103 protein-coding genes (1 of these 103 running past the window's edge) are annotated in these 111,015 nt (G+C 72.5%); 46 read left to right on the forward strand and 57 right to left on the reverse strand.

What is annotated here, in order from left to right:
- Positions 1-216: 216 nt before the first annotated feature.
- Positions 217-2,139: a phosphoenolpyruvate carboxykinase (GTP) gene (locus ACIBW6_RS11835; protein WP_399059090.1), complete on the reverse strand. Its 1,923-nt coding sequence runs from the start codon at positions 2,137-2,139 to the stop codon at positions 217-219.
- A 301-nt stretch (positions 2,140-2,440) separates the two neighbouring features.
- Here ACIBW6_RS11835 and ACIBW6_RS11840 point away from each other — a divergent pair, with 301 nt between their 5' ends.
- The 3 genes from ACIBW6_RS11840 (at position 2,441) to ACIBW6_RS11850 (ending at position 5,462) form a co-directional block, all read left to right on the forward strand.
- Positions 2,441-3,124 (forward strand): hemolysin III family protein, encoded by a 684-nt coding sequence (locus tag ACIBW6_RS11840; protein WP_399059091.1) that lies wholly within the window; start codon positions 2,441-2,443, stop codon positions 3,122-3,124.
- 146 nt (positions 3,125-3,270) lie between these two features.
- Positions 3,271-4,836 (forward strand): DHA2 family efflux MFS transporter permease subunit, encoded by a 1,566-nt coding sequence (locus ACIBW6_RS11845; protein WP_399059092.1) that lies wholly within the window; start codon positions 3,271-3,273, stop codon positions 4,834-4,836.
- Between the two features lie 5 nt (positions 4,837-4,841).
- Positions 4,842-5,462, forward strand: a complete 621-nt coding sequence (locus tag ACIBW6_RS11850; protein ID WP_399059093.1) for a TetR/AcrR family transcriptional regulator — start codon at positions 4,842-4,844, stop codon at positions 5,460-5,462.
- Positions 5,463-5,520: 58 nt separating this feature from the next.
- On the opposite strand, the gene ACIBW6_RS11855 is transcribed toward ACIBW6_RS11850, so the two are convergent.
- Positions 5,521-7,551 (reverse strand): thioredoxin domain-containing protein, encoded by a 2,031-nt coding sequence (locus tag ACIBW6_RS11855; RefSeq protein ID WP_399059094.1) that lies wholly within the window; start codon positions 7,549-7,551, stop codon positions 5,521-5,523.
- 172 nt (positions 7,552-7,723) lie between these two features.
- Here ACIBW6_RS11855 and ACIBW6_RS11860 point away from each other — a divergent pair, with 172 nt between their 5' ends.
- Both ACIBW6_RS11860 and ACIBW6_RS11865 read left to right on the forward strand, forming a co-directional pair.
- Positions 7,724-8,290 carry a Uma2 family endonuclease gene (locus ACIBW6_RS11860; RefSeq protein WP_399059095.1) on the forward strand — a complete coding sequence of 189 codons (567 nt, stop codon included), beginning with the start codon at positions 7,724-7,726 and terminating at the stop codon, positions 8,288-8,290.
- 149 nt (positions 8,291-8,439) lie between these two features.
- Entirely contained in the window at positions 8,440-11,658 is a 3,219-nt protein-coding gene (locus ACIBW6_RS11865) for a tetratricopeptide repeat protein (RefSeq protein ID WP_399059096.1), read from the forward strand.
- On the opposite strand, the gene ACIBW6_RS11870 is transcribed toward ACIBW6_RS11865, so the two are convergent.
- The 3 genes from ACIBW6_RS11870 to mca form a co-directional block, all read right to left on the reverse strand.
- The gene (locus ACIBW6_RS11870; RefSeq protein ID WP_399059097.1) at positions 11,647-12,246 is read right to left on the reverse strand and encodes a dihydrofolate reductase family protein; all 600 of its coding nucleotides are present in this window, start codon (positions 12,244-12,246) and stop codon (positions 11,647-11,649) included. The genes ACIBW6_RS11865 and ACIBW6_RS11870 overlap by 12 nt on opposite strands.
- Positions 12,247-12,347: 101 nt before the next feature.
- Entirely contained in the window at positions 12,348-12,587 is a 240-nt protein-coding gene (locus ACIBW6_RS11875; RefSeq protein ID WP_399059098.1) for a hypothetical protein, read from the reverse strand.
- Positions 12,580-13,461, reverse strand: coding sequence for a mycothiol conjugate amidase Mca (gene mca / locus ACIBW6_RS11880; RefSeq protein ID WP_399059099.1), 882 nt, complete (start codon positions 13,459-13,461; stop codon positions 12,580-12,582). The genes ACIBW6_RS11875 and mca overlap by 8 nt, the downstream gene beginning before the upstream one ends.
- 127 nt (positions 13,462-13,588) lie before the next feature.
- On the opposite strand from mca, the gene ACIBW6_RS11885 reads away from it, so the two are divergent.
- A complete protein-coding gene (locus ACIBW6_RS11885; RefSeq protein ID WP_399059287.1) occupies positions 13,589-13,993 on the forward strand; it encodes a DUF4307 domain-containing protein in 405 nt (134 codons plus the stop codon).
- A gap of 179 nt (positions 13,994-14,172) precedes the next feature.
- On the forward strand, positions 14,173-14,670 hold the full coding sequence (gene greA, locus ACIBW6_RS11890; protein ID WP_399059100.1) for a transcription elongation factor GreA: 498 nt from the start codon (positions 14,173-14,175) through the stop codon (positions 14,668-14,670).
- Positions 14,671-14,765: 95 nt separating this feature from the next.
- Here greA and ACIBW6_RS11895 read toward each other — a convergent pair whose 3' ends face one another.
- From ACIBW6_RS11895 to ilvA, 4 genes are all read right to left on the reverse strand, one after another.
- Complete coding sequence (locus tag ACIBW6_RS11895) at positions 14,766-16,643, reverse strand: recombinase family protein (protein ID WP_399059101.1); 1,878 nt, start codon at positions 16,641-16,643, stop codon at positions 14,766-14,768.
- Between the two features lie 215 nt (positions 16,644-16,858).
- A complete protein-coding gene (locus ACIBW6_RS11900; RefSeq protein WP_399059102.1) occupies positions 16,859-17,716 on the reverse strand; it encodes an ABC transporter permease in 858 nt (285 codons plus the stop codon).
- Positions 17,713-18,705 carry an ATP-binding cassette domain-containing protein gene (locus ACIBW6_RS11905; RefSeq protein WP_399059103.1) on the reverse strand — a complete coding sequence of 331 codons (993 nt, stop codon included), beginning with the start codon at positions 18,703-18,705 and terminating at the stop codon, positions 17,713-17,715. Before ACIBW6_RS11905 ends, ACIBW6_RS11900 begins: the two co-directional genes overlap by 4 nt.
- A gap of 192 nt (positions 18,706-18,897) precedes the next feature.
- Positions 18,898-20,139, reverse strand: coding sequence for a threonine ammonia-lyase (gene ilvA, locus ACIBW6_RS11910; protein ID WP_399059104.1), 1,242 nt, complete (start codon positions 20,137-20,139; stop codon positions 18,898-18,900).
- Positions 20,140-20,314: 175 nt separating this feature from the next.
- Between ilvA and ACIBW6_RS11915 the strand changes: the two genes are divergently transcribed.
- The 3 genes from ACIBW6_RS11915 to ACIBW6_RS11925 all read left to right on the forward strand — a co-directional run bounded on the left by ACIBW6_RS11915 (position 20,315) and on the right by ACIBW6_RS11925 (position 21,611).
- Positions 20,315-20,803: a MarR family winged helix-turn-helix transcriptional regulator gene (locus ACIBW6_RS11915; RefSeq protein WP_399059288.1), complete on the forward strand. Its 489-nt coding sequence runs from the start codon at positions 20,315-20,317 to the stop codon at positions 20,801-20,803.
- 74 nt (positions 20,804-20,877) lie between these two features.
- Positions 20,878-21,360, forward strand: a complete 483-nt coding sequence (locus ACIBW6_RS11920) for a sigma factor-like helix-turn-helix DNA-binding protein (protein ID WP_399059105.1) — start codon at positions 20,878-20,880, stop codon at positions 21,358-21,360.
- The gene (locus ACIBW6_RS11925) at positions 21,357-21,611 is read left to right on the forward strand and encodes a hypothetical protein (protein WP_399059106.1); all 255 of its coding nucleotides are present in this window, start codon (positions 21,357-21,359) and stop codon (positions 21,609-21,611) included. The genes ACIBW6_RS11920 and ACIBW6_RS11925 overlap by 4 nt, the downstream gene beginning before the upstream one ends.
- Positions 21,612-21,670: 59 nt before the next feature.
- Here the strand turns inward: ACIBW6_RS11925 and ACIBW6_RS11930 are convergent, their stop codons facing one another.
- Positions 21,671-22,843, reverse strand: a complete 1,173-nt coding sequence (locus ACIBW6_RS11930) for a cystathionine gamma-synthase (RefSeq protein ID WP_399059107.1) — start codon at positions 22,841-22,843, stop codon at positions 21,671-21,673.
- 57 nt (positions 22,844-22,900) lie between these two features.
- Here ACIBW6_RS11930 and ACIBW6_RS11935 point away from each other — a divergent pair, with 57 nt between their 5' ends.
- Positions 22,901-24,001: a hypothetical protein gene (locus ACIBW6_RS11935; RefSeq protein WP_399059108.1), complete on the forward strand. Its 1,101-nt coding sequence runs from the start codon at positions 22,901-22,903 to the stop codon at positions 23,999-24,001.
- 82 nt (positions 24,002-24,083) lie between these two features.
- Here the strand turns inward: ACIBW6_RS11935 and ACIBW6_RS11940 are convergent, their stop codons facing one another.
- The 5 genes from ACIBW6_RS11940 to ACIBW6_RS11960 all read right to left on the reverse strand — a co-directional run bounded on the left by ACIBW6_RS11940 (position 24,084) and on the right by ACIBW6_RS11960 (position 27,042).
- Positions 24,084-24,695 carry a hypothetical protein gene (locus ACIBW6_RS11940; protein ID WP_399059109.1) on the reverse strand — a complete coding sequence of 204 codons (612 nt, stop codon included), beginning with the start codon at positions 24,693-24,695 and terminating at the stop codon, positions 24,084-24,086.
- 14 nt (positions 24,696-24,709) lie between these two features.
- Entirely contained in the window at positions 24,710-25,270 is a 561-nt protein-coding gene (locus tag ACIBW6_RS11945; protein ID WP_399059289.1) for a hypothetical protein, read from the reverse strand.
- Positions 25,176-25,391: a hypothetical protein gene (locus ACIBW6_RS11950; protein ID WP_399059290.1), complete on the reverse strand. Its 216-nt coding sequence runs from the start codon at positions 25,389-25,391 to the stop codon at positions 25,176-25,178. Before ACIBW6_RS11950 ends, ACIBW6_RS11945 begins: the two co-directional genes overlap by 95 nt.
- 140 nt (positions 25,392-25,531) lie before the next feature.
- On the reverse strand, positions 25,532-25,897 hold the full coding sequence (locus tag ACIBW6_RS11955) for a DUF1330 domain-containing protein (RefSeq protein WP_399059110.1): 366 nt from the start codon (positions 25,895-25,897) through the stop codon (positions 25,532-25,534).
- Between the two features lie 101 nt (positions 25,898-25,998).
- Positions 25,999-27,042: an NAD(P)-dependent alcohol dehydrogenase gene (locus ACIBW6_RS11960; RefSeq protein WP_399059111.1), complete on the reverse strand. Its 1,044-nt coding sequence runs from the start codon at positions 27,040-27,042 to the stop codon at positions 25,999-26,001.
- A 118-nt stretch (positions 27,043-27,160) separates the two neighbouring features.
- Between ACIBW6_RS11960 and ACIBW6_RS11965 the strand changes: the two genes are divergently transcribed.
- The gene (locus ACIBW6_RS11965; protein WP_399059112.1) at positions 27,161-28,075 is read left to right on the forward strand and encodes a helix-turn-helix domain-containing protein; all 915 of its coding nucleotides are present in this window, start codon (positions 27,161-27,163) and stop codon (positions 28,073-28,075) included.
- A 508-nt stretch (positions 28,076-28,583) separates the two neighbouring features.
- Here the strand turns inward: ACIBW6_RS11965 and ACIBW6_RS11970 are convergent.
- The 4 genes from ACIBW6_RS11970 to ACIBW6_RS11985 all read right to left on the reverse strand — a co-directional run bounded on the left by ACIBW6_RS11970 (position 28,584) and on the right by ACIBW6_RS11985 (position 32,815).
- Positions 28,584-29,270, reverse strand: a complete 687-nt coding sequence (locus ACIBW6_RS11970; protein ID WP_399059113.1) for an ABC transporter ATP-binding protein — start codon at positions 29,268-29,270, stop codon at positions 28,584-28,586.
- 52 nt (positions 29,271-29,322) lie between these two features.
- Complete coding sequence (locus tag ACIBW6_RS11975; protein ID WP_399059114.1) at positions 29,323-30,825, reverse strand: ABC transporter permease; 1,503 nt, start codon at positions 30,823-30,825, stop codon at positions 29,323-29,325.
- A 194-nt stretch (positions 30,826-31,019) separates the two neighbouring features.
- Positions 31,020-32,276 carry an Ig-like domain-containing protein gene (locus tag ACIBW6_RS11980; protein WP_399059115.1) on the reverse strand — a complete coding sequence of 419 codons (1,257 nt, stop codon included), beginning with the start codon at positions 32,274-32,276 and terminating at the stop codon, positions 31,020-31,022.
- A gap of 200 nt (positions 32,277-32,476) precedes the next feature.
- Positions 32,477-32,815 (reverse strand): hypothetical protein, encoded by a 339-nt coding sequence (locus ACIBW6_RS11985; protein WP_399059116.1) that lies wholly within the window; start codon positions 32,813-32,815, stop codon positions 32,477-32,479.
- A 109-nt stretch (positions 32,816-32,924) separates the two neighbouring features.
- On the opposite strand from ACIBW6_RS11985, the gene ACIBW6_RS11990 reads away from it, so the two are divergent.
- Positions 32,925-33,218, forward strand: a complete 294-nt coding sequence (locus ACIBW6_RS11990) for a hypothetical protein (protein ID WP_399059117.1) — start codon at positions 32,925-32,927, stop codon at positions 33,216-33,218.
- Positions 33,219-33,272: 54 nt separating this feature from the next.
- Here the strand turns inward: ACIBW6_RS11990 and hutH are convergent, their stop codons facing one another.
- The 5 genes from hutH to ACIBW6_RS12015 form a co-directional block, all read right to left on the reverse strand.
- Positions 33,273-34,823: a histidine ammonia-lyase gene (gene hutH / locus ACIBW6_RS11995; protein WP_399059291.1), complete on the reverse strand. Its 1,551-nt coding sequence runs from the start codon at positions 34,821-34,823 to the stop codon at positions 33,273-33,275.
- 64 nt (positions 34,824-34,887) lie between these two features.
- Positions 34,888-36,042: a diguanylate cyclase domain-containing protein gene (locus tag ACIBW6_RS12000; protein WP_399059118.1), complete on the reverse strand. Its 1,155-nt coding sequence runs from the start codon at positions 36,040-36,042 to the stop codon at positions 34,888-34,890.
- Between the two features lie 261 nt (positions 36,043-36,303).
- Positions 36,304-37,110 carry an enoyl-CoA hydratase-related protein gene (locus ACIBW6_RS12005; RefSeq protein ID WP_399059119.1) on the reverse strand — a complete coding sequence of 269 codons (807 nt, stop codon included), beginning with the start codon at positions 37,108-37,110 and terminating at the stop codon, positions 36,304-36,306.
- A 40-nt stretch (positions 37,111-37,150) separates the two neighbouring features.
- The gene (locus tag ACIBW6_RS12010) at positions 37,151-38,278 is read right to left on the reverse strand and encodes an adenylate/guanylate cyclase domain-containing protein (RefSeq protein ID WP_399059120.1); all 1,128 of its coding nucleotides are present in this window, start codon (positions 38,276-38,278) and stop codon (positions 37,151-37,153) included.
- A gap of 381 nt (positions 38,279-38,659) precedes the next feature.
- Positions 38,660-39,532, reverse strand: coding sequence for a biotin--[acetyl-CoA-carboxylase] ligase (locus tag ACIBW6_RS12015; RefSeq protein WP_399059121.1), 873 nt, complete (start codon positions 39,530-39,532; stop codon positions 38,660-38,662).
- A gap of 140 nt (positions 39,533-39,672) precedes the next feature.
- Here ACIBW6_RS12015 and ACIBW6_RS12020 point away from each other — a divergent pair, with 140 nt between their 5' ends.
- The 4 genes from ACIBW6_RS12020 to ACIBW6_RS12035 all read left to right on the forward strand — a co-directional run bounded on the left by ACIBW6_RS12020 (position 39,673) and on the right by ACIBW6_RS12035 (position 42,397).
- Entirely contained in the window at positions 39,673-41,295 is a 1,623-nt protein-coding gene (locus ACIBW6_RS12020; RefSeq protein ID WP_399059122.1) for an acyl-CoA carboxylase subunit beta, read from the forward strand.
- A gap of 35 nt (positions 41,296-41,330) precedes the next feature.
- Positions 41,331-41,537, forward strand: a complete 207-nt coding sequence (locus ACIBW6_RS12025; RefSeq protein ID WP_399059123.1) for an acyl-CoA carboxylase epsilon subunit — start codon at positions 41,331-41,333, stop codon at positions 41,535-41,537.
- Between the two features lie 71 nt (positions 41,538-41,608).
- Complete coding sequence (gene mmpB, locus ACIBW6_RS12030; RefSeq protein WP_399059124.1) at positions 41,609-41,743, forward strand: morphogenic membrane protein MmpB; 135 nt, start codon at positions 41,609-41,611, stop codon at positions 41,741-41,743.
- Between the two features lie 42 nt (positions 41,744-41,785).
- Positions 41,786-42,397, forward strand: a complete 612-nt coding sequence (locus ACIBW6_RS12035) for a nucleoside triphosphate pyrophosphatase (RefSeq protein ID WP_399059125.1) — start codon at positions 41,786-41,788, stop codon at positions 42,395-42,397.
- Here the strand turns inward: ACIBW6_RS12035 and ACIBW6_RS12040 are convergent.
- Positions 42,369-42,839, reverse strand: a complete 471-nt coding sequence (locus ACIBW6_RS12040) for a hypothetical protein (RefSeq protein WP_399059126.1) — start codon at positions 42,837-42,839, stop codon at positions 42,369-42,371. The two genes, ACIBW6_RS12035 and ACIBW6_RS12040, sit on opposite strands and share 29 nt — an antisense overlap.
- Positions 42,840-43,200: 361 nt before the next feature.
- Between ACIBW6_RS12040 and ACIBW6_RS12045 the strand changes: the two genes are divergently transcribed.
- A complete protein-coding gene (locus tag ACIBW6_RS12045) occupies positions 43,201-44,982 on the forward strand; it encodes an acetyl/propionyl/methylcrotonyl-CoA carboxylase subunit alpha (RefSeq protein WP_399059127.1) in 1,782 nt (593 codons plus the stop codon).
- Between the two features lie 200 nt (positions 44,983-45,182).
- Entirely contained in the window at positions 45,183-45,782 is a 600-nt protein-coding gene (locus ACIBW6_RS12050) for a TetR/AcrR family transcriptional regulator (RefSeq protein ID WP_399059128.1), read from the forward strand.
- Positions 45,783-45,995: 213 nt separating this feature from the next.
- On the opposite strand, the gene ACIBW6_RS12055 is transcribed toward ACIBW6_RS12050, so the two are convergent.
- Both ACIBW6_RS12055 and ACIBW6_RS12060 read right to left on the reverse strand, forming a co-directional pair.
- On the reverse strand, positions 45,996-46,919 hold the full coding sequence (locus tag ACIBW6_RS12055) for a DeoR/GlpR family DNA-binding transcription regulator (protein WP_399059292.1): 924 nt from the start codon (positions 46,917-46,919) through the stop codon (positions 45,996-45,998).
- Between the two features lie 223 nt (positions 46,920-47,142).
- Entirely contained in the window at positions 47,143-48,591 is a 1,449-nt protein-coding gene (locus ACIBW6_RS12060; protein WP_399059129.1) for an NAD(P)H-quinone dehydrogenase, read from the reverse strand.
- Positions 48,592-48,678: 87 nt separating this feature from the next.
- Between ACIBW6_RS12060 and ACIBW6_RS12065 the strand changes: the two genes are divergently transcribed.
- The 4 genes from ACIBW6_RS12065 to ACIBW6_RS12080 all read left to right on the forward strand — a co-directional run bounded on the left by ACIBW6_RS12065 (position 48,679) and on the right by ACIBW6_RS12080 (position 53,294).
- Entirely contained in the window at positions 48,679-49,116 is a 438-nt protein-coding gene (locus tag ACIBW6_RS12065; protein WP_399059130.1) for a gamma-glutamylcyclotransferase, read from the forward strand.
- 297 nt (positions 49,117-49,413) lie between these two features.
- The gene (locus ACIBW6_RS12070) at positions 49,414-50,238 is read left to right on the forward strand and encodes a purine-nucleoside phosphorylase (RefSeq protein WP_399059131.1); all 825 of its coding nucleotides are present in this window, start codon (positions 49,414-49,416) and stop codon (positions 50,236-50,238) included.
- A gap of 65 nt (positions 50,239-50,303) precedes the next feature.
- Complete coding sequence (locus tag ACIBW6_RS12075) at positions 50,304-51,959, forward strand: phospho-sugar mutase (RefSeq protein ID WP_399059132.1); 1,656 nt, start codon at positions 50,304-50,306, stop codon at positions 51,957-51,959.
- A 138-nt stretch (positions 51,960-52,097) separates the two neighbouring features.
- A complete protein-coding gene (locus tag ACIBW6_RS12080) occupies positions 52,098-53,294 on the forward strand; it encodes a hypothetical protein (RefSeq protein ID WP_399059133.1) in 1,197 nt (398 codons plus the stop codon).
- 33 nt (positions 53,295-53,327) lie between these two features.
- On the opposite strand, the gene ACIBW6_RS12085 is transcribed toward ACIBW6_RS12080, so the two are convergent.
- The gene (locus tag ACIBW6_RS12085; RefSeq protein WP_399059134.1) at positions 53,328-53,951 is read right to left on the reverse strand and encodes a PH domain-containing protein; all 624 of its coding nucleotides are present in this window, start codon (positions 53,949-53,951) and stop codon (positions 53,328-53,330) included.
- Positions 53,952-54,412: 461 nt separating this feature from the next.
- On the opposite strand from ACIBW6_RS12085, the gene deoC reads away from it, so the two are divergent.
- From deoC to ACIBW6_RS12100, 3 genes are read left to right on the forward strand one after another with little or no spacing between them, the layout of a single operon-like run.
- Positions 54,413-55,381, forward strand: coding sequence for a deoxyribose-phosphate aldolase (gene deoC / locus ACIBW6_RS12090; RefSeq protein ID WP_399059293.1), 969 nt, complete (start codon positions 54,413-54,415; stop codon positions 55,379-55,381).
- A gap of 5 nt (positions 55,382-55,386) precedes the next feature.
- A complete protein-coding gene (locus ACIBW6_RS12095) occupies positions 55,387-56,832 on the forward strand; it encodes an aldehyde dehydrogenase family protein (protein WP_399059135.1) in 1,446 nt (481 codons plus the stop codon).
- Positions 56,825-57,757 carry an aldehyde dehydrogenase family protein gene (locus tag ACIBW6_RS12100; RefSeq protein WP_399059136.1) on the forward strand — a complete coding sequence of 311 codons (933 nt, stop codon included), beginning with the start codon at positions 56,825-56,827 and terminating at the stop codon, positions 57,755-57,757. The genes ACIBW6_RS12095 and ACIBW6_RS12100 overlap by 8 nt, the downstream gene beginning before the upstream one ends.
- 78 nt (positions 57,758-57,835) lie before the next feature.
- Here ACIBW6_RS12100 and ACIBW6_RS12105 read toward each other — a convergent pair whose 3' ends face one another.
- Positions 57,836-58,237: a hypothetical protein gene (locus ACIBW6_RS12105; protein WP_399059137.1), complete on the reverse strand. Its 402-nt coding sequence runs from the start codon at positions 58,235-58,237 to the stop codon at positions 57,836-57,838.
- A 154-nt stretch (positions 58,238-58,391) separates the two neighbouring features.
- Here ACIBW6_RS12105 and ACIBW6_RS12110 point away from each other — a divergent pair, with 154 nt between their 5' ends.
- Positions 58,392-59,027, forward strand: a complete 636-nt coding sequence (locus tag ACIBW6_RS12110; RefSeq protein ID WP_399059138.1) for a uridine kinase — start codon at positions 58,392-58,394, stop codon at positions 59,025-59,027.
- Between the two features lie 215 nt (positions 59,028-59,242).
- On the opposite strand, the gene ACIBW6_RS12115 is transcribed toward ACIBW6_RS12110, so the two are convergent.
- Positions 59,243-60,001 (reverse strand): SigE family RNA polymerase sigma factor, encoded by a 759-nt coding sequence (locus ACIBW6_RS12115; RefSeq protein ID WP_399059139.1) that lies wholly within the window; start codon positions 59,999-60,001, stop codon positions 59,243-59,245.
- Between the two features lie 214 nt (positions 60,002-60,215).
- On the opposite strand from ACIBW6_RS12115, the gene afsQ1 reads away from it, so the two are divergent.
- The 5 genes from afsQ1 (at position 60,216) to ACIBW6_RS12140 (ending at position 64,020) form a co-directional block, all read left to right on the forward strand.
- The gene (gene afsQ1, locus ACIBW6_RS12120) at positions 60,216-60,893 is read left to right on the forward strand and encodes a two-component system response regulator AfsQ1 (RefSeq protein ID WP_161300939.1); all 678 of its coding nucleotides are present in this window, start codon (positions 60,216-60,218) and stop codon (positions 60,891-60,893) included.
- The gene (locus ACIBW6_RS12125; RefSeq protein WP_399059140.1) at positions 60,890-62,509 is read left to right on the forward strand and encodes an ATP-binding protein; all 1,620 of its coding nucleotides are present in this window, start codon (positions 60,890-60,892) and stop codon (positions 62,507-62,509) included. Before afsQ1 ends, ACIBW6_RS12125 begins: the two co-directional genes overlap by 4 nt.
- Positions 62,506-63,108, forward strand: a complete 603-nt coding sequence (locus ACIBW6_RS12130) for a hypothetical protein (protein ID WP_399059141.1) — start codon at positions 62,506-62,508, stop codon at positions 63,106-63,108. Before ACIBW6_RS12125 ends, ACIBW6_RS12130 begins: the two co-directional genes overlap by 4 nt.
- An 81-nt stretch (positions 63,109-63,189) precedes the next feature.
- Entirely contained in the window at positions 63,190-63,741 is a 552-nt protein-coding gene (locus tag ACIBW6_RS12135) for a VanZ family protein (protein WP_399059142.1), read from the forward strand.
- 78 nt (positions 63,742-63,819) lie between these two features.
- Positions 63,820-64,020, forward strand: a complete 201-nt coding sequence (locus ACIBW6_RS12140) for a PspC domain-containing protein (protein ID WP_399059143.1) — start codon at positions 63,820-63,822, stop codon at positions 64,018-64,020.
- 73 nt (positions 64,021-64,093) lie between these two features.
- Here the strand turns inward: ACIBW6_RS12140 and ACIBW6_RS12145 are convergent, their stop codons facing one another.
- Together ACIBW6_RS12145 and ACIBW6_RS12150 are read right to left on the reverse strand one after the other, a co-directional pair.
- Positions 64,094-64,450, reverse strand: coding sequence for an ATP-binding protein (locus ACIBW6_RS12145; RefSeq protein ID WP_399059144.1), 357 nt, complete (start codon positions 64,448-64,450; stop codon positions 64,094-64,096).
- 210 nt (positions 64,451-64,660) lie between these two features.
- A complete protein-coding gene (locus ACIBW6_RS12150; RefSeq protein WP_399059145.1) occupies positions 64,661-65,794 on the reverse strand; it encodes an adenosine deaminase in 1,134 nt (377 codons plus the stop codon).
- Between the two features lie 124 nt (positions 65,795-65,918).
- On the opposite strand from ACIBW6_RS12150, the gene ACIBW6_RS12155 reads away from it, so the two are divergent.
- Positions 65,919-66,677, forward strand: coding sequence for an alpha/beta hydrolase (locus ACIBW6_RS12155; protein ID WP_399059146.1), 759 nt, complete (start codon positions 65,919-65,921; stop codon positions 66,675-66,677).
- Here ACIBW6_RS12155 and ACIBW6_RS12160 read toward each other — a convergent pair.
- Positions 66,659-67,792, reverse strand: a complete 1,134-nt coding sequence (locus tag ACIBW6_RS12160) for a hypothetical protein (RefSeq protein ID WP_399059147.1) — start codon at positions 67,790-67,792, stop codon at positions 66,659-66,661. The two genes, ACIBW6_RS12155 and ACIBW6_RS12160, sit on opposite strands and share 19 nt — an antisense overlap.
- 54 nt (positions 67,793-67,846) lie before the next feature.
- A complete protein-coding gene (locus ACIBW6_RS12165) occupies positions 67,847-68,830 on the reverse strand; it encodes a LysR family transcriptional regulator (protein ID WP_399059148.1) in 984 nt (327 codons plus the stop codon).
- A 62-nt stretch (positions 68,831-68,892) separates the two neighbouring features.
- Between ACIBW6_RS12165 and ACIBW6_RS12170 the strand changes: the two genes are divergently transcribed.
- Entirely contained in the window at positions 68,893-70,209 is a 1,317-nt protein-coding gene (locus ACIBW6_RS12170; RefSeq protein ID WP_399059149.1) for an MFS transporter, read from the forward strand.
- 148 nt (positions 70,210-70,357) lie between these two features.
- Positions 70,358-71,338 carry a sigma-70 family RNA polymerase sigma factor gene (locus ACIBW6_RS12175; RefSeq protein ID WP_399059150.1) on the forward strand — a complete coding sequence of 327 codons (981 nt, stop codon included), beginning with the start codon at positions 70,358-70,360 and terminating at the stop codon, positions 71,336-71,338.
- On the opposite strand, the gene ACIBW6_RS12180 is transcribed toward ACIBW6_RS12175, so the two are convergent.
- Positions 71,246-71,632 (reverse strand): STAS domain-containing protein, encoded by a 387-nt coding sequence (locus tag ACIBW6_RS12180; protein WP_399059151.1) that lies wholly within the window; start codon positions 71,630-71,632, stop codon positions 71,246-71,248. The genes ACIBW6_RS12175 and ACIBW6_RS12180 overlap by 93 nt on opposite strands.
- A 124-nt stretch (positions 71,633-71,756) precedes the next feature.
- Here ACIBW6_RS12180 and ACIBW6_RS12185 point away from each other — a divergent pair, with 124 nt between their 5' ends.
- Positions 71,757-72,683, forward strand: coding sequence for an AEC family transporter (locus tag ACIBW6_RS12185; protein WP_399059152.1), 927 nt, complete (start codon positions 71,757-71,759; stop codon positions 72,681-72,683).
- Positions 72,684-72,685: 2 nt separating this feature from the next.
- On the opposite strand, the gene ACIBW6_RS12190 is transcribed toward ACIBW6_RS12185, so the two are convergent.
- The 14 genes from ACIBW6_RS12190 to ACIBW6_RS12255 form a co-directional block, all read right to left on the reverse strand.
- Positions 72,686-73,276 (reverse strand): Uma2 family endonuclease, encoded by a 591-nt coding sequence (locus ACIBW6_RS12190; RefSeq protein WP_399059153.1) that lies wholly within the window; start codon positions 73,274-73,276, stop codon positions 72,686-72,688.
- A 105-nt stretch (positions 73,277-73,381) separates the two neighbouring features.
- Complete coding sequence (locus tag ACIBW6_RS12195) at positions 73,382-74,659, reverse strand: thymidine phosphorylase (RefSeq protein ID WP_399059154.1); 1,278 nt, start codon at positions 74,657-74,659, stop codon at positions 73,382-73,384.
- 108 nt (positions 74,660-74,767) lie between these two features.
- On the reverse strand, positions 74,768-75,157 hold the full coding sequence (locus tag ACIBW6_RS12200) for a cytidine deaminase (protein WP_399059155.1): 390 nt from the start codon (positions 75,155-75,157) through the stop codon (positions 74,768-74,770).
- Positions 75,154-76,422, reverse strand: coding sequence for an ABC transporter permease (locus ACIBW6_RS12205; RefSeq protein WP_399059156.1), 1,269 nt, complete (start codon positions 76,420-76,422; stop codon positions 75,154-75,156). The genes ACIBW6_RS12200 and ACIBW6_RS12205 overlap by 4 nt, the downstream gene beginning before the upstream one ends.
- Positions 76,422-77,546, reverse strand: a complete 1,125-nt coding sequence (locus ACIBW6_RS12210; protein ID WP_399059294.1) for an ABC transporter permease — start codon at positions 77,544-77,546, stop codon at positions 76,422-76,424. The genes ACIBW6_RS12205 and ACIBW6_RS12210 overlap by 1 nt, the downstream gene beginning before the upstream one ends.
- 5 nt (positions 77,547-77,551) lie before the next feature.
- Positions 77,552-79,237, reverse strand: coding sequence for an ABC transporter ATP-binding protein (locus tag ACIBW6_RS12215; RefSeq protein ID WP_399059157.1), 1,686 nt, complete (start codon positions 79,235-79,237; stop codon positions 77,552-77,554).
- 118 nt (positions 79,238-79,355) lie between these two features.
- Positions 79,356-80,411 (reverse strand): BMP family protein, encoded by a 1,056-nt coding sequence (locus ACIBW6_RS12220; RefSeq protein WP_399059158.1) that lies wholly within the window; start codon positions 80,409-80,411, stop codon positions 79,356-79,358.
- 214 nt (positions 80,412-80,625) lie between these two features.
- Complete coding sequence (locus ACIBW6_RS12225) at positions 80,626-81,687, reverse strand: BMP family protein (RefSeq protein ID WP_399059159.1); 1,062 nt, start codon at positions 81,685-81,687, stop codon at positions 80,626-80,628.
- 307 nt (positions 81,688-81,994) lie between these two features.
- Positions 81,995-83,263: an amidohydrolase gene (locus tag ACIBW6_RS12230; protein ID WP_399059160.1), complete on the reverse strand. Its 1,269-nt coding sequence runs from the start codon at positions 83,261-83,263 to the stop codon at positions 81,995-81,997.
- Positions 83,264-83,428: 165 nt separating this feature from the next.
- Positions 83,429-84,595, reverse strand: coding sequence for a Cmx/CmrA family chloramphenicol efflux MFS transporter (locus tag ACIBW6_RS12235; RefSeq protein ID WP_399059161.1), 1,167 nt, complete (start codon positions 84,593-84,595; stop codon positions 83,429-83,431).
- Positions 84,596-84,872: 277 nt separating this feature from the next.
- Positions 84,873-85,895 carry a hypothetical protein gene (locus tag ACIBW6_RS12240; protein WP_399059162.1) on the reverse strand — a complete coding sequence of 341 codons (1,023 nt, stop codon included), beginning with the start codon at positions 85,893-85,895 and terminating at the stop codon, positions 84,873-84,875.
- Positions 85,896-85,966: 71 nt separating this feature from the next.
- Positions 85,967-86,908: an N-acetylneuraminate synthase family protein gene (locus tag ACIBW6_RS12245; RefSeq protein WP_399059163.1), complete on the reverse strand. Its 942-nt coding sequence runs from the start codon at positions 86,906-86,908 to the stop codon at positions 85,967-85,969.
- 14 nt (positions 86,909-86,922) lie between these two features.
- A complete protein-coding gene (locus tag ACIBW6_RS12250; protein ID WP_399059164.1) occupies positions 86,923-88,227 on the reverse strand; it encodes a cytidylyltransferase domain-containing protein in 1,305 nt (434 codons plus the stop codon).
- Positions 88,228-88,271: 44 nt separating this feature from the next.
- Positions 88,272-89,582, reverse strand: a complete 1,311-nt coding sequence (locus ACIBW6_RS12255; protein ID WP_399059165.1) for a DUF6716 putative glycosyltransferase — start codon at positions 89,580-89,582, stop codon at positions 88,272-88,274.
- 198 nt (positions 89,583-89,780) lie between these two features.
- Between ACIBW6_RS12255 and ACIBW6_RS12260 the strand changes: the two genes are divergently transcribed.
- The 3 genes from ACIBW6_RS12260 to ACIBW6_RS12270 are packed head-to-tail and all read left to right on the forward strand — an operon-like array spanning position 89,781 to position 93,249.
- Positions 89,781-90,758, forward strand: a complete 978-nt coding sequence (locus ACIBW6_RS12260; RefSeq protein WP_399059295.1) for a glycosyltransferase family 2 protein — start codon at positions 89,781-89,783, stop codon at positions 90,756-90,758.
- Positions 90,755-92,101, forward strand: coding sequence for a polysialyltransferase family glycosyltransferase (locus ACIBW6_RS12265; RefSeq protein WP_399059166.1), 1,347 nt, complete (start codon positions 90,755-90,757; stop codon positions 92,099-92,101). The genes ACIBW6_RS12260 and ACIBW6_RS12265 overlap by 4 nt, the downstream gene beginning before the upstream one ends.
- A complete protein-coding gene (locus tag ACIBW6_RS12270; protein WP_399059167.1) occupies positions 92,098-93,249 on the forward strand; it encodes an acyltransferase family protein in 1,152 nt (383 codons plus the stop codon). The genes ACIBW6_RS12265 and ACIBW6_RS12270 overlap by 4 nt, the downstream gene beginning before the upstream one ends.
- Here the strand turns inward: ACIBW6_RS12270 and ACIBW6_RS12275 are convergent.
- A complete protein-coding gene (locus tag ACIBW6_RS12275; protein WP_399059168.1) occupies positions 93,234-93,965 on the reverse strand; it encodes a TetR/AcrR family transcriptional regulator C-terminal domain-containing protein in 732 nt (243 codons plus the stop codon). The genes ACIBW6_RS12270 and ACIBW6_RS12275 overlap by 16 nt on opposite strands.
- Before the next feature lie 71 nt (positions 93,966-94,036).
- Here ACIBW6_RS12275 and ACIBW6_RS12280 point away from each other — a divergent pair, with 71 nt between their 5' ends.
- Complete coding sequence (locus tag ACIBW6_RS12280) at positions 94,037-95,542, forward strand: FAD-dependent monooxygenase (RefSeq protein ID WP_399059169.1); 1,506 nt, start codon at positions 94,037-94,039, stop codon at positions 95,540-95,542.
- Between the two features lie 126 nt (positions 95,543-95,668).
- Here ACIBW6_RS12280 and leuE read toward each other — a convergent pair whose 3' ends face one another.
- Positions 95,669-96,328: a leucine efflux protein LeuE gene (gene leuE / locus ACIBW6_RS12285; protein WP_399059170.1), complete on the reverse strand. Its 660-nt coding sequence runs from the start codon at positions 96,326-96,328 to the stop codon at positions 95,669-95,671.
- A 348-nt stretch (positions 96,329-96,676) separates the two neighbouring features.
- Between leuE and ACIBW6_RS12290 the strand changes: the two genes are divergently transcribed.
- On the forward strand, positions 96,677-97,555 hold the full coding sequence (locus tag ACIBW6_RS12290) for a L,D-transpeptidase family protein (RefSeq protein ID WP_399059171.1): 879 nt from the start codon (positions 96,677-96,679) through the stop codon (positions 97,553-97,555).
- 231 nt (positions 97,556-97,786) lie between these two features.
- On the opposite strand, the gene ACIBW6_RS12295 is transcribed toward ACIBW6_RS12290, so the two are convergent.
- The 3 genes from ACIBW6_RS12295 to ACIBW6_RS12305 all read right to left on the reverse strand — a co-directional run bounded on the left by ACIBW6_RS12295 (position 97,787) and on the right by ACIBW6_RS12305 (position 101,084).
- Positions 97,787-99,370 carry a hypothetical protein gene (locus tag ACIBW6_RS12295; protein WP_399059172.1) on the reverse strand — a complete coding sequence of 528 codons (1,584 nt, stop codon included), beginning with the start codon at positions 99,368-99,370 and terminating at the stop codon, positions 97,787-97,789.
- Entirely contained in the window at positions 99,370-100,032 is a 663-nt protein-coding gene (locus ACIBW6_RS12300; RefSeq protein WP_399059173.1) for an RNA polymerase sigma factor, read from the reverse strand. The genes ACIBW6_RS12295 and ACIBW6_RS12300 overlap by 1 nt, the downstream gene beginning before the upstream one ends.
- A gap of 455 nt (positions 100,033-100,487) precedes the next feature.
- Entirely contained in the window at positions 100,488-101,084 is a 597-nt protein-coding gene (locus tag ACIBW6_RS12305) for an RNA polymerase sigma factor (protein ID WP_399059174.1), read from the reverse strand.
- 314 nt (positions 101,085-101,398) lie between these two features.
- On the opposite strand from ACIBW6_RS12305, the gene ACIBW6_RS12310 reads away from it, so the two are divergent.
- Positions 101,399-104,098 carry an FG-GAP-like repeat-containing protein gene (locus ACIBW6_RS12310; RefSeq protein WP_399059175.1) on the forward strand — a complete coding sequence of 900 codons (2,700 nt, stop codon included), beginning with the start codon at positions 101,399-101,401 and terminating at the stop codon, positions 104,096-104,098.
- Between the two features lie 94 nt (positions 104,099-104,192).
- On the opposite strand, the gene ACIBW6_RS12315 is transcribed toward ACIBW6_RS12310, so the two are convergent.
- From ACIBW6_RS12315 to ACIBW6_RS12325, 3 genes are all read right to left on the reverse strand, one after another.
- Positions 104,193-104,702, reverse strand: coding sequence for a hypothetical protein (locus ACIBW6_RS12315; RefSeq protein WP_399059176.1), 510 nt, complete (start codon positions 104,700-104,702; stop codon positions 104,193-104,195).
- Positions 104,703-104,787: 85 nt separating this feature from the next.
- Complete coding sequence (locus ACIBW6_RS12320; protein ID WP_399059177.1) at positions 104,788-105,642, reverse strand: DUF4328 domain-containing protein; 855 nt, start codon at positions 105,640-105,642, stop codon at positions 104,788-104,790.
- Between the two features lie 107 nt (positions 105,643-105,749).
- Positions 105,750-107,351 (reverse strand): glycoside hydrolase family 20 protein, encoded by a 1,602-nt coding sequence (locus ACIBW6_RS12325; protein ID WP_399059178.1) that lies wholly within the window; start codon positions 107,349-107,351, stop codon positions 105,750-105,752.
- A gap of 168 nt (positions 107,352-107,519) precedes the next feature.
- Here ACIBW6_RS12325 and ACIBW6_RS12330 point away from each other — a divergent pair, with 168 nt between their 5' ends.
- The 4 genes from ACIBW6_RS12330 to sdhA form a co-directional block, all read left to right on the forward strand.
- Entirely contained in the window at positions 107,520-108,257 is a 738-nt protein-coding gene (locus ACIBW6_RS12330) for a 2-oxo-4-hydroxy-4-carboxy-5-ureidoimidazoline decarboxylase (protein ID WP_399059179.1), read from the forward strand.
- A gap of 151 nt (positions 108,258-108,408) precedes the next feature.
- Positions 108,409-108,789, forward strand: a complete 381-nt coding sequence (gene sdhC / locus ACIBW6_RS12335; protein ID WP_399059180.1) for a succinate dehydrogenase, cytochrome b556 subunit — start codon at positions 108,409-108,411, stop codon at positions 108,787-108,789.
- An 8-nt stretch (positions 108,790-108,797) separates the two neighbouring features.
- Complete coding sequence (locus ACIBW6_RS12340; RefSeq protein WP_399059181.1) at positions 108,798-109,292, forward strand: succinate dehydrogenase hydrophobic membrane anchor subunit; 495 nt, start codon at positions 108,798-108,800, stop codon at positions 109,290-109,292.
- A gap of 19 nt (positions 109,293-109,311) precedes the next feature.
- Positions 109,312-111,015, forward strand: partial view of a succinate dehydrogenase flavoprotein subunit gene (gene sdhA / locus ACIBW6_RS12345; protein ID WP_399059183.1) — the 5' portion only. 51 nt of this gene lie beyond the right edge of the window; 1,704 of the gene's 1,755 nt are visible here — the first part of the coding sequence; the start codon lies at positions 109,312-109,314; its stop codon lies off the right edge, out of view.

Genomic DNA, 111,015 nt, shown 5'->3' on the forward strand with positions numbered 1-111,015 from the left:
TGTTTTACCCGGCTTCCGCTGCCGGTTTGTTCCCGGCGTTGGGGGGGGGGGTAAGGGCGCCCCAACCCCACCAAACCCCGCGGTCGCGTCTGCTCGATGGATGAGCAGACGCGACCGCGGCTTTCGTCGTGGCTGAGCGCGCAGGTTCCCCGCGCCCCTGACGGGGCATGACTGAGCCCCCGCACGCCGTTGTGCGGGGGCTCACTCAGGTCCGGCCTAGCCGAGGCGCTGCACCAGCTTCCGGTACTCGTCCCACAGCTCCGGCGGAGTGTGATCGCCGAACGTGTTCAAGTGCTCCGGAATCAGCGCGGCCTCCTCGCGCCAGACCTCCTTGTCGACGGTGAGCAGGAACTCCAGATCGGTGTCGGCCAGATCGAGGCCGTCCGTGTCCAGGGAACCCTTGGCCGGAAGGATGCCGATCGGGGTCTCGACACCTTCCGCCCGGCCGTCGAGGCGGTCCACGATCCACTTCAGGACGCGGCTGTTCTCACCGAAGCCGGGCCACACGAAGCGGCCGTCCGCGTCCTTGCGGAACCAGTTGACGTAGTAGATCTTGGGCAGCTTGGCCGCGTCCTTCTCCTGGGCGACCTTCACCCAGTGGGCCATGTAGTCGCCCATGTTGTAGCCGCAGAACGGCAGCATCGCGAACGGGTCGCGGCGCAGTTCGCCGACCTTGCCCTCGGCCGCGGCGGTCTTCTCGGAGGCCACGTTGGCGCCGAGGAAGACGCCGTGGTTCCAGTCGAAGGACTCCGTCACCAGCGGCACGGCGCTCGCGCGGCGGCCGCCGAAGAGGATCGCCGAGATCGGCACGCCCCTGGGGTCCTCCCACTCGGGCGCGATGATCGGGCACTGCGCTGCCGGGGTGGTGAAGCGGGCGTTGGGGTGGGCGGCCGGGACGCCTGACTCGGGCGTCCAGTCGTTGCCCTTCCAGTCCGTGAGGTGGGCCGGGGTCTCCTCGGTCATGCCCTCCCACCAGACGTCGTCGTCGTCGGTGAGCGCGACGTTGGTGAAGACGGAGTTGCCCCACAGCGTCTTCATCGCGTTGGCGTTCGTGTGCTCGCCGGTACCGGGCGCGACACCGAAGAAACCGGCCTCGGGGTTGATCGCGTAGAGCCGGCCGTCCTCGCCGAACCGCATCCAGGCGATGTCGTCGCCGATCGTCTCGACCGTCCAGCCGGGGATCGTGGGCTCCAGCATGGCGAGGTTGGTCTTGCCGCAGGCGGACGGGAACGCGGCGGCGACGTACGTCGGGGACGCGGCCTCCTCCGGCGGCGGGGTCAGCTTCAGGATGAGCATGTGCTCGGCGAGCCAGCCCTCGTCACGCGCCATGACGGAGGCGATGCGCAGGGCGTAGCACTTCTTGCCCAGCAGGGCGTTGCCGCCGTAGCCGGAGCCGTAGGACCAGATCTCGCGGTCCTCGGGGAAGTGCGAGATGTACTTCGTGGAGTTGCACGGCCACGGCACGTCCTCCTCGCCCGGCTCCAGCGGAGCGCCGAGCGTGTGGACGGCCTTGACGAAGAAGCCGTCGGTGCCGAGCTCGTCCAGGACCGGGCGGCCCATCCGGGTCATGGTGCGCATCGACACGGCGACGTAGGCCGAATCGGTGATCTCGACGCCGATCGCGGAGAGCGGCGAGCCCAGCGGGCCCATGCAGAAGGGGACGACGTACATCGTCCGGCCCTTCATGCTGCCGCGGAAGATGCCGCCGTTGCCCTCGTTGCCCCGGAAGACCTCCCGCATCTCGGCCGGGGCCTTCCAGTGGTTGGTCGGGCCCGCGTCCGCCTCCCGCTCGGAGCAGATGAACGTCCGGTCCTCGACCCGCGCGACATCGGTCGGGTCGGAGGCGGCGTAGTAGGAGTTCGGGCGCTTGACCGGGTCGAGCTTCTTGAACGTCCCCTTCGCGACGAGCTCCTCGGCGAGCCGCTCGTACTCCGCCTCGGAGCCGTCGCACCAGACGACCCGGTCGGGCTGGGTCAGCTCGGCGATCTCGTTGACCCACGCGATCAGTTCCTTGTGCTCGGTCGGAAGGGCCGAGAGGTCCGAGAGGCCTGAGAGGGCCGAGGGGGTCGAGGGGGCCGAGGGGGTGGGGACGGGGGTCGTGTCGGTCCGGGAGAGGGGAGCCGCGATGTCGCGCGCCACGATCGCTCCTAAATGAGGGTGTTGTGTTGGGTGCCCCGTGGGGGCTGCGACCCGGACGCTGCGCCTCCCGTTCCACCGGGCTCCAGGGGCTGGAGTCCGGTGAGCGCTCATCCGGTGCCGACCGCACTCATTTGATCATCCGACCGTTTCGCCCATCTGTCCAGGGGGCCTCACACTTGAGCGACGTGAGCATCACCACTCGGCCCCACGGGCTTATCGATCAGGACTTCGGGTTAACCCCCGGTGAGGACTGCGGTTCTCCATATCCACCACCTACGGAGGCGTAGGTACGATGCGACCCATGAGCGTCACCGCCGAGCAGCCCGAAGTCCCCGTCGCAGAGCCGCCCTTGCTCAAGCCCAGACTGCGCGGGTGGCTGCACGCGGGCATGTTCCCCGCGGTGCTGGTCGCCGGTCTCTTCCTGACGGCCCTGGCCGACTCCACGCGCGGCCGCGTGGCCTGCGGCATCTACGTCCTCTCGGCCTGCCTGCTGTTCGGCGTGAGCGCGCTCTACCACCGGGGGAACTGGGGGCCGCGCGCGGACGGCATCCTGCGCCGCCTCGACCACGCCAACATCTTCCTGATCATCGCGGGCACCTACACGCCACTGACCATGCTGCTGCTCCCCGACTCCAAGGGCGACGCGCTGCTGTGGGGCATCTGGGCGGCGGCAGCGGCGGGCATCGCCTTCCGGGTCTTCTGGGTCGGCGCCCCGCGCTGGCTCTACACCCCCTGCTACATCGCGATGGGCTGGGCGGCGGTCTTCTTCCTGCCCGACTTCATGCGGGCCGGCGGCGTCGCGGTGCTCGTCCTGGTGATCGTGGGCGGGCTGCTCTACAGCGCGGGCGGCGTGATCTACGGGATCAAGCGGCCCAACCCCTCGCCCCGCTACTTCGGCTTCCACGAGGTCTTCCACTCGCTGACCCTCGCGGCGTTCGTCGTGCACTACGTCGGCATCTCCCTGGTCGCCTACCAGCACGCCTGACGCTTCCCGCTCCTCCCCTTCCGATCATGGCCGCGGCTCATCAGCCGCGGCCATCTCTGCGTGCGCGCGCACGCCGACCCCCAGAGGAGTTGTCGACCGTAACCGCATATTGACACTCACCATGAAATGAGAGCTACTCTCAATTCATGGTTACTATCAATCAGCAGGCGGTGCCGCGCCTCGACCCCCGGCGCTGGTGGGCCCTCGGGGCCCTGGTCGCGAGCATGCTCGTGCTCGGCTTCGACATGACGATCCTGAACGTGGCGCTCCCGACGATCACCGGCGAGCTGGGCGCCACCACCGGCCAGCAGCAGTGGATGGCGGACGCGTACGTGGTCGTGTTCGCGGCGCTGATGCTCCCCGCCGGACTCCTCGGCGACCGCTTCGGCCGCCGCCGGGTCCTGGTCGGCGGGCTCGGCGTCTTCCTCGCGGCATCCGTCCTCGGCGCCCTCGCCTCCGACGTGACCTGGGTGATCGTGGCCCGGGCCCTGATGGGCGTCGGCGGCGCGTTCGTGATGCCGCTCGCCATCTCCGTACTGCCCTCGCTCTTCCCGCGGGCCGAGCAGACCAAGGCCATCGGCATGATCTCCGCGGCGTCCGCGCTCGGCATGCCCCTCGGCCCGATCCTCGGCGGCTGGCTCCTGAACCACTTCTGGTGGGGCTCGGTCTTCGTGATCAACGTGCCGATGGTCGCGATCGGCATCACCGCCTGCCTCTTCCTGCTCCCGGAGACCCGGGACCCGGCCGCTCCCCGCGTCGACGTCGTCTCCACCGTCCTCACCGCGCTCGGCCTCGGCACCCTGATCTACGCGATCATCGAGGGCCCCGCGAAGGGGTGGACCGCCCCGGTGGTGCTCGGCTCCTTCGCGGCGGCCGTCGCCCTGCTCGGCGGCCTCGTGCTGCGCGAGCGCCGCAGCCCGCGCCCCATGCTCGACCTCACGCTCCTGAGCCACCGCGGCTTCCTCACCCACACGCTGGTCGCGACGCTCGGCATGTTCGTGTTGTCGGGCCTGATGTTCGTGCTGCCGCAGTACTTCCAGGCCGTGCTCGGCACCGACTCGTTCGGCACCGGCCTGCGGCTGATCCCGCTGATGGCCGGGATGCTGGCCGCGGCGAAGCTCGCCCAGCCGCTCGTCGCCGGGTTCGGGGAGCGGGCCGTGATCTGCGTCTCCCTGGTGGTCCTGGCGTTCGCCGCGTTCCTCGGGGCGCGCACCACCGCCGGCTCCGGGTACGGGTTCACCGCCCTGTGGCTGACCGTCGCCGGGTTCGGCTTCGCCTTCGCCATGATCCCCGCGATGGGCGGTGCCCTCGGCGCCCTGCCCAAGGACCAGGCGGGGCGCGGCGCCGGGCTGCTGAGCACGGTCCGCCAGACCGGCAGCGCGCTCGGCGTCGCCCTGCTCGGCGCCCTGGTCGCCGGGGCGTACACCGCACGGCTGAGCACGGCCTCCGTCTCCGGGGCCGCGGCGGACGCCGCCCGGGACTCGGTGATCGGCGCCCATCTGGTCGCGGGCCGGCTCGGCGACCGGACGCTGGCCGCCTCCGCCGACGCCGCGTACCTCCACGGCATGGACCTCGCCCTGACCGTCATCGGCATCGTCGCCCTGGTCTGCGTGGTCCTGACCGCGACGCTGATGCCCGCCCGCCCGGCCCCCGCCGCGAGCGCGCCGTCCGGTACGGAGGTGGCCCCCACCGGCGCGGATGCCCGACAATGACGGTCATGGCCGCCTCAGCACAGACCCCGGAGCCCAAGCTCGGGCTCCGGGAGCGCAAGAAGCTCAAGACCCGCACGGCGATCCGCGAGGCGACGTACCGCCTGATCATGGACCAGGGGTACGACGCGACGACCGTCGAGCAGATCGCCGAGGCCGCCGAGGTGTCCCCGTCCACGGTCTTCCGCTACTTCCCGACCAAGGAGGACATCGTCCTCACCGACGAGTTCGACCCGGTCCTGGAGCGCGAACTGCGGGCCCGCCCGGCCGGTGAGTCCCTCCTCGACTCGCTGCGGCACGTCATCGAGGAGAGCCTGCTGCGCGCCGTGCAGAGCGAGGACCCCGAGGTGACCCGGCTGCGCACCCGGCTCCAGGTCGAGGTGCCGGCGGTGCGCTCGCGGATGATGGAGTCGATGTCGGTCACCGGCCAGATGATCTGCCGCGTCCTCGCCGACCGCACCGGCCGCGACGCGGGGGACCTGGAGGTCCGGGTCTACGCGATGGCGGTGGTCGGCGCGCTGATGGAGGCCACGATGTACTGGGCCGAGCGGGGGGACGCGGGCGGGGACCTGCGGGACCTGTCGGTACGGGCCCTGGACGTCCTGCGGGACGGGCTCCAGGGAACGTAGGCCCCGCTCTCCGGGCCCTCGCCTCCCCCCTCCGCTCCTCCTCCGCTCCCCCGGACCGTCAGCCCTGGTTCTCCGTCAGGGCGCGGCGCAGCCGGTCCGGGTCGGTCTCCGGGGTCTCGCACACGAAGTGGCGGCAGACGTAGGCGGTGTCCTGGTCGCCGACCCGCGTCCGGCCGGCGAGCAGCGGCAGTTCGTCGCTGCCCTCCGGGCCCACGGCGACCACGGCGCCGGGTGCGGTCTCGGTGAGCGCGACGTGGTGCAGCCGGCCGCCCACCTCCCCCACCACGGCGATCTCGCGCGGCCCGTCGAGCAGCGCCTCCGCGACCGCGAGACCGTTGCCGATGAAGCGCGGCGCGCGCGGCCCGAGCGCCCTGACCACGCCCAGCGCCCGCTCGGCCGCGGTGCGGTGCGGCTCGGACCCGGTGTGCGCGGCGTACGAGAGCAGCGCCCCGGCCGCCGCGGTCCAGCCGGACGGCGTCGCGTTGTCCGTCGGGTCCTGCGGGCGCCGGATCAGCCGCTCGGCGTCGGCCGCGGTGTCGTACAGCGCGCCGCTCTCCGGATCGACGAACCGGTCCAGGACGTGGTCGAGCAGGAACCCGGCGAACTCCAGCCACACCCCTTCCCCGGTCACCGACGCCAGCGCGAGGAACCCCTCGGCGACATCGGCGTAGTCCTCCAGGACGCCGCTGTTGGCGCCGACCCGCCCGTCCCTGCTGGTCCGCGAGAGCCGCGCGAGGGGGTCCATGTGCAGCCGCACCAGCAGATCGCCCGCGGCGACGGCGGCGTCCACCAGGTCCTGCCGCCCGAAGTACGCCCCGGTCTCGGCCAGCGCGGCGATCGCGAGGCCGTTCCACGCGGCGACGACCTTGTCGTCCCGGCCGGGCGCGGGCCGCTCCCGCCGCGCGGCGCTCAGCGCCTGCCTGATCCGCGCCACCTGCCCCGCGTCGAACACTTCCTCCCCCTGCGGCAGTTGCAGCACGGAGGCACCCTCCTCGAAGGTCCCTTCCTGCGTGACCCCGAAGTACCGGGCGGCGACCGCGCCGTCCTGCGCGCCGAGCACCGCCTCCAACTGCGCGGGCGTCCACACGTAGTAGGCGCCCTCCACGTGCTTGCCGCTCGCCGGGTCCTCGCTGTCGGCGTCCAGCGCGGAGGCGAACCCGCCCTCGTTCGTGCGCAGTTCGGCCACCATGAAGTCGGCGGTCTCCAGCGCGACGCGCTTGGCCAGCTCCGACCCGGTCGAACGCCACAGGTGCGCGTAGGCGCGGCACAGCAGCGCGTTGTCGTAGAGCATCTTCTCGAAGTGCGGCACCGTGAACTCGCGGTCCACGGAGTACCGGGCGAAGCCGCCCCCGAGCTGGTCGTAGATCCCGCCGCGCGCCATCCGCTCACCCGTGTCGAGCGCCATCTGCAGAGCGCCCTCGGCGCCGGTCCTGGCGTGGTGGCGCAGCAGGAACTCGATCACCATCGACGGCGGGAACTTGGGCGCGCCGCCGAACCCGCCGTACGTCGCGTCGTACTCCCGGGTCAGCCCGAGCAGCGCCTGCGCCAGCTCGCCCTCCCCGGGCACCTGCGCGTCCCCGAGACCCAGGCTCCGCCCGGCGAGATCCTGGGTGATCTTCGCGGCGACCTCGGCGACCTCCCCGCGCCGCCCGGTCCACGCGTCCCGGACGCCGCCCAGGACCTGCGTGAAGGACGGCATCCCGTGCCGGGGCTCGGGCGGGAAGTACGTACCAAAGTAGAACGGCTCGGCGTCCGGCGTCAGGAACACGGTCATCGGCCAGCCACCCTGCCCGGTGGCTGCCTGCACGGCCTCCATGTAGACGGCGTCGACGTCGGGGCGCTCCTCGCGGTCGACCTTGACGCTGACGAAATTGTCGTTCATGACGGCGGCGGTCGCGTCGTCCTCGAAGGACTCGTGGGCCATGACATGACACCAGTGGCAGCTCGAATACCCCACGCTGAGCAGCACCGGTACGTCCCGCCGCCGCGCCTCCTCGAACGCCTCGGGCGACCATGGCCACCAGTCGACGGGGTTGTCGGCGTGCTGGAGGAGGTACGGGGAGGAGGTCTGCGCAAGTCGGTTCGCCATGCACCCCATCCTCGCGCACCCTCCTCAGCGAGACCCGCGCGCCACGGGGCGGGGTAGGAACCGGGGGGCGGGGCGGGTGGGAGCTGCTGATATCGGGCGGCGTGGCATCGGCGAACAGTAGGCTGGTCCGAGCAGAACCGGGACTGCTGAAGCTCCTCGAAGGAGGTACACCATGACCGCCGAGATGGTGGCGCCCGCGTGGATGCACACGCAGATCAGCGCGGAGCAGTACGACTCCTGGTCCGAGGAGCAGTGCGCCGGCATCGAGATCGTGGACGGGATGGTCGTCGTGAGCCCGAGCGCCTCCAAGCGCCACAACCGGCTGGCCCGCATCCTGGCCAACGCCCTGGAGGCCGCCGCGGGCCCGGACTGGAACGCCGACACGGACTTCGACGTCCGCCTCCAGGACGTCCCCCTCACCAACCGCCGCCCCGACGTCATCGTCTACCGGGCGGAGACCATCGACCTCACGCCCACCCGCCCCGAGCACGTACTCCTGGTCGTCGAGGTCGTGTCGCCCGGCTCGGAGACCACCGACCGGATCGTGAAGGTCGACCAGTACGCCAAGGCCGGCATCCCCTTCTACTGGCGGGTCGAGCAGGCCGCCACCGGCGTCCCGATCATCTACACCTACGTCCTCGACCCCGCCACCAAGGCGTACCGGGACGGCGAGATGTTCACCGGCACGGTGAAGGCCACCGCACCCTTCTCCGTCGCTGTCGACCTGAAAGTCGCCTGACAGCACCGGAGATCTTCCCTCGGTCCCGCTGAGCGGGCGGCGGTCCCGAGGCCAAGGCGGTCATGTCTTTGATCGTCGGGGCTCTCGCGCCCGCACCCCATACGCAGGACACTTGACCCGGAACTGTCATCACCGGAGGGGGACCGAAGATGCGGGACAGCCATCGGGCGGAGGCCGAGCGGCTGTTGGCCCGGGCCGTCGAGGAAGAGGTAAGGCGGACGGGCGGGCGGACGGACGGGGGCGTGCTGCTGGCGCGGGCGAAGGGCGCGCTCGATGCCATGGAGCGGACCGCCGCCGAGGAGTACGCCGCGTACACCCGGGCGCTGGACGAGTCGTCGGCGGGGCAGCTGACGTTCGGGGAGCGGTTCGCCAAGGAGGGCGGGGCGACGCCGCTGATGGTCGCGGGGGTGGGGGCGGTGACCGCCGTCGTGGCGGACCTGGCGCTCGGGGCGGGCGGTGGCGTCGCGGCGGGCGCCGGTGTCGCGGTCGCCGTGATTGGGGCCGCCGCCACCGTCGCCAAGGTGACCGCCTCCCACCTGCCGGCGGCGAGCCGCAGCGCGGGCGCCCTGAACCAGCCGGGCGGCCCCGAGCAGCTGCGGTTGCAGTGGCTGACGGCGCTGGAGGTGCGGGGCATCCGGCCGTTCCTGGACCAGCAGCGCGTCCTCGCGGCCAGCACCGGGACGCCGAAGAAGAAGTCGGCGGGGCCGGCCCTGCGGCGCACCGACAAGAGCGCGGCTGCCCGGCGCAGGAGCGTACTGGAGCAGTCGTTCGGCCAACTGCCCGTCCCGGAGGGGCCGTTCGCGGGGCGGCGCGCGGCCATGGCACGGATCGCGCAGTGGGTGCACGCGGCGCGGGCCAGTACGGAGACCCGGCCGACCGTGGTGGTGCTGCACGGGGCGCCGGGTTCGGGGCGCACGACGCTGGCGGTGCGGGCGGCGCACGAGCTGCGGGACCAGTTCCGCGGGGCGTGCGTGGTGGATCTGCGCGGCGACCGGGCGGACGCGGCGCCGCTGTCGACGCGGGACGCGCTGCTGCATCTGCTGAACCGGCTGGGCGCGCCGCGCGAGCAACTGCTGTTCCGGGAGCGTTCGTCACCGGAGCAGCAGGTCAAGCGGTTGATGGAGCTGTACCACCAGCATCTGACCGGACTGCCGGTGACGATCGTGCTCGACGACGCCGACGCCACCGACAACGCCGCGCAGGTGCGCGCGCTGATCCCGGAGCGCTCCGACAGCCTCGTCGTCGTCACCGCGCGTGAACCGCTCGACCTCGGCGACGCCCCGGCCTGGGTGCACCAGCTGCCGGTGGAGGCGCTGGACGCGGCGGGCGCCGAGGAGCTGCTGCGGCAGTGCGCGCAGGACGACGGCGACCCCTACGACGCGGCCGCCACCGACGAGGTGCGGGAGCTGTGCGGCGGGCTGCCGCTCGCGCTGCGGATCGCCGGCTCGGCGATCGGCCCGCGCACCACGCGCCGACTGGCGGCGGACCTGAGCGCGTACGGCCCGGTGGAGCCGGTCGAGCGGGTCCTGTGGCTGCGCTACTCCGACCAGTCCGACGCGGCCCGGCGGCTGCTGCGCCGGCTCGCGCTGGCGGGCCGGGCCTCCCTGGGCGCGGCGGCCGCGGCGGCCCTGCTGGCCACCGACGAGTCGGAGGCCGTGCGCCGGCTGACGGAGCTGGCGCGCGCGGGCCTGATCGACCATGTGCGGGGCAACCGCTACCGGTTGCACGACCTGGTCCGCGTGTTCGCGGCGGCCCGGCTCGCGGACGAGGAGGAGCCCGCCGAGCGCACGGCCGCGCAGGAACGGCTGATCCAGAACTACGCGGAGCTGGCCGACTCGGTGATCCGGCTGGTCGACGGCAACATGTCGACGCGGGCCGGGCAGCCGGGCCCGCACGGCTTCACCTCGCTGGACGCGGCGCTGCGCTGGCTGGACGACGAGTCGAGCTTCATCACGGCGGCGCTGCGGCACGCGGAGGACGTCGACCAGGAGGCGGTGCTCGGCCTGCTGGGCGCGCTGTGCGACTACTGCCTGCTGCGCGGCGACCTCTACCGGCTGGGCGAGATCAGCGAGTTGACGCAGGCCGTCGACCAGGGGCTGCTGGTGCGCTCGGTCCAGTGGCGCACGGGCATCGCGGCCCGTCAGCTCGGCGAGCTGGACAAGGCGCGCACGACGCTGACGTCGGTGGTCGACCTGTACCGCGAGGCCCACCACCAGGCGGGCGAGGCGCGGGCCCTGTGCTCGCTCGGCATCACCCTGCACCATCAGGGCCAACTCGGGGACGCGGCGGCCCAGTTGCGGGCGGCGCTCGATCTTCAGACGACCCCGGAGACGCGGGGCGACCGCGGCTGGACGCTGCACGCGCTGGCCGCCGTCGAGCGGGACCGCGCCCACGTCGGGGAGTCGCTGGCGCTGCTCACCGACGCGCTGGCGCTGCACCGGGAGAGCGAGTCGCTGCACGGTGAGGCCTGGGCCCACTTCCAGCTCGGCCAGCTGCGGCTGCGCATGGGGGACGTCCCGGACGCCGACGCCGAGCTGCGCGCGGCCCTCGACCTGTACGGCCGCACCCGGGACAGCCGGGGCGAGGCGTGGGCGCTGACGCAGCTGGCGCGGGCCCGGCTGGTCGACGGCGAGGCGTCGGAGGCGGTCGACGGGCTGCGCCAGGCGGTCTCCCGCCACCGCGAGAACGAGGACGCGCGCGGGGAGGCCTGGACGTACTACTACCTGGGCCAGGCCCTGGAGGAGTCGGGCCACCTCGATCAGGCGGTCCGCGAGCTTGAGCGCTCACGCACGATGTTCTCCCGGATGCGGGACGTGTACGGCCTGGCGTGCGCCCGCCACCACTCGGCGCGGGTCACCCGGGACCAGCGGGCGGCGCAGACGGGGTCGCTGCGCAACTCCGGCTTCGCCCGCCAGCTCCTGGTGGACGCGCGCGCCGACTTCCAGCGCATCGGGGTCGCCCACGGAGAGGCGTGGACCTGCCTGGAGCTGGCGGTCGTCGACGCGGGCAACGCGCGTCTGGCGCAGGCCCTCGCGCTGTGCGGGGAGGCGGCGGCCCTCTTCGCCTCGTACGGGGACCGGCGCGGCGAGGACTGGGCGGCGTTCCTGCGCTGCACCCTGCTCCCCTACGCCTCGCCGGGCGGGTCCGAGGTGGGCACGGCGGTCGCGCAGGAGGAGCTGGCCCAGCTCGCCCGGAGCGCGGACCCGGCCCGGGACGGCAAGCTCGACGACTTCATCGGCGCGTTCCAGCTGCTCCTGGAGCGCGGGGTGGAGCTGGACGCGGGCTGGCAGGCCTGGCGGCTCGGCATGGTCCCGAACCGGCACGCCCGGGACGTGATGGGGGTGCCGGTGGGCGCGTCACATCCGTAGCCCCCCATCCCCGCGCACCCGGTACTGCAGGTGCAGCACCCGGTCGCCCTGGATCACCACGTGCGGGTCCTCCAGGAGCCGCTGTCCGTCGGCGGCGCCGAAATAGCGGCGGCCGGAGCCGAAGACGACCGGGACGACGTCCATGGCGACGATGTCGACCAGGCCGAGCGCGAAGGCCTGGCCGCCGATGTCACCCGCGGTGATCGCCACGGACCGGTCGCCCGCGAGTTCCTTGGCGCGGGCGACGGCCCCGGGCACGTCGGTCGCGAAGTGGTAGTGGTCCGCCTCGGGGTGCCAGTCGGCGGGCCGGGGCCGGTGCGAGACCACGACGACGTGCTCGCCGGCCGGTGGCTGCGCCTCCCAGCCGTTGGTGAGGTCGAACAGCCGTCGACCCATGATCGTCACGCCGAGGCTGTCCCAGACCGGCTGGGTGTAGTCGGCGGAGGCCTTGGAGATCCGGAGACCGCCGCCGTCGCCGAGGGGCGTGTCACCGTTGCCGTACCAGTCGAACAACGGTCCGACCTGGTCCTCGGCGTCGGCGATGTAACCGTCCACGGAGACGACCGCGTGCATCAGTACAGGGCTCATACCCGTACGACCCCGCGCGCCCGCGAAACTCATCGCGGGCACGCGCGCGGCGGCCCCGGGGGCGGGCCCTGCAAAGCAGGGCGGGCCCTGCGAAGCGGAGGCTACGAGCGCTCGGGCGCCTTGGCGGCGTCGGCGCCGACGGGCTCGGCGCCCGGCTTCTCCTTGAAGTCGACCTTGCGCATGTGCTTGTTCATCGACTTCATCAGGCCCCAGACGGCGAGAGCCATCACCGCGAAGACGATGAAGCCCAGCACACCCGGAGTCACCTTGTTCTCGTCGACCTCCTGCGCGGCAAGAGGGACGAGATGGGTCATTGCCAGATTCGATGTCACATCAGGCATTGTGACGGACGCCCGCGAAGAGGTCGTCCTCGGGGAGGGAGGTATCGACGAGGGACTTGGCCAGCTCGTACTCCTCGGTCGGCCAGACCTCCATCTGGACCTCCATCGGGACGCGGAACCAGCCGCCGTCCGGATCGATCTGCGTGGCGTGCGCGATCAGCGCCTTGTCGCGGATCTCGAAGAAGTCGGCGCAGGGCACGTGCGTGGTCAGCGTCCGCTCGGGCCGCCCCGACTCGTCGAACCGCTTGAGCCAGTCCGCGTACGGCGACTCCAGGCCCCGCGCGATCAGGGCGTGGTGCAGCGCCTCGGTCCGCTGCCGGTTGAAGCCCTGGTTGTAGTAGAGCTTGCTCGGCTGGAAGACCGGGCCGAATTCGGCCTCCGGGTACTTCTCCGCGTCGGCCGCGCCGTCGAACGCCACCATCGTGATCTTGTGGGTCATGATGTGGTCGGGGTGCGGGTACCCGCCGTTCTCGTCGTACGTCGTGATGACCTGCGGCCGGAAGGAACGGATCTGGCGCACCAGCCGGCCGGCCGCCTCGTCCACGTCCTCCAGGGCGAAGCAGCCCTCGGGCAGCGGCGGCAGCGGGTCGCCCTCGGGCAGCCCGGAGTCGACGAAGCCCAGCCAGTCCTGCTTCACGCCGAGGATCTCGCGGGCCTCCTCCATCTCCTTGCGGCGCACCTCGTGGATGTGCTCCTCGATGTAGGTGTCGCCCTGGAGCTTCGGGTTGAGGATGGAGCCACGCTCGCCTCCCGTGCAGGTCACGACGTGCACGTCCACCCCCTCGGACACGTACTTGGCCATGGTGGCCGCGCCCTTCGACGACTCGTCGTCGGGGTGGGCGTGAACGGCCATCAGTCGCAGCTGCTCAGTCAAGACAAGATCCTCGGTGAAATAAGGCGCCCTGATGTGATTCGGCGCGGTGGGCGCTTCTATAGTGACCGAACCGGGGGGCGGAAAATTCCGGTGCCCGGTCCCGGCCGGGCGACACGAGAGGAACTGGCTGATGAGCGCCGTGCAGCAGCTGCCGGATGGCCGCTACGGATCATCGCGCTCGGCCGACGCCCGCGCGGACCGCAAGCTCAAGATCGCCGCGGTCGTCCTGGGGGCCCTGTTCGCCGCGATGATGTGCTGGTTCGGCTGGTACTACGTCGTCGGCAACAAGTTCAGCGGCGAGGTGATCGCCTTCCAGCCCTACGCGGACAACGTCAAGGTCCACCTGGAGATCCGCAAGGACGCCGGGACGAGCGGCTACTGCACGGTCCGCTCGCAGAGCGAGGACGGCGCCGAGGTGGGCCGCGCCGACTTCCGCTTCTCCCAGCACCAGGAGCGGATCGACAAGGTCGTCACGCTGCGCACCACCGGCAAGGGCACCACCGCGGAGCTGATGGGCTGCCACGCCGACTGAACCCGCGCCGGCCCCGGCCCAGAACCTCGGCGCTGACCTGCGCCGACGGAAAACTGGTGCCATATGTCCTCCCCCTTCGACCGCTGAATTGTTAGGCTCGTGGTTTCGCCCACCCGTAAGGGAACATCCTTCTGGGTAGGGCGATGCTTTGTATTCCCAGTACCTACGAGGAGCGACCTGTGACCCAGACCAGCGAAGACGTCACCTGGCTGACGCAGGAGGCGTACACCAAGCTCAAGGACGAGCTGGCGTACCTGTCTGGTCCCGCGCGCGAGGAAGTCACGCAGAAGATCGCTGCGGCGCGCGAGGAGGGCGACCTGCGGGAGAACGGCGGGTACCACGCCGCCAAGGAGGAGCAGGGCAAGCAGGAGCTCCGCATCCGCCAGCTGACCCAGCTCCTGGAGAAGGCCAAGGTCGGAGAGGCGCCCGCGGCCAGCGGGGTCGTCGCGCCCGGCATGGTCGTCACGATCGCTTTCGACGGCGACGAGGACGACACCATGAGCTTCCTGCTCGCCTCCCGCGAGTACGCGAGCTCCGACATCGAGACGTACTCGCCGCAGTCGCCGCTGGGCATGGGCGTGAACGGCAAGAAGGTCGGTGAGGACGCCCAGTACGAACTGCCGAACGGCAAGTTCGCCTCGGTCAAGGTCCTCACGGCGGAGCCGTACACCGGCTGACGCCCCCGTGCACCGACGGCGAGGCCCCCGGAGCTGATCAGCTCCGGGGGCCTCGCCGTGCGCGGGGCGGGCGGGTCAGGACGCCGCGTTGCGGCTCACGGACAGTGCGTATGACCAGCCGCCCCGGTCACGAGCATCGACGGCAGGACATACTCAGGAGGCACGGGAACACCGTCGTACGGCGTCAGGGCCTGCAGGGCCCGTTCGTACTCCCCAGAGTCGAACCAATGCCATACGCGCCGGTACAGAGCCCCGTAGCTCCGCCCTCCGATCGCCTCGGTGCCGCTGTACGAGTTCCAGGCCCGGCCGGTGCGGAGCTTGTCCAGCATGGTCTCGAAGCCGTCGCGCGGATCCTTCCACTGCCGGTTCCCCGACAGGATGCCCCGCACCTTCTCCCACATGTCGTCGGTGACCTGAGCGGGAACCGTGGTGCCGGTCTGCCTGTGCCATCGGGTGATCGGGTCGGCCTGTCCCTTGTGCCGCGGCACGCCCTTGTCGGTGATCTGGACTCGGACATCGAGAAGGGCGAGCACGTCCCTCCGCTGCTCGAAGGTGAGGTCATCGAGTCGGCTATTGGGCCTGTCGAGCATCGGCAGAATCGACCGCGTGCGATCCTCTTGCCCCTCGGCCTCGGACAGCCACTCAGCAACCCGCTCTCTCTCGGCGACGAGGTCGGTCTCCTGCCGCTCGAGTTCGGCTTCCATCTCTTTGATGAGCGGGGCGTCGCCCTCCTCGCCCCCGCCCTCGACAGAAGCGAGCAGCAGCGCGATCTTGCGTTTTCGGTCGCCCCGCTTCTTCGCGATCTGCTCGTCCAGCGCAACCAGCCGACGGCGGTACGAAGCTGCGCGATCAGGGATCGTGCCAAGAGACTCCTCGACCAGTCGGTGCAGCCCCGCCCGGTCGGCCATCAGCAGCTTCGTCTCTTCCCAGACCGCGGCTTCCACGTGATCAGCCGGGATTTCCCAGCACTCGTCGTGCCGTACGTCGCCCGCGCCTCCTGGCTGGCCCGCCATGCAGCGGTAGTAGCGGCCTGCCGTGTGGGCGGACCGCCCGGCATCGACCGATGCGCCGGTGCGGTGTGCGCCGCAGACGCTCAGTAGGCGCCTGGTCAGCAGGAACTGGCCGTTGCTTCTACTCCTCACGGACGAGGTCCGCGCCAGTGCTGCGACGAGGGCCTCGGCTCTCTCCTCGGACAACGGCTTCGGGATATCGACCCGGTAGCTGGTCGTGATCTCCTCGCCGTCCTCGTTCTCCCCGGCGAAGGCGAAGTCGACATAACCCTTGAGGCCCCGGAGGGTGCGCTGCACGAGGTTCCCGCCCTGCCACTCCTTCCCGGAGCGCGTTCGGTATCCCAGCGCGTTCAGGTGCCGGGCGGCGTCCTCCCGCGTCACCGGCCCCTCAGCGTTGATCATGAAGTCGGCGAAGGCCTCGATCTGCACGGCCTCCGCGCCGTTGAGGACGGGGACCCCGTCTTCGTCCAGCATGATCCCGAAGGGTGGTTCGCCCAGGGGCCAGCTCCCGACCGCGACCCGCTGCATGCGACCGCTCATGGTCCGTTCCACGATCAACGCATGTTCGACCTCGGCCATATACGCCAGAAGCGACAGCTGGCTGTCGAACATGGCTTCGTCGGAGTCGATCCGGCCGTCCGCTGTGGCCACTCGCACGCCTTTGTCGGTCACGTCGTACACCCAGCGGTGGATGTTCTTCATGTCCCGGCCGATGCGGTCCAGCTTGCCGAAGACGATCACGTCCAGACGGCCGGCCAGGGCGTCGGAAGTCATGCGGTCCAGCCCCGCACGGTTGGCGAGCTTGCCGGAAACGCCACCATCGACGTACACCTCGGCGATGACACGGCCGTTGCCACGCATCGCGTGCGCGATCCAGGCGCGGCACTGATCTTCCTGCGACTTCAGGCCGTAGCCTTCGAGCTGCCGCGCAGTGGACACCCGCAGGTAGATCGCGACGCGCACGGGTCCACCGTGCCCGCGCACACAGGTACGCTTCGCCATACGTCAGTCCTCCATGACTGGCCAGCGACCTCAGCGGTAGGGCCTAATCTCCCGCTGAGGTCGTGTTGTGTTTCATGAGCCCGACATCACGACATATGCGCCGTGGCCGGCCTACCACTGAACTCCTCGAAGCCCCCTTCGAAGGAGCGGGCTTCGCCGCCGTCAACGCCCGGGGTTCAGGCCGCCTTCCGGTACTTGCGGACCGCGAGAGTTCTGAACACCACGATGATCAGCGCCGACCAGATCAGCGTGGCCCAGATGGGGTGCTCCATGGGCCAGGCCCCGGTCACCGACTTCGGGACGCCCGCGATCGTGTTGCCGAACAGTTCACGAGCCGCCGCCACCGTGGCACTGAAGGGATTCCACTCCGCCACGTACTGCAGCAACTTCGGCATGCCGTTGACGGGGACGAACGCGTTCGAGATGAACGTCAGTGGAAACAGCCAGATCAGGCCGCCTGAGGTGGCCGCCTCCGGGGTGCGCACAGACAGGCCGATGAGAGCGCCGATCCAGGTGAAGGCGTAGCCGAGGAGGAGCAGGAGGGCGAAGCCGCCGAGCACCTTGCCGATGTTCTCGTGCGTACGCCAGCCGACGAGCAGGGCGACGAGGGCGAGGACGGCCAAGGTCACGGCCGTCTGGACCAGGTCGGCGAGGGTGCGGCCGGTCAGCACGGCGCCGCGGGCCATGGGTAGCGAGCGGAACCGGTCGATGAGTCCCTTGTGCATGTCATCGGCGATGCCCGCGCCCGCGCCTGCCGTGGCGAAGGTTACGGTCTGCGCGAAGATGCCGGCCATCAGGAATTCCTTATAGGCGCCCGCACTGACACCGGCACCCGGAATGGCGATCGAGCCGCCGAAGACGTAGGTAAAAAGTACGACGAACATCACTGGCTGAATGACTCCGAACAACAACATTTCGGGAATTCGGGTCATTCGAATCAAGTTCCTGCGGGCGACGACCAGGGAGTCCCGCACGGACTGCCCGATGCCGCCCGCTGCGCGCGGGGCGCGGACGGGGGTGGTGGCGGCGCTCATTTACGGGCCTCCTCGGCCTGGTCCGGGTCCCCGGCGCCGTCCGGCGCCGCCTCGGCCAGGTGGCCGGTGAGGGAGATGAACACGTCGTCCAGGGTGGGGCGGCGCAGGCCGATGTCGTCGAGCTCGATGCCGCGGGCGTCGAGCTCGCGGATCACCTCGGCGAGCAGCTTGGCGCCGCCGGTGACCGGGACGGTCAGCTTGCGGGTGTGCTCCTCGACGGCGGTCTCGCCCTTGCCGAACCCGGCGAGGACCTGGCGGGCGCCTTCGAGGTGCTCGCGCTCGTGCACGACGAGCTCGACGCGCTCGCCGCCGGTCTGCGCCTTGAGCTGGTCGGAGGTGCCGCGGGCGATGACCCGGCCGTGGTCGACGACGCAGATGTCGTGCGCCAGGTGGTCGGCCTCTTCGAGGTACTGCGTGGTCAGCAACAGGGTCGTGCCGCCGGCCACCAGCTCCTGGATGACCTCCCACAGCTGCTGCCGGTTGCGCGGGTCGAGGCCGGTGGTCGGCTCGTCCATGAACATGACGGGCGGGGAGACGACGAGCGCGGCGGCGAGGTCGAGGCGGCGGCGCATGCCGCCGGAGTACGTCTTGGAGGGGCGGTCGGCGGCGTCCGCGAGGTTGAACCGCTCCAGCAGCTCGACCGCCCGCGCCTTCGCCTCCTTGGCCTTCATCTGGTAGAGCTGGCCGACCATCTGGAGGTTCTCGCGGCCCGTCAGATACTCGTCGACCGCGGCGAACTGGCCGGAGAGGCCGATGGAGCGCCGCACCTCGTTCGGATGCTTCAGTACGTCGATGCCTGCGACGACCGCTTTGCCGCTGTCCGGCGTGAGCAGGGTCGTCAGGCAGCGCACCGCCGTGGTCTTGCCCGCTCCGTTCGGTCCGAGCAGACCGAGGACGGTGCCTTCTGGTACGTCCAGATCGACGCCGTCCAGAGCCCGTACGTCGCCGAAGGTCTTCACGAGCCCTTCGGCGTAGATGGCGCCTGGCATTTTCTCCCCCATGGGTCGGCGGGTGGTGCCTATGCGGTTATGTGCGGAAATTTTAGTGACAGCCGGACAGGCGTGCCCGGCGAACGGGTGATGCGGGACACACGGTATCGCGATGTATCGCGTTTGCTCAACCGCTTTTCGCGAGTGGCTGCCGAGTGGCTGCCAGGTCGCGCGCCGCCTCCGGCGGAGCGGTCAGTCGATGACGGTGTAGCCGGCCTCGCGCAGCGCGGCGCGCACCTCGTCGCAGTGCGCGGGCCCCTTGGTCTCCAGGTGCAACTCCACCTCCGCCTCCGTGAGTTCCAGCCGCGGATCGGTCCGCACGTGGCCCACGTCGAGGACGTTAGCGTCCGCCACTGACAACACGCGCAGGATCGAGGCGAGCGCCCCCGGACGGTCGGTCAGCCGCACCCGCAGCGACAGGTAACGGCCCGCGGCGGCCATGCCGTGGGTGAGGACGCGCTGCATCAGCAGCGGGTCGACGTTGCCGCCGGACAGCAGGGCGACGACCGGCCCCTCGAAGGCCCCCGGCTCGCTCAGCAGCGCCGCCACGGGGCTCGCCCCGGCCGGTTCCACGACCAGCTTGGCGCGCTCCAGGCAGAGCAGCAGCGCGCTCGCCAGGGCGTCCTCGGAGACCGTGCGGACCTCGTCGACCAGGCCGCGTACGAGTCCGAAGGGGACGTCGCCGGGCCGGCCCACCTTGATGCCGTCGGCCATGGTCGACGGGTGCGGGAAGGAGACGGGGTGGCCGGCCTTCAGTGAGGGCGGGTAGGCCGCCGCGCCCGCCGCCTGGACGCCGATCACCCGCACGTCGGGCCGGAGCGCCTTCACCGCGACGGCGACGCCGGCCGCGAGCCCGCCGCCGCCGACGCCGACCAGGATGGTGCGCACCTCCGGGCACTGCTCCAGGATCTCCAGGCCGAGGGTGCCCTGGCCGGCGACGATGTCGGGGTGGTCGAAGGGGTGGATGAAGACGGCGCCGGTCTCGCGCGCGTACTCCTGCGCCGCGGCCAGCGTCTCGTCGACCACCTGGCCGTGCAGCCGCACCTCGGCGCCGTAGTCCCGGGTGGCGGCGACCTTCGGCAGCGGCGCGCCGACCGGCATGAAGACCGTGGAGCGCACGCCGAGGAGGGAGGAGGCGAGGGCCACGCCCTGCGCGTGGTTGCCTGCGCTCGCGGCGACGACCCCGGCGGCCCGCTCCTCCGGGAGCAGCCCGGCGATGCGCACGTAGGCGCCGCGCAGCTTGAAGGAGCCGGTCCGCTGGAGGTTCTCGCACTTCAGGTGGACCGGGGTGCCGGTCAGCTGGGAGAGGTGGTGGCTGTGCGCGAGGGCCGTGATCCGCGCCACCCCGGAGAGCATCTTCTGGGCGCCGCGGACGTCGTCGAGGGTGACGGCGGGCACCGGGTGCGGCAGGGGGGCGGACGCGCTGAAGCTCATGACTGAAGTCTCGCAGCTCACGGCGTACGTCTCTCGGGATGTTCACGCTCCGAGACCGGATTGCGCAGCGCAGGTACGGCCAGCGCTTTCGCCGCGTACCCTGTGCCCCAATCCAGTGCAATCCACCACCCACGCATGAAGTGAGCCCCCGGCCATGCCCACACCACAGGAAATGATGGACATGACGACCGCCGGCGACACCGGCCTCCTCGAAACGCTCCAGCACGAGGTGGCGGTCTTCGCCCGCCGCGCCGAGCAGACCCGGCTCGGCGGGGTCGGGCAGGTGCGCAATTCGATGGACCGTGCCGCGTATCTGCTGCTCAACCGCCTCGACAAGGAAGGCCCGATGGGCGTCAAGGCGCTCGCGTCGAGCATGGGGATCGACTCCTCGACGGTGACGCGTCAGGTCGCCCCGCTCGTCGACACGGGTCTGGTCAAGCGGACCTCGCACCCGGAGGACGGCCGCGCCGTCGTGCTCCAGCTGTCGCCGCGCGGCCTGGCCAGGCTCGACGAGGTGCGCTCGTCGCGGCGGGAGCTGATGGCCCAGTTGACGCAGGACTGGGAGCCGCAGGAGCGTGAGCAGTTCTGCGCGCTCCTCACGCGCTTCAACGACGCCCTGTCCGCGCGGCAGTCGGGGCAGCCCGCTCCTGCCGCCGACTCCTGAGGCGGCCCGCCTCCGCAGGACCGCCGTGGCTCCCGCCTCTTGACCGGGGGGCCGCGGCGGTCCTCAGATGAAGCGTGCGCGATCGGCAGGCGTCGAGGGATGCCCGCCGGGCCCGGGAGTTCGAGGCGTTCGTCGCGGGCGCGGCAGGGCGGCTGCTGCATGCCGCGACGCTGCTGACCGCCGAGCCGCACGACGCCAACCCGCGCGCGCGGAAGCTGCTCACGGCCGCTCTCGCCCGGACGTATGTCTCCTGGGACCGTCTTCGGGGTGAGGATCCCTACGACTGCGCCCGCACGGAACTAGGCGTCCGTTTCGCGCGCGGCGCGTGGCGCGGGCCGCGCGGGGGCGGCGGTGTGCTGGGGCGGCTGACGCCGCAGGAGCGGCTGGTGCTGGTGCTGCGGCTGTTCGAGGGGGTGGGCGAGGAGCAGGTGGCGGCGGTGCTCGGGCTGCCGCTGGAGCGCGTACGGACGGTGCACGCGCGCGCGATGGCGCTCGTCCTGCATCCGCCGCGCGGTCCCGCCCCGGCGGCGGAGCTGCCCGGGAGGGCGGCGGTGTGAGCCGGCGGGAGCGGGAGGAGGCGACGGTGCGGGCGGTGCTCGACGCCGCGCCGCCGCCGGTGGTGCCCGCCGGACTGTGCGCGCAGGCGGTGCGCAGGGGCGGGCGGGCGCTGCGGCGCCGGCGGCTGGTGCGCCGGGCCGGGTGGCTCGTGCTGTGCGCGCTGCTGGTCGCGTTCGTGGTCTGGGCGGCGGTGGCGCGGCCGTGGGCGGAGCCGCCCGCGAGGACGACTCCCCCACTGACCGGCTGGTGAGTCCGCGCCGCCGTGGCGGCGGTTCGCCGGCTGGTGAACCGCCGCCGGCGCGGCGGCGGTTACTTGTCGCCGAGCGCCTGCTGGAGGTCGGCGAGCAGGTCGTCGGCCGATTCGATGCCCACGGAGAGGCGGACGAGGTCGGCGGGGACCTCCAGGTCCGAACCGGCGACGGACGCGTGCGTCATGCGGCCCGGGTGCTCAATGAGGGACTCGACGCCGCCCAGCGACTCGCCGAGGGTGAAGAGCTTCGCGCGGTTGCAGACCTCGACCGCCGCCTCCTCGCCGCCCTCGACGCGGAAGGAGACCATGCCGCCGAACGCCTTCATCTGCTTGGCGGCGATCTCGTGCCCCGGGTGCTCGGGCAGGCCCGGGTAGAGGACCTTGGTGACGCGGGGGTGGCGGCCGAGCATCTCGGCGACGCGGGTGGCGTTCTCGCTGTGCCGGTCCATGCGGACGGGCAGCGTCTTGATGCCGCGCAGGACCAGCCAGGCGTCGAAGGGCCCGCACACGGCGCCCATCGCGTTCTGGTGGTAGGCGAGCTCGTCGGCGAGCGTCTGGTCGTCGACGATCAGCGCGCCACCGACCACGTCCGAGTGGCCGCCCATGTACTTGGTCATCGAGTGCACGACGATGTCCGCGCCGAGGGCGAGGGGCTGCTGGAGGTAGGGGCTGGCGAAGGTGTTGTCGACGACGAGGCGGGCGCCGGCCTCCCGGGCCACCTGGGCGACGGCGGCGATGTCGGTGATGCCGAGCAGCGGGTTCGAGGGGGTCTCGACCCAGATCGCCTTGGTCTGCGGGGTGAGCGCGGCGCGCACGGCGTCGACGTCGCTCGTGTCGGCGACGGACCAGTTGACGCCCCACCGCGAGACGACCTTGTCGAACAGCCGGAACGTGCCGCCGTACGCGTCGTTCGGGATGACCACGTGGTCGCCGGGGGCGAGGAGGGCGCGCAGCAGGCAGTCCTCGGCGGCGAGGCCGGAGGCGAAGGCGAGGCCGCGCCGGCCGCCTTCGAGCGCGGCGAGGTTCTCCTCCAGGGCGGTGCGGGTCGGGTTGGCGCTGCGGCTGTACTCGTAGCCGCCGCGCAGGCCGCCGACGCCGTCCTGCTTGTACGTGGAGACCTGGTAGATCGGCGGGACGACGGCGCCGGTGGCGGGGTCGGCCGTGTTGCCGGCGTGGATCGCGGTCGTCTCGAACCCGCGGGGGGTGCCGTTGTGGCTGTGGGTGTCGCTCATGTGCCCCGAGAGTAGTGCCGCCGCGGGGGCGGGGCCGCCTCGGTTAGCTTTGTGTGTATGGGAATTCTCTGGGTCCTGATGGCCGTGCTGATGATCGCCTGGGTGGTGATGCTGCGGCGGCGCGGCGGTGGTGGCGGGATCCGTCAGGTCGCCCCCGGCTCGCCGGACGCCGCGGATCCGGCGGACTACGGTTTCCTGCGGCAGGAGGAGCTGGACGTCCGGCTGCCGGGCCCCGACCGGGACCTGCTGGACGTGATGGCGGTCGTCCAGCGCAACCAGGACTTCACGGCCGCTTCCCAGTTGCTCGCCGGGACCGGACGGGAGACCGAGACCAGGTGGGAGCGGGTCCAGGCGATCGCCGGGGCCGCCGCCATCGAGCTGGCGCAGACGCCGCGGCTGGGGGCCGGCTGGCTGCACGCGTGGCGGGCGCAGCAGCCCAAGGACGCGGGCGGGGCGCAGGTCTTCGCGGAGTTCCTGGTGCAGCAGGCCTGGCGGCAGGGCGGGACGCCGGACGAGCAGCGGATCATCCTGGAGGAGGCGCGGGGCGCCTGTGAGCAGGCCGCGCTGCTCGCGCCCGGCGACCCGGTCCCGCACATCACGCACCTCGCGGTGGCGCGCGGGCTCGGGTACTCCCGGCCCGAGTTCGAGCAGCTGTGGCTGAAGATCCTGGACACGGCGCCCGGGCACATGGGGGCGCATCTGGCGGGCCTGCGCTACTGGACGGAGAAGTGGCACGGTTCGCGTGAGGAGGCCTTCGCCTTCGCGGAGGCGGCGGCGGCGCGCGCCCCGCGCGGTTCGCTGCTGGCCGCGCTGCCGCTCTTCGCGCTGTACGAGCACATGCCCGACCTGAACCTGGTGCGCGGCTTCTACGAGAGCGAGGTCGTCACCAAGGCGGTGCACGGCGCGCTCTTCGCGGTCTCGGCGGCCCGCCCCGACGACCCGATGCTCGCCCACGTCCGCCATCTGCTGGTCTTCTTCTTGGTCCGCAGCGAGCGCTGGGCCGAGGCGATGCAGCAACTGGTCCACGTCGACGGCCACGTGGGCGCGATCCCGTGGACGGCGGAGGAGGACCCGGCGGGGTCCTACGCGGTGTACCGGGCGCTGGCGGTCGCCGGGTACGAGGCGAACGGCGGCAGCCCGGCGAGCCTGCGGCACTGAGCCGCGGTTCGGGCGGGCCCGGGTCATATCGGTGGCGGTCCCCCGGTGCGGGCGGGCCGCGGTAGGCCCCCGGGTGTGCTTCTCACCCCTCGCGCTGGGGTGCGCCGCGCTGGGTCTCCCAGATCGCCCGCAGGGCGGCCGCCGCCCGCCGCGCCGCTTCGTCCCGTTCGAGGCGGGGCGCGTGCACCCGGGGGCCTGCCAGTTCCCGGCCGCTGACCGAGTGGCCGGGGACGCTCCTCCAGTCGGTGCGGTCGACGACGGCGACGTGCCCGTGCTCATGGGCCGCCTCGTCCCGCCAGTCGTCCGGTGGCGCCATGAGGACCCGCAACGACCGTTCGTCGAGCCACTCCAGGCCCAGCACCTGCCGGCCGAACTCGTCCGCGAGGGCCGAGGTCACCGCTCCCGATCGCGGGTGCACCAGAAGAAGGCTCCCTTCGAAGAAGTAGCCGCCGTCGTACTGGCCCGTGCCCACCGCCAGCAGTTCGTGCCGGGGATGGAAGGCCAGGGCGTGCACGGGGAAACGGGAGTGCACCAACGCGCGGCGGACGAAAGAGCGCCTGGTGAGGACGGCCACCGGCGTCCCCTTCTCCGGCACCGGCGCACCGGCCACGGCCAGCAGACCGCGCCGCTCGTCGCGGGCGACGTGCAGCGGGTCTCCGACGCCGAGGAAGTCCCAGCTGTCAGGGGCATACATGGGGTCAGCCTCTCCTATGCCTCAGGCGTCGTCGAAGGTCGCTGGACCTCCAGCACAACTGCCGTCCCGGCCACTGACCGGTCCTCGTGCATGGTGATCACCTGCCCGGGTTGAAGCTGTCGCCAGCGCTGAGGGTCGAGGGGCGCGAGTCGCACCGAGGATCGCCCGCCGGGTTCGAGGGAGGGCGTGTGCTCGACCCAGAGCATCGCGATGTCGAGAGCTGATTCGCCGGCGAGGGTGCGGTTTCCGATGTTCCACATCGGTCGCAGGACGCCGGCGCCGGAGATGGGCGTCTGTCGTCGGGCCTCGGCGGCCGGGCGGAGGGTGAGGTCGGCCCGGATGACGCCGTCGCGGGTCTCGTAGCAGCGCCAGCGGCACCAGGCCGCGCTCGTCCCCAGCCGCATCTGTTCGGCAGCGAGCGCCAGAGTTTCCCAGAAGCCGTGTGGGAGCGGCTGTACGTCGCCGAGTTCCTCCAGCAGGTCAAGGGCCACCTCCCACTCGTCGTGGCTGAGGTACTCCCAGACGTCGGCCACCGTGATGTCGTTCTCGGTGGCGCTCTCCTCGGAAACCAGCAGGGAAGCGGCTTCCAGCAGCTTGGGTACGTCCATGCCCCGATTCTGCCCCGGCGGGTCGGCCCACGTTCAGTGCGCGCACCCCGGCGATGATCGCGGACCAGGAGGTGCAGGTGATCACCAGGACGGGTCCGGCGGGGTTCTTGTTGTCGCGGACCGGGAGCGATCCGGACCCGCTGCCCCAGCCCGTTCTGCTGCACGTGACGCTGACGGGCGAGTGCGGGCAGGGCTGACGATCATCGGGGCGTTCGGGAGGACGCGGCCCTACTGCTGTTCGCCGGCCCCGGCGCGGAGGGCGGCGCGCATTGTCGTCGCCGTGTGTGCCGCGTCGTAGTCCGCCGGGACGCCCTCCACGAAGATCATCTCGCCGGGGATGTGGGCGGTGCGCAGCGGCAGGATGGCCTGGTAGGCGGGGGACGCGTACCAGGCGTGGGCGTGGGCCAGGTCCGGGAACTCCGCGATGACGAGGTCGCCGAGGCGTTCGCCCTCCACGTACGCGCTGGGCTTGCCGTGCGAGAGGAAGCGACCGCCGTACGGGGTGAACGTGTCCTGGACGCGTTCGATGTACGTGAGGACGTCGGGGTGGACGGGGGCGGTGGGGCGCAGCACGGCGATGGCGTAGGCACTCATGAGCGAGCCCTCCTCGGGTCCGGCGGGGTGGATGCGTCGATCCTGCCGGGGCCCGGGGAGGGCGTCGATTACCGCGGAGGTAATGGGTGGTGCGGGTGGGCTCAGATCGTGGCCGTGTCGATCACGAAGCGGTAGCGCACGTCCGAGTTCAGGACGCGCTCGTACGCCTCGTTGACCTGGCTGGCCTCGATCAGCTCGATCTCCGCGCCCAGGTGGTGCTCGGCGCAGAAGTCCAGCATCTCCTGGGTCTCGGCGATGCCGCCGATCATCGAACCGGCGAGGGTCTTGTTGCCGCCGATGAGGGAGAAGAGGTTCAGCGAGATCGGCTCCTCGGGGGCGCCGACGTTGACCAGGGCGCCACCCGTCTTGAGCAGGCTCAGGTACGCGCCGAAGTCCACCTGCGCCGACACCGTGGACAGGATGACGTCGAAGGTGCCCGCGAGCTCCTCGAAGGTCTTCGGGTCGCTGGTGGCGTAGTAGTGGTCCGCGCCCAGCTTCAGCCCGTCGTCCTTCTTGCGCAGCGACTGGGAGAGGACCGTCACCTCCGCGCCGAGGGCGTGGGCGATCTTGACGCCCATGTGGCCGAGCCCGCCGAGGCCGACGACGGCGACCTTCTTGCCGGGGCCCGCGCCCCAGTGCTTGAGCGGGGAGTACGTGGTGATGCCGGCGCAGAGCAGCGGGGCGGCCACGTCGAGGGAGATGCCGTCGGGGATGCGCAGCGTGAAGCCCTCGTCGACGACGACCTTCTGCGAGTAGCCGCCGTAGGTGGGCTCGCCGTCCTTGCCGACGCCGTTGTACGTCTGCACGTTCCCGCGGACGCAGTGCTGCTCCTGGCCGCTGCGGCAGGGCTCGCACTCGCCGCAGGAGTCGACCATGCAGCCGACGCCGACGCGGTCGCCGACCTTGAACTTGGTCACGCCGGAGCCGACCTCCTCGACGACACCGGCGATCTCGTGGCCGGGCACCATCGGGAAGATGGCCTCGCCCCAGCCCTCGCGGGCCTGGTGGATGTCGGAGTGGCAGATTCCGGCGAACTTGATGTCGATCAGTACGTCGTGCTCGCCGACCGTGCGGCGCTCGATGGTGGTGCGCTCCAGCGGAGCCTTGGCGCTGGGCGCGGCGTATGCGGCAACAGTCGTGGTCATGGCTTCCAGCGTGCCTGGTGTGAGCCTGTTCGCCCAGGTCACCGCTTTGCGTACGTCCAGCGGTCCTACTACTGACGGGGTCAGGCTGGCGGGCGTAGGACCGGGAATACTGGCAAGCATGGACGACAATCCGGACCACCGCGGGCACGGCCCGGGCGACGGTCTCGACCAGCGGGCCGAGCTGAGCGAGTTCCTGCGTACCCGGCGGGCCCGGCTCAAGCCGGAGGACGTGGGGATCGCCTCCGTCGGCCGGCACCGGCGGGTGCCGGGGCTGCGGCGCGAGGAGCTGGCGCAGCTGGCCGGGGTCTCGGTGGCGTACTACACCCGTCTGGAGCAGGGCAACGGGCGCAACGTGTCGGCGGAGGTGCTCGACGCGATCGCGCGCGCCCTGCGGCTCAGTGAGACGGAGCACGCCCACCTGACCCACCTCGCCGAACCGCGGCAGCGGCGGCGCAGGCAGCGGGCGGTCCGGCGGCCCCAGCCGCGGGTGGCCTTGCAGCAGCTCGTCGACTCGATGGAGGGCGTGCCCGCGTACATCGGCGGGGCCCGCTCGGATATCCTCGCCTGGAACCGGATGGCCGCCGCCCTCTTCGGGGACTGGGGGGCGATGCCGGCCGGTGAGCGGAACTGGGCGCGGCTGACCTTCCTGAACCCGGAGTACCGGGAGCTGTTCCGGGACTGGGAGCAGAAGGCCTCCGACATGGTCAGCTACCTGCGGCTCTACGCGGGCCGGCATCCGGACGATCCCGAGCTGTCGGCGCTGGTGGGTGAGCTGTCCGTGAAGAGCGAGGAGTTCCGCAAGCTGTGGGCCACGCACGACGTGAAGGAGAAGGGGCACGGGGTGAAGCGGATGCGGCATCCGCTCGTCGGTGAGCTGACGCTCGCCTACGAGACGCTGCATCTGCCGGATGATGACGGGCAGTTCCTGTCCGTGTACCACGCTGAGCCCGGGTCCGCCTCGGCGGAGGCGCTCCGCTTGTTGGCGAGTTGGGGGGCGGATGCCACGCGGGCCGGCACGCAGGCGCCCCGCTAGGCCCGCCCTGCCGGGGCACGGGCAGCCCCGCCGTCCCCCACCGGGGGCCCGCGCACCAGCCCCGCCCAGGGGCGCGGGGAACTGCGCGCCCAGCCACGACACACCCGCACCCGGCGACAACGCCCAGCCCCGGGGCTCCGCCTCAGCCCCCGCTCCTCAATCGCCGGAGGGGCTTGATTTGCCCCCGCTCACCAGTCGGCGGGGCTGGATGCGGCCCGCCCAGGGGCGCGGGGAACTGCGCGCTCAGCCACGACACACCCGCACCCGGCGACAACGCCCAGCCCCGGGGCTCCGCCCCAGCCCCCGCTCCTCAATCGCCGGAGGGGCTTGATTTGCCCCCGCTCACCAGTCGGCGGGCTTGATTTGCACCCGCTTACCAGTCGGCGGGCTTGATTTGCACCCGCTTACCAGTCGGCGGGGCTGGATGCGACCCGCCCAGGGGCGCGGGGAACTGCGCGCCCAGCCACGACACACCCGCACCCTCACCTGGCGCTGACGGAAAACCACTTCAGCGGGCCCCGCCGTTCTCCGTCACCTCGATCCGGCCCTTGCGGATCGTCGCGAGGCGGGGCGCCTTGCGGGCGATCGCCGAGTCGTGCGTGACCATGATGAAGGTGAGCCCGTGCTCCTTCCACCGCTCTTCGAGCACGTCCATGATCTCGTCCCGCATGGACTCGTCGAGGTTGCCGGTCGGCTCGTCGGCGAGCAGCACCTTCGGGTTCTTCACCAGCGCCCGCGCGATGGCGACACGCTGCTGCTGGCCGCCGGACATCTCCGAGGGCAGGTGCCCGAGCCGCTCGCCCAGGCCGACGGAGCCGAGCGCCTCCGCGGCCCGCTCCCGCCGGTCGGCGCCCTTGAGGCCGAGCGGCACGAGCGCCGTCTCGACGTTCTCCTGCGCGGTCAGCGTGGGGATGAGGTTGAAGGACTGGAAGACGAAGCCGATGGACTCGGCGCGGACCTTGGTGAGCCGGGCCTCGGGCAGCCTGGCCAGGTCGGTGCCGTCGAGTTCGACGCTGCCCGCGGTCGGCCGGTCCAGGCCGCCGAGCATCTGCAGCAGCGTCGACTTGCCGCCGCCCGTGGGGCCCTGGATGACGAGCCGGTCGCCGTCGCCGATGGTCAGGTCGACGCCGGCGAGCGCGTCGACGGTGCCCTTGGCCCGCCGGTACTGCTTGGTGACGCCTCTGAGCTGGTACATGGTGCAACTCCTGCGATGAGAAAAGGGGTTGGGTGCCCGGGCAGGGCTGCTGCTACTCGACGCGGCGCAGCGCGTCCGCCGGGCGCAGCCGCGAGGCCCGCCAGCCGCCGAACGCGCCGGCGATCAGTCCGCCCGCGACGGCGAGGCCGACCGCGAGGGCGATGGTGGTCGCGGAGACCGGGGCACTGAGCGCGATGTCGAGGGTCTTGCCGGCGGTCTCCCGGCGCATGCCACCGCCGAAGCCCCCGCCGCCACCGAAGCCCCCGCCGCCACCGGGGCCGCCGCCCGTACCGCCACCGCCGCCACCACCGAGCTGCGCGGAGAGGGTCGGGCTGATGGCGGTGACGGCGTAGGCACCGGCGAGGCCGACGGCGATGCCCAGGACACCGCCGATCAGCCCGTTGACGACGGCCTCGCCGATGACCTGGCGCGTCACCCGGCCCGACTTCCAGCCGAGCGCCTTGAGCGTGCCGAACTCCCGTACGCGCCGCGACACGGCCGACGACGTGAGCAGCCCCGCCACCAGGAACGCGGCGACGAGGACCGCGACCGACAGCCACCTGCCGACGTTCGAGGCGAGGTCCGAGGCGGTGGACAGGGAGCCGGAGACGGTGTCGGCGAGATCGGCGGACGTGGTGACGGTGGTGCCGCTGATGTTCTTCTGGATCGTCGACTTGACCGCGTCGATCTGCTGCGAGTCGGCGGCCTTCACGTACACCGTCGTCACCTTGTCCTTGGTGCCGGCGAGCGTCTGGGCCTGCTTCAGCGGCAGGTACAGATTGGCTGCCGCGTCCCCGCTGTCGGGCGTCGCGATGCCGATGACCTTGTACTTCGTGCCCTTGACGGTGACGGTGTCGTCAAGGGCGAGCTTCTTCTCCTTGGCGTACGAGGCATCGGCGACGACGACCGCGGCATCCGTCTCGGAGGTCTTGAAGGCTCGCCCCGCGGTGATCTTCGAGGAGGTCAGCGGCCCGAGGTCCTGCTTGGTGACGTCGGTGCCGAAGACCGAGTACGAGTTGACGTCGAAGCTGGCGCCGCCGCCCTCGACCCGGCCCTGCGGCTGGCCGGAGCCGCCGCCCGGCCCGCCCCGCGGGGAGCCGCCCGCGCCCTGGTCCTGCTTGAACTGGCCGCGGGTGAACTGGCCGCTGACCTTCATCACCTGAAGGCTCAGGCCGCCCACGGTGTCGGCGACGCCCTGCTGGCGCGCCACCTTGGCGACGGTGGTGGAGGCGAGGGTCTGGAAGCCCTGCACCATGACGCGGTCGGTGCTCTGCTCCGTGGCGTCGGTGCCGTCGGTGCCGCCGTCCTTCGCGTCGAAGTCGAAGCGCGGCCGGCCGGTCGTGCCCTCCTTCGGCGCGGCGGCGGCCTTGGTGACGGTCATGTCCGTGCCCAGCCCGTACAGGGACTGCAGGACCTTGTCCTGGGCCTGACTCATGCCGGAGGAGACGGAGTTGACGACGATGACGAGCGCGATTCCGAGGGCGAGCCCGGAGGCGACGACCAGCGCCGCCTTTCTGCGCCGGCGCAGCTCGCGCCTGAGATAGGTGAAGAACATCGAAGCCTCGCCGGTGACGGCCCCGACCCGGGGCGCTGACAGGAACCAGCGAAACGTATGAGGGCGCTGTAAGGGTTGGGTGAGGCAGGGATGAGAACGGGATGAGACCCGGTCGCGGACAGCGAGAACCCCCGGCACGCCGCGCGTACCGGGGGCTCTGCCCAGACGGGGAACAGACGGGGATCAGACGGGGATCAGGCGGCCGAACCGGCCTTCCACGCCGACCAGTCCAGGTTCCAGCCGTTGAGGCCGTTGTCCGGGGCGACGGTCTTGTCGCCGGTGTTCTTCACGATGACGACGTCGCCGACCATCGAGTTGTCGTAGAACCAGGCGCCCGGCGTGCTGGAGTCGCCGGCGCCCTTGGCGTCCGCGAGACCGACGCAGCCGTGGCTGGTGTTGGCGGAACCGAAGATCGACTTGGCTCCCCAGTAGTTGCCGTGGATGAAGGTGCCCGAGTTCGACAGGCGCATCGCGTGCGGCACGTCCTTGATGTCGTACTCGCCCTTGCCGTCGTCGTCGGTGAAGCCGACCGACGCGCCGTTCATCCGGGTCTCCTTGAACTTCTCGGAGATCACCATCTGGCCCTGGTACGTCTTGTTCTCCGGCGAACCGGCCGAGATCGGGATGGTCCTGATCGTCTTGCCGTCGCGAGTGACCGTCATCGTCTTGGTCTTCGCGTCGACCGTGGAGACCTGGTTGCGCCCGATCTTGAACGTCACGGTCTTCTGCTGCACGCCCGTCACGCCGCTCGCGCCCTCGACGCCGTCGAGGTCGAGCTTGAGGGTGACGGTGGAGCCGCCCTGCCAGTAGTCCTGCGGGCGGAAGTCGAGCCGGTTGGCGTTGAACCAGTGGCCGACGACCTCCTGGCCGCTGCTGGACGAGACCGTGATGTGGGACTGGACGTCCGACTTGTTGGTGATCGCCTTGTCGAAGTTGATCGACACGGGCATGCCGACGCCGACGGTCGACCCGTCCTCCGGCGTGAAGTTCCCGATGAAGCTGTTGCTCGGCGAGACGGTCGTGAACGACGCGTTCTCATGCGCGACGCGGTTGTCCGCGTCGCTCGCCGTGGCCGCGATCTTGTACGTCGTCGCCCGGTCGAGCTGGGCGGCCGGCTTCCAGCTCTTCTTGTCCGCGGATATCTGCCCCGCGACCGCCGTGCCGTCCGCCGTCTCCATCGTGACGTCGGTGAGCGTGCCCTTGCTCACGGTGACCTTCGCCGCGTTGTTGATGCTCGCGTTGTCGGAGCCGTCCTTCGGGAGGATCTTGATCTCGGCCTTGGAGGTCTTCTTGGCCGCCGCCTCGTCGGCCTGCGCCTGCGACGACTCCTTCTTGTCCGTCGACGAGCCGGCCGAGTCGCCGTCGCCTCCACCGCACGCGGAGAGCACCAGCACACCGCCGAGCACAGCGGACGCGGCCATCAGGCCCTTGCGCCGCTTACCGTCCGTCATCACACGCTTCTCCATAGTCGCCGAAATCCGACTTTCCCCGACTGTCCCGAGACCGGTCATGAGGAAACACAGGGTTCTCCTCAACCATCAATAACGCAGTACGGGGTTGAACCCGTTCCCCAGGGGCCCCGATGTGGGGGATGCCACGTCGCGGACCCCGGGCGGCGGCGGCCGCCCGGGGTCCGCCCGTTCCGGTGCCGCTACACGCGCTCCTCGCCGTCCTCCCCGGCATCATCCTCGTCGAGGTCCCAGTCCGGCGAATCGGGGTCGTAGTCGACCTGTTCGCTGGACCAGGAGGCCTGCACGAGCTCGGTCCCCGGCACGTCGCCGACCAGGTCGAACGGGTCCACGAGGTACGCGAGGGCCTCCGCCTCGTCGTCCTGGACGGCCTGCTCGGCGTGGGCGCGCTCCTCGGCGGGCACGGCCTCGTCCTCGGCGACGCGCTGCAGCGCGGCCCCGGTCAGCGCCTCCGCGTCGGCGACCTCCAGGACCAATTCCACCTTCAGGCGAACAAAACGTGACGTCTCATCAGTGCTCATACGCCGGAGCGTACGGCCCGCCACGCCCGTGACTTTCCCGTGACCCGCCCCTTTCACTAACATCGGCCCACACGGCCAATTCGCCAGCGCCACAAGGGGGATCGCTTCCGTGTCCGCCGCACGTCGATCGTTGTTCACCGCCACCGCCGCCGGGACCCTCCTGGCCGCGCTGTGGTTCGTCCCCAATGCCACCGCCACCCCCGCGCACAGCGCCGGGACCGACCACCGCGCCGAGACCACAACCGCGGTGCGGACCCAGTCCGAGCAGCAGCTCCGGCTCGCCGACACGGGGACGTTCGACACGACGCCGTACGTGATCGGCGGCTCGGCGTTCCTCGGCCTGGGGGTGGGTTTCGTGGCCTACTCGGTCCGCCGCGGCCGGTCCCTGGAGGCGCCCGTCTGACACGCGTGTGGGGGGCGGTCCGGCCGGACCGCCCCCCACACGCATCGCTGTCTTTTACGCGAGCGGTCCGGTGACCGCCTCGACGGCCCCGACCAGACCGCCGCCGCGCACGAACGCGTCCGCGGCCGCCAGGTCCGGCGCCAGGAACCGGTCGGGGCCGGGCCCCTCGACCCCGGCCGCGCGCACGGCGGCGATGACCGCCCGCGACGCCGGAGCGGCCTGCGGGCCTTCCCGCAGCTCGATCGCGCGGGTGGCCGCGTACAGCTCCACGGCGATGATCCGCGCGAGGTTGTCGACGGCCGTCCGCAGCTTGCGCGCGGCCGACCAGCCCATCGAGACGTGGTCCTCCTGCATCGCCGAGGAGGGGATCGAGTCCGCGGACGTCGGTACGGCGAGCCGCTTCATCTCGCTGACCAGCGCGGCCTGCGTGTACTGGGCGATCATCAGGCCCGAGTCGACGCCGGCGTCCGCGGCGAGGAACGGCGGCAGCCCGTGCGAACGGTTCTTGTCGAGCAGCCGGTCCGTGCGCCGCTCGGCGATCGAGCCGAGGTCGGCGGCGGCGATGGCCAGGAAGTCGAGCACGTAGGCGACCGGGGCGCCGTGGAAGTTGCCGTTGGACTCCACCCGTCCGCCGCCGGCGCCGTCGGGCAGCACCACCGGGTTGTCGACGGCCGCCGCCAGCTCCCGCTCGGCCACGAGCCGCGCGTGGGCCAGGGTGTCCCGGCCGGCGCCCGCCACCTGGGGGGCGCACCGCACGGAGTACGCGTCCTGCACGCGCGGCGCGTCGTCCTGGTGATGGCCCGTCAGGCCCGAACCGGCCAGCACGGCGAGCATGTTGGCGGCGCTCGCGGCCTGGCCGGGGTGCGGCCTGATGGCGTGCAGCTCGGGCGCGAGGACCCGGTCCGTGCCGAGCAGCGCCTCCAGGGACAGGGCCGCCGTCACGTCCGCGGCCTTGTAGAGGTTGTCCAGGTCGTCGAGGGCCATGAAGAGCATGCCGAGCATGCCGTCGGTGCCGTTGAGGAGGGCGAGGCCCTCCTTCTCGCGCAGCTCGACGGGGGCGATGCCGTGCGCGGCGAGCAGCTCGCCCGCGGGGCGGACGACGCCGTCGGGGCCTTCCGCGTCGCCCTCGCCGAGCAGCGTGAGCGCGCAGTGGCTGAGCGGGGCCAGGTCGCCGGAGCAGCCGAGCGAGCCGTACTCGTGGACGACGGGCGTGATCCCGGCGTTCAGCACGTCGGCCATGGTCTGCGCGACCTCGGGGCGGACGCCGGTGTGCCCGGAGCAGACGGTCTTCAGGCGCAGGAACATCAGCGCGCGCACGACCTCGCGCTCGACGCGCGGGCCCATGCCGGCCGCGTGCGAGCGCACGATGTTGCGCTGGAGCTGGGCGCGCAGCTCGGGGCCGATGTGCCGGGTGGCGAGCGCGCCGAATCCGGTGGAGACGCCGTAGACGGGTTCGGGCTTCGCGGCCAGGGCGTCGACCACTTCGCGGGCCGCGGCCAGCGCCTTCAGGGCTTCCTCGGAGAGTTCGACCCGGGCGCCCCGGCGCGCCACGGCGACCACATCGGCAGCGGTGACCCCGGCTGCCCCCACCACCACAGTGTGCATATCCATATTCAGGAACGTACACAGTGAATCCGAAGATGTCACGAGTGGGCGGCGGGAGGGACCCTTACTCCGGGGGGTGCGGGTCCCGGCCGCGGATGCGGCGCCGCTCCCCCGGGACCGGAGGCGGCGCGTCCGCGAGCCGGACGACCGGATCGTCCAGGCCGCCGCCCCGGCCCGCGACCACCGGCTTGACCGAGCGCAGCGCCTTCGCCCGGTACTGCGCGGCGTCCGCGAGCCGGAACAGCCGCCGGGCGCTCGCCACCTCCCCGATGGGGTCGCCGGTCGAGGCGATGCCGCACGCCACCCCGTCACCCAGCTCCAGCTCGGCGGCGCGCGCGCAGACCTCCTCGCCGACCCGGACGACCTCGTCGGCGGAGGGGCCCACGGCCAGCAGGCAGAACTCGTCCCCGCCGAGCCGGGCGGACAAGGCCCCCGGCAACATCGCCCCGCACAGCGACAGGACCGAGCCGAACCGCTCCAGGAGCCGGTCGCCGATGGCGTGGCCGAGGGTGTCGTTGACCCGCTTGAGCCCGTTCAGGTCGCAGACGACGAGGCTGACGACGACGCCCTGCGCCGCGTGCCGCTCCACCGCCTCCTCCAGCCGCAGGTCGACCAGGCGCCGGTTGGCCAGGCCGGTCAGCGCGTCGGTGAAGGCGAGCCGCCGCGCCTCCTCCAGGCGCTCGGTCTGCGCGATCCCGGCGGCGACCACGGAGGCCAGGACGGTCGCGAAGTCGGCGTCCGCCGCGCCGAAGACCGGGGCCCCGGCCGGCCGCGCCACGTACAGCTCGCCCCAGGCCCGGCCGTGCAGCACGATCGGCGCGACGACGCAGCAGCCGCGGCCGCGCCTGCGCAGCGCCGCGACCCGCTGGTGGCAGTAGCCGGCGCGCTCGACGGGCCCGTCGGCCGTCTCGACCCAGGCGTCCGGCTCGCCGCCGCCGGCCCAGCGCTCGTGCAGGAACTCGGTGATCTCCGGGAAGCGGTGCACCGGATAGGCCTCGCTCTCGGGGAACTCCTCCTCCCCCGCGGCGCGCTCCCCCACGTTCGCCAGGACGCGCAGCCGGCCCTGCTCGCGCTCCCACACGGACAGGGCGGCGAAGCTGCCGCCCAGGGCGTGGCAGGCGCCCAGGGCCGCGGCGCGCCAGGAATCGCGCGGGGTCTGCGCAGCGGCCATGCCCTGCGCGAGCGTCACCACGGCCCGCAGCCGGGCCTCGTCTCCCATTGACCCAGACTAGGGACGAATGGGTCATAGCGGCGCATCGGGTACGCCCGTCCGTATCCGGGGGCGGTTCTTCGCCCACCGGCCGGTGGGGCTTCTCGCGCCGTTCCCCGCGCCCCTGAAGCATGCGGCTCCGCCGCAGCTCCAGGCGCCCGATGAGATGGCGCACGCAGTGCGCATCTCAGGGGCGCGGGGAACGGCGCGCCCAGCCCCCACCGGGCCGCAGCCGAGACAGGACCTCGGGGGCTCAAGGGGCCGGCGGGGTCATTCGCCGGGCCACCGGGGCGCACGCTTCTCGGCAAACGCGGCGACCCCCTCCACCCGGTCCCCAGAAAACGCCACCGACCGCCAAGCCGCGTCCTCCACCTCCAACCCGGCCCGCAGATCAAGCCCGAACCCGACCCGCAGCGCCCGCTTGGCGGCCCGCAGCCCCACCGGCGAATTCCCCCCGATCCGCGCGGCCAGCGCCAGTGCCTCGGCGCGGTCCTGGCCGGCCGCCACCACGTGGTCGACGAGCCCGAGCGCGCCCGCCTCCGCGGCCTCGACGCGGCGCGCGGAGAAGATCAGCTCGGCGGCGCGCGCGGCCCCCACCCGGCGCGGCAGCAACTGCGTACCGCCGCCCCCGGGGATCACCCCCACCGACACCTCGGGCAGCCCCACGACCGCGCTCTCGTCGGCCACGATCAGATCGCAGGCGAGCGCGAGCTCGAACCCGCCGCCGAGCGCGAACCCGTGCACGGCGGCGATCGTCGGCACCGGCAGGTCGAGCACGCCCGTGTACGCGGCCCGCGCCACCGGCCGCTGGCGCATCAGCTCCGCGTCGGAGAAGGAGTTGCGCTCCTTGAGGTCGGCGCCGACGCAGAACGCCCGCTCGCTGCTGGACGTGACGACGACGACCCGCACGGACCGGTCGGCGCCCAGCGCGTCACAGGCGGCGCCGATGGAGCGGGCCATGTCGCTGGAGACGGCGTTCATGGCCTGGGGCCGGTCGAGCACCAGCTCGGCGACGACCCCCTCGTCCCCGTGGCGCCGTACGGCCACGAAGTCCCCGAACCGCTGCTCATCACCCATGACTCGCCCTTCCGGTTAACGCCAGTTAACCGTCAAGATGTCAGGTGCGCCGGGTCAGCGTCCAGGGCTCGACGACGCCGAGACCGCGGACGGGCCGCTGCCACATCGGCTGCAACGCGAACCGGTAGGAGGGCGGCTCCTCGCCCTGCTCCTTCGCCTTCTCCGCGGCGGCCGCCGCCTCCGCCTCGGAGGCGGGCGCCTCGGCGGTGCGGATCAGCTCCTCGGCGAAGGCGCCGTCCACCAGCACGTTGTCCTTGGGCGCTATCGACGTGAGCCGGCTCGCCAGGTTCACCGTCGTGCCGAACACGTCGCCCATGCGCGTCGTGACCGTCCCGAAGGCCATGCCGACCCGCAGCTCCGGCATCGTCTCGTCGTTGCTCATCGTCTCGATGAGCCGCAGCGCGATCTCCCCGGCGATCCCCGCGTCGTCGGCGGCGAACAGCACCTCGTCGCCGAGCGTCTTGATGAGCCGGCCGCCGTGCGCGGCGACGAGGTCGGCGGCGGTGGTCTCGAAGGCCTCGACCAGCTCGCCGAGCTCCTCCTCCTCCATGCGCCGGGTCAGCCGCGTGAAGCCGACCAGGTCCGCGAAGCCGACCGCGAGCCGCCGGTCCACCATCTCCTCGTCGTCACCGGCCTGCACGACGCGGCCGGTCGCGGCGGCGAGCTGGCGCCGCCACACGTAGACGAGGAACTCCTCCAGCTCGGGCAGGAGCAGCTCTATCAGCGGATACGTGACCTCGGTGCGGGTCATGCCGGGCTCCGGGGGCTCGGTCAGACCCTCCAGGAACGAGTCGATCTGCCACTCGGCGAGGCGGGCGGTGGTCTGGCCCGTGGACCGGGCGACCTGCACGGCCATCGCCTCGCTGAGCAGCCCGGCCTCGACGAGACCGGCCAGGCGGCGCAGCGCCAGGACGTCCGCCTCGGTCAGCGCCTTGGCCTGGCCGATGTCGGCGAAGCCCATGGCCCGCCAGAACCGTGACGCCAGCTCCATGGAGACGCCCGCGCTGCGGGCCGCCTGGAACGGGGTGTAGCGGCGCTCCGCACCGAGGATCAGCTGTTCGAGCCGGAGCGCGAGGGGGTCCGCCGCGTCCTGCTCGTCCCCTTCCCCCTCCGGCTTCTCGGGGTCGGGTGGGGTGCCCGTGCCGGAGCCCGAGTCGTCGACGGTCACGCCTGCTGCCCTTCCGATCTGCCACGGTCAGGTATCGACCGGGCTCAACTCTACGGCAGCGCCTGTGCGCCACGTCACTCCGTTCGGGGCGAGTGTCGCGTGCCTGGCCCCTTGCTCCGGCTCGGGCCAGAGGGGCCGCCTTTTCGGCTTCAGGCCGGTGGGGGCTTCTCGCGCAGTTCCCCGCGCCCCTAGGTGTTCGTTCTGCTCTCCCGCCGCGGGGCTTCTCGCGCAGTTCCCCGCGCCCCTGAGATGCGCACTGCGTGCGCTATCTCAGCGGCCCATGGGGCTGCGGCGAAGCCGCATGCTCCAGGGGCGCGGGGAACTGCGCGACCAGCCACGACGGCGCCGCGGACGAAGTCTCTGCACAGGGGCGGGGCGGCGTCACGCCGGGCGGAGGTGGACGATGTCGCCCGCCGCGACGGCGACCCGCTCCGCTCCGGGGGGCGCGAGGACGAGCCGCCCGTCCCCGTCGACGGCGACCGCCTCGCCCACGACCTCCCGCTCCCCCGGCAGGATCGCCCGCACGGACCGCCCCAGCGTCGCGCACCCCGCCGCGTACGTCTCCTGGAGCCGGGACAGCCCGGGATCCCCCTCCGCCGCGCACCACTCGACGTACCAGCGCTCGAAGGACCGCAGCACCGCCCGCAGCACCGGCTCCCGGTCCACGACCCTCGCCCCGGCCAGCGCCAGCGACCCCGCCTGCGGCACGGGCAGTTCGTCGGCGCGCAGCGACACGTTGAGCCCGACCCCGATGACGACCCCGCCCCCGGCGGCGCCCTCCGCGAGGATCCCGCCGGCCTTGCGCTCCTCGCCGTCGACGGTGACGAGCAGGTCGTTGGGCCACTTCAGCGCCGTGTCGACCCCGGCGGCGGCGGACAGGGCCGTCGCGACGGCGACCCCGGTGAGCAGCGGCAGCCACCCCCAGCGCTCCACCGGCACCTCGTGCTCGCCCGGCGTGACCAGGAGGGAGAAGAAGAGACCGGAGCGCGGCGGAGCCGACCAGCGCCGGTCGAGCCGCCCGCGCGCGGCGCTCTGCTCCTCGGCGACCAGGACGGCGCCTTCCCGGGCGGCGCCGGAGGCGGCCAGCGCCACCAGGTCCGTGTTGGTCGACCCGGTGCGGGGCACCACCTCCACGGACGACCAGAGCCCTTCGCCGCGGACGAGGGCGCGGCGCAGGGCGGCCGCCCCCAGGGGCGGCCGGTCCAGGTCGGACCAGCGGTTGTCGGGCGCGTCTGAACCATCTCGGGGCGTCATGCAACCCAGCCTAGGTGTGGCAAAGACCGCACTGCCGAACGGTATTCGCGCCACTACCCTACGAGTCAGTAGCGCCATGTGCTTCGCCCGTACGTCCGTCCCCGTGAGCAGCGTCGAACCAGGCAGGGAGCCGCATCCCGATGTCCGAGTTGGCAGACCCCCAGAATCCGCAGCAGACAGAGTCGCGTCCCGACATCCACACCACCGCAGGCAAGATCGAGGACCTGCGGCGCCGGATCGACGAGGCGACGCACGCCGGTTCCGCCCGCGCGGTCGAGAAGCAGCACGCCAAGGGCAAGCTGACGGCGCGTGAGCGGATCGGGCTGCTGCTCGACGAGGACTCGTTCGTGGAGCTGGACGAGTTCGCGCGGCACCGCTCCACCGACTTCGGCCTGGACGCCAACCAGCCGTACGGCGACGGCGTGGTGACCGGCTACGGCACCGTGGACGGCCGTCCCGTCGCGGTCTTCTCGCAGGACTTCACCGTCTTCGGCGGCGCGCTCGGTGAGGTCTTCGGGCAGAAGATCATGAAGGTGATGGACTTCGCCCTCAAGACGGGCTGTCCGGTCATCGGCATCAACGACTCGGGCGGCGCCCGTATCCAGGAGGGCGTCATGGCCCTCGGCATGTACGGCGAGATCTTCCGCCGCAACACGCACGCGTCCGGTGTCATCCCGCAGATCAGCCTCGTCGTGGGGCCGTGTGCCGGCGGCGCCGTCTACTCGCCCGCCATCACCGACTTCACGGTGATGGTCGACCAGACCAGCCACATGTTCATCACCGGGCCCGACGTCATCAAGACGGTCACCGGCGAGGACGTCGGCTTCGAGGAGCTGGGCGGCGCGCGCACGCACAACGCGCGCTCCGGGGTCGCGCACCACATGGCGGGCGACGAGAAGGACGCGATCGAGTACGTCAAGTCGCTCCTGTCCTACCTGCCGTCGAACAACCTGAGCGAGCCGCCCGCCTTCCCCGAGGAGGCGGACCTGACGCCGACCGACGAGGACCGCGAGCTCGACACCCTCGTCCCGGACAGCGCGAACCAGCCGTACGACATGCACACGGTGATCGAACACGTCCTGGACGACGCCGAGTTCTTCGAGACGCAGGCGCTGTTCGCGCCGAACATCCTCACCGGCTTCGGCCGCGTCGAGGGGCACCCGGTGGGCATCGTCGCCAACCAGCCGATGCAGTTCGCCGGCTGCCTGGACATCGACGCGAGCGAGAAGGCGGCCCGCTTCGTGCGGACCTGCGACGCCTTCAACGTGCCGGTGCTGACCTTCGTGGACGTCCCCGGCTTCCTGCCGGGCGTCGAGCAGGAGCACACCGGCATCATCCGGCGCGGCGCCAAGCTGATCTACGCGTACGCCGAGGCCACCGTGCCGCTCATCACGATCATCACCCGCAAGGCGTTCGGCGGGGCGTACGACGTCATGGGCTCCAAGCACCTGGGCGCCGACCTGAACCTGGCGTGGCCCACCGCGCAGATCGCCGTGATGGGCGCGCAGGGCGCGGTGAACATCCTGCACCGCAAGACGCTGGCCGCGGCCGAGGACCCCCAGGAACGCGAGGACACGCGGGCGCGGCTCATCCAGGAGTACGAGGACACGCTCCTCAACCCGTACACGGCGGCCGAGCGCGGCTACGTCGACGCCGTCGTGCTGCCCTCCGACACCCGCGCCCACGTCGTCAAGGGCCTGCGCCAGCTGCGCACCAAGCGCGAGTCGCTGCCGCCGAAGAAGCACGGCAACATCCCCCTGTAGGCCCGAACCCCGACCCCCCGCGAGGAGCCCGGATCATGATGATCAAGGTCGTACGGGGCAACCCGACCCCCGAGGAGCTGGCCGCCGCGCTCGCGGTGGTCCAGGCCCGCGCCGCCGCCGGCACCGGCACCTCGGCCACCGCGGCGGCGCGCAGCGCGTGGGCCGACCCCGCGCGCGCCGCCCGGCGCCGGCTTCCGGCCCCGGGGCCGGCGAGCTGGTCGCGCACGTACTGGCCCGCCTGAGCGGAGCCGGGCGGAACGCCTGAGTACGCATACTCAGGCGTTCCGCCCGCGGGCGCCGCAGTATCGGAAGGGTGCTGTGGTCAGATCCCGAGAACGAGCCGCCCGATGAGCTCCGCGAGACGCAGGAGATGCTGCGCCGCGCGGGGGTCGTGGTGGCGCTCGCCATGTTCCTGGCCATGGTGATGGTGGGGCTCGCGGTGCTCTAGGGCCTGACCGCGGGCGCCGCCCGGTCGCCTACGCTGATCGGTATGACAGCCGCGCGCCGCCTCATCCTCGCCTCCCAGTCCCCCGCCCGCCTCGGCCTGCTCCGGCAGGCCGGCTTCGCGCCGCAGGTGATCGTCAGCGGGGTCGACGAGGAGGCCGTGACCGCCCCCACCCCCGCCGAGCTGGCCCTCGCCCTCGCCGAGGCCAAGGCGGCCGTGGTGGCCGCGCTACCCGAGGCGGCCGACGCCCTGGTCATCGGCTGCGACTCGGTCCTCGACCTGGACGGCGAGGCGCTCGGCAAGCCCGCCGACGCCGCGGAGGCGACGGCGCGCTGGAAGGCGATGCGCGGCCGGGCCGGCACGCTCCAGACCGGGCACTGCGTCTACGACACCGCCTCCGGCCGGCACGTCGCCGCCACCGCCTCCACGGTCGTGCGGTTCGGCGAGCCGAGCGACGCGGAGATCGCCGCGTACGTGGCGACCGGTGAACCCCTCCACGTCGCGGGCGCGTTCACGCTCGACGGCCGCTCGGCCCCGTTCGTCGAGGGCATCGAGGGCGACCACGGGAACGTGATCGGCCTCTCGCTGCCGCTGCTGCGCCGCCTCCTCGGGGAACTGGGCGTCTCCGTCACGGAGTTGTGGGCTCCGGCGAGCTAGCGGGCGGTGCGGGCGGAGGTGCGGCGCCGGTGCGTTTGGCGCCCGCGCCGTCCCTGCGGTCGTACGCCACCAGCGTGAGCACGATCAGCGCGAGGACGACCATCATCAGCACGAAGGCGAGCCAGCCCACCAGGCCGATCGAGAAGGCGCCGAGCAGCCCGTGCACGACCGCCGCGCTGATCAGCAGGATGCGCCCGACGGTGCCCGGCGAGCGGTCGGTGGCGGCCGCGCGGGCGAGCACGAACGCGCACAGCGCCAGGTAGATCCCGAAGACCCCGCCCGCGACCCAGGCGCCCACGGACATCGCCCGGGGGTCGAGCCCGGCGAGCGACATGTCCTGCCGGTCGACGACCAGGCCCAGGAACCAGTTCATCAACACGATCCCGAGCGCCTCCGCGAGCACCACGATCGCGGCCACCCACGCCACCGGTCTGCGTGCCACCGGTCCCACCCACCTTCGCGTACGACAGTCGGTTACCCCGAGTAGGTTCGATTCATCGCGAACGCTACTAACGGGTAAACCTCGGGACAAGGGGTCTGCCGCAGGCAAAGAATCATTGGGCCATTCGTAGGGACTCCACAAAGAATGGCGTCCGGGCGCGGCACGGTCTCACAGAGACCTTGACCACACCACCCGGCTAGGGTGACCCCGGGGGATCCCGCACAGCCAGGCCGGACAGGGGATTTCACCGACCGAGCAGGCCTCGAGTGACACTCCGTGTGGGCAAGCTCACCATTGGGAACGGGTCGTAACCCCGTGTCGGCAGTCCCTAAACTCGGCTTGTTTCAAGGAGGGAGCCATCGTGCGCAAGGTGCTCATCGCCAACCGTGGCGAAATCGCTGTCCGCGTGGCCCGGGCGTGCCGGGACGCAGGGATCGCGAGCGTTGCCGTTTACGCCGAACCGGACCGGGACGCCTCGCATGTCCGCGCGGCCGACGAGGCCTTCGCGCTGGGTGGTGACACCCCGGCCACCAGCTACCTGGACATCGCCAAGGTGCTCCAGGCGGCCAAGGACTCGGGGGCGGACGCCATCCACCCCGGCTACGGATTCCTGTCGGAGAACGCGGAGTTCGCGCAGGCCGTGCTGGACGCGGACCTGATCTGGATCGGCCCGCCGCCGCAGGCCATCCGGGACCTGGGCGACAAGGTCGCCGCCCGGCACATCGCGCAGCGCGCCGGCGCTCCGCTGGTCGCCGGTACGCCGGACCCCGTCTCGGGTTCCGAGGAGGTCGTGGCCTTCGCCGAGGAGCACGGCCTGCCCATCGCGATCAAGGCCGCCTTCGGTGGCGGCGGTCGCGGTCTGAAGGTGGCCCGCACTCTCGAAGAGGTGCCGGAGCTGTACGACTCGGCGGTGCGCGAGGCCGTGGCCGCGTTCGGTCGCGGCGAGTGCTTCGTCGAGCGCTACCTGGACAAGCCGCGGCACGTGGAGACCCAGTGCCTGGCCGACTCGCACGGCAACGTGGTGGTCGTCTCCACCCGTGACTGCTCGCTCCAGCGCCGCCACCAGAAGCTCGTCGAGGAGGCCCCGGCGCCGTTCCTGAGCCAGGCTCAGCTGGACGAGCTCTACGCGTCCTCCAAGGCGATCCTGAAGGAAGCCGGCTATGTCGGCGCGGGCACCGTCGAGTTCCTCGTCGGCGCCGACGGCACGATCTCCTTCCTGGAGGTCAACACCCGGCTCCAGGTCGAGCACCCGGTCACCGAAGAGGTCGCCGGCATCGACCTGGTCCGCGAGATGTTCCGGATCGCCGACGGCGAGGAGTTGGGGTACGGCGACCCGGTGCTGCGGGGTCACTCCTTCGAGTTCCGCATCAACGGCGAGGACCCGGGCCGCGGCTTCCTGCCCGCGCCGGGCACCGTGACCGTCTTCAACGCGCCGACCGGCCCGGGCGTCCGCCTGGACGCGGGCGTGGAGGCCGGCTCGGTGATCGGCCCGGCCTGGGACTCGCTGCTCGCCAAGCTGATCGTCACCGGCCGCACCCGCAAGGAGGCGCTGGAGCGCTCCGCCCGCGCGCTGGCCGAGTTCGAGGTCGACGGCATGGCGACCGCCATCCCGTTCCACCGCAAGGTCGTCACCGACCCGGCGTTCGCCCCCGAACTGACCGGCAGCGACGAGCCGTTCACCATCTTCACCCGGTGGATCGAGACCGAGTTCGTCAACGACATCCCGCCGTTCGCGCCGGGCGGCGCGGACGCTGACGGCGACGACGAGGCCGACGGCGACCGCGAGACGATCGTCGTCGAGGTCGGCGGCAAGCGCCTGGAGGTCTCGCTGCCGTCGTCGCTGGGCATGACGCTGGCCCGTACCGGGCTCGCGGCGGGTGCCAAGCCGAAGCGGCGCGCGGCCAAGAAGTCCGGCCCGGCCGCCTCCGGCGACACCCTCGCCTCGCCGATGCAGGGCACCATCGTCAAGATCGCCGTCGAGGAGGGCCAGGAGGTCCAGGAGGGCGACCTCGTGGTCGTCCTGGAGGCGATGAAGATGGAGCAGCCCCTGAACGCGCACAAGTCCGGCACCGTCAAGGGCCTGACCGCCGAGATCGGCGCCTCGCTCACCTCGGGCGCCGCGATCTGCGAGATCAAGGACTGAGCCGCACCGCTCGCCCATGAGCAGCACGCTCGGACGCAGCGCCCGTCGCACCGGTTGCCGGTCGGCGGGCGCTGCGGCGTTCCCGGGGCCCGGCGCCGGCTGCCGGTCGGCGGGTGCCGCGGCGTTCCCGGGGCCCGGCGCCGGCGTTCCGGGGTGATCAGGCATCCTTGGGAGACCCCGCGCACGCCCAGGGAGGTCCGATGACATCCGGCACCGAGCACCAGCGCGTCCGTCCCATGCGCGCGGACGCGCGCCGCAACTACGAGCGGCTGCTCGCCCAGGCCCGGCAGGCGTTCGCGGAGCACGGCACGGGGGCGTCCCTGGAGGACGTGGCGCGCGGGGCCGGGGTGGGCATCGGCACCCTGTACCGGCACTTCCCCAACCGGTACGCCCTGGTGAGCGCCGTCTTCGAGGAGGCCGTCCGCGATCTGCTGGCCCGCTCCCGGGCGCTGCTCGACGCGCCGCAGCCGTGTGCGGCGCTGGTGGCCTGGCTGCGCGAGATCATCACGCACGCGAGTGAGTACCGGGGGCTCTCCCGGGCCCTGATGTCGGCGGCCCAGGACGAGAGTTCGGCGCTGGCGCGGTGCAGTTCTCCCATGCGGGAGGCGGGGCAGGCGCTGCTTTCGCGGGCGCAGCGGGTGGGGGCGGTGCGGGGGGATGTGTCGATCGGGGATCTGTTGCAGCTCACCAATGCGATTGCGCTGGCCGCTGAGGAGACGCCCTCTGATCCCGGCCTCGCCGACCGCCTCCTCCACCTCACCCTCCGGGGCATCACCACGTCCCCTCCCCCGGGGGCCTGACCCCGTCCGCGACCCCGTCGTGGCTGGGCGCGCAGTTCCCCGCGCCCCTCAAATTAAGCCCCTCCGGCGATTGAGGAGCGGGGGCCGGGGCGGAGCCCCGGGGCTCAGCGTCGTCGCCGGGCGCGGGAGCGTCGTGGCTGGGCGCGCAGTTCCCCGCGCCCCTGGCGGGGTTTGTCGACCCCGGTGACTGATTACCCGAGGCCCCCGGAGGGGTTAGCGGCGGCGTAGGTCCGCTACGCGGGCCGGGCGCTCGGGTGCCGGGTCCATCCCGGCCGCGCTGCGCAACGGGTGCCCCCCGCCGGGCAGTTGCTGCCGACGCTGGCCGGGCAACGGCACATCCCGGCGCGACTGCCGCGCCGGGACGGGATCACCGCCCCCGGCCGCCCCCGGTCCCGCCCCGGCGACCGCGATCTGCACCCCCTGATCGGCCAGCGCCTGAAGCTCCGTGGCGGCCCGGTCGTCATGGGCGGGCGGCTCGTCGGTGACCAGCCGCGTGATCACATCCGTCGGCACCGTCTGGAACATCGTGTCGGTGCCGAGCTTGGAGTGGTCGGCGAGGACGACGACCTCCGCGGCGGCCTGCACGAGGGCCCGGTCCACCGACGCCGAGAGCATGTTCGACGTGGAGAGCCCGCGCTCGGCCGTCAGACCGCTGCCGCTCAGGAAGGCCCGGGTGACCCTGAGCCCCTGGAGGGACTGCTCGGCCCCGCTACCCACCAGCGCGTAGTTGGAACCCCGCAGCGTGCCACCGGTCATGACGACCTCGACGCGATTGGCATGGGCCAGCGCCTGGGCCACCAGAAGCGAGTTGGTGACGACGGTCAGCCCCGGCACACGCGCGAGCCGGCGGGCCAGCTCCTGCGTGGTCGTCCCCGCCCCCACCACGATGGCTTCGCCTTCTTCGACGAGGCCCGCGGCGAGATCGGCGATGGCCGTCTTCTCTGCGGTCGCGAGATGTGATTTCTGCGGAAAGCCGGACTCCCGCGTGAATCCGCCCGGCAATACCGCACCGCCGTGCCGGCGGTCGAGGAGTCCTTCTGCCTCCAGTGCGCGCACGTCCCGCCGTACGGTCACTTCAGAGGTCTGGACGACGCGGGCGAGCTCCCGGAGCGACACCGCTCCGTTGGCCCGCACCATTTCGAGGATCAGTTGACGACGTTCTGCAGCGAACACGAAACTGACAGTAACCCCAACGACCGTCTGCTTTCAGCTGTTTGCGCCGGATTACCGGTTCTGTTCGCACAACAGCCCTGGGAGTGGTATAGGCACGCCCCGGACGCCTATCCGGAGCGCCTATGCCATGAGCACGGGTGGCGACTCACCGTGACCTGCGGCGCGTTGCCCCCGCCCGCGGAGCGGCTCAGCCCTCCTCGGCGACCTTGCGCGTGTGCAGCTGCCGCGCCACCTCGGCGATCGAGCCCGAAAGAGACGGGTACACGGTGAAGGCGTTCGCGATCTGCTCGACCGTCAGATTGTTGTCGACCGCGATCGAGATGGGGTGGATCAGTTCCGAGGCGCGGGGCGCCACGACCACACCGCCCACCACGATGCCCGTGCCGGGCCGGCAGAAGATCTTGACGAAGCCGTCCCGGATGCCCTGCATCTTCGCGCGCGGGTTGCGCAGCAGCGGCAGCTTGACGACGCGGGCGTCGAACTTGCCGCCGTCGACGTCGGCCTGCGAGACGCCGACGGTGGCGATCTCGGGGTCGGTGAAGACGTTCGACGAGACGGTCTTGAGGTTCAGCGGCGCCACCGCGTCGCCCAGGAAGTGGTACATCGCGATGCGGCCCTGCATCGCCGCCACGGACGCGAGGGCGAAGACGCCGGTCACGTCCCCGGCCGCGTAGACGCCGGGAGCGGTCGTGCGCGAGACCTTGTCGGTCCAGATGTGCCCGGAGTCCTTCACCTTGACGCCGGCGCCCTCCAGGCCGAGCCCCTCGCTGTTGGGGATCGCGCCGACCGCCATCAGGCAGTGCGTGCCGGAGATGGTGCGGCCGTCGGCGAGGGTGACCTCGACGCGGTCGCCGACCCGCTTGGCGGAGGCGGCGCGGGAGCGCGCCATCACGTTCATGCCGCGGCGCCGGAAGACGTCCTCCAGGACGGCGGCGGCGTCCGGGTCCTCGCCCGGCAGCACGCGGTCGCGGGAGGAGACGAGGGTGACGCGGGAGCCGAGGGCCTGGTAGGCGCCGGCGAACTCGGCGCCGGTGACGCCGGAGCCGACCACGATCAGCTCTTCGGGCAGCTCGTCCAGGTCGTAGACCTGCGTCCAGTTCAGGATGCGCTCGCCGTCGGGCTGCGCGTCGGGCACCTCGCGCGGGTGGCCGCCGGTGGCCAGCAGCACGGCGTCGGCGGTGAGGGTCTCCTCGCTGCCGTCGGCGGCGGTGACGACGACCTTGCGGGAGCCGTCCAGGTCCTGCTGCCCGTCGAGCCGGCCGCGGCCGCGCAGCACGCGGGCGCCCGCGCGCGTGACGGAGGCGGTGATGTCGTGCGACTGGGCGAGGGCGAGCCGCTTGACGCGCCGGTTGACCTTGCCCAGGTCGACGCCGACGACGCGGGCCGGGCTGTCCGGGTCCGGGGTGTCGTCCTCGACGATGATCCCCAGCTCCTCGTACGAGGAGTCGAAGGTCGTCATCACCTCGGCCGTGGCGATCAGGGTCTTCGACGGCACGCAGTCGGTCAGCACCGACGCCCCGCCCAGACCGTCGCAGTCGACGACGGTCACCTCCGCGCCGAGCGAGGCCGCCACCAGGGCCGCTTCGTATCCGCCAGGTCCGCCACCGATGATCACGATCCGAGTCACGTACGCCATTGTCCCGCACCGCGGGAGGCGGTGCCCGGCCGGGGTGGCACGCACTTCGCTCCGATCACCCGGGGCAACTGCCGTACCCTCGGACCCATGTCGCTCTACGCCGCGTACGCCGGCAATCTCGACCCGCGGCTCATGACGCGCCGCGCCCCTCACTCGCCGCTGCGCGCGACCGGGTGGCTGCAAGGCTGGCGGCTGACGTTCGGGGGCGAGCACATGGGCTGGGAGGGCGCGCTGGCCACCATCGTGGAGGCGCCCCGGTCGCAGGTCTTCGTGGCGCTGTACGACATCGCCCCGATGGACGAGGAGTCGATGGACCGCTGGGAGGGGGTCGGCCTCGACATCTACCGGCGGATGCGGGTGCGCGTGGACACCCTGGAGGGCGAGGAGCCCGCCTGGCTGTACGTCCTGAACGGGTACGAGGGCGGCCTGCCCTCCGCGCGCTACCTCGGCGAGATCGGCGACGCCGCCGAGTCGGCGGGCGCCCCGCACGACTACGTCATGGAGCTGCGCAAGCGCCCCTGCTGAGGTACGCGGGGTCCGCCCGCCCGTCTGCCGGGTCACGCCTTCGTACGCGGCCGACCGCCGGTGGTCCTGCTGCGCGCAGTTCCCACCGGGCCCCTGAGAAATGCGGCGCGCAGCGCCTGCATTTCTCAGGGGCGCGGGGAACTGCGCGACCAGCCCCCACCGGGCCCGTAGCCGACGACGCACCTCGTTCTCGCACCCCGAGCGGAGCGACTTCGTCGGAAACGACAAGACAACGATCGCAATACCGTGGGGCTCGTCATCTACGCGCGTAGGCCATGACCGGCTACCCTCAAGCGCGTGAACGCATCTGCCACTCCGGACATCCTCCAGGGCGACCCCTACGCCGCCGCCGCCGACGCCGCCGCCCGCCTGCGCGAGCTCACCGGTGCCGAGACCCACGACGTCGCCCTCGTGATGGGCTCGGGCTGGGCGCCGGCCGCCGAGGCGCTGGGCGCGCCCACCGTCGAGCTCCCCTTCACCGAGCTGCCCGGGTTCACCGGCCCGGCCGTGGCGGGCCACGGCGGCAAGGTCCGCTCGTACCAGCTCGGCGACAAGCGCGCCCTGGTCTTCCTGGGCCGCACGCACTACTACGAGGGCCGGGGCGTCGCGTCCGTCGCGCACGGCGTGCGCACCGCCGCCGCCGCGGGCTGCCGCACCCTCGTCCTGACGAACGGCTGCGGCGGTCTGCGCGAGGGCATGCGCCCCGGCCAGCCGGTCCTCATCTCCGACCACATCAACCTGACGGCCACCTCGCCGATCGTCGGGGCGAACTTCGTGGACCTGACCGACCTGTACTCGCCGCGGCTGCGCGCGCTGTGCCAGGAGATCGACCCGTCGCTGGAGGAGGGCGTGTACGCCCAGTTCCCCGGCCCGCACTACGAGACCCCCGCCGAGGTCCGGATGGCCGGCATCCTCGGCGCCGACCTGGTCGGCATGTCCACCGTCCTGGAGGCCATCGCGGCCCGTGAGGCGGGCGTGGAGGTGCTCGGCATCTCCCTGGTCACCAACCTGGCCGCGGGCCTGTCGGGCGAGCCCCTCAACCACGAGGAGGTCCTCCAGGCCGGACGGGACTCCGCCGCGGGCATGGGCGAGCTGCTGACCAAGGTCCTCGCGAAGATCTGATCCCGGCGGCGATCCGCGCCGCCCCCGCACCCGTCCGTACGCCTGACCGCTGAAGGAAGCCGACCGTGACCGTACAAGGCAGCGAACTGCTCGACCGGGCGAAGACCTGGCTGGCGGAGGACCCCGACGAGGAGACCCGCGAGGAGCTGGCCGCGCTCATCGACAGCGGGGACCTCGACGCGCTCGGCGAGCGCTTCGCGGGCACCTTGCAGTTCGGCACGGCCGGGCTCCGCGGCGAGCTGGGCGCGGGTCCCACGCGGATGAACCGCGCGGTGGTCATCCGCGCGGCCGCGGGCCTCGCCGCGTACCTGAAGGCCAAGGGGCAGACCGACGGCCTGGTGGTGATCGGCTACGACGCCCGCCACAAGTCGGCGGACTTCGCGCGCGACACGGCGGCGGTCATGGTGGGCGCCGGGCTGCGCGCCGCGGTGCTGCCGCGTCCGCTGCCCACGCCCGTGCTCGCCTTCGCCATACGGCACCTGGGCGCGGTCGCGGGCGTGGAGGTCACGGCCTCCCACAACCCGCCGCGGGACAACGGCTACAAGGTCTACCTCGGCGACGGCTCGCAGATCGTGCCGCCGGCCGACGCGGAGATCGCCGCCGAGATCGACGCGGTCGCCTCGCTGCACGACGTGGCGCGCCCGGAGTCCGGCTGGGAGATCCTCGGGGACGAGGTCCTGGACGCGTATCTGGCCCGTACGGACGCGGTCCTGGCCGCGGACTCCCCGCGCACCGCCCGCACCGTCTACACGGCGATGCACGGCGTCGGCAAGGACACCCTGCTGGCCGCCTTCGCCCGCGCGGGCTTCCCCGCGCCGGTGCTGGTGCCCGCGCAGGCCGAGCCCGACCCGGACTTCCCGACGGTCGCCTTCCCCAACCCGGAGGAGCCGGGCGCGATGGACCTCTCCTTCGCGACGGCCCGCGCCGAGGCCACGGCCCCCGACCTGATCATCGCCAACGACCCGGACGCGGACCGCTGCGCCGTCGCCGTCCCGGACGCCGGGGCCGACGGCGGCTGGCGCATGCTGCGCGGCGACGAGGTGGGCGCGCTGCTCGCGGCGCACCTGGTCGAGCGCGGCGCGCGCGGCGTCCTCGCGGAGTCGATCGTCTCGTCCTCGCTGCTCGGCCGGATCGCCGAGGCGGCCGGTCTGCCGTACGAGGAGACGCTGACGGGCTTCAAGTGGATCGCCCGCGTGGAGGGCCTGCGCTACGGCTACGAGGAGGCGCTCGGCTACTGCGTCGACCCCGAGGGCGTCCGCGACAAGGACGGCATCACGGCCGCGCTGCTGGTGACCGAGCTGGCGAGCGGGCTCAAGGAGCGGGGCCGCACGCTCCTGGACGCGCTCGACGACCTGGCCCTGGCCCACGGGCTGCACGCGACGGACCAGCTGAGCGTGCGGGTGGAGGACCTCTCCGTCATCGCGGCGGCCATGCGGCGGCTGCGCGAGCAGCCGCCGACGGCGCTGGCCGGGCTCGCGGTCACCCGGGCCGAGGACCTCGCCGCGGGCGCGGGCGGGCTGCCGCCCACCGACGGCCTGCGCTACACGCTGGAGGGCGCGCGGGTCATCGTCCGCCCGTCCGGCACGGAGCCCAAGCTGAAGTGCTACCTGGAGGTCGTGGTGCCGGTCGCCGACCGGGCCGGGCTGCCCGCGGCACGGGCGACGGCCGCGGAGCTGCTCGCCGCGGTCAAGCGGGACCTCGCGGCGGCCGCGGGCATCTGACCCGGGCGGGCCCCCGGCGGCGGGCCCGCACTCGAACGGGTGACCTGTGCGGGGCAGTTGACGGAACGGGGCGGGCCAGGGGCCGGGGGCGACGGGAACGTTGCCCCCGCAGCCACCCCCGTCCCCGCAGGAGCCGACGTGTCCCCGACCGCCCCCGCCGAGGCCGCCCTCCTCCTGGAGGACCGCTCCCGCCGCCCGGCCCCGGGGTCCGCCACCGACCTGCGCGAGCGGGGCCTGCGCGCCCTGCGCCGGGCGGCCCCCGCCCTCTTCGCGTACGCGGCCGTGCGGACGTTCGTGCTGCTCGTCCTGGGCGTCTGGGCGCACAAGGAGGGCCACGGCATCTGGCCGACGCTCGCCGCGGACTGGGACTCCAAGTGGTACCTGGGCATCGCCGACCACGGCTACGAGCGGACCCTCGGCACCCGGCGCGACGCCAACAACCTCGCCTTCTTCCCGCTCTACCCGTACGCGGTGAAGGCGCTGGCCGTCGTGGTGCCCGGGTCGCGGGCCACGGCGGGGCTGCTCCTGGCGTCGGGCTGCTCGTTCGTGGCGGCCTGGGGCGTCTTCGCGATCGGCGACCGGCTGCACGGGCGCCGCGTGGGCGTCCTGCTGACCTTCCTGTGGGCGTGCTACCCCGTCGGCGTCGTCCAGTGGATGGGTTACACCGAGTCGGTGTTCACCGCGTTCGTGGCGTGGTCCCTGTACGCGGTGCTGACCGGCCGGTGGCTGTGGGCGGGCTCCCTCGCGGCGCTGGCCGGGCTGACCCGGCCGACCGGCGTCGCGATCGCCGCGGCCGTCGGCCTGTGCGGGGCACTGGCGCTGCGCCGCGGCTTCTCCTGGCGGGTGCTCGGCGGCACGCTGCTCGCCCCGCTGGGCTGGCTCGGCTACGTGGGCTGGGTCGGGCTGCGCCTCGGCCGCTGGGACGGGTACTTCGCCGTCCAGCGGCTGTGGGCCAACGAACTGGACGGCGGCATCGAGACCCTGCGCCGCTTCCGCGGCCACCTCGCCTACGACTCGGCGCCGGAACTCTTCCTGGTGCTGGTGACGGCGGTCCTGATCGGCTCGGCCCTGCTGTACGCGTTCTCCCTCGCGGACCGCCAGCCCCTGCCCCTGCTGGTCTTCACCGGCGTGCTGCTCGCCATCGTGCTCGGCAGCGGCGGGGTCTACTTCTCCCGGGCCCGCTTCCTCGTGCCCGGCTTCCCGCTGCTCCTGCCCCTCGCGCTGATGCTGGCGCGGGCGTCGCGGCGGACGCTGGTGGTGGGGGTGGCGGGCGCCGCGCTCGGGGCGGCGTACTGGGGCGGGTACATGCTGCTGGTCTGGCCCAGCGCGCCCTGAGGCGCCGGGCCGGCCCGGGCCCGGCGGCCCGGCTCAGCCCAGGGCGATGAGGACGACGAGCAGCACCGCGCCGGCCACGGCGGGGGCGATGATCTCGTAGGCCCAGCGGACGGCCGGCGCGCCCTGGGAGGCCGGGGCCGCCGCGCGGGACTCGTGCAGCTCGCGCAGCTCGTCCATGGAGTGGTCGGCGGGGGCGCGCCGCACGACCTGCTCCTGCGCCTCGGCCACGGCGTCCTGCTCCCGGCCCCGGCGGCCCTGCGGCCGCGGCCGCGCCGGGCGCTGCGCCTTGCGGCGGGCGCGCAGGGAGACCGGGATCGACCAGAGCTGGTACTTGGTGCCGGCCTCGTCGAGGACCTCGTTCGAGTACCCGGAGCGGAAGGTGGCGACGGATCCCCAGGGGAGGGTGATGTCGCGGAAGGGGTTGCGCACGCGCAGCCGGTCCTCGTTGCCGAACACGGCCGGGCGGATGGTGAACGCGACCACCAGCGGCACCGCGAGGAGCAGGCCCGCGAGCGCCAGCCACGGGGTGCGGCCCTCCCCGCTGATCAGCGCGTCGGCGCCGAGCCAGGCGCCGACGGCGAGCAGCACGACACCGCCCGCGATGCCGGCGGGGGACCGGTAGCTCCGGTCCGGGGAGGTGCGGGGGCGGGTCGTCATGCCCCCGATTGTGCCTGACGCTGCGCTGTGCTTCGGCGGGCCCTGACCCTGGCCCCTCTCCGCCCGTCGCCGGGTGCGGCACCATCGTGGCTGAGCGCGCAGTTCCCCGCGCCCCTGGCGGCGCTCACCCAGATCAAGCCCCTCCGGCGATTGAGGAGCGGGGGCCGGGGCAGAGCCCCGGGGCTCAGCGTCATCGCCGGGTGCGGCACCATCGGGGCCGAGCGCGCAGTTCCCCGCGCCCCTGGCGGCGCTCACCCAAATCAAGCCCCTCCGGCGATTGAGGAGCGGGGGCCGGGGCGGAGCCCCGGGGCTGAGCGTCATCGCCGGGTGCAGCGCCGTCGTGGCTGAGCGCGCAGTTCCCCGCGCCCCTGGCGGGACCCGCACCCCTACGCGCCGCCCGGCCGAACCCAGACCGCCCCCTATACATCCGCTACGCGCGTAGATATGCTCCCCTCGTGACCATGCCCACTGCACCCACCCCCGCACCCGCGGCCGAACACGCGCTGACGGACGCCACCGCCTCCGAGGCCACACTGCGCCGATTCCTCCAGGGCCTGCCCGGCGTGGACGCCGTGGGTCTGGAGGGCCGCGCCGCCGCGCTCGGCACGCGGTCCATCAAGACCACGGCCAAGGCGTACGCCATCGACCTGGCCATCTCGATGATCGACCTGACGACCCTGGAAGGCGCCGACACCCCGGGCAAGGTCCGGGCCCTGGGCGCCAAGGCCGCCCACCCCGACCCGACCGACCGCTCGGCCCCCCGCACCGCCGCCGTCTGCGTCTACCCGGACATGGTGGCCACCGCGAAGGAGGCCGTCGCCGGCACCGGCGTCAAGGTCGCCTCCGTCGCCACCGCCTTCCCGGCCGGCCGCGCCGCCCTCGACGTGAAGCTCGCGGACGTCCGCGAGGCCGTCGCCGCGGGAGCCGACGAGATCGACATGGTCATCGACCGCGGCGCCTTCCTCGCGGGCAAGTACCTGAAGGTCCACGACGAGATCCGCGCCGTGAAGGAGGCCTCCGGCTCCGCCCGGCTCAAGGTCATCTTCGAGACCGGCGAGCTGTCGACGTACGACAACATCCGCCGCGCGAGCTGGATCGGCATGCTGGCCGGCGCCGACTTCATCAAGACCTCGACCGGCAAGGTGGGGGTCAACGCCACCCCGGCCAACACCCTGCTGATGCTGGAGGCGGTCCGCGACTTCCGCGCCGCCACGGGCGTGCAGATCGGGGTGAAGCCCGCCGGCGGCATCCGCACCTCGAAGGACGCCGTCAAGTTCCTCGTGATCGTGAACGAGACCGTGGGCGAGGACTGGCTCGACAACCACTGGTTCCGGTTCGGCGCCTCCAGCCTCCTGAGCGATCTGCTGATGCAGCGCCAGAAGCTGGCCACCGGCCGCTACTCCGGTCCCGACTACGTGACGGTGGACTGATCACCATGACCAACGCAGCACACGCCTTCGCGTACGCGCCCGCCCCCGAGTCCCGCGCGGTCGTCGACATCGCCCCGTCCTACGGGCTCTTCATCGACGGCGAGTTCACCGAGGCCGCCGACGGCAAGGTCTTCAAGACGGTCTCGCCGTCCACCGAGGAGGTCCTCTCCGAAGTGGCGCAGGCCGGCGAGGCCGACGTCGAGCGGGCCGTGCGGGCCGCCCGCACCGCGTTCGCCACCTGGTCGGCGCTGCCCGGCGCCGAGCGCGGCAAGTACCTCTTCCGCATCGCCCGCATCATCCAGGAGCGCTCCCGCGAGCTGGCCGTCCTGGAGACGCTGGACAACGGCAAGCCCATCAAGGAGACGAGGGACGCCGACCTCCCCCTCGTAGCCGCCCACTTCTTCTACTACGCGGGCTGGGCCGACAAGCTCGACCACGCGGGCTACGGCCCGGGCCCGAAGGCGCTCGGCGTCGCGGGCCAGGTCATCCCGTGGAACTTCCCGCTGCTCATGCTGGCCTGGAAGATCGCCCCGGCGCTCGCCACCGGCAACACGGTCGTCCTCAAGCCCGCCGAGACCACCCCGCTGTCCGCCCTGTTCTTCGCGGACATCTGCCGCCAGGCGGGCCTGCCCAAGGGCGTCGTCAACATCCTGCCCGGGTACGGCGACGCGGGCGCCGCGCTGGTCGCGCACCCCGACGTGAACAAGGTGGCGTTCACCGGCTCCACGGCCGTCGGCAAGCAGATCGCCCGGACCGTGGCCGGCACCGACAAGAAGGTCACGCTGGAGCTGGGCGGCAAGGGCGCCAACATCGTCTTCGACGACGCCCCGCTCGACCAGGCCGTCGAGGGCATCGTCACCGGCATCTTCTTCAACCAGGGCCAGGTCTGCTGCGCGGGCTCGCGCCTGCTGGTCCAGGAGTCGGTCCAGGACGAACTGCTCGACAGCCTGAAGCGGCGCCTGTCGACCCTGCGCCTCGGCGACCCGCTCGACAAGAACACCGACATCGGCGCGATCAACTCCGCCGAGCAGCTCGCCCGGATCAGCGCACTCGCCGAGACCGGCGAGGCCGAGGGCGCCGAGCGCTGGTCGGCGCCGTGCGAACTGCCGTCGGCCGGCTACTGGTTCGCGCCGACGCTCTTCACGAACGTCACGCAGGCGCACACCGTCGCCCGCGACGAGATCTTCGGCCCGGTCCTGTCGGTCCTCACCTTCCGTACGCCGGAGGAGGCCGTCGCCAAGGCCAACAACACGCAGTACGGCCTGTCGGCGGGCATCTGGACCGAGAAGGGCTCCCGCATCCTGGCCGTCGCGGGCAAGCTGCGGGCCGGGGTCGTCTGGGCCAACACGTTCAACAAGTTCGACCCGACCTCGCCGTTCGGCGGCTACAAGGAATCGGGCTTCGGCCGCGAGGGCGGTCGCCACGGCCTGGAGGCGTACCTCGATGTCTGACAAGTCCGAGAAGACCGCGAAGACCGTGCACGCCGAGCCGGTGCGGCTGTCCGTCCTCAAGACCTACAAGCTGTACGTGGGCGGGAAGTTCCCGCGTTCCGAGAGCGGCCGGGTGTACGAAGTGACCGACGCGAAGAGCGGCAAGTGGCTGGCGAACGCGCCGCTGGCGTCCCGCAAGGACGGCCGGGACGCCGTGGTCGCCGCCCGCAAGGCGTTCGGCGGCTGGTCCGGCGCGACCGCGTACAACCGCGGGCAGATCCTCTACCGCGTCGCCGAGATGCTGGAGGGCCGCCGCGAGCAGTACGTGCGCGAGGTCGCCGAGGCGGAGGGCCTGAACAAGGCGAAGGCGGCCGCCGTGGTGGACGCCGCGATCGACCGCTGGGTCTGGTACGCGGGGTGGACCGACAAGATCGGCCAAGTGGTGGGCGGCGCCAACCCGGTGGCCGGTCCCTTCTTCAACCTCTCCACGCCGGAGCCGACCGGCGTCGTCGCCGTGATCGCGCCGCAGGAGTCGTCGTTCCTCGGGCTCGTCTCGGTGATCGCCCCGGTCGTCGCGGCGGGCAACACGTCCGTCGTGATCGCCTCCGAGAAGGCGCCGCTCCCGGCGCTCTCCCTCGGCGAGGTGCTCGCCACCTCCGACCTGCCCGGCGGCGTGGTGAACATCCTGTCCGGCAGGGCGGCGGAGATCGCGCCGTCGCTCGCCGCGCACCAGGACGTGAACGGCATCGACCTGACCGGCGCGGGCCCGGACCTCGCCAAGGAGCTGGAGATCGCGGCGGCGGACAACCTGAAGCGCGTGCGCCGTCCCCAGCCTGTGGAGGACTTCGCGGCGGACCCGGGCACGGAGCGCCTGACGCGGTTCCTGGAGACCAAGACGGTCTGGCACCCGACGGGTTCCCTGGGCGCGTCCGGCTCCTCGTACTAGAGCGGCCGCGCACACCGGCGGCCCCGGCCCGTCCTCCGTCCGGGAGGGGCCGGGGCCGCCCCGCGTCCGCCGCGCCGGTCAGCCGGGCAGGACGCCCGCCACGGCGCCGACGACCGGCAGTTCGCCGAGCGAGCCGCCGGCCGTCAGCGGGCCGGTGAGCGCCGCCGTGCTGACCGGCTTGAAGTCGGCGACCTGCGTGCCCACCGCATTGTCCAGGGGGTCGGCGCTAGTGCCGGCCAGCGGATCGATCCGCAGGTCCTTGACCGGGCCGAGCCCGTGCGTGGTCGCGGCGTCGACCGCCTGCGTCAGCACGCGGACGGGCGAGCCCGGGTCGCCCCCGGCGACCGGTGCGGCGCTCGCGCCCGCCGCGCCGGCGGCCACGGCCGCACCGGCGGCGGTCACGGTCAGGCCGGCCCGCAACAGGGCGCGACGGGTGCCGGAGGACGGCGTCGGGTTCTTGCGGGCTGCGTGTCGGGCCATGATTCTTGCGCCTGGGCCTTTCGTGCGGGTGGGGCGGACGAGCGGGAGGTCCTAGCGTAACGAAAGAACCACCCAGCGTAGTTGACGTGGTGCGTGCCACATCGCCACCACGCGGGCTCGGCAGGGGCGCGTCCATGGCGCACACTGGTCTCTCGTGAGTGCGCATCCCCCGATACCGACCCGGGTCGTCCTGCTGTCAGGACCCTCCGGCTCCGGAAAGTCGTTGTTCGCCGCCCGCTCCGGGCTCCCCGTGCTGTGCCTCGACGACTTCTACAAAGAGGCCGACGACCCGACGCTGCCGCTGGTGCCGGGCAGTTCGGACATCGACTGGGACGCACCGGCCTCCTGGGACACCGAGGCGGCGCTCGCCGCGATCGTCGCCCTGTGCGAGCGGGGCCGGACGGACGTGCCGGTCTACTCCCTCGCCACCAGCGCACGGGTGGGCGTGGAGGCGCTCGACATCGGCCGCACGCCCCTGTTCATCGCGGAGGGCATCTTCGCCGCGGACATCGTGGAGCGCTGCCGGGAACTGGGCGTGCTGGCCGACGCGCTGTGCCTGCGCGGCCGCCCCTCGACGACGTTCCGCCGCCGTCTCCTGCGCGACCTGCGGGAGGGCCGCAAGTCGGTGCCGTTCCTGCTGCGGCGCGGCTGGCGGCTGATGCGCGCCGAACGCGCCATCGTGGCCCGCCTGACGGCGCTCGGCGCCCACCCCTGCGGCAAGGAGGAGGCCCTGGGCCGCCTTGCGGCAGCGGCGGCGGGCCGGTGCGTGAAGGCCCGGGCGACGTCATGACTCCCTAGGGGCGCGGGGAACTGCGCGAGCAACCACATGCGACCCGTAGCCGCCCGGAGGGCTCACACGCCACGGCGCGCAGGCGCTACCGCAGAAAAGGCGGCGGGACCAGCATCGCCCCCGGCTTTGCTGGTCCCGCCTGTTACCCCCCTCGATCACCCCGCTCCCCCAAGCGGGGCCCCATCACCCTCCGTCCCCCCGGAGGGAATGGCGCCTCAGGCGACGAGCTCCCCGAAGCACTCCTCCTGGTCCCGGCCGAAGCTCAGGACCTCGTCGTCGCGCAGCCGCCGCAGCGACCGCCAGATGCTGGACTTCACCGTGCCGACGCTGATGCCGAGGATCTCGGCGATCTCCGGGTCGGTGCGGCCCTCGTAGTAGCGCAGCACGAGCATCGTGCGCTGCGGTTCGGGCAGGCGGGCCAGCGCCTGCCAGAGCACCGCGCGCAGTTCCGTGCCGCGCATCGCGTCCGTGTCGCCCGCCGTCTCCGGCAGCTCCTCGGTCGGGTACTCGTTCAGCTTGCGGCGGCGCCACGCGCTGATGTGCAGATTGGTCATGGTGCGCCGCAGGTAGCCCCCGACCGCGGCCTTGTCACTGATCCGGTCCCAGGCCCGGTACGTCGAGAACAGCGCGCTCTGCAACAGGTCCTCGGCCTCGAACCGGTCACCGGTGAGGTGGTAGGCGGTGGCGTACAGGGAGGCGCGCCGCTCCTGGACGTAGGCCGTGAACTCGGCCTCCGACAGGGACGTGCGCTGCTCCCCCGATCCCTCCCTGTACGCGGCTCCCCCGTGAGCGGCCTTGTCGGCCGCCGCCTCGTGCGCGTCGACCACCGTCATGAACACGGTGTGCTGACGCCCGGCGCCGCGAGCGCACCCCCGCCCGCTCACGGCACCGGACTTCTCATGACGCTCGGTACGGCCCAGGTCGTGCAGGCGCGTGACAACTGCGTTTGATGCGGTGCTGTGCAGCGTGTTCATCTCGCGCCCCCCGTCGTGGAGTCCGGTACTTCCGTCATGCGTTCTTGCGTCATCGCCGTCGTTCGCTGCGATGACCAAAAGCTTGCCGGGGCGAGTTCTCGACGGTGTCCGTCGACTGTCACAGACCTGTCACAGCGGATCCGGCTGTGCGGGTCGCGTGTGGGAGCGCTCCTGCGGTCGAACTGAAGGCCTCCTATGGGCCAGAATGGCGCCTGTGCCTTCCCTGTTGCTGATCGAGGACGACGACGCCATCCGTACGGCCCTGGAGCTGTCCCTTACCCGCCAGGGTCATCGGGTGGCCACCGCTGCCACCGGCGAGGACGGTCTGAAGCTGTTGCGCGAGCAGCGGCCGGATCTGATCGTCCTCGATGTGATGCTGCCCGGCATCGACGGGTTCGAGGTGTGCCGGCGCATCCGGCGCACGGACCAGCTGCCGATCATCCTGCTCACCGCGCGCAGCGACGACATCGACGTGGTGGTCGGCCTGGAGTCCGGCGCCGACGACTACGTGGTCAAACCCGTCCAGGGCCGGGTCCTGGACGCCCGCATCCGCGCCGTGCTGCGCCGCGGCGAGCGCGAGGCCAACGACGCGGCGTCGTTCGGCTCCCTCGTCATCGACCGCGCCGCGATGACCGTCACGAAGAACGGCGAGGACCTCCAGCTGACCCCGACCGAGCTGCGGCTGCTCCTGGAGCTGAGCCGACGGCCCGGACAGGCCCTGTCCCGCCAGCAGTTGCTGCGCCTGGTCTGGGAGCACGACTACCTGGGCGACTCGCGGCTGGTGGACGCCTGTGTGCAGCGGCTGCGCGCGAAGGTGGAGGACGTGCCGTCCTCGCCGACGCTGATCCGTACCGTGCGCGGCGTGGGCTACCGGCTGGACTCCCCTCAGTGACCGAGCCGCACGACAAGCGCGGCGGGCTGACCGCGGCGGGCAGGGCGGTGCCGGCGGGGCTGCGCTTCACCAGCCTGCGGCTGCGGCTCGTCGTGGTCTTCGCGCTGGTCGCCCTGACCGCCGCGGTCTCCGCGTCGGGCATCGCGTACTGGCTCAACCGCGAGGCGGTCCTGACGCGGACCCAGGACTCGACGCTCAGCGACTTCCGGCAGGAGATGCAGAACCGGGCGGCCGTGCTGCCCGAACACCCCACGCAGGGCGAGTTGCAGCACGCGGCGAACCTGATGGCCGACAGCAGCCAGCACTTCAGCGTGCTGCTCATCGGCACGGACGAGAACGGCCGCGAGGTGGTGGGCAATTCGGATCTCGACGCCTTCACCGTCGCGGACGTGCCGCGCTCGCTGCGGGACGCGGTGACCGAGAAGCAGCCGGTCGACGAGAACAACAAGCACGCCTACCACCTGTACTGGCAGCGGACCACGCAGGACGACACGCCGTACCTGGTGGGCGGCGCGAAGGTGGACGGCGGGCCGACCGGCTACCTGCTCAAGTCGCTCGAACCGGAGGCCAAGGACCTCAACTCGCTGGCCTGGTCGCTCGGGATCGCCACCGCGCTCGCCCTGATCGGCTCCGCGCTGCTCGCGCAGGCCGCGTCGACGACCGTCCTCAAGCCGGTGCACCGGCTCGGGGTCGCGGCCCGCCGGCTCGGCGAGGGCAAGCTCGACACCCGGCTGCGCGTCTCGGGGACGGACGAACTGGCGGACCTCTCGCGGACGTTCAACAAGACGGCGGAGAACCTGGAGAAGAAGGTCGCCGACATGAGCGCGCGCGACGAGGCCTCGCGCCGGTTCGTCGCCGACATGTCGCACGAGCTGCGGACGCCGCTGACCGCGATCACCGCCGTCACCGAGGTCCTGGAGGAGGAGCTGGACGCGGAGACCGGTTCCGTCGACCCCATGATCGAGCCGGCGGTGCGGCTCGTCGTCAGCGAGACCCGGCGCCTGAACGACCTCGTCGAGAACCTGATGGAGGTCACCCGCTTCGACGCGGGCACGGCCCGGCTCGTCGTGGACACCGTCGACATCGCCGACCAGATCACCGCCTGCATCGACGCCCGCGCCTGGCTGGACGCCGTCGAGCTGGACGCCGAGCGCGGCAACCTGGTCCGGCTCGACCCGCGCCGGCTCGACGTCATCCTCGCCAACCTCATCGGCAACGCGCTCAAGCACGGCGGCTCCCCGGTGCGGGTCTCCGTGACGACGGAGCCCGAGGAGGACGGCCGGCTGGTCATCGCCGTCCGCGACCACGGGCCCGGCATCCCCGAGGACGTCCTGCCGCACGTCTTCGACCGGTTCTACAAGGCGAGCGCCTCCCGGCCGCGGTCCGAGGGCAGTGGCCTGGGGCTCTCCATCGCCCTGGAGAACGCGCACGTGCACGGCGGCGAGATCACCGCCGCCAACTCCCCGGAGGGCGGCGCCGTCTTCACCCTGCGCCTGCCGGTGGACGCGGCGCCGCTGCACGGCGGCGGCGACAGCGAGGACGACCCCGACGCCCCGGACGACGCGGCCGGCACCGGCACCACCAAGGACTCCCAGGAAGGCGGTGTCGTCACGTGAGGCTGCGGGGACGGCTGTGCGGGCTGCTCGGGCTCACGGCGGTGCTGCTGTCCGGGTGCGGGATCCGCTCCACGGAGGTGCCCACGGAGTTCGACGCGGCGCCCACGCGCGTGGGCTGCGCGCTGTCGGGCGCAGACGGGGCCAAGGCGCGGGCAGCCGGTGAGTTCGGCGTGCAGGTCTTCCTGGTCTGTACGTCGCAGCTGGTCACGGTCGACCGGACGGTCACCGTCCGGCACACGCGGACCTCGGACCGCGCCGATGTCGCGCAGGAACTCCTCGGGCAGCTGGCCGAGCCGCTGTCGGCCGAGGAGAAGGAGGCCGGGTACACCACGGACGTCACCGCCGGCACGAAGGTCTCGGGCCCCCGGGACGGCGAACCGGCGGACGCCCTGCGCCTGAACCGGCTCCCCGACGACCTGTCGCCGTACGCCCTGGCCCAGATCGTCTGCACCTTCGCGAACAGCAAGATCATGACGAACGGCAGCGACCGGGTGGTCCTCGGCGGCCCCGGCGACGACCCGCTGCGCGGCTACGAGTGCTCGGACGCGGTCAAGGCCCGGCCCGGCACAGCGCCCGCCCCGGCCGAGACCGTCGGGTAGCGCCCGCCCGGCGAACGGGCCGCCGGGGGTGACCCACGTCATCCCCGGCCCCCCGGAACCGATCGTCCCGCCCGCGGCGTCTTGGGGGTCGTGCCGCGTCACAGCTCGGACGGCCACGGGGCCGTCATCCGCTTCCGTACGGCAGGACTCGCCCTCCTGGCCGTGCATCTCCTGTTCGTCGCCTGGCTGACGCTGCGCCCCCTGGACGTGCCGTGGGTCAGCGCCGCGAACCTGCATCCGCTGGCCGGCATCCGGGCGGACCTGGCGCTCGGCTGGCGGGAGGGCGCCGAGCGCATCGGGGAGGGCCTCGCGCTCCTCGCCCCGCTCGGTGTGCTGCTGCCCCTCGCGGGGGGCCGGCTCGCGGTCTCCGCGTGGGGTTCGCTGGTGCGCACGGTCGCGGCCGGCGCGCTGATCTCGCTCGGCATCGAACTGCTGCAGACCGGGGTCCCCGGGCAGGTCGTGGACATCGATTCGCTGCTCCTGAACACCGTCGGGGTGGCCCTCGCGCACGCCGCCGTGGTGCCGGCGCTGCGGGCCAGGCTCCGCCGCAGGGCCGAGGCCGCGCCCCTCCCCCAGCAGGAGCCGGCTCAGGGTCCGACCCCGACGATTCCCAGGGTCGGCATCGCCCCGTGAGCTGACGCTTTGCCCGGCTTGTGCCCGTACCGTCGAAGACGTAAGTACTTCGGACGACGGTTCGCGAAGGAGCCCACCATGACCGCCCTGGCCCGCCCCAGCAACGGACGGATGATCGGCGGAGTGTGCGCAGCGCTGGCTCGGCGCTTCGGCACCTCCGCGACCACGATGCGCGTGATCTTCCTGGTGTCGTGCCTGCTGCCCGGCCCGCAGTTCCTGGTCTACCTGGTGCTGTGGGTCCTGCTGCCCGGCGAGGACAAGGCCCGTCAGGCCTGGTGACCGCGGTGCCACGGCACGAAGGGGCGCACCCGCGATCCGCGGGTGCGCCCCTTCGTTCGTGCCGGTGCGCGGGTCAGCCGAGGGCCGGCAGGCCGCCGCCGACGGGCAGGCCCTTGGTGGGCAGCGAGTTGGTGGGCAGGCCGCCGAGCAGCCCGTTGACCGGGTCGCCGCCGTCGGTGAGCTTCTCGACGACGGGCTGCGCGGCGGTCAGGCCGTTGCCCAGGGCGTTCTGCGCGCCGGTCAGGGCCTGGGGGCCACCCGCGGGCAGCGCGCCGGTCACCTGCTCGAGGGGAAGGCCCGAGGTCAGGCCGTTGACGGCCCCGGCGGCGTCGGGCAGGGCCGGAGCAGCGTTCGCGGCACCGGCGGCGGCGACGGCGAAGGCGGCACCGAGAGCGGCGACACCGAGGGTCTTGGCAGCAGACTGCTTCATGGGGTCCTTTGTTCCTTGTTCCTGGGGGATGCGCTTGCGTGCCCGGCAAACACGCCGGATCCGCCAGGAGTTACTGCCCGGCCTCGCTCCACCCGCCCGGACCTGCCCCGCCCCGGGGCAAGGAACCCCAGGTCAGAGGGGAGAGGCGGGTGCGGTGAAGAGAGGACGCCGAGACTCCGCTCGGCGTCAACCCCATGTTGACCCGACCCTCTAATGGAAGAGCCACTCCGCCCGCAGTTCCGCGTAGCCCGGCTTGACGACGTCGTTGATCATCGCGAGCCGCTCGTCGAACGGGATGAACGCCGACTTGAGCGCGTTCACGGTGAACCATTCGAAGTCCGTCAGCGTGTAGCCGAACGCCTCCGCCAGGTGCTCGAACTCGCGGCTCATCGACGTGCCGCTCATGAGGCGGTTGTCGGTGTTGACCGTGACCCGGAAGCGGAGCTTGCGCAGCAGGCCGATGGGGTGCTCGCGGTAGGAGGTGGCCGCGCCGGTCTGGAGGTTCGACGAGGGGCACATCTCCAGCGGGACGCGCCGGTCCCGCACGTAGCTCGCGAGGCGGCCGAGTTCGACCGTGCCGTCGTCGGCGACCTGGATGTCGTCGATGATGCGCACGCCGTGCCCGAGCCGGTCGGCGCCGCACCACTGCAGGGCTTGCCAGATCGACGGCAGCCCGAAGGCCTCGCCGGCGTGGATCGTGAAGTGGTTGTTCTCCCGCTTGAGGTACTCGAACGCGTCGAGGTGTCGGGTGGGAGGGAAGCCGGCCTCGGCGCCCGCGATGTCGAACCCGACGACGCCGAGGTCGCGGTAGCGGTTGGCGAGTTCGGCGATCTCCAGGGCGCGGGCCGCGTGCCGCATCGCGGTGAGCAGGGCGCCGACGCGGATGCGGTGGCCGTTCTCCCGGGCGCGGCGCTCGCCCTCGCGGAAGCCCTCGTTGACCGCCTCGACGACCTCTTCGAGGCTGAGGCCCCGCTCCAGGTGCTGCTCGGGCGCGTAGCGGATCTCGGCGTAGACGACGCCGTCCTCGGCGAGGTCCTCGGCGCACTCGGCGGCGACCCGGACGAGGGCCTCGCGCGTCTGCATGACGGCGCAGGTGTGGGCGAAGGTCTCCAGGTACCGCTCCAGGGAGCCGGAGTCGGCGGCCTCGCGGAACCAGATGCCGAGCTTGTCGGGGTCGGTCTCGGGCAGATCGCCGTACCCGGCCTCGCGCGCGAGGTCGACGACGGTGCCGGGGCGCAGGCCGCCGTCGAGGTGGTCGTGCAGGAGCACCTTGGGGGCGCGGCGGATCTGCTCCGAGGTCGGGACCTGGGGGCCGTGGGGGGTCGCGATGGGCTGGCTCGTCATCTCGGCACTCTAACTCCTACGCGCGTAGATAGCTCCTGTTCGTGAAGAGAAAGTGATCCGCCGATACGCAACAGTGACCCTGCGGACGGGTGGCGTACATCGGGGCTTCTGACACTGTTCTGTCATGCAGCAGCAAGCGACGCCGGTCCGTACGGCCAGGCTCGGCAAGGGAGTCGGGCCCGTGCCCGGGGCGGTCGGCGGCGTGGTGCTGCTGCTCCCCGGGGGCGACGAGACGTCCACCCGCAGACCGTCCCCGCTCACGGCGGCGGCGGTGCGGCCGCTCGCACGCGGGCTCGCGCGCGCCGGACGCGGGGAGGGCCTGGTCACGCACGTCGTGCGCTACCGCTACCGCGGCTGGAACGGGGCGCAGGCCGAGGCGGCACAGGACGCCGAGTGGGCCGCGGACGAGGTGGTGCGCCGCTACGGCGACGTGCCGGTCTGCCTCGTCGGGGTCGACCTCGGCGGCCGGGCGGCGCTGCGCTCCGGCGGCCATCCGGCCGTCAACTCCGTGCTGGCGCTCGCCCCTTGCCTGCCGGAGGACGATGTCGCCCTGCCCCCCGAACCGGTGAGACAGCTCGCCGGGCGGCAGGTGCTGATCGTGCACGGCACCGACGACCGGCGCACCGACCCGGAGTTGTCGTTCCGGCTCGCCGGGCGGGCGAAGAAGGCCAACCGCGACGTGTGCCGCTTCGAGGTGCACTCCGACGGGCACCGGCTCGCGCAGCACCGCGCCGAAGTCACCGCGCTCGCCGTCGACTTCGTGCGGGGCACCCTCTTCGGGCACCCGTTCGCCCGGCCGCTCCAGGACGCGTTCGCGGCGCCGCCGCCGCTGGGGCTGCGGATGCCGCTGGCGTCGGGGTTCGGTCAGACGCTCGGCCGGTAGTCCGCCCGGCTTCCGCTCGCCGCGAGCAGGGCGCCGAGGACGCGCGGCGCGTGCCTGTGCCCGGCGAGGACGCGTACCTCCTGATCGCCGTCGGCGCACTCGATGACCACGGTGTACTCGCCCCGGCCCCCGAGGGTCACCGGCGGGTCCCCGGCGACGGGCGCCCGCACGCCCCGCACCGTCAGGGTCGCCGGGAGCGGGGCGAGGGCCACGTGCCCGGTCGGGTCGGGGGTGGCCGTCAACGGGCCGTCCCCCACCACCAGGTAGCCGTAGCCGGGCCGGCTGTAGGGCACGTCCCCGTGGACCACGGCGATCAGCACGCGCCGCCCGTCGGGCGGGACCGGCACCAGCCGCGCCACGCCCCGGCGGACGCGGCGCGTGGACCACCAGCCCAGCAGCACGGACAGCGGGACGGCCACGACGACGGCCCCGGCCGCGAACCGCAGTCCCTGCGCGACGTCGTCGACGGCGAACAGCATCACGGGCAGCACGGTGCTCGCCACGAGAGCGGCCGCGACGAGGCCGACCACGGGTCCCCAGGGCGCGGTCCCCCCGTCGGGGACGGGCCTGCGCCGCATCCACCAGCGCAACTGGAGCAGTCCCAGCCCGAGCGCCAGCGTCGCCACGGCGAACGCCGCGGGCAGCCGCCCGTCGTGCACGGGCGAGAGCACGGCCCGCTGGGTCCCGGAGTCCGCCCGCACCGCCCGGATCTCGTCCTTCCAGTACGTGACGGAGACATGACCGCCGACCCGTACGCGGTGGTAGAGCTCGTCGTCGGGGAGATGTACCCGGTGCTCGGGGCCCGCACGGCCGGTGAACCCGCCGGTCTCCCGTACGGACAGGTAGTACTCGGTGCTCTTGCCGCGGTGATCGGCGTCCTTGCCCACGACGGTCGCCGGGAGCACGGCCCGGCAGTCGTCGGCGCGGGTGCCGGCCGGACAGAGCGGCGCCGCCGCGTACGCGCGGTTGCCCGCCTCGGCCGGTGGCACCAGGGCGAACAGCACCAGGCCGATCAGGGCGAGGGCCGCCCCGGCCCGGCCGAGCCGCCGCAGGCGCCGCTCGTCCCTCCCGACCCTCCCCACTCCCTCGCCGACCCCGCTCTCCGTGTCCCCCACGTGCGTCGCCCCCTCCCCCGGTCCCACCCTGGCCTCCCAGTATCGGTCAGCGGCTCACCCGGCGGACGTCTGTTCCGGCAGCAGCCGTCCGCGCCGCGACAGCAGGAACGCCTTGAACGCGGCCACCGGCGGCGTGTCCGGATGGCCCTCCAGCCAGGCCACGCCGATCTCGCGGACCGCGCGCTGCCCCGTGACGGCCAGCTCGACGACGCCCGGGCGGGGGACGGCCGGTGGCGGCAGCAGGGCCACGCCGAGCCCGGCCGCCACGAGGCCGCGCAGCGTCTCCGCCTCCTCCCCCTCGAAGGCGATCCGGGGCGTGAACCCGGCCTCCGCGCACAGGTCGTCGGTGATCCGGCGCAGCCCGTAGCCGGGTTCGAGCGTCACGAAGGACTCGTCGGCGGTCTCCGCGAGCCGGATCCGCTTGCGCCCGGCGAGGCGGTGGTCCTCCGGCACGACCAGGCGCAGCCGCTGCTCGTCGAGGCGGCGGGCGACCAGGCCAGGGGCGTCCGGCACCGGCGAGGTGAGACAGAGGTCGAGTTCACCCGCGCGCAGCCGCTCCAGCATCGCCTCGCCGTAGTTCTGGACGAGGCTGAAGCGGACGCGGGGGTAGGTGGCGCGGAAGGCGCGCAGCAGCCCCGGCACCGTCTCCGTCCCCATGGTGTGCAGGAAGCCGAAGGCGACCTTGCCGGACTCGGGGTCGGCGTCGGCGCGCACGGACTCGGCGGCCTTCTCGACCTCGCCGAGCGCGCGCTCGACCGAGGCGAGGAAGGTGCGGCCGGCGGGGGTGAGGGAGACGGTCCGGCCGTGGCGGGCGAACAGGTCGACGCCCAGGTCCTGTTCGAGCCGGACCATGGCGCGCGACAGCGTCGACTGCGGGACCTGCATCTCGTGCGCGGCGCGGGTCACGTGCTCGGTGCGGGCGACCCCGGCGAAGTAGGCGAGCCGCGGGGCCAGCAGCCGGACGATCTCGTCACCCGGCCGGTCATGGAGAGCGTCGGGGCGGGACGACGGCGGCCGTGCGCTCTGCTGATGCTGCATGGGAACGATTATGGGGCGTTCATGCATTGGACGCATGAATCCTGGAGGCCTACGTTCGGGGCATGCCTGCTGCCAGTAGCCGGGCGGCCGCCTCCCGCGACGCGGTCGCCGCTCCCCGGTCCCCCGAAGACACCGCCGCCGCCGAGGCCGCTGACACGCGCATGAGCCCGGGCGGGCCCGGCTACCGCCGGATGAGCCTCGCCCTCTTCCTCGCCGGTGTCGCCACCTTCGCGCTGCTCTACTCGACGCAGGCGCTGCTCCCGCTCGTCTCGGCCGGCTTCGGCGCGAGCGCCAGCGCGGCGAGCTGGACGGTGTCCGGGGCGACCGGCGCGCTGGCGCTGTGCGTGCTGCCGCTGAGCGCCCTGTCCGAGCGGTTCGGGCGGCGCACCCTGATGACGGCGTCCCTGACGGTGGCCGTCGCCGTCGGTCTGCTGGTCCCCTTCGCGCCGAACCTCGGCGTACTGATCGGCCTGCGCGTGCTCCAGGGCGCCGCGCTGGCCGGCCTGCCCGCCTCCGCGATGGCCTACCTCGCCGAGGAGGTACGGCCGAAGGCGCTGGTCACGGCGATCGGTCTGTTCGTCGCGGGGAACTCCATCGGCGGCATGAGCGGCCGGGTCATCGGCGGCTGGATCGCGCAGGAGTGGGGCTGGCGGGCGGCCGTCGGCACCATCGGCGTGATCGCCGTGGTCTGCGCCGCCGCGTTCCGGCTGCTGCTGCCGGCACCGCGCCACTTCACGCCGGGCTCGCTGCGGCCGCGCGCCCTGGCCAGGACGGTGGGCAGCCACCTCGCCAACCCGCTGCTGCGCCGCCTGTACGTGATCGGCGCACTGTTCATGCTGGTGTTCGGCGCGGTGTACACGGTGATCGGCTACCGGCTCACCGCCGCCCCGTTCTCGCTGCCGCAGGGCATCGTCGGCTCGATCTTCCTGGTGTACCTGGTCGGCACGGTCTCGTCGGCGGCGGCCGGCAAGCTGGTCGCGCGGCTCGGCCGGCGCGGCACGCTCTACCTGGCCGCGGGCACCACGACGGCGGGCCTGCTGCTCGCCCTCGTGCCGCACCTCCTCGTCATCCTCCTCGGCCTCGTCCTGATCACGGCGGGCTTCTTCGCCGGGCACGCGACGGCGTCGTCGTCCGTCAGCCACACGGCGACGCACGGCCGGGCGCAGGCCTCCGCGCTCTACCAGTCCGCGTACTACATCGGCTCCAGCGTCGGCTCGGCCGTCGGCGCCGTCGCCTTCCACGCCGGCGGCTGGGCGGGCACCGTGGGGCTGGGCGTCGCGGCCGTCCTCGGTGTCGTCGCGATCACCCTGTGGGGCACGTACGCGGCCCGGACGCGGCGGCGGAGCGCGGGCGCGGCGGAGGCGGTCGCCGCGCACTGAACCGCCCCGGCCGGGCGTCCCGGCGCTCGTCGACGTCTCGATACGGCCCCTGTGACCTGCGCCTTTCGCCGGTCCGGGGGCCGTTGTCAGTGGGCTGCGGTAGCTTGCGGAGTGCTGGGACTCACAGCGGCGATGGGGGCGTTGGACGATGAGTGACACCGCGACGAAGGCCGGTCTCGACGACCTGGAGAAGCACCGGGTCGAGCTGACCGGGTACTGCTACCGGATGCTGGGTTCGGCGTTCGAGGCCGAGGACGCCGTGCAGGACACGATGGTGCGGGCCTGGCGCAGCTTCGACAAGTTCGAGGGCCGCTCCTCGCTGCGCTCCTGGCTGTACCGCATCGCGACGAACGTGTGCCTGGACTCGCTGAACGCGGGGAACAGGCGGGCCCGCCCGATGGACCTGACCGCGTCGGCCCCGCTCGCGCAGGCCGCGCTGACGCCGCGCCCGGACAATGTGTGGCTGGAGCCGATGCCCGACGCCCGTGTCCTGCCGACGGTCCACGACCCGGCGGAGGCGGCGGTGGCGCGCGAGTCGGTGCGCCTGGCGTTCGTCGCGGCCCTCCAGCAGCTGCCCGCCAAGCAGCGGGCGGTGCTGATCCTGCGCGAGGTCCTCGCCTGGAAGGCGAGCGAGGTCGCCGAGCTGCTCGACACCTCGGTCGCCTCGGTCAACAGCGCCTTGCAGCGGGCCCGGGCGACCCTCGCGGACGCGCCGCCCGCCGACTCGGCGACGGCCGACCCGCTCGACGAGGAGCAGCAGAAGCTCCTGGAGCGCTATGTGGCGGCGTTCGAGGGGTACGACATGAAGGCGCTGACCGAGCTGCTCGCCGAGGACGCCATCATGACGATGCCGCCGTTCGACCTGTGGCTGCGTGGCACCGACGACATCACGGGCTTCATGACGACGATCGGGCACGACTGCGCGGGCTCGCGCCTGCTGCCGGTCTCGGCGAACGGGACACCGGCGTTCGCCCACTACAAGCCGGACCCGGACAGCGGTGGATTCGTGCCGTGGGCGATCCAGGTACTGGAGATCTCAGCGGGCCGGATCGCCGGTTTCCACTGCTTCCTGGACCTCTCCAAGCGGTGGTTCCCGCTCTTCGGGGTCCCGGAGCGGCTGCCCGCCTGAGCAGCCGAGCGGTTCGGCGAGCCCGGTGAGCGCGAGCAGCCGGGCCAGCTCCGGGGAGGGATCGCGCAGCCGCAGCCGCCCCCCGGCCCGGCGGGCGGCGAGCCCCATGCGGGCGAGCGCGTCGACGGTGACGAGGTCGGTGCTGGTCACCCCGGAGACGTCGCAGACCACGGTCGCATCGCCGTCCGGGGCGCGCTGTCGGGCGGCGCGGACGCGGTCGCAGAGCTGAGGTGTGTCGCCGGGGCGGATCGGCCCGGCGACCACCACGAGCGCGGGGTAGGAGGAGGCAGCCACCTAGAGGGGACCGCGCGCCGCGCCAGAACTCATCGGCGGCCGGTGCCGGGTACCGGCGTGGGCTGGGTCACGTTGCAGTGGATCACCGTTGACCCCTGGTCGCCGCACGCCCGAGGGTGGGCGGGTGCAAGGGGTTCTCAACGGGTTCGCTGTCATCGCCCTCGTCATCGGGGTCGGCTATCTCATCGGGCGGCGCGGCCACCTGGGCGAGGGCGGCCGGGAGGTCCTCACCAAGCTGGCCTTCCACGTGGCCACCCCGGCCCTCCTCTTCACGATGCTGTCCAAGGCGGACCTGTCGCTGATCCTCTCGCCGAGCCTGCTGGTCACGGCCCTGTCCACGGCGGCCATGGCGGGGATCTTCATCGCGGCGGGGGCCGTGCGCGGCTGGGGCGTCGGCCGCACCACGGTGGGCGCGCTCTGCTCGTCGTACGTGAACGCGGGGAATCTGGGCATCCCGATCGCGGTGTACGTCCTCGGGGACGCCTCGCTCGTGGCGCCGGTGCTGCTCTTCCAGCAGATCGTGGTGACGCCGGTGGCCCTGACGGTGCTGGATCTGGCGCAGGCGGACACGACTCGGCAGACGTGGGCGCAGCGGCTGCTGACCCCCTTCCGCAACCCGATCGCGATCGGCGCGCTCTCCGGCGTCCTGGTCTCCGCGACGGGCCGCACGGTCCCCTCCCCCGTCCTCGACCCGCTGGAACTGATCGGGAACATGTCGGTCCCGGCGATCCTCATCGCGTTCGGCATCTCGCTGTGCGGGAGTTCCTGGCCGGGCGGGCGGGGCGCGGAGCGGGTCCCGGTGCTGCTGTCGAGCGCGCTGAAGGCGGTGGGGCAGCCGGTGGCGGCGTGGGCGCTGGCCTCGCTCGTCTTCGGCCTGCGCGGGGAGCGGCTCCTGGACGTCGTGGTGACGTCGGCGCTCCCGGCGGCCCAGAACCTCTTCACGTACGCGAGCCGGTACCGGGTGGGCGAGCGCCTGGCGCGGGAGTCGATCCTGCTGTCGACGGTCGCATCGGTGCCGGTGCTTGTGGTGGTGGCGGCATTGTTGGGGTGACCTCAGTCGTTGAGGGGCAGCACCTTCGTGTCGAGGGTGATGTCGAAGGGGGCCGGGAGGGCCAGCACTTCGCCGTACTCCACCGAGTCGAGGACACGGTAGGTTCCATGGGCGGGATCGCCGTAGAGGGTCGCCGTGGGCCTGCCCGAGAGCCACGGGTCGAGCAGCAGGTACAGCGGAACGCCCGCCTTCGCGTAACCGTGGGCCTTCTTGACCCTGTCGTGGTTGGCGTTGCCCTTTGAGGTGATCTCGACGACGAGCTCGGCCTCGGCGGCCTGGACCCGTCGGCGTTCACGCAGCGCAGCTCGCGGGACGATGCAGAGGTCGGGGATGTAGAGACCCGCGGCGTCGGCGACGACCAGGCCCAGAGTCTGATAGATCCCGTACTTCTCCGGAACGACCCCGTAGAGAAGGCGCTGAACCAGCTCAGCAGCATCGTTGTGCTCTTCGGAAGGCGGCGGTGCCAAGGTGACGATCCCCTCGATGATCTCCACCCTGCAGCCCTCGGGAGCGTCCGTCTCCTCCCAGATACGGACGATCTCGTCCCAGCCGGACCCCTTGGCGGGCTCTGGCTCGACGGCGAGTGCGCTCATGGCGGTGCTCCAATCGGTCGTCACCGATACCAGCATGCCGAACGGGACCGGTGCAGGTCCACCGATCCCGTTCACCCGTACGAGGAACCCCCAGGTCAGGCCGGGTCAGCCGATGCGTTCCAGCACGATCGGGCCCGCCGAGAACGCCGTCCCCGCGGGCGCGATGTCGTACGCGCCCTCCACCGACTCCAGCGCGTACGCGAACCGCTCGGGCGTGTCCGTGTGCAGGGTCAGCAGGGGCTGTCCCGCGGTGACCGTGTCGCCGGGCTTGGCGTGGAGTTCGACGCCGGCCGCCGCCTGGACCGGGTCCTCCTTGCGGGAGCGGCCCGCGCCGAGGCGCCACGCGGCGAGGCCGACGCCCATCGCGTCGAGGCGGGTGAGGACGCCCGAGGAGGGCGCCGTGACGACGTGGGTCTCGCGGGCCGTGGGCAGCGCCGCGTCCGGGTCGCCGCCCTGCGCCGCGATCATCCGCCGCCAGGCGTCCATCGCCGAGCCGTCGGCGAGGGCCTTGGCCGGGTCGGCGTCCTTGAGGCCCGCCGCGTCGAGCATCTCGCGGGCGAGCGCGAGGGTGAGTTCGACGACGTCGGCCGGACCGCCGCCCGCCAGCACCTCGACGGACTCGCGGACTTCGAGGGCGTTGCCCGCGGTCAGGCCGAGCGGGGTGCTCATGTCGGTCAGCAGGGCGACGGTCGGCAGCCCGTGGTCGGCGCCGAGGCCGACCATCGTGCGGGCCAGCTCGCGGGCCTGCGCCGGCTCCTTCATGAACGCGCCGGTGCCCACCTTCACGTCCAGGACCAGCGAGCCCGTCCCTTCCGCGATCTTCTTCGACATGATCGAGGAGGCGATGAGCGGGATGCACTCGACGGTGGCGGTGACGTCGCGCAGCGCGTAGAGCTTCTTGTCGGCGGGGGCCAGGCCGCTGCCCGGCGCACAGATGACGGCGCCGACGTCCTCCAGGGTGCGCATCATCTCCTCGTTGGAGATGTCCGCGCGCCAGCCGGGGACCGACTCCAGCTTGTCGAGGGTGCCGCCGGTGTGGCCGAGGCCCCGGCCCGAGAGCTGCGGCACGGCCGCGCCGCACGCGGCGACCAGCGGCGCGAGCGGCAGGGTGATCTTGTCGCCGACGCCACCGGTGGAGTGCTTGTCGGCGGCGGGGCGCGGCAGGACCGAGAAGTCCATCCGCTCGCCCGAGTCGATCATCGCCGCCGTCCAGCGGGCGATCTCCGCGCGGTCCATGCCGTTCAGGAAGATCGCCATGGCCAGGGCCGACATCTGCTCGTCGGCGACCTCGCCGCGGGTGTAGGCGTCGACGACCCAGTCGATCTGCGCGTCGCTGAGCCGCCCGCGGTCCCGCTTCGTACGGACGACGGAGATGACGTCCATGGCACTTCCTCCCGGTGGCGGACCCACAAAAGTACGAGAGGCCGACTCTACGCGCATAGAAACAGCCGATGAAGACGGCCCCGCCAACTCGGCGGGGCCATCCGGTGGTTAGAGGTGTTCCAGGTGCTCGGGGCCGAAGGCGTCCGGGAGCAGCTCCGCCAGCGGGCGGATGCCCGAGGCGGTCTCCAGGAGCAGCTCGGGGCCGCCGAACTCGTACAGCAGCTGGCGGCAGCGGCCGCACGGCATCAGGATCTCGCCCTTGCCGTCGACGCAGGTGAAGTGCGTCAGCCGGCCGCCGCCGGTGGCCTGGAGCTGGGAGACGAGGCCGCACTCGGCGCACAGGCCGAGGCCGTACGAGGCGTTCTCGACGTTGCAGCCGGCGACCGTGCGGCCGTCGTCGACGAGGGCGGCGGCGCCGACCGGGTAGCCCGAGTACGGCGCGTACGCCCGGGACATGACGTCGCGGGCCGCCTCCCTGAGCTTCTCCCAGTCGGTCACGTGCCCTGGCCCTTCCGGTAGGGCTGGCCGTCCGCCTTCGGCATCCGCAGCCGCTGGGCCGAGAAGGACAACACCAGCAGCGTGACGACGTACGGCGTGGCGGTGACGAGCTGGGTCGGCACGTCGTCGGTGGTGGCGTACCACGCTGCCATGCCGGCGGCGGCGACGGCGCAGACCACACCGGCGACGTACTTCTTCTTGACCAGCATCCAGACCGCGCCGATCACCAGGAGCAGCGCGACCAGCAGGAGCAGCGCGTGCACGTTCTCCGTGCCGCCGCGCAGCTTGAGGCTGTCGGTGTAACCGAACAGGCCCGCGCCCAGGGCGAGTCCGCCCGGCATCCAGTTGCCGAAGATCATCGCGGCGAGGCCGATGTATCCCTTGCCGGCCGTCTGGCCCTCCAGGTAGAAGGGGTTGGCGACGATGGACAGGAAGGCGCCGCCGAGTCCGGCGAGGCCGCCGGAGATGATGACGGCCAGGTACTTGTACTTGATCACGTTCACGCCGAGCGACTCGGCCGCGACCGGGTTCTCGCCGCAGGAGCGGAGCCGCAGGCCGAACGCCGTGCGCCACAGCGCCCACCAGGTGAACGGGATCAGCGCGACCGCGACGATCGTCAGCGGCGACAGGCCGGTGACCAGGCCGCCGAGGAGCCCGGCGAGGTCGGAGACGAAGAACCAGTGCTTCTCGTTCAGCGTCGTCAGCCAGTCCGACAGGCCCGGGACCGTGATCGTGCCGAGCGACTCGACCGGCGGGGACTGCTTGGTCGTGCCGCCCTCGACGCCCTCGAACGTGAAGTTGGAGAGGTAGCGGGTGGCGCCGAGCGCGAGGATGTTGATGGCCACACCGGAGACGATGTGGTTGACGTTGAAGGTGACCGTGACGGCCGCGTGCAGCAGGCCGCCGAGCGCGCCGCCGATGATGCCGGCGAGCACGCCGACCCAGGGGCCCCACTGGTAGCCGGCCCAGGCGCCGAACCAGGTGCCGAGGATCAGCATGCCTTCGAGGCCGATGTTGACCACGCCCGCACGCTCGGCCCACAGGCCGCCGAGGCCCGCGAGGCCGATGGGCACGGCGAGCTGGAGGGCCGTCGCCATCTGGCTGACGTTCGTGATGCCGTCCGCGTCGGTGATCAGCCGGACGATCGAAGTGAGGGCGAGGACGCCCGCGACGACGATCATCAGGACGGGCAGGGACAGCTTGCGGCGGCCGCCCGGGGCGGGCGGCGACGCGGGCTTCTTGTCGAGGACCGTAGCCGTGCTCATCAGGCAGCGACCTCCTTCTTGAGTTCGCTGGTGTTCTCTCCCGCGGCCGCGGCGAGTTCGATGCCGACCCGGCGCTGCTGGCGGCGCTGGCCCCAGACCCGTACGGCCTCGTAGGAGACGACGACGGCGATGGTGATGATGCCCTGCATGATCACCGCGATCTCCTTGTCGTAGCCGCGCAGGTCGAGTTCCTGCGAGGCCTTCTCCAGCCAGGAGATGAGGAGCGCGGCGAAGGCGATGCCGACCGGCGAGTTGCGGCCCAGCAGGGCGATGGTGATGCCCTGGAAGCCGATCGTGGTCGGGAAGGTGAGCGAGTACGTGTGCGTGTCGCCGAGGAGCAGCGGCAGACCGGCGAGGCCGGCGAGCGCGCCCGAGACGAGCATCGCGGTGAGCACCATGCGCTTGGCGTCGACGCCCGAGGCGGCGGCGGCCGACTCCGAGGCGCCGGTGGCGCGCAGGTCGAAGCCGAAGCGGGTGCGGTTGAGGACGAACCAGTACGCGACGCCGAGCAGCGCGGCGATGACGACGAAGCCGTAGATCTCGCCGACGCCCTCGCCCATGCTGATGCCGGGGAACCAGCCGGACTCGTGCATGATGCCGGTCGTCTTGTTGTTGCCGACCTGCACGCCGAAGACGTCGGGCAGGTACAGGTAGCCGATCACGCTGGAGGCGATCGAGTTCAGCATGATCGTGGCGACGACCTCGCTGACGCCGCGCGTCACCTTCAGGATGCCCGCGATCCCGGCCCACATGGCGCCGGTCAGCATGGCGACGACGATCAGCAGCGGGATCTGCGCGAAGCCCGGCAGCGCCACCTTCGCGCCGACGATCGCGGCGACGACGGCGGCGAGCCGGTACTGGCCGTCCACCCCGATGTTGAAGAGGTTCATGCGGAAGCCGATGGCGACCGCGAGCGCGGCGAGGTAGTACATGCCGGCCTGGTTGATGATCAGGACCTGCACGTCCGAGAACGTCGCCTGCTCGAACATGATGCTGTACGGCTCGATCGGGGACTTGCCGGAGGCGAGCAGCACCACCGAGGTCAGCACGACGGCGGTCAGCAGGGCGATGACCGGCCCCGAGACGCCGAGGAGCAGCCGCTCCTTGTCGAACTTGTTCTTCATGGCCATCAGGACTCGTCCTTCGACTGCCGCGCCGCTGCCGCATCCGCTGCCGCTGCTGCTTCTTCTACGTGTTCCAGGTGGCCGGAGGCCGCGCCCGTCATCGCCGAACCCAGCTCCTCCGGGGTGATGGTGGCCGGGTCGGCGTCGGCGACGAACCGCCCGCGGTAGATCACACGGAGGGTGTCGGAGAGGCCGATCAGCTCGTCCAGGTCGGCGGAGATCAGCAGCACCGCGAGCCCCTCGCGGCGGGCCTCGCGGATCTGGTCCCAGATCTGCGCCTGCGCGCCGACGTCCACGCCGCGCGTCGGGTGCGCGGCGATCAGGAAGCGGGGCTGGTGGCTCATCTCGCGGCCGACGATCAGCTTCTGCTGGTTGCCGCCGGACAGGGAGGCCGCGGTGACGTCGATGCCGGGGGTGCGGACGTCGTACTCCTCGACGATGCGGCGGGTGTCCGCCTGCGCCGCCTTGAGGTCGAGCAGGACGCCGCGCGCGTTCGGCTTCTCGGTGACGTGGCCGAGGATGCGGTTCTCCCACAGCGGGGAGTCCAGGAGCAGGCCGTGCCGGTGGCGGTCCTCGGGGATGTAGCCGATGCCCTGCTCGCGGCGCTTGCGGGTGGCCCAGGAGGTGATCTCCTCGCCCGCCAGCTCGATGGTGCCGGAGTCGGCGCCCGCGAGGCCGATGAGCGCGTCGATCAGCTCGGTCTGGCCGTTGCCCTCGACGCCCGCGAGGCCCAGGACCTCGCCGGCGTGGATGGTGAAGGAGATGTCGTCCAGCAGGGGCCGGCCGCCCTCGGCGTCGAGCCGCAGGTTCGTGACGGTGAGCACCGGCCGGTCGGTGACGGTCGACTCGGCGGTCTCGGGCGTGGGCAGTTCGGAGCCGACCATCAGCTCGGCGAGCTGGCGCGGCGTCGTCTCGGCGGGGACGGCGGTGCCGACCGTGGTGCCGCGCCGGATGACGGTGATCTCGTCGGCCACGGAGAGGACCTCGCCGAGCTTGTGCGAGATGAAGATGACCGACAGGCCCTCGGCCTTGAGCTCGCGCAGGTTGTCGAAGAGCGCGTCGACCTCCTGCGGGACGAGCACGGCGGTCGGCTCGTCGAGGATCAGGGTGGTGGCGCCGCGGTAGAGGACCTTGAGGATCTCCACGCGCTGGCGGTCGGCGACGCCGAGGTCCTCGACGAGGACGTCGGGGCGCACGTTCAGGTGGTACCGCTCGGATATCTCCAGGATCTTGCGGCGGGCCCGGGCGCCGATCCCGTACAGCTTCTCGCTGCCCAGCGCCACGTTCTCCAGGACCGTGAGGTTGTCGGCGAGCATGAAGTGCTGGTGGACCATGCCGATGCCGCGCGCGATGGCGTCGGCGGGCGAGGAGTACGAGACGCTCTCGCCGTCGATCGCGATGGTGCCCTCGTCCGGCTTCTGCATGCCGTAGAGGATCTTCATCAGCGTGGACTTGCCCGCGCCGTTCTCGCCGACGAGGGCGTGCACGGTGCCCTTGCGGACGGTGAGGTGGATGTCGTGGTTGGCGACGACGCCGGGGAAGCGTTTGGTGATGCCGGTCAGTTCGACGGCCGGCGGGCTGCTGGACGCGTTGATGGCGCACTCTCCTGGGAGACGGGGGCCTTCTACACGCGTAGAGCCCCTTCGGCAGTACGAAGTGGACGCGAGCCGGTCAATTCGGGCGAACCGCATGTGGTGCGGCCCGCCCGACGCGGAGACTGGCCCCGCCGCGAACGGGGTGCGGCGGCGTCCCGTACCCAGGACTCCCCGCACCCCGCTCCCCACTCATGTCCCGGAGCACACAGGCTCGTTACGGCTTGCTCTTGACCTTGATCTTGCCGCTGGTGATGCCGGTCTCGGCAGCCTTCAGCGCCTTCTGCATCGCATCGTTACCGGAGAACTCCGGGTTCGAGTCGGCGAGGCCGACCTCGCCCGACTTCAGGTCGCCGGTGATGACGCCGGTCTCGGGCTTGCCATCCTGAACCGACTTGGCCAGGTTGTACACGGCCGACGCCACGTTCTTCGTGGCCGAGGTGAGGATGGAGTCCTTGAACTTCGCCAGCGGCTTCTGGCTGTACTGGTCGGAGTCGACACCGATCGCCCAGACCTTCTTCGCGGCGGCGGCCTCGATCACGCCCTGACCGGAGAGGCCGGCCGCGTGGTAGACCACGTCCGCGCCCTTCTCGATCTGCGCCTCGGCGGCCGTCTTGCCCTTGTCCGGGCTGGAGAAGCCGCCCTCCTCGGCGGTCTCGCTCAGGTACTGCGTGACGACCTTGATCTTGGGGTTGGTCGCCTTCGCGCCCTGCACGTAGCCGGCCTCGAACTTGTGGATGAGCGGCACGTCCACGCCGCCCACGAAGCCCACGGTGTTCGTCTTGGTCGCCTTGGCGGCCGCGACACCCGCCAGGTACGAGGCCTCCTGCTCGCTGAAGACGAGGTCCGCGACGTTCTTCGCCTGCACCTGCGCGTCGTCCACCACACCGAAGGTGGTCTTCGGGTACTTCGCGGCGGCGGCCTTCACGGCGGGGGCGTAGGCGAAGCCGATGCCGACGACCGGGTTGTAGCCCGACTTGGCCAGCGACACGAGCCGCGCGGTCTTGTCCGCGTCCGTCTCGCCGTCGGTGGGCTCCTGGTCCTCGCCCTTGTAGCCGAACTCGTCCTCGGCCTTCTTCATGCCCTCGTACGCGGCGTCGTTGAACGACTGGTCGCCCCGGCCGCCGACGTCGTACGCGATGGCGATGCCCTTGGACTTGCCGCCGTTCTCCTTGCTTGCGGCGTCGCTGGAGGTGCCGCCACAGGCGGACAGGGAAGCGGCGAGAGCAACGGTCGCAGTGCCTGCGAGCGCTATTCGGGAAACCCGGCGCATGGGATGAGCTCCTTGTGTACAAGCACCGACGACGGTCCGGACGGCGCTGGCTTCGCCGCAGATTAACGCGCGTAGAACACGCATTGAACCCCCTCCGGCAGACCGTTATCCGTCCGTACTGAAAGCGACCGGAAGCGATCTTGTACGGACATACGGACGCGCCCCGGATCCGGCACGGGATCCGGGGCGCTCCCGGTGGCCTCTGCGGCGCCGGCTACGGCTTCGTGGCCACCGTCACCTTGCCGTCGATGATGTCCTGCTTCGCCTTCGCGACGGCGTCCGCGAGCCCGGCGATCTGCTGGTACCGCGGGTTGGTGTCGGTGATGCCGACGCCGCCCGCCTTCAGGTCGAACCGGACCACGCCGGACAGCGGCTTCTTGTCCCGCACCGACTTGGCCAGCTCGTAGACGGCGCGCCCGACGTCCTTGGTGGCGGAGGTGAGGATGGAGTCCTTGAACTTCGCCAGCGGCGCCTGCTTGTACTGGTCGGAGTCGACGCCGATCGCCCAGACCTTCTTCGCGGCCGCGGCCTGGATGACGCCCTGACCGGAGAGGCCGGCCGCGTGGTAGACCACGTCCGCGCCCTTCTCGATCTGCGCCTCGGCCGCCGTCTTGCCCTTGTCCGGGCTGGAGAAGCCGCCCTCCTCCGCCGTCTCCGTCAGGTACTGCCTGACGACCTTGACCTTGGGGTTGGTGTCCTTCACGCCCTGCGCGTAACCGGCCTCGAACTTGTGGATCAGCGGCACGTCCACGCCGCCCACGAAGCCGACCGTGTTCGTCTTGGTCGCCTTGGCGGCCGCGACACCCGCCAGGTACGAGCCCTGCTCCTCGCTGAAGACGAGGTCGGCCACGTTCTTCGCCTCGATGGTGGAGTCGTCGATGATGCCGAAGGTGGTCTTCGGGTACTTCGCGGCGGCCGCCTTCACGGCGGGCGCGTAGGCGAAGCCGACGCCGATGACCGGGTTGTAGCCGGACTTCGCCAGCGAGCCGAGGCGGGCGATCTTGTCCGCGTCGCTCTCGCCGTCGCTCGGCTCCTGGTCGTCGCTCTTGTAGCCGAACTCCTCGTCCGCCTTGACCATGCCCGAGTACGCGGCGTCGTTGAAGGACTGGTCGCCGCGCCCGCCGACGTCGTAGGAGATGGCGAGGCCGAGGTTCTTCTCCTTCGCCTCGTCGCCGGCCTTGTCGGCGCTGGTGCCGCCGCAGGCGGTGGCGGCGAGGGCCAGGCCGGTGACGGCGACGGCCAGGGGCGTGAGGCGGGACGTGCGAGTTCGACGCATGATGGAGTGCTCCTTCGTCAACACGCCGCTCCGGGCGCTGAGTTCGGCGGAGCGTAACGCGCGTAGAAGGGGCGGGGAAGGTCGTCGGCTGCGCCGTTATCCTTTTGTGCCAGGGGTGATTACGGGCGGGTGAAGCAGCGTGACGTACGGGTCCAAAGAGGGCAGCCGCCCCCCCCCCCCCCCGGCGCGGAGGTCGCGGGGCTCCGCCCCGGACCCCGCTGCTCAATCGCCACAGGGGCTTGAAAGGGCCCGCTGCTCGCTCAACGGGATCGCTTGGACGGGCCGTCGCCGGTAGGGGAGGTCGGCTTCAGGTGAGGGCGGCCGCGTCCAGGAGGGCCGCCGCCGTGAAGAGTTCGACTCCCACCGTGATCGCCGACTCGTCCACGTCGAAGTCGCCCTGGTGCAGGTCGCGGGAGGTGCGGTCCTCGGGCGCCTTGACGCCGAGACGGGCCATCGCGCCGGGCACGTGCTCCAGGTACCAGGAGAAGTCCTCGCCGCCGAGGCTCTGCAGGGTGCCCTCGACGGAGTCGACGCCGCGGCGGGCGGTCATCGCCTCCCGGAGCAGTTCGGTGACGGCCGGGTCGTTCACCACGGGCGGCACCCCCCGCACGTAGTTCACGACCGGCTTGGCGCGGTACAGGTCGGCGATCTCCTGGACCGCGCCGTGCACCACGTCCGGGGCCTCGCGCCAGGCCTCCAGGTCCAGGCAGCGGACGGTGCCGGAGAGCTCCGCGTGCTGCGGGATCACGTTGCACGTGTGGCCCGACTCGATGCGGCCCCAGGTCAGGACGAGCCCGGAGCGGGCGTCGACCCGGCGGGCGACCACGGCCGGGACCTCGGTGGCGACCTTGGCCACGGCGGTGACCAGGTCGGTGGTGAGGTGCGGGCGGGCGGTGTGGCCGCCGGGCCCGTCCAGCGTGACGTCGAGCCGGTCGCAGGCGGAGGTGATGGCTCCGTAGCGCAGGCCGATCTTCCCGGCGTCCACCTTCGGGTCGCAGTGCACGGCGATGATCTTGCGGACGCCGTCGAGAGCCCCGCAGTCGATCACGTCGGCGGCGCCGCCGGGCAGCACCTCCTCGGCGGGCTGGAAGATCAGCCGCACCGGGTGCGGGAGTTCACCGCGCCGGTCCATCTCGGCGAGGACCAGGCCCGCGCCGAGGACCACCGTGGTGTGCACGTCGTGGCCGCAGGCGTGCGCGCGGTCCGGGACGGTGGACCGGTACGCGCAGCCGAGCTTGGTGTCCGGGATCGGCAGCGCGTCGATGTCGGCGCGCAGCGCGAGCATGCCCCGGCCGCCCTCCCACTCCCCCGTCTCGGTGCCGGTGCCGATGTCGCAGACCAGGCCGGTGCCGATGCCGAACACGCGCGGCTGGAGCCCCGCCAGTTCGAGCCGGGACTTGAGCGCGGCGGTGGTCCGGAACTCCTGGTTGCCCAGCTCGGGGTGCATGTGCAGGTCGCGGCGGAAGGCGACGAGCTCGGCGCGGAGTGCCTCCGGCAGGGCGCCTGCGAGCTCGCTGCCGGGGGCGGTCTCCCCCGGCCGGCCGGCCTCGGACTCTCGGGACGTCAACTGGTTCACCCTTTGAAGGGTAGGGCGCCACGGGCACCAACTAACCCTCGATCAACAAAAGTTCAGCCAGATTGGGGTAAGAAATCCGGCCCTGGCGCGCATGTCGATCTCTCGACACGGGTATGACCTCTCTTTCGTTCCGCGTGTTTCCTCCCGTGCCCACCGCGCGCGGGATCACACCTCGCGCCCCGCCCGCGGCCCGGTCCGGGCGCCCAGGGCGAGCGCCGCGCCCGCGACGACGAACGCGGCCGCGACGAGCCCCGCGCTCACCCCCGGCACCGCGCGGTAGCCGAGGCCGCCCGCGATCGCCGCGCCGCCGGCCCAGGGCCCGCAGGCCGCTCCGACGTTCAGGGCCGCCGTCGCGCAGCCCCCCGCGAGGGTGGGCGCGCCGGACGCCGCGTCCAGGGCCTGGGCGATCAGCGTGGCGCCGACGGCGAAGGAGAGCCCGCCCTGGACGAAGGCGAGGACCAGGGTGGCCGGGGTGCTGGGGGCGGCGAGGGCGAACAGGGCCCAGCCCGCCAGGAGCGCGGCGCCGCCGCCCGCGAGGACCGGCAGCGGGCGCGCGTCGGAGAGCCGGCCCGCCGCCTGCACCCCGGCGAACGAGCCGAGCCCGAACAGCGCGAGGAGCACCGGCACCCGGCCCGCCCCGAGCCCGGTGACCTCCGTGGCCAGGGGCGCGAGGTAGGTGAACGTACAGAAGGTCGCGCCGTTCACGAGGGCGCCGAGGAGGAGGACGGCGAGCAGGCGCGGGCGGCGCAGGGCGCGCAGTTCGCGGCGCGCGCCGCCGCGCTCACCGGCCCCGGCAGGGACCGACCGCGCGACCGCCAGGAGTGCCGGTACGCAGCTGAGGGCCACGGCCCAGAACGCGGCGCGCCAGCCGAACAGATGGCCGAGCAGGGCGCCGCCCGGTACGCCCGCGACGCAGGCGAGGGTGGTGCCGCCGAGCAGGGTGGCGGTGGCCCGGCCCGTGGTGCCGGGCGCGGCCAGGGCGGCGGCCGTGGCGAGGGCCACCGCGAGGAACCCGGCGTTGGCGAGCGCGGCGACGACGCGGGTGGCGAGCAGCACGGCGTAGCTGGTGGTCAGGGCGCCCGCGACGTGGGCGAGCAGGAAGACCGTCAGGGTGCCGAAGAGGGCGGCGCGGCGCGACAGGCGTGCTCCGAGCAGCGCCGTCAGGGGCGCCCCGACGATCATGCCGACGGCGAAGGCCGAGGTCAGCGAGCCGGCGGCGGGGACGGAGACGCCCAGGTCGTGGGCGAGGTCCGGGATGAGCCCGGAGAGCATGAACTCGGAGGTTCCTTGCGCGAACACGGCAAGGGCGAGGAGGTAGAGCGCGAAGGGCACAGCGGACTCCGTGACCGTACAGAGGGACTGAGGGAAGGCGGTCTCGGTACGGCGGTCCGGCGGTGGCAGGCGTCAGCGGAGGCGGGGCCGGGGAAGGCAGCCTCGACGCGGCGCGGGAGAAGGCCACCGGCGGGGCGCCGGTGGCCGGAGTCTGTCGGACCCGGGGCTGTTCACGGACGTCAGGGTAGGCGGCGCGGGGCGGGCGGGGCCAACGGGTTTCCGGTGGGCGGGCCCGCGGTGCCGCCGGCCGGCACGCCCTGTGTCTGGGCCGCCCGGCTCACACCACGCGTACGTCGCGTGCCGAGTCGGCGATGCCGGCGAGGAAGCCCTGCGCGTGGTCGGAGACGCCCTGGTTGAGCCAGGCCGGGTCGATCTCGCAGACGGCGACCTTCACGCCCGTGCCCTGGAGCGCGATCGGCAGGGTGTGGACGACCGTCGAGGGGAAGCTGACGATGGTCCGGCCGATGGGGCCGCGGCGGGCGATGAGTTCGAGCGGCAGGTCGGGGCGGACCACTTCGAGGCCGGTCTCGCCGGCGAGGCGGTGCAGTTTGTCGGCGGCCTCGCGGCGGTGGGCGAAGTAGCGGGTGGCGCCGTGCGCGGCAGCGAGCCCGCGCACCGCTTCCAGGTAGCGGTCGAGGTCGACGACGCCGGTCTCCACCAGGGAGGTGCCCACCAGGTCGGCGCCGCGGGTCAGGCGGGGCGGCCCGAAGCGGGCGCGGGTCCAGGCGTAGTCGTTGGCGGCGACCGTGACGCGCTCGGGCACCTCGTCGACCGGCATGGAGGTGAAGACGGAGACGGTGCGGCGGCCGGTGCGCGGGGTGAGCCTGCGGCGGGCCGAGGCGGAGACGGGGGCGAAGACCAGGTCGCGCGGGCCCGGGCGGCCGCCGCGCCGGTGCCAGCGCACCAGCCGCTCGCCGCGGGCCAGCTGCGAGATGAACTCCATGGTGGCCGTGCCGTCGTCGACGACGACCAGGTCCCGGGCGCGCGTGATCGTCAGCAGGAGCTGGACGTAGCGGGAGAACGGGTCGCCGATGACCACGCGGTCGGCGCGGCGCAGCGGTCCCGCGAGGCCGCCGACCGTCGCGAAGGGGGCGCCCGCGCCGCCGCGTGCCTCCTCCCAGCGCACCGTGTGGCCTTCCTCGCGGGCGAGTTCGGCCATGCGGCGCAGCTGGCCCCGGGTCATCGGGTCGGTGGGCGAGAGCACCACCACGGTCGCCTTCGCGCCGTCATGGTGGGCCCACTCCAGGACGTTGAGGAGCTGCACCGGGCTCTCGACGAAGCACAGGGTACTGCGGGACATGCGGCCCTCCCCGGGGACGCCGAGGCGGCCCGGCGTGGCCACTGCACGCCGGACCGCCGAGGAGTTGTGGGTCAGACGCCGACCGGCTCGCCGGCGGCGACGGCGATCTCCGACTCGGCGACGACGCCCGCGACGCGGCGCAGCTTCTTCATCGGGCCCAGCTCGGACTCGTAGACCTTCTTGACGCCGTCACCGAGGGAGGCCTCGATGGTGCGGATGTCGCGGACGAGGCGGGTGAGGCCCTGCGGCTCCACGGAGGCGGCCTGGTCGGAGCCCCACATGGCGCGGTCGAGGGTGATGTGGCGCTCGACGAAGGTGGCGCCGAGGGCGACGGCCGCGAGGGTCGTCTGGAGGCCGGTCTCGTGGCCGGAGTAGCCGATCGGCACGTTCGGGTACTCGGCCTGGAGGGTGTTGATGACGCGGAGGTTGAGCTCCTCGGCCTGCGCCGGGTACGTCGACGTGGCGTGGCACATCAGGATGTTGTCCGAGCCGAGGACCTCGACCGCGTGGCGGATCTGCTTCGGCGTCGACATGCCGGTGGAGAGGATGACGGTGCGGCCGGTGGCGCGCAGGGCGCGCAGCAGCTCGTCGTCGGTGAGCGAGGCGGAGGCTACCTTGTGGGCGGGGACGTCGAACTTCTCCAGGAAGGCGACGGCCTCGGTGTCCCACGGGGAGGCGAACCAGTCGATGCCGCGCTTCTTGCAGTGCTCATCGATCTGGCGGTACTCGTCCTCGCCGAACTCGACGCGGTGACGGTAGTCGATGTACGTCATGCGACCCCAGGGGGTGTCGCGCTCGATGTCCCACTGGTCGCGCGGGGTGCAGATCTCGGGCGTGCGCTTCTGGAACTTCACCGCGTCGCAGCCGGCCTCGGCGGCCACGTCGATCAGCTTGAAGGCGTTGTCGAGGTCGCCGTTGTGGTTGATGCCGATCTCGCCGGTGATGTAGACGGGCTGGCCGGGGCCGGCGGTGCGCGAACCGAACGTGCGGAGGCGGGAGTTGAGAGCAGACATGAGAGGTGCGTTCCTTACTTGGTTTCGAGGGAGTCGAGAGAAGGGCCGAGGATCCAGCTGGCGATCTCTCGGATCGCGCCGTCGCCACCGGGGGCGGTGGTGACCGCGCGTGCGGCGCCGCGGACGACGTCGTGGGCGCTCGCGACCGCCACGGGCCAGCCGACGAGGCCGAAGCACGGGAGGTCGTTGACGTCGTTGCCGGCGTAGAGCACGCGCTCCGGCGCGATGCCCTGCTCCTCGCACCACTGCTTCAGTGCGAGGTCCTTGCGGTCGATGCCGTGCAGGACCGGGATCTTGAGTTTCCGGGCCCGGGCGGCGACCACCGGGTTCACCTCCGTGGACAGGACGAGCATCGTCAGGCCGCTCCTGCGGAGGGCCGCGATGCCGAGGCCGTCACCGCGGTGCACGGTGACGAACTCCCGTCCGTCGGAGTCGATCAGCACCCGGTCGTCGGTCTGGGTGCCGTCGAAGTCGAGGACGACCGCGTCGATGTCCTCCCGGGTGGGAAGGGCGCGCTGGTCGAAGAGGGGGGCCAGCGCGCGGGCGCGGGCCAGGTCGTGCGGGTCGTCGATCTCCAGGACCCGGGCGGGGTCGGTGCGCACGAGGTCGGTGCGGCCGAAGAAGCGGTGCTCGCTGCGGCGGAAGCCGGCGGCCTCCATCGCGTAGACGGCACCGGTCTCCAGCAGGTCCTGGGGGCGGTCCTGGCGGCGCGGCCGGAAGGACTTGTCGTGGTTGACGCCGTAGCCGCCGCTGGTGGCGGGCGCCTCGGTGACGAGGGTGCCGGTGCCGCCGAGGGTGGCGGCCCGCTCGGTGGCGAGGGACCCGGGCTCGTCGAGCGTGTCGGCGCCGTCGCGCCACACGAAGCCGTGGAAGGGGGCGACGGTCAGCGCGCTGTCCGCGCCGTCCTCGACGATCGCGCGGACCACTCCGTCGACGTCCTCGCGGGCGATGAACGGGCTGGTGCACTGCACGAGCAGCACCACGTCCACGGCCGCGCCGTGCAGCGCCTCGTGCGCGTCCATGGCGTGCAGGACGGCCGCCTCCGAGGTGGCCTTGTCGCCGGCGATGGCGGGCGGCCGGGTCACGACCTCCGCGCCGGCCTGCCGGGCCGCCGCCGCGATGTCCGCGTCGTCGGTGGAGACCACGACGTCGGTGACCTGCCGGGTGGCGAGGCACTCGCGCACGGCCCGGACCACCAGGGGCACGCCGCCGACCGGGGCGAGGTTCTTGGCCGGTACGCCCTTGGAGCCGCCGCGGGCGGGGATCACGGCGAGCACGCGGCGGACCGGGGTCGCCTGGCCCGCTTCCGGGTCGGTCATCTGGGGCTCACTTTCGGGGAGTCGGGGGTTCCTCGGAGGCCGGGTCACAGCTCGCCCATCCGCCGGATGACGGGGGCGACGCGCTGGACGCCGTGCCGGTAGGCGCCGCGGGCGGCCCGGCGGACGATCTGCCGGACGGGGCCGGGGTCGCGGTCCGCGGCGGGGGCGCCGGGCAGCGGGCTGCCGTCGGGCGCCAGGTGGTGGCGGGCGAGGATGCGCGGCAGGTAGCCGGGCGCGGTGGTGCGGCTGTAGTACGGGGTCAGGGGCGGCCGGTCGCGTTCCAAAAGCGCGGCGACCTGGGCGCGCGCCCCGTCGAAGGCGCGTTCGTACCCGCCGTCGGCGGCGACGCCCTGCCGGGCGACCCAGGCCGGGTCCGGCGCGGGCAGCGTGCCGGCGTCGAGCTGGTCCCAGGAGACGAGGCAGCCGGAACCGGTGAAGTGGTGGTTGCCGAGCGCCTCGCGCACCCCGAGGTCGGTGAGGAGCGCGGTCGGGATGCGCCGGTGCAGCGATTCGAGCGCGGCCGTCGAACTGACCGTGACCAGCAGGTCCGTCCGGTCCAGGACCTCGCCCATGTTCCCGTAGACGAGACGGAGGTTGGGCGGCGCGTCGAGGCGCTGGACGAGCTTCTGGTACGGCACTTCCTCGATGTGCGTGGTGTGCTCGCCGGGCTTGCTGCGCAGCTTGAGCAGCACCTCGCGGTCGGGGTGCTGCCTGGCGTGCCGCACCAGGCGGTCCAGCAGGTACAGCCGGTCGGCCGGGGTGTCCGGCACGGACGGCTGCGCGGCGAAGACCACCGTGTAGGGGTCGTGCGGGGCGGCCGGGTCGTAGGGCGCCCCGCCGAGGAAGGGCAGCGCGCACTCGGTGACCGACCCGGCGTCCGCGCCGACCCCTTCGTACACGGCGTGGAAACGCTCCGCGTCGTAGCGGGAGTTGGCCAGCACCACGTCCGCGCCGTGCCGCAGCAGCAGGCCGTCGGTGAGCTTCTCGTAGACGACGCCGACGTAGCCGGTGACGACGACGGGCCGCTTCGGGGCGGTGCGCCAGGCGTGGGCGAGTCCGTGCAGGACGGCCTGGACGGCGCCGCCCACGAGGGCGAGGACGACCACGTCGTACGCGGCGGGGTCGCGCTCCATCTCCCGCAGGAACTCCACCGCGGTGACCTCGCGCAGCCGCTCGGCGCGCACGCCGACCTCGGTGAGCTGGCGGGGGGTCGGGGTGGCCCGGCCCCGCAGCAGGAACCCGTCAAGGGCGGGGTCGGAGGTGAGGCGGCCCGCGGTGAGGGCGCCCCACTTCCATCGGGTGTCGGAGTCTGCGAGCACGGCGATCCGCTGTGGCTCGGGAGTACTTGCTGGCACGACGACGAAGTTAGGAAGGCTTTCCGAGCCGCGGCCCAACCCGAGTGCAACAAACGGTTAACAGCACACCGACGAATGGCGAATCAGGTCGGGAAACGGCGGCGGGAAGGGCTGGTTCACGGTCCCGCCACACGTCGTTCACCTGGCATCAAGTTGCCGGTCAAGACGAATGCCGGGCCGCCGCCTAACGTCACCGACGTGGTCAAGCTCTCCGTCATCGTGCCGTTCTACAACGTGCAGCAATACGCGCCCGACACCTTGCGAAGTCTCCGCGCCAACGCGCGGGACGACTTCGAATTCATTCTCGTCGACGACTGCTCCAAGGACGAGACACCGGACATTCTCGCGCGCGCCGAGCGCGAGCTGCCCGGCGCGGTCGTCGTGCGACACGAACAGAACGGGGGACTCGCCACGGCCCGCAACACCGGCCTGGACGCGGCACGCGGCGAATACCTGACGTTCCTCGACGGCGACGACTGGCTCGCGCCGGGTCACTATCCCCGTCTGCTCTCCGCGATCGAGGCCCTGGGCTGCGACTTCGTCCGTACGGACCATGTGCAGTGCACGGCGCGGGCCCGCACCGTGCACCGCGTTCCGCACGGCAGGCGCGGCGTCGTCCTCGACCCGCGGGAGGCGATCCTGCCCGCGGACCGTTCGACCTCCGTGGACTACGCGTACGCGTGGGCCGGCATGTACCACCGGCGGCTCGCCGACGCCGGGCTGCTGCACTTCACCGACGGGCTGCGCACCGCGGAGGACCGGCCGTGGATCTGGCGGCTGCACCGCGAGGCGAAATCCTTCGCCGTCGTCAGCCAGCTGGGTATTTTCTACCGGCGGGGCGTCGCGTCGTCGCTCACCCAGATCGGTGACGTGCGCCAGCTCGATTTCATTCGCGCATTCGACCAGGTCATCCGGGAAACGGCGGCGGACAAGGACGCGGACCAGCTTCTTCCGAAAGCCGTGCGCACGTACTGCGCCATCATTTCCCACCATCTGGGCTCCATCGAAAGGTTCGAACCGCCTGTGGCGCGCACACTGAAATCCCTCAGCGCGGCGGCGCTCAAGCGCATGCCGCAGCGGGTGCTCGACGAGGCGCTCGACTCGATGGACGTCGAGCGCGCCACGCGGCTGCGCCGGCTGCGCCGCCGTCCGGTGAGCGCGGAGGCCGCGGCATGACACAGCGCACGACTCGCATCCTGCTCGCCTCCACCCTGTACGGCACGGCGACGCTGGCGGCCGCGCTGGACGCCGGCCGGTTCGCCCCGGCGGACCGCACGCTCCTGTTGGTCGCCAACAACGCGGCGACGCCCGAGACCACCCCGGCCGTCGACGAGATGCCCGGCTTCGAGCAGCTGCGCGGCCGCTTCGACGCGGTCCTGTCCTGGAACGAGGCGATCGCCCCGTTCCACCCGGGCGGCTGGTCGCCGCGCGCCGACGACCTCCCGCTGTGGGAGCGGCACCTGCGCCTGCTGTGGGACCTCGGTGACGACGCGGTCGAGCTGGCCGTGGAGTCCATCCAGGTCAACCCGGCGATGGCCGTGGCGCAGATCTTCACGGGCGCGCCCGTCGACGTGTACGCGGACGGCCTGATGAGCTACGGGCCCACCCGCAACAAGCTCCACCCGCTGGTCGGCACCCGCGTGCGCCGCCTCCTCCACCTCGATCTCGTGCCGGGGCTCAAGCCGCTGCTGCTCACGGAGTTCGGCGTGGAGCCCGAGGTCGTGCCGACGGAGGTCTTCGTCAAGGTCCTCTCCGAACTCGGCGAGACCGCGGACGCGCTGCCGCCGGTGGCGGGCGAACCGGCGCTGCTGCTCGGCCAGTACCTCTCCGCGCTGGACATCCTCACCCCCGAGGAGGAGGAGGAGCTGCACGTCCGCATGGCGCGCGGCGCGGCCGAACTGGGCCACCGCCACCTCGTGTTCAAGCCGCACCCCACGGCTCCGGCCCGCTGGTCGCGGGTGCTGGAGAAGGAGGCGGAGCGGCTCGGCGTCGAACTGACCGTCCTGGACACGCCCGTGCTCGCCGAGGTGATCTACCAGCGGATGCGCCCGGCGCTCGTCGTCGGCTGCTTCTCCACGGCACTGCTCACCGCCTCCGCGCTCTACGGCATCCCGGTGGCCCGGGTCGGCACGGGCACGCTCCTGGACCGCCTCGCCCCGTACCAGAACAGCAACCGGGTGCCGGTGACGATCGTCGACGCGCTGCTGCCCGCCCTCACGGACCGGGCCGCCGTGCAGGCGCAGGAACCGCCGCTGTCCGTCGCCGAGCTGACGGAGCTGCTGCGCGCGGTCGGCTTCGCGATGCAGGCCAAGATCTACCCGGACCTGCGGCCCGCCGCCGAGCGCTACCTCGCCACCCGGCTGACCCCGCACACCTGGCGTTACTTCAAGCGCCGCCGCCTGACCTCCCTCGCCCTGCCCGGCGCCGTCCCGACGCAGCTCGCGTTCATCCCGCGCAACGCGGTCGTGCGCCGGGTCGCCAGACGGGCCCGATCCTTCAAGCGAGCCGCACTCGGATGACTGTCATAGAACCCACCGCACTCGCCACCCCCGCGGCCGGCCCGGAGGCCGCCGTACCCGCGCGCACCAAGCGCGTCCTGCCACGTCTGTACGCCCTCGACGGGCTGCGACTGATCGCCGCCCTGATGGTGGCGGCCTACCACTACGGCGGCCGCGACGGCGAGGTGTCCCACGCCTGGGGCACCTCGCCGCGCACCCAGTTCCCGTCCCTGCACGGCTGGTTCGCCTACGGCTGTCTCGGCGTGCAGATCTTCTTCGTCATCAGCGGGTTCGTCATCTGCATGAGCGGCTGGGGGCGGCCGCTGCGCTCCTTCTTCGCCTCCCGCGCCTCGCGCCTGCTGCCGTCCTACTGGGTGGCGATCGTCCTGGTGACGGCGGTCTTCTCGGTCCCGGTCGTGGTCTACAAGGCGGTCTCGCCCAGCGACGCCCTGGTCAACCTGACCATGCTCCAGCAGCCCCTCGGCGCGGACCGGGTGCTCGGCGTGTGCTGGACGCTCTGGGCCGAGCTGCGCTTCTACGCCCTGTTCGCGCTGTGCGTCGTCCTGCCGGGCGCGACCCGCCACCGCGTCGTGCTGTTCTGCGCGGTGTGGACGCTGGGCGCGGCCCTCGCCCAGGCCACCGGCGAGCCCCTGCTCACCCTCGCCCTGATGCCCGAGTACGCCCCGTTCTTCATCGGCGGCATCGGCCTCTACCTGGTCCACCGCGACCGGCGGTCCATGACGGCCTGGGGCATCGTCGCCGTGAGCTATCTGATCGGCCAGCACTACGCCGTCGACCGGCTCTGGCACGCCCCGAACCCGGACTTCTTCTCCTACCGCACCTCGTCCGGGATCATCGTGGTCATCACACTCGGCTTCGCCGCCGTGACCGCGATCGCGCTCGGCTGGACGTCCCGGGCCAACTGGCGCTGGCTCTCGGTCGCGGGCGCCCTCACCTACCCGTTCTACCTGGTCCACGAGCATCTGGGCTGGGTGTCGATCGAGGTCCTGCACCGGCACGCGGGGCTGCCCTCGTGGGCCACCTTCGCGGCGACGATCGGCATCATGCTGTCGCTCGCCTGGCTGCTGAACCGTTACGTCGAGAAGTGGGCGACGCCCCTGCTGCGCCGGGCCCTGAACCGGGCGCCGACCGCTCAGCGCACCGCGTAACGCGCTTCGATCCCGGCCACGATCAGCCGCAGCCCCTCCTCGAACCGCTCGTCGTACGCCGCGAACAACTGCCCGCCCGCGGCGGCGGCGAGCGGGTACTCGGCGAGCATCTCGGCGCGCTCGCCCACGTCGAAGCCGGGGCGCCGCTCGGTGGGCAGCGGCTGCACGCCCTGCTCCTCGGTGACGAAGCCGAGCGTGTACATGTACGCCGTCGAACTCGCCCAGGTGGCCTGGTCCGGGGTGAGTCCGGCCGCGACGAGGAAGCGCAGGTTCGCCTCCATCTCGGGGCCGTGCTCGGTCCCGGTGAACCGGGAGCCGCTGAAGACCTTCGCGCCGTCCCGGTAGCGCAGCAGGGTGGCACGCAGCTGCCGGTTGCCCCGCACCAGCCACTCCTGCCAGCTGCCGGAAGGCTCGTACCCGATCTCCCGGCCCGCCTGCGTCATGCGGCGGAACATCACCGTCGCCATCTCGTCGAGCAGCGCCTGCTTGTTCTTGAAGTGCCAGTACAGGGCGGGGGCCTGTACGTCGAGCTGCTTGGCGATGGCGCGCAGCGTCAGGCCCTCGAGACCCACGTCGTTCAGCAGGTCGAGCGCGGTGTCGGCGACGTGGGCCTTGTCGAGCTTGGCCTTCTTCGGCCCCTTCGGGGGCCGTTGTGCGTTCGGGCCCGCGGGGTCCTGGGTGTTCTTCTGCTCGTTCGGGGTCTTTTGCTCAGCCACGCTTGACACTTTATCGCTGTTAAGGGGATGCTCGATCCATCGCACTTAACGACGTTAAGGAAGGTGGGGCGATGATGCGTGCCGATACGGCGGTGCCGGTGACGACGACGGATGTCCTGATCGTGGGGGCGGGCCCGACCGGCCTGGTGCTGGCCGCGGACCTGGCGCGCCGCGGGGTGCGGGCGCTGCTGGTGGAGCGGGCCGGGTCCCTCTTCCCCGGCTCGCGCGGCAAGGGGCTGCAACCGCGCACCCAGGAGGTGCTGCACGACCTCGGGGTCATGGCGGCGGTCCGCGCGGCGGGCACCCCGTACCCGAAGATGCTGCTCTGGGAGGGCGACGAGCCGGGCCAGGAATGGGACATGCTCACGCGCACCGAGCCGACGGAGCAGGTGCCGTACGCGGACGGCTGGCTGATACCGCAGTCCCGCACGCAGGCGGTGCTGTACGCGCGGCTGCGGGAGCTGGGCGGCGAGGTCCGCTTCGGCGCCTGCCTGACCGGCCTGGAGCAGGACGCCGCGGGGGTGACGGCGACGTTCGAGGACGGTGCGGCGGTGCGCGCCGGGTACGTGGTGGCGGCGGACGGCGGCCGCTCCACCGTGCGCCGGGCGCTCGGCATCGCGATGACGGGCGAGAGCGTCGACGCGAAGCCGATGCTGGTGGCGGACGTGCGGACCACCCCGGACGCGCCGGTCCCTGGCACGCACTGGCACGTGTGGCCGAAGGCGCCCGGGGGCGGGGTGGCGTTCTGCCCGCTGCCGTCCGACGGGGGCCGCCTCTTCCAGCTGGCCGCGCAGTTCGCGGACGAGTCGGCGGTCCCCGACACCTCACCGGCCGGTGTGACCCAGCTCCTCGCGGCCCGGACGCCGCTCGGGGCGGAGCACATCGCCGAGGTGGTCTGGGCCTCGGACTTCCGGGCGCGCGCGGCGCTGGCGGACCGCTTCCGCGCGGGCCGGGTCTTCCTCGCGGGCGACGCGGCGCACGTCCACTCCCCCGCGGGCGGCCAGGGCCTGAACACGAGCGTGCAGGACGCGTACAACCTGTCGTGGAAGCTGGCGGCCGTCCTGTCCGGCGCCCCCGAGGGGCTCCTGGACACCTATGAGGAGGAGCGGATGCCGGTCGCGGCGGACATCCTCGGCATCAGCACCCGCATCCACCGGGCCGGAGCCGCGGGCAAGCCGGTGCAGCGCGGTGCGGAGGTGCAGCAACTGGGCATCGGGTACCGCACGTCGACGCTGACCCGGGAGACCCGCGCGGACCTGCCCGAGGAGGCGCTGCGGGCCGGCGACCGCGCCCCGGACGGACGCCGCGGTGGCCTGCGCCTCTTCGACGCCTTCCGGGGCCCGCACTGGACGCTGCTGTGCGTGGGCACGGAGCCCGGGGCGCCGCTGCCCGAGCGGGACGGCGTCCGCCCGGTCCGCATCCCGGCGTACGAGGCGTACGGCACGGGGGTGTTCCTGGTCCGGCCCGACGGATACGTGGCGTGGGCCGGGGAGTCGGCGCGGGGGGTGGCGGAGTATCTGGCGGAGTTCGGGATCGGGGAGCCGGCCGGGGCCGGGGGCGCGGCCGGGGTGGGGTGAGCGCGGCCGCGTCGGGGGCGAGCCGCGAGCCACCGGGCCACCGGTCGGGCGGTTCTCTGCCGGGCAGTTCCCTGCCGGGCGGGCCACCGGTCGGCCGGTCGCCCGCTCTGCCGGTACGACAGGCGGTTACACGCTGGCCATGGAGAGCTTCACCGCGAAGCCCAGGAAGAGCACCCCGGCGGCCGAGGTCGCGCCCGCCGAGAGCCGCTTGCGGCGGCGGAAGGCGGCGGAGAGCCTGGTGCCGCTGAAGATCAGGGCGGTCAGGTACAGCACGCTCGCGATCTGGGCGAAGGCGCCGAGCACGACGAAGGACAGGGCCGGGTAGGCGTAGGTGCGGTCGACGAACTGCACGAAGAAGGCGATGAAGAAGAGGATCGCCTTCGGGTTGAGGAGGCTGATCACCAGGGCCCGGCGGAAGGGCCGCTCCTGCGGCGAGGGCACCTCCGACAGTCCGGCCTCCGCGGCGGCGATCCGCTCGCGGCGGGTCCGCCACATCGACCACGCCGCTCGCATCATGCCGACCGCGAGCCAGGTCAGATAGCCGGCGCCCGCGTACTTCACGATCCCGAAGAGCACGGCGTTGGCCTGTAGCAGGGACGCGACGCCCGCGGCCGACAGCGTCATCAGGACGGTGTCGCCGCACCAGACGCCGGCCGCGGCCTTGTAGCCCGTGCGTACGCCGCGACGGGCGGCGACGGAGAGGACGTAGAGCGAGTTCGGTCCCGGGAGGAGGACGATGAGGACGGTACCCGCGAGATAGGTCGGAAGATCGATGACACCCAGCATGAGCGGAGTGTCGCACAGCCGCACGACACTTCGCTCAGGGGTTTCATTCACCGGAAGATCGCTGGTCAGTGCGGCGGTCCCGGCCACCCGGCAGCCACCCCGGCAGCGGTACCGGGTCGCCGACGTGTGGGTGCCGTCGGTGCCTCCCGCGAGGGACTGCAGTGGCGGGCGCGTGGCTGATGGAGGGGTCCCCACGCCGGGGCTTGTTCGGCGGGCTGTCCGGGGGCTTGTCCGGCGGGCCGTCCGGTGGGGAGACGTGCGTTGCGCCGGGGCCTGTTCGTCGCGCGGGTGGAGCGGGCAGCATGCCTGGTGACACCGGAGAGCAGTGGGACGACAGGCGGGGGCGTCATGAGGGCAGCTGTCATACGGGGAACGCTGGCCGCGATCGGGGTCGTGGCCCTGGTCGGCGGCTGCAAGGTGGAGCGGGTCGACGCGAACGGCAACCGGGTGCCGGTCCCGGCCGCGTCCGCGCCGTCCGCACCGTCCGTCGCGCCGTCCGCCGCGCCGTCGGCCTCGGCCTCGGCTCCGGCGTCCGCCGCGGCCCGGCACGACGACAAGCCGTCCGCGCCGCCCAGCACCTCGGCAGCGCCGCCCGCCCGGACCGTGTTCGCCCCCGGCGACCGGGGAAGCAAGGTGCGGGAGTTGCAGGCGCGGCTGCGCCAGATCGCGTGGCTCGCCCATGTGCCGACGGGCACGTACGGGACGGCGACGACCGCGGCGGTCAGCGGGTTCCAGGGCAAGCGCGGACTGCCGCGCACCGGCACCACCGACACCGTCACCTGGCAGCGGTTGGTGGGGATGACGCACGAGCCGACCCGCACGGAGCTGTACGTGCCGGAGGGCCCGCCCGCGGCGAAGCCGGACCCGCGCTGCCTGACCGGGCGCGCGCTCTGCATCAGCAAGACGAGCCGGACGGTGTCGTGGTTCGTGGACGGCAAGCGGCTGCTGACGACGGACGTCCGGTTCGGCTCGCAGTACACGCCGACCCGCGAGGGCGTGTTCCACGTCTACTGGAAGTCCCGGCACCACGTGTCGACGATCTACCACACGCCGATGCCCTACGCGATGTTCTTCAGCGGCGGCCAGGCGGTGCACTACTCGTCGGACTTCGCCGCCCGCGGGTACAACGGCGCCTCGCACGGCTGTGTGAACGTACGGGACGAGAAGAAGATCGCGTCGCTGTTCGCGCAGGTCCGCAACGGCGACAAGGTCGTCATCTACTGGTGAGCGGCTGTCGGTGAGCCCAGGGAGTGGGGGCGTGGGTGGGACCGGGGGAACGTGTCCCACCCACGCCGGTGGCACAGAGCCGAAGGTACGGGGGGAACCCCGGCTCGTGCACGGCCGATGACCAGTCGGCTCACTCAGTACTGCGTCCCGCACTCAAAAAATGTCACACCTGTTGCGCAACCCTGCTGACGTTTCACGTCTGTGCAGGTCAGAGCGGGTCATCAGAGGGGGTCAGGGGCGGTCGCCGGCGCTGCCGCCGCCTCGGTGGTCGCCGCCACTGCCGCCGGCTCCGTGGTGGCCGCGGCTGCCGGAACCACCGTGGCCGTGCCCGGTGCCGCCGGTGCCGGTGCCGGTGCCGGTGCTGGTGCCGGTGCTGGTGCTGGTGCCGAGGCCGCCGCTGCCGTTGCTGACGCTCCTCGTGCTGACGCTGCCGGAACCGCCACGGCCGTGGCCCCCGCCGCTCGGTGCGCCTTTGCCATGGCCGCCGTCGCCCGACCCGCCGCGACCGTGGCCACCGCCCGACCCGCCGCCAGCGTGGCCACCGCCTTGTCCGTGGCCACCGCCCTGTCCATGGCCACCGCTCCCGGAACCACCGTGGTCGGAGTCGTCGTCATCGTCGCCGTCGCGGCCGTCCGGGCCGCTGAGGCCGTACGCGCCGTCCGGGTGGTAGGAGCCGTCGCCCTCGTCGGACCCGCCGTGCTCACCGGATCCGGCCGAGCCTGCCGATCCCCCGGACTTGCCTGACCCACCGGACCCACCGGACGCGCCGGATCCACCGGGTCCGCCGGACCGGGTGAGGAGGCGGTCGCAGAACCGGCTGATGTCGCCCGCGTCGCGGCCGTTCTTCCGCACGGAGCCGCGCAGCCGTCGCCGTTCGTCGGCGCTCAGTTCGCCACCGCGGTACCGCCGGCAGGCCTCGGCCAGCCGGCGGCGCGGCCCGTCGGACGTCTCGCCGGTCTCGGTGGCGCCGGGGGCGGGCGCGCGGGTCGTCCGCTTGCTCTCCGGCCGCCCGTCGCCGGTGACGGCGGCGCTCGGCGCACCGGGCGCCTCGGGGGTCGCCGAACCGTCGGGCAGCACCTCGGCGCGGCCCGAACCGTCCGGGGACGGCGTCACGAGCGGCCGGTCGGGGCTGGCCACGCCGGACACGGAAGCGGCGGGCGCGGGCTCGTCCCGGCCGCCGAACGGGGCGGGCAGCATCCCGGTCCCGGCGGCGACGGCGACCCCGCCGACCATGCAGGCGGCGAGCGCGGCGGCCAGCCCGAACCGCACCGGGCGCCCCCAGCGCGGGCCGGCCCCGCCGCCGGAGCCCCCCGGTCCCGCGGCCGCTCCGGGCGCGCCGGACGCGACAGCGCGGCGCCCGGTCCCGCCGGAGCGTCCGCCGCCGATGTGGAAGGTCTGGTCGGGGTGGCCCGAGCCGTCGCCACGGGCGGCACGATCGACCCCGCCGTCAGGGCCACCGAGGCTCGGCGCGCCGCCCGCACCGAACGCGCCGCCCCCGGTGAACACACCGTCGCCGGCGTGCGGGCGGACCTCGCGCCGGGCCGCACGGCGGGCCCGGCCCGCGGCGAGCGCGCCACGCCCGACCGCGTCGTCCACCGCACCGACCGCGCGGACCTCCCGGAACGCCTTCAACGCGGCTTCCTCGCCCGGCAGTTCACCCTCCGGACCGGCCGGGAGCGCGGCCAGCGCGTCGAAGGTGGCCAGCAGCCGCCCGGCGCGCCGGGCGTCGTCGTCGTCGACGGCCGGCAATGGCTCTCCGCGCAGCAGGCGCTCCGCCGCGTCGCGGTCCAGCCACTGGTCGTGCTCGTCGGCCATCACATGTCCTTCTGCGTCCACGTAGGCGATTGCGTCACAGTGGCGGACGTCACCGCACGGGTACGGGGGTGCCGCGGCGGCGGTACGGCGTCGAGGGAACCGGCGGACTCGGGGTCCGCGCCGAGCAGTTCGGCGAGGCGGCGCAGCCCGCGGTGGGCGGCGGTGCGGACGGCTCCCGGCCGCTTGCCGAGGGTCTGCGCGGCGCTCTTCGCGTCGAGCCCGACGACGACGCGCAGCACGACGGCCTCGGCCTGGTCCTGCGGGAGCTGGGAGATCAGGTGCAGGGCGGTGCCGGTGGCGAGGGACTCCAGCGCCTCGTCGGCGGTGTCGCAGAGCGCGGGCCTGCCGGCGAGTTCGCTCTCGTCGCCGCCGATGGCGGGGCGGCGCCCCCGCATCCGGATGTGGTCCAGGGCGCGGTTGCGGGCGATGCGGGCGGCCCAGCCGCGGAACCGGTCGGCGTCGCCCTCGAAGCGCGTGAGGTCCCGGGCTATCTGCAACCACGCCTCGGAGGCGACGTCCTCGGCGTCCGCGTCGCCGACGAGCGTGCGTATGTATCCGAGCAGCCGTGGGTGCACGGCGCGGTACACAGTCCGGAACGCGGTCTCGTCCCCGTCCTGTGCCGCAAGCACCGCGGCGGTCAGCTCCGCGTCGTCCCCCAGCACTCCCTGTCCCTGCCCTGCCCCGGTGGTGAAGCCCTTGCCCGTAGCTCGCAGCCCCTAGCCCGTAGCCCGTAGCCCGTATGACGGTGTGCGCTTCCGGCGCGAATCAGCACGCTACGGCCTGAAACACCCCCGCGTCCATGTTTGTACAAGACGCAACTAGTGGGTCGCCCGGCGGGGTGTGACAGAAAACGCACCGGCGGCGCTGAGGAGAGTACGGGCCGCTCGCGACCCGTACCGCGCGGCGGCCGGGGTCTCTCCTGTGGGGGGTGGCGACCTCGGCCGTCCCGTCTGTTCACGGCCGCCTGATACAGCCCCTCCGCGGCCCACTGAGCCGCCGGCTCACCCCGATTCCCCGCTCACCCCGGCGCCCCTGCGCCCCGGCTCACCTCAACGCCCTCAGCTCACCCCGGCCCCCCGCCACCTCGGCTCCCCCGGCTCACCTCAACTCCCCCCGCTCACCCCGCCATGCCCCGCTCCCCCGGCCCGTCGGGCCCGCCCTCGCCCGCCCCGCCTTCCGGCGCCTGCGTGCCCAACTGGCGCGCGAGCCACCGCAATCCCTCCCGGGCCGCCGCGCTCACGGCCTCAGGAGCCGTGCCGAGGACCCGTGCCGCGGCCGGATCGTCGAGCCCGACGACGGCCCGCAGCAGCACGGCTTCCCGCTGCTCGCACGGGAGTTCGCCGATGAGTTCCAGTGCACGTGCGGTGGACGAGGACGCCGGCTCCTGCCCGGCGCGGGCACGCGGCCCGGACACCCCGGCGGGCCCCGGCAGAGCGAGCGCGTGGCGCCGCGCGACGGTCGCCGTCCAGCCGCGGAACCGGGCCCCGTCACCGCGGAATTGCTCCAGGTCCGCGGCGATCTCCCGCCAGGCGTCGGCGGCGACGCCCTCCGCACGGTCGCCGACGAGTCCGCGCAGATAGCCGACAAGGCCCGGGTGGACCATGCGGTAGGCCGCGGCGAAGGCGGCCTCGTCGCCCTCTTGGGCCCGCGCGACGGCCGCGCCCAGCTCCTCGTCGCGCAGCCGCGGACGACGGGGCTCCGCTCCCTGGCCCAACCGCTTCCCTCTTCGTACGACGTGCCCGACGCTCCACGTCCGCGGACGGGTTCCATGCCGATCAGCGCTCCCGCCCGCGGAAACGTCACAGGCACGGCGGGCGTTCACGCCCCCCGCGGCCGATCACGGGGCGGCACGACCGCCGGGTGCCCCGCTCCCGTCGGTTCAGCCACCCCCGCCGACGTCCCCGCTACCAAAGTGATGTACGACACAACTGTGCAACGTGAGACGTTTGCCGATGGTCTTTGGCTGAGCAGAACATCTACCCGCGGTTCACGCGGGATCTTTGCCAACTTCATCAAGGGGTGGGGTATTTGAGCCCGCGACATTCGCGCGGCAAGGCGCAGAGCGCGCGCACTTCGCACGCGTACCAGCCGCTCGGTCTCCGGCGCAGGGCGATGCTCACGGTCGGGGCGGTCGTGCTCAGCGGCGCCGGGACCGTGACGTACGCCGTCGCCGCCGAGCAGGGCGTCCCGGCACAGGGCACCGCGCACCGTGCCGCCGCGGTCCACACGGTGCGGATGGAGACGGAGCACGACCGCAAGGTGGTGCAGCGCAGCTCCACCAAGACGTTCGGCGCCGTCTCCGTGACGTGGAAGGACCCGGCCGCCGAGATCGACGGCAAGGCCGAGTTCCGGGCGCGGGACGCCGCGAGCGGGAAGTGGACCGGCTGGACGGCCCTGCCCGCGGAGACGAACGACGCGGACGGCGCCGAGCGCGCGCACGCCGCGGTCCGGGGCGGCACCGCGTCGGTGCCGACCGAGCATGCCTCCGACGGTGTCGAGGTCCGGGTGGTCGCCGCCGACGGCACCGCCTCCGGGCTGCCCGCCGGCATGGACGTCAAGCTGATCGACCCGGGGACCGGGCCCACCGCCGCGCAGCTCGCCCGGTCGGCCGCGGCCGGCGCGGACGAGCCGTCCGGCACCCCGTCGCCGCAGCAGAGCGTCTCGCCGTCGCCGGAGCAGAGCACCCCGCCCGCCGACCCGGAGCCCTCCGGCGCCCCCACGACCACCGGCCCGGGCTCGCAGTCCCCGGTCCCGTCGCCCTCGGCGACCGAGACGGCCCCCGAGCCGCTGCCGTCGACGGTCGTCAAGCCGGACATCATCCCGCAGTCGGTCTGGGGCCCCGGCCTCAGCCACGACGGGACGCCGAGCTACGACACGGAGATCAAGGCCGCCGTCGTCCACCACACCGGTGTCGACGCGGACAACCAGGTCCCGTGCGCCAAGTCCGCCGAGCGGCTGCGCGAGATCCAGCAGGACCACGTCTCCAAGGGCTACTACGACATCGGCTACAACTTCGTCGTCGACCGCTGCGGCCAGATCTTCGAGGGCCGCACCGGCGGCATGGACCTGCCGGTGCACGGCGCCCACGACTACGGCTTCAACACCGACACCGTCGGCATCTCCTACATCGGCAACTTCGAGTCGGCCAAGCCCACCAAGGCCGCGCTCGACGCGATCGCCCGCGTGGCGGCCTGGAAGTTCGGCCAGTACGGCATCGTGGCCACCAGCAACGTCACCCTGACGTCCAACGGCGACCTGAACGTCGACGGCAACAAGGTCCCTCTGGGCAAGACCATCACGCTGCCCCGCGTCTTCGGCCACAAGGACACCAACGCCACGCTGTGCCCGGGCGCCAACCTGTACCCGAAGCTCTCCCGCATCCGCACGCTCGCCGCGACCCCGGGCATCTCGCACGCCCTGGTCTCGCAGGACGTGACGGGCGACGCCACCCCCGACCTCGTCACCGGCGTGCCCAAGGGCGCGGGCGGCGGCCAGGTCGTCGTCGTCCCCGGCACCTCGGACGGCCCGACCGCCACCGGCAAGAAGGTCGTCTCGCAGGCCGGGGACGTGCCCGGCGCGGGCGAGACCGGCGACGAGTTCGGCGCGGCCACCGCGACCGGTGACATCAACGGCGACGGGTACACCGACCTCGTCGTCGGCCAGCCCGGCGAGGACGACACCTCGGGCCACACGGACCGGGGCGCGGCCACCGTCGTGTACGGACCGGGCTTCACCACCGGCGTCGGCATCAACATGGACGCGAGCTACTCCCTGACCGGCGCCCGCTTCGGCTCGGCCGTGGCGGTCGGCGACTTCAACGCGGACGGCACGGCCGACGTGTTCGCCGCCTCCACCGGCCTCGGCGGCACCTGGATGGCCCGCTACGGCGACGGCTGGGAGAGCGACTCGACCATCACCGGCAGCGAGGGGGACCTGTCCTACGCGGACGCCGCGGCCGGCGACTTCAACCTGGACGGGTACGCCGACGTCGCCCTCAACTACCGCGACGAGACCGGCATCGGCCGCGTCACCTGGTACAAGGGCGGCTCCGGCGGCCTGCGCGAGGCGGCCACGCTGACCGTCAAGGGCGGCCGCTCCGTCGCCGCGGGCGACATCAACGGCGACGGCGTCGACGACATCGCCATCGGCCAGCCCTACGTGGCCGAGTCCGGCTCGACCGTGGGCGGCCAGGTCACCTTCGTCAAGGGCGTGGCGGGCACCGGCCTGACCGCGACGGGCGCCAAGTCCATCAGCCAGGACACCGAGGGCGTGCCCGGCGGGGGCGAGGACGGCGACGCGATGGGCTGGTCGGTCACGGTCGGCGACTACGACCTCGACGGTTACGCGGACATCCTGGCCGGCGCCCCGTACGAGGACATCACCCGCACCACGAACCAGTCCAACGCGGGCACGTCCCTGCTCCTGAAGGGCACGTCGTCCGGGCCGACCGGCACCGGTTCGACCGCCATCTCGCAGGACACCGAGGGCATCCCGGGCGCGACCGAGACGAACGACAACCTCGGTACGGCCGTCGCCCTCGGTGACTTCTCCGGCTTCGGCCGCGCCGACCTGGTCATCGGCACGGCGGGCGAGAACGCGTCCGACGGCGCACTGATGTACGTGCCGAGCAACTCCTCGGGTCTCGGTCTGACCTCGGCCACGACCTTCGACAAGGCGGCACTCGGCACCCCGGCCGGGGCCCGCCTGGGCACCAACCTGGCGCCGTAGCGGCACGGTTCGACGCGAAGGGGCCGTGGGGGCCACCGGCCCCCACGGCCCCTTCGGCTCCGGCACCACGCCTTCGTGCGGGCGCGTCAGCGGCTCACCGCGCCACCACGCCGAGCCGGTCGAGGAAGCGGAAGAACAGCTCCTCCGCCGACGGTTCGGCCGGTGCCGCCAGCACGTCGGCCAGCGGCTTCGCCGCCACCGTCCGTCCGCCCTCCGCGGCCCAGACGACGGCCCGCTCCGCCGCGTCCCGCGCCGGCAGGAAGTAGTCCTCAAGGCTCCGCTCGTCACCGCCGAGGAACGCGGCCGTGGCGGCGCGCCCCATGCAGGTCGCCCACGCGCCGCCCTCCGGCGCCGCCGCCTCGATCACCACGCATCTGCTGTCCATGACGTACGCGAACAGGGCGGGCGCGCCCGTCTGCGCCGCGAGGGCGTTCATGCTGCCCATGGCGCGCGGCCGGTCGCCGCCGCCGGAGCACTCCCACACCTGCCAGTCCCCGGCCCGCTCCTCCAGCAGCATGAGCTCCTCGCGCACCCCGCCGAGCGCGTCGAACTCGCTCAGCGGACGCTCGCTCCTGGCCACCACGTAATAGCCCCAGTAACCCATCTCCGTACCCCCGTCCCCGGTCCTCTTCGCGGCCGGGCCCGAATAGACCACAGCCGCAGGGCCGTCGGCCACCCGCGGACGCCGGTCACCCGGCGGTCGTGACGAGGTGGGAGCCGGCGGCGACCCGCCCGTTCTGCAACCGGGTCAGGGAGCGGACGAAGAGGATCGCGGCGACGGCGCTCACGATGTCCAGCGCGTCACCGGCCATCACCCACGCGGTCGCCGACCTGATCGCGGAGAGGCTCTCGGCCCGCTCGTAGTACCTGCCCACGAGCCGGCCCAGGAACTGGTTCGCCAGCCAGAGGAACCACCACAGCTCCACCGGGCCCGAGCTCGCCCGCGCACGGTCGAGCTCGGGGCCGCCGGCACTGGCGTGCCAGGTGTCGAGGGCGATCCGGCGCGGGAACCAGAAGGAGACGACGGGCACGAAGAAGCCGAGGACGGCCCAGACGCGCGTCTTGCTCTGTCCGAGCGGCGCGAGGACGTGGGCGTTGTCGCGGACGCGCAGGAACCAGGCGAGGAACCCGATCGCCGTGACCACCAGGGCGGCCGTCTGGGCCCGGCCGGCCCAGACGTAGAGGTCGTCGAGGCGCTCCGCCTTCGCCTCGTCGTACCCGGACCAGTCGCCTCCCGCGAGGTCGGCCACGAACCGGTACTCGGCGAACCCGGCCGCCATGGCCGCCAGGTCGACCGCGATGACGAGGCCGAGCAGCGCCATGGCGAGGCCGGCGAGCCGGTCGGGCGACCGCAGCAGGGCCCACCGGGCCGCGGGATCGTACGGCGCGGACGGCAACGGCGGCGGCAGCGGCGGCAGCTGCTCCTGGCCGGCCTCCCCGGCGCCCGGCGCGGGCGTCAGGCTCCCGAACGCCGCGTCCGCGCAGCGCGCGCACAACCCGTCCTCGACGAGCGCGTTGTTCTTCCCGCATCTCTTGCACAGCACGGCTGCGCACCCTCCCTGGCCGACGCCGCGGATGGTGCGACCCCCCGGTCGCGCGGCCAGCGGACCTTACGGCCCGCCAAGCCCCGCTGTCCACCCGTCACCGCAGGTCAGGAAGACAAGCGGCCCGCCAGCTCGACGAACTGCGGCCACGTCGGCTCGGGCTTGCCCGGATCCCACAGCTTCTGCGCGGTCGCCCGCAGCGGCATCCGCACGCCCTGCGCGACCTGGGCCTCGGTCTGCGCCTGCGCGAGGTCGCACCAGACGGCGAAGGTGCCGCCGAGGATCTGGCCGTCGTACTTGGCGGGCACCGGCGAGGTGCCGCGCAGGACGAGCGGCGTCCAGCTCTCGTAGATGCGCTTGCCGGTCGGGTAGGTGAAGGTGTTGGGCTGGCCGAGGACGTAGTAGAGGAACTCGTCGTTGTAGTTGGTCACCTTCCGTCCGGCGCTCAGGTACGAGACGGGTTCGCGGGCCCCGATCTCCTTGCCGGTCCAGTAAGCGACTTCCAGGTTCTTGTCGGCCTCGATCTTGCCGCCCGTGTAGAACCCGTCGTTCCAGGCCTTCAGCTTCCGGTCGTAGGGGGCCATCGTCTTGGCCCGGTCGTTCAGCCAGGACTGCGCGAGGTCCTGCACGCGCGCGCCGGACCCGTGCGCCTTGCGCGCCGCGGCGGCGAGCTGCGGGTAGGAGGCCTCCGGGTCCTTGACCGTCAGCGCCTGGTACTCGTCGGCGCCCAGGTGCCAGTACGCGCCCTTGAACAGGCCCGCGTACTCCTTCAGCAGATCGTCCACGATCTTCGCGGAGCCGGGGTCGGAGATGTCGACGGTGCCGCGCCGCGCGGCGCCGTTCACGTCGCGCAGCTGGAGGTCGGGGTGGGCGTCGATGACGGCGCCGAGGTGGCCCGGCGAGTCGAGTTCGGGCACGACCGCCACGTGCCGCTCGGCGGCCAGCGCGAGGATCTCCCTGACCTGCGCCTTGGTCAGGTGCTCAGCGGAGACGACCTCGGGGTGCGAGTCGGACTCGATCCGGAAGGACTGGTCGTCGGAGAAGTGCAGCCCCAGCTGGTTGAACTTCAGGTCCCCGATCTCCCTGATCCGGTCCTTGATCCAGTCGAAGGTGAAGTGCTTGCGGGCGATGTCGATCATGAACCCGCGCTGCGGCTTCGCCGGCTGGTCCGCGACGACGCCCTCGGGCACGGTGGCGCCGCCGTGCGCCTCCTGCTTCAGGGTGCGCGTGCCGTAGAAGACACCCGCCTCGCCCGGTCCGACGATGCGCACGCGCCCGTCCCGGACGGTCATCCGGTACGACTCCTGGTCCGCGCGGCGCGCCCCGCCGAGCGCCAGTTCGACATCGCCGGGGCCCGCCTCGGCGTCCTCGCCGCCGTAGCGCAGCCCCAGTTCCCCGGCGATCAGCCGCCCCTCGTCCGCGAGGCCCTCGTCCCGGACGACGACCCGGCCGCCGCCGGGTCTCCAGCCGGGGCCGCGCGCGGGCGTGAAGTCACGCACCGCCGGGATGGTCCTCGGCGGCGTGGACATCGGGTACGAGCGGCTCGGCGACGGGGACGGGGACACCTTCGAGGCACCGGTCCTGCCGTCCGAGGGGGCCTGGCCCGAGGAGCCGTCGTCCCCGTCCGGCCACAGCACGACCGCGGCCACCACGGCCCCCGCCACGACGACCGCGCCCCCGGCCAACAGCGCCTTCCGATCCCGCTCCACACGCGCCTCCGCTCACGATCACGTCCCCGCCGACCGTAACCGCCACCCCCCGGGCGCGCGGGGAACCGCGCGATCGGCCGCGACGCGTCGGCACCCGCCGGCGGAGAACGCCTCCACGGCGCGAGAGGCGTCGCGGTCCACCCCGCGAAGCCAAACCCTCCCGTCCGGGTGAAATTCGCGCATCCGTCGGACACCCGCAATCAGCCACGGATAGCGTTACGGCACAAACACGCGCCCCACACGCACGCCCCACGCACGCCCCACGCTCCCAACCCGTCCCGCCGGAGGCACCCGCTGTCCGCGCCCCGCGCCCTTCACGTCCCCGGCCGCCGGCCCATACCGGCGGCGACGGCCGGATCGCCCGGCGGGCTCGCCCACTTCAACGGACTCGCGCAGGCCGCCGCCGAGGACGCGCTGTACACCTGCTGCGCCAGCCGCCCCTGGGCGCGCCGGCTCGCCGCGCACCGCCCCTACCCGGACCTGGACTCGCTGCTCGCCGCGGCCGACGAGGCGGCGTACGACCTCACCCCCGCCGCCGTCACCGAGGCCCTGGCCCGCGAGGAGCTGCCGAGGCTGCCGGGCGCGGCAGCATGCTCGGCGGCCTCGGCGGCGCACACCGCGCTCGCCGCGGCGCACAGCGCCTACGAGAGCCGCTTCGGCCACTCCTTCGTGATCTGCCTGGACGACGCCGCCCCCGGCGAGGAGCTCGACCATCTGCTCAGCGCGCTGCGCGACCGCCTCGGCAACGACCGGGAGGAGGAGCGCGTCGTCGCCGCCGAGGAGCTGCGCCGACTCGCCCGGGGCCGGATCGCCCGGTTCGTCCGCGCGCTGCCGGCCGCGCGCACCGGGACGCCGGGCGCCGCGCGGGAGGAAAGCGTGGGCGATAGCCCGTACGTGCCTGTTTGATTGCCTGTTTGATCACACCGGAGGGCCCCCGCGCGAACGAGCCGACAACTCGTCGATACGATGACGAGCGGCCGGTGGACCGTACCCGGCCGGGCCCGACCGACAGTGAAGCCGGCGCGGCCCTCAGTCCCCGCTCCCGGAGGGTTCTTCCGTGCCGGCTGGAACGCTGTACCGCGGCCGGGAAGGCATGTGGTCGTGGGTGGCTCATCGAGTCACCGGTGTCCTCATTTTCTTCTTCCTGTTCGTACACGTCCTGGACACCGCTCTCGTCCGCGTCTCCCCCGAGTCGTACGACGACGTCGTTTCCACCTACAAGACGCCGATCGTCGCGCTCCTTGAGTACGGCCTCGTCGCTGCCATCCTCTTCCACGCGCTCAACGGCCTGCGGGTCATCGCCGTCGACTTCTGGTCGAAGGGCCCCCGCTTCCAGAAGCAGATGCTCTGGACCGTCGTGGGCATCTGGCTCGTCCTGATGGTCGGGGCGCTCTACCCCGTCCTCGGCCACGCCGTCCGTGAACTCTTCGGGAGCTGAGGCCAGACATGTCTGACACCACCCTCACCAAGACGGACGGCACGTCCGGCGTCGGGCCCGTCGAGGGCGCCCCGCTCTACAGCGCCGACAACCCGGCCCCGTTCATCGAGGCGCCGCGCAAGCGCACCTCGAAGACCGGCAAGGGCAGCCGCGGCAACTTCGAGATGATCGCCTGGCTGTTCATGCGGCTGTCCGGCGTCGTCCTGGTCGTCCTCGTCCTCGGCCACCTGCTGATCCAGCTCGTCCTCGACGGCGGCGTCTCCAAGATCGGCTTCGCGTTCGTCGCGGGCCGCTGGGCGTCCCCGTTCTGGCAGGGCTGGGACCTGCTGATGCTCTGGCTCGCGATGCTGCACGGCGCCAACGGCCTGCGCACGGTCATCAACGACTACGCCGAGCGCCCCCAGACCCGCCTGTGGTTGAAGGGTCTCCTTTATGCCGCGACAGTCTTCACTGTCCTCCTCGGCACGCTGGTGATCTTCACCTTCGACCCGAACATCCGTTAAAGCCGAGGCGAGCGAACCCGTGAAGATTCACAAGTACGACACCGTCATCGTCGGCGCCGGTGGCGCGGGCATGCGCGCGGCCATCGAGTCGACCAAGCGCAGCCGCACCGCGGTGCTGACCAAGCTCTACCCCACCCGCTCCCACACGGGCGCCGCGCAGGGCGGCATGGCCGCCGCGCTGGCCAACGTGGAGGAGGACAACTGGGAGTGGCACACCTTCGACACGATCAAGGGCGGCGACTACCTGGTCGACCAGGACGCCGCCGAGATCCTGGCGAAGGAGGCCATCGACTCGGTCCTCGACCTGGAGAAGATGGGCCTGCCGTTCAACCGCACCCCGGACGGCACCATCGACCAGCGCCGCTTCGGCGGCCACTCCCGTAACCACGGCGAGGCGCCGGTGCGCCGGTCCTGCTACGCCGCGGACCGCACGGGCCACATGATCCTCCAGACGCTCTACCAGAACTGCGTCAAGGAGGGCGTGGAGTTCTTCAACGAGTTCTACGTCCTGGACCAGCTCATCGTCGAGGAGGACGGCGTCAAGAAGTCCGCCGGTGTCGTCGCCTACGAGCTGGCGACCGGCGAGATCCACGTCTTCCAGGCCAAGTCGGTCATCTACGCCTCCGGCGGCACCGGCAAGTTCTTCAAGGTGACGTCGAACGCGCACACCCTGACCGGCGACGGCCAGGCCGCCTGCTACCGGCGCGGGATCCCGCTGGAGGACATGGAGTTCTTCCAGTTCCACCCGACCGGCATCTGGCGCATGGGCATCCTGCTGACGGAGGGCGCCCGCGGTGAGGGCGGCATCCTGCGCAACAAGGACGGCGAGCGCTTCATGGAGAAGTACGCGCCGGTCATGAAGGACCTCGCGTCCCGTGACGTCGTGTCCCGCTCCATCTACACGGAGATCCGTGAGGGCCGCGGCTGCGGTCCCGAGGGCGACCACGTCTACCTCGACCTCACGCACCTGCCGCCGGAGCAGCTCGACGCCAAGCTCCCGGACATCACCGAGTTCGCGCGGACCTACCTCGGCATCGAGCCCTACACGGACCCGATCCCGATCCAGCCGACCGCGCACTACGCCATGGGCGGCATCCCGACCAACGTCGAGGGTGAGGTCCTCGCGGACAACACCACCGTCGTCCCGGGCCTGTACGCCGCCGGCGAGGTCGCCTGCGTCTCCGTCCACGGCGCCAACCGCCTCGGCACGAACTCGCTGCTCGACATCAACGTGTTCGGGCGCCGCGCCGGCATCGCCGCCGCCGAGTACGCGCACACGGCTAAGTTCCTGGAGCTGCCCGAGAACCCGGCGTCGCTGGTCGAGGCCCAGGTCGAGCGGCTGCGCAACGCGACGGGCACCGAGCGCGTCGCGGTGCTCCGCAACGAGCTGCAGGAGTGCATGGACGCCAACGTGATGGTGTTCCGCACCGAGCAGACGATCAAGACGGCGGTCGAGAAGATCGCCGAGCTGCGCGAGCGTTACCTCAACGTCTCGATCCAGGACAAGGGCAAGCGGTTCAACACCGACCTCCTGGAGGCCATCGAGCTGGGCAACCTGCTCGACCTGGCCGAGGTCATGGCGACCTCCGCGCTGGCCCGCAAGGAGTCCCGCGGCGGCCACTACCGCGAGGACTTCCCGAACCGCGACGACGTCAACTTCATGCGCCACACCATGGCGTACCGCGAGGTCGGCGACGACGGCTCCGAGTCCATCCGTCTGGAC

It is taken from the genome of Streptomyces sp. NPDC049813 (genome assembly GCF_044465085.1).
GTDB lineage: Bacteria > Actinomycetota > Actinomycetes > Streptomycetales > Streptomycetaceae > Streptomyces.

What these genes read in the sequence shown, in the direction of transcription:
- ACIBW6_RS11935 (WP_399059108.1), top strand. Translation starts at nt 22,901, where the DNA reads ATGGGAATTCTCTGGGTCCTGATGGCCGTGCTGATGATCGCCTGGGTG.
- ACIBW6_RS12215 (WP_399059157.1), bottom strand. Translation starts at nt 79,237, where the DNA reads ATGCGGTTCGCCCGAATTGACCGGCTCGCGTCCACTTCGTACTGCCGA.
- ACIBW6_RS12315 (WP_399059176.1), bottom strand. Translation starts at nt 104,702, where the DNA reads ATGGGTTACTGGGGCTATTACGTGGTGGCCAGGAGCGAGCGTCCGCTG.
- ACIBW6_RS12060 (WP_399059129.1), bottom strand. Translation starts at nt 48,591, where the DNA reads ATGGCGTACGTGACTCGGATCGTGATCATCGGTGGCGGACCTGGCGGA.
- ilvA (WP_399059104.1), bottom strand. Translation starts at nt 20,139, where the DNA reads ATGAGCTTCAGCGCGTCCGCCCCCCTGCCGCACCCGGTGCCCGCCGTC.
- ACIBW6_RS12115 (WP_399059139.1), bottom strand. Translation starts at nt 60,001, where the DNA reads ATGAACACGCTGCACAGCACCGCATCAAACGCAGTTGTCACGCGCCTG.
- ACIBW6_RS11915 (WP_399059288.1), top strand. Translation starts at nt 20,315, where the DNA reads ATGGACATGACGACCGCCGGCGACACCGGCCTCCTCGAAACGCTCCAG.
- ACIBW6_RS12265 (WP_399059166.1), top strand. Translation starts at nt 90,755, where the DNA reads ATGACACAGCGCACGACTCGCATCCTGCTCGCCTCCACCCTGTACGGC.
- ACIBW6_RS11980 (WP_399059115.1), bottom strand. Translation starts at nt 32,276, where the DNA reads ATGACGGACGGTAAGCGGCGCAAGGGCCTGATGGCCGCGTCCGCTGTG.
- ACIBW6_RS11845 (WP_399059092.1), top strand. Translation starts at nt 3,271, where the DNA reads ATGGTTACTATCAATCAGCAGGCGGTGCCGCGCCTCGACCCCCGGCGC.
- ACIBW6_RS11985 (WP_399059116.1), bottom strand. Translation starts at nt 32,815, where the DNA reads ATGAGCACTGATGAGACGTCACGTTTTGTTCGCCTGAAGGTGGAATTG.
- ACIBW6_RS11970 (WP_399059113.1), bottom strand. Translation starts at nt 29,270, where the DNA reads ATGTACCAGCTCAGAGGCGTCACCAAGCAGTACCGGCGGGCCAAGGGC.
- ACIBW6_RS12225 (WP_399059159.1), bottom strand. Translation starts at nt 81,687, where the DNA reads ATGCGTCGAACTCGCACGTCCCGCCTCACGCCCCTGGCCGTCGCCGTC.
- ACIBW6_RS12005 (WP_399059119.1), bottom strand. Translation starts at nt 37,110, where the DNA reads ATGGGTGATGAGCAGCGGTTCGGGGACTTCGTGGCCGTACGGCGCCAC.
- ACIBW6_RS11955 (WP_399059110.1), bottom strand. Translation starts at nt 25,897, where the DNA reads ATGAGTGCCTACGCCATCGCCGTGCTGCGCCCCACCGCCCCCGTCCAC.
- ACIBW6_RS11905 (WP_399059103.1), bottom strand. Translation starts at nt 18,705, where the DNA reads ATGCCAGGCGCCATCTACGCCGAAGGGCTCGTGAAGACCTTCGGCGAC.
- ACIBW6_RS12145 (WP_399059144.1), bottom strand. Translation starts at nt 64,450, where the DNA reads ATGAAGCAGTCTGCTGCCAAGACCCTCGGTGTCGCCGCTCTCGGTGCC.
- ACIBW6_RS11975 (WP_399059114.1), bottom strand. Translation starts at nt 30,825, where the DNA reads ATGTTCTTCACCTATCTCAGGCGCGAGCTGCGCCGGCGCAGAAAGGCG.
- ACIBW6_RS12295 (WP_399059172.1), bottom strand. Translation starts at nt 99,370, where the DNA reads ATGGCCGACGAGCACGACCAGTGGCTGGACCGCGACGCGGCGGAGCGC.
- ACIBW6_RS12195 (WP_399059154.1), bottom strand. Translation starts at nt 74,659, where the DNA reads ATGGACGTCATCTCCGTCGTCCGTACGAAGCGGGACCGCGGGCGGCTC.
- ACIBW6_RS12245 (WP_399059163.1), bottom strand. Translation starts at nt 86,908, where the DNA reads ATGTCTGCTCTCAACTCCCGCCTCCGCACGTTCGGTTCGCGCACCGCC.
- ACIBW6_RS12095 (WP_399059135.1), top strand. Translation starts at nt 55,387, where the DNA reads ATGACCAACGCAGCACACGCCTTCGCGTACGCGCCCGCCCCCGAGTCC.
- ACIBW6_RS12250 (WP_399059164.1), bottom strand. Translation starts at nt 88,227, where the DNA reads ATGACCGACCCGGAAGCGGGCCAGGCGACCCCGGTCCGCCGCGTGCTC.
- ACIBW6_RS12220 (WP_399059158.1), bottom strand. Translation starts at nt 80,411, where the DNA reads ATGCGCCGGGTTTCCCGAATAGCGCTCGCAGGCACTGCGACCGTTGCT.
- ACIBW6_RS12140 (WP_399059143.1), top strand. Translation starts at nt 63,820, where the DNA reads ATGACCGCCCTGGCCCGCCCCAGCAACGGACGGATGATCGGCGGAGTG.
- ACIBW6_RS11870 (WP_399059097.1), bottom strand. Translation starts at nt 12,246, where the DNA reads ATGAGCCCTGTACTGATGCACGCGGTCGTCTCCGTGGACGGTTACATC.
- ACIBW6_RS12020 (WP_399059122.1), top strand. Translation starts at nt 39,673, where the DNA reads ATGTCCGAGTTGGCAGACCCCCAGAATCCGCAGCAGACAGAGTCGCGT.
- ACIBW6_RS12100 (WP_399059136.1), top strand. Translation starts at nt 56,825, where the DNA reads ATGTCTGACAAGTCCGAGAAGACCGCGAAGACCGTGCACGCCGAGCCG.
- ACIBW6_RS12240 (WP_399059162.1), bottom strand. Translation starts at nt 85,895, where the DNA reads ATGTCCCGCAGTACCCTGTGCTTCGTCGAGAGCCCGGTGCAGCTCCTC.
- ACIBW6_RS12105 (WP_399059137.1), bottom strand. Translation starts at nt 58,237, where the DNA reads ATGGCCCGACACGCAGCCCGCAAGAACCCGACGCCGTCCTCCGGCACC.
- ACIBW6_RS12170 (WP_399059149.1), top strand. Translation starts at nt 68,893, where the DNA reads ATGCCTGCTGCCAGTAGCCGGGCGGCCGCCTCCCGCGACGCGGTCGCC.
- deoC (WP_399059293.1), top strand. Translation starts at nt 54,413, where the DNA reads ATGCCCACTGCACCCACCCCCGCACCCGCGGCCGAACACGCGCTGACG.
- ACIBW6_RS12340 (WP_399059181.1), top strand. Translation starts at nt 108,798, where the DNA reads ATGTCTGACACCACCCTCACCAAGACGGACGGCACGTCCGGCGTCGGG.
- leuE (WP_399059170.1), bottom strand. Translation starts at nt 96,328, where the DNA reads ATGCTGGGTGTCATCGATCTTCCGACCTATCTCGCGGGTACCGTCCTC.
- ACIBW6_RS12065 (WP_399059130.1), top strand. Translation starts at nt 48,679, where the DNA reads ATGTCGCTCTACGCCGCGTACGCCGGCAATCTCGACCCGCGGCTCATG.
- ACIBW6_RS12270 (WP_399059167.1), top strand. Translation starts at nt 92,098, where the DNA reads ATGACTGTCATAGAACCCACCGCACTCGCCACCCCCGCGGCCGGCCCG.
- ACIBW6_RS11930 (WP_399059107.1), bottom strand. Translation starts at nt 22,843, where the DNA reads ATGAGCGACACCCACAGCCACAACGGCACCCCCCGCGGGTTCGAGACG.
- ACIBW6_RS12015 (WP_399059121.1), bottom strand. Translation starts at nt 39,532, where the DNA reads ATGACGCCCCGAGATGGTTCAGACGCGCCCGACAACCGCTGGTCCGAC.
- ACIBW6_RS12280 (WP_399059169.1), top strand. Translation starts at nt 94,037, where the DNA reads ATGATGCGTGCCGATACGGCGGTGCCGGTGACGACGACGGATGTCCTG.
- ACIBW6_RS12165 (WP_399059148.1), bottom strand. Translation starts at nt 68,830, where the DNA reads ATGCAGCATCAGCAGAGCGCACGGCCGCCGTCGTCCCGCCCCGACGCT.
- ACIBW6_RS11965 (WP_399059112.1), top strand. Translation starts at nt 27,161, where the DNA reads ATGGACGACAATCCGGACCACCGCGGGCACGGCCCGGGCGACGGTCTC.
- ACIBW6_RS11940 (WP_399059109.1), bottom strand. Translation starts at nt 24,695, where the DNA reads ATGTATGCCCCTGACAGCTGGGACTTCCTCGGCGTCGGAGACCCGCTG.
- ACIBW6_RS12085 (WP_399059134.1), bottom strand. Translation starts at nt 53,951, where the DNA reads ATGACGACCCGCCCCCGCACCTCCCCGGACCGGAGCTACCGGTCCCCC.
- hutH (WP_399059291.1), bottom strand. Translation starts at nt 34,823, where the DNA reads ATGCACACTGTGGTGGTGGGGGCAGCCGGGGTCACCGCTGCCGATGTG.
- ACIBW6_RS11840 (WP_399059091.1), top strand. Translation starts at nt 2,441, where the DNA reads ATGAGCGTCACCGCCGAGCAGCCCGAAGTCCCCGTCGCAGAGCCGCCC.
- ACIBW6_RS12025 (WP_399059123.1), top strand. Translation starts at nt 41,331, where the DNA reads ATGATGATCAAGGTCGTACGGGGCAACCCGACCCCCGAGGAGCTGGCC.
- ACIBW6_RS11860 (WP_399059095.1), top strand. Translation starts at nt 7,724, where the DNA reads ATGACCGCCGAGATGGTGGCGCCCGCGTGGATGCACACGCAGATCAGC.
- ACIBW6_RS12050 (WP_399059128.1), top strand. Translation starts at nt 45,183, where the DNA reads ATGACATCCGGCACCGAGCACCAGCGCGTCCGTCCCATGCGCGCGGAC.
- ACIBW6_RS12035 (WP_399059125.1), top strand. Translation starts at nt 41,786, where the DNA reads ATGACAGCCGCGCGCCGCCTCATCCTCGCCTCCCAGTCCCCCGCCCGC.
- ACIBW6_RS12175 (WP_399059150.1), top strand. Translation starts at nt 70,358, where the DNA reads ATGAGTGACACCGCGACGAAGGCCGGTCTCGACGACCTGGAGAAGCAC.
- ACIBW6_RS11960 (WP_399059111.1), bottom strand. Translation starts at nt 27,042, where the DNA reads ATGACCACGACTGTTGCCGCATACGCCGCGCCCAGCGCCAAGGCTCCG.
- ACIBW6_RS11850 (WP_399059093.1), top strand. Translation starts at nt 4,842, where the DNA reads ATGGCCGCCTCAGCACAGACCCCGGAGCCCAAGCTCGGGCTCCGGGAG.
- ACIBW6_RS11900 (WP_399059102.1), bottom strand. Translation starts at nt 17,716, where the DNA reads ATGAGCGCCGCCACCACCCCCGTCCGCGCCCCGCGCGCAGCGGGCGGC.
- ACIBW6_RS12150 (WP_399059145.1), bottom strand. Translation starts at nt 65,794, where the DNA reads ATGACGAGCCAGCCCATCGCGACCCCCCACGGCCCCCAGGTCCCGACC.
- ACIBW6_RS12210 (WP_399059294.1), bottom strand. Translation starts at nt 77,546, where the DNA reads ATGAAGAACAAGTTCGACAAGGAGCGGCTGCTCCTCGGCGTCTCGGGG.
- ACIBW6_RS12155 (WP_399059146.1), top strand. Translation starts at nt 65,919, where the DNA reads ATGCAGCAGCAAGCGACGCCGGTCCGTACGGCCAGGCTCGGCAAGGGA.
- ACIBW6_RS11875 (WP_399059098.1), bottom strand. Translation starts at nt 12,587, where the DNA reads ATGCCTGATGTGACATCGAATCTGGCAATGACCCATCTCGTCCCTCTT.
- ACIBW6_RS12190 (WP_399059153.1), bottom strand. Translation starts at nt 73,276, where the DNA reads ATGAGCGCACTCGCCGTCGAGCCAGAGCCCGCCAAGGGGTCCGGCTGG.
- ACIBW6_RS11865 (WP_399059096.1), top strand. Translation starts at nt 8,440, where the DNA reads ATGCGGGACAGCCATCGGGCGGAGGCCGAGCGGCTGTTGGCCCGGGCC.
- ACIBW6_RS12055 (WP_399059292.1), bottom strand. Translation starts at nt 46,919, where the DNA reads ATGGTGCGGGCCAACGGAGCGGTGTCGCTCCGGGAGCTCGCCCGCGTC.
- ACIBW6_RS12000 (WP_399059118.1), bottom strand. Translation starts at nt 36,042, where the DNA reads ATGGGAGACGAGGCCCGGCTGCGGGCCGTGGTGACGCTCGCGCAGGGC.
- ACIBW6_RS11855 (WP_399059094.1), bottom strand. Translation starts at nt 7,551, where the DNA reads ATGGCGAACCGACTTGCGCAGACCTCCTCCCCGTACCTCCTCCAGCAC.
- ACIBW6_RS12290 (WP_399059171.1), top strand. Translation starts at nt 96,677, where the DNA reads ATGAGGGCAGCTGTCATACGGGGAACGCTGGCCGCGATCGGGGTCGTG.
- ACIBW6_RS12205 (WP_399059156.1), bottom strand. Translation starts at nt 76,422, where the DNA reads ATGAGCACGGCTACGGTCCTCGACAAGAAGCCCGCGTCGCCGCCCGCC.